This window comes from Paenibacillus sp. FSL H3-0333 (assembly GCF_038002805.1).
In the GTDB taxonomy this organism is placed as follows: domain Bacteria; phylum Bacillota; class Bacilli; order Paenibacillales; family Paenibacillaceae; genus Paenibacillus_AQ; species Paenibacillus_AQ silagei.
In genome coordinates, this window is record NZ_JBBODG010000001.1 from 5,754,221 (window position 1) to 5,869,563 (window position 115,343).

Here is a 115,343-nt window from a genome sequence, read left to right on the forward strand (position 1 = left end):
AGATAATCTCCTGATTCTCTTCCTCGGAAGCTACCTTGGAGGTGGCCAGCGTCTGCACGCCTGCCCCAATCACCATCAGACGCGGTCCAAGCTCAGGATCATCCACCACCAGATGGATCATTCCCTCCGGCAGCTGATCGGTCGAAGTACCGAATTCAATGCCGCCACTCCAGTAGTAGGTAATGCCTAAGGAGATCAGCAGAATGCCAATGCTACCCCAGACCTTGTCATTGTTGACCCCAAGGAACATACTGGACAGCGGCATGCCGCCGACAACCGGTACATCGTTCGGAATCTGCACCTTGGAGCTGATATAGCCTTCAAAATCCGTACGGTTCTTCTCCAGATTCTGTCCGACGAAGATACCCGCCTTCCCGATGATGATATCCCATCCGCCGATATCCATCTCTGCTTCCACGCGCACGAACCATGGGGTTACCCACTGCGCCTCGAGCAGCGCTTTGGTCAGCATCGGAAGCCGGTCATCTTTCTCCGCATCGGCTTTGGCAGCGAAATCCAGCCTGCCTTCCACCTTAAGGCCGGTACGCTTCACTGTCAGGTCCACATCGCCGAAGAAATACGCCGGAGCAATCCCGAACCGCATGCCTACGCCTGCTTGAATGGTTAACGGGAACGGGTCCTCTGCCGTGCCGCCGGCAATAGTGTCCGCCAGTTCACGTACTGCTCCCCGTATAGCTGTCAGGTACGTTGCACCCGTCACCAGGATACCCGGCTGCGGAAGCTCTGCCCCGAAGGCAATCACATCCGGAAGAATCCGGCCGTCTTTTACCTTTTTGAGCGAGAATTCAATCTCCACGCCCATCATATTCTTCAGCTGTGCGGCGAAACCCAGGCCGTATTCATTGCCTACGCCCCCGCCTTGCACAGCGTGCTTGATTGTAACTTTGCCGCTTGGAGCATCCGGACCTTTTTTCTTATCCGCATCCTTCTTCTTATCCGGTCCGAACAAGCCCATCTCCTGATTGAGATCGAAGCCCAGGGAGGCATCGACGCCATAGAAGCCTGCACTGTTGAAGATGACATTCTTAATTTCGGAGTTAATGATCTTCAGGGACAATGAGCCGCCGAAGGAAATCCCATTCTCTCTAAGAATGAAGTCATTGAAGGAGAAGCCAAAGCCGTCAATGGAGAAGCTTGGTGCCCCGAACAACGATTGCTTGTTGAAGTACACATCCTCAATCATAATCTGGCGCAGCGGATTCAATCTGTCACCTACACCGCCGATGGCCCATTTCAGGCTGCCGTTCTGACTGTCGTCTTCCGGATTGCCGTCATTACCTTTCTCATCTTTCTTATCGTCATCATCGTCTTTATCTTCTTCTTTTTCCTTCGTGGGATCGAAGTCTTCTTCTCCAAGCGACTTGTTGAAGCCGTTGAAGAAGTCGAGTGTCCATTCGCCCTTATGGAAGACGAACCCGCTGCTCGCTACACTCAGCGTTCCTTCACCCTTGACGAACAGGGTATCCAGGAAAGGCAGATCGCCGGGAAGGGTGTTTCCGAAGATATCCAGCTTACCGCGTACAAAAGACAGGTCCTTACCTTTATAAGCTACAGCATCATTAATAATTGCCGGTTCTGTCTTGGTATCCACGATGACCTGCTCTTCGTCACCTGTGCCAACCTGCTTGATCATGCCGCGGACGGTTACCAGAATCTCACGGTCGAATTCCGGGTCCTTGGCTTCCGCTTCTTCCTTGAATTCCTCAAAGTCCTCTTCCGTTGCAAACAGCTTGTAAGCATACATTGGAGTCTCTTTCAGCGCTTCCTCATCCATGAATTCGCTGATATCGAACTTCGGATCAACCGCTTTGCTCGCTGCGCCGAATAAGGCTTTGGTTTTCTTATATTCGGTAACAGCCTTGTACAGGAACGAACCGTCCTTGAAAGGCTTGCCCGGGAACAGAGAGTTCAGCTGATCCACCAGCTCATCCTTTACAGAAGCACCGTTCGCAAGGCCGCTGATATCTACAGCTTCCTTATAGACCGCCATCACTCCAGCCTCACGGATTCGTGTGTCGTTATTATCGGTGACCAGGAAGGATTGCGGAGTCGTCATATCATATAGAGCCGCTACTTCCTCGTCCCCTCCGGCGTCGCCTTTGTAATCAATCTCCACCTGATATTCACCAAGCGGCAATTCCGGTCCAAGCCCGGCTTCCAGCACATTGCCGCCTGAATCCACCTGGTCACCGCCGCGGTACGTAATCCGCATGGCGCCGGAGAATCCGTCATCCGTCGGCTGCATCACCACTGCATCCTGGACATTGACTTTATACCGGTTACCGTCTGCTTTATTCTTGAGGTACAGGTCAAAGTTCGGAGCAGTCGTTGCATTGCCTGTATTGTATGCTTCAATATTCGACAGATTGACCGTCAGATATTTCACATCTGTGCTATACAGCTCTGCCGGAGCAAGTGCATAGGAATACGTAGCTGTCGCTTCTCCTACCGGGGGCAGGAGAATGAAGTTGGTACGGGTCGATTCATACTGGGCTTTGATGCCTTCATCCTTGACGCCTTCGATTTTGCCTTGTGTTTCCGGGCTTCTCGCGGAAATCATATACTCCCGGGTAACCGGCCAAGGTCTGCCTTTGGCCTGAACGCGGAAGGTCGCGGTAATTGCGTCACCCGGCTTGTACTTCGGCTCAATGCCCATGGCTGCTTCGTCGGGTGTGGCTGACTTTTTGAACTCCAGCATTTTGCTGCGGGAATTCTCCAGGACCGGATTGCCATTGGCATCCTTAACATCCTGGCCCAACTCATCCTGCCTGACGAAGCTGAGACCACTCTCCAGCGTCATCTCCACTTCAATCTTGGAGTGCTCCATATTGTAGGCCTGCAAGTTTTCTACTTCGGCTGTAATCGTGAAGACACCATTATCCACATACTTCGACGGAACGGTCTCCCCCGTTCCCAGCGAAGCTGTCGCCAGCTGCTGAACCTGATCTACATAACGGATCGAGAACACTTTATCCGGGGCTGTCAGTTCACCCAGGCCGTATACGGTCTCGAAGCTCTGGAAGCCTCCCGGTGCCAGCTTCTCCGGGTTCCAGTAGAAGGCAACGGCGGAATCCGCCGTGCCGAAATCATTGGTGTCTCTGGTGAAGTCGAGGTTAGGATGTACTTTATAATCCCATTTCGTATTCGCCAGGCCGTTCCAGTGCCCGACGATCATTTCATCCACAATATTAATATTCTGTTCGGCAAAGTTATTGAAGCCGTAGGCCACCACATTGGTTGCCTGAGGATTCGTCAGATCCAGCTTGTCGCGCATCACCCAATAAGCAGGAATCTTGAAGTAAGCTCTATCTTCAAAGGGAATCCCCTTATCGTCCTCCGGATTATGCACCAGCTTCCGCTCTACCTGCAGCGGTGACTTGTAGGCTGTGCCAATCTGGAACTGCGGCCCGTCGTTGCCGCCGACCATCGTATCCAGCAGAATCCGGCTGCCGATCTGCACCTGCGCCCCGCTCTTGTTATTCACTTCATAGCGGATGTTGACGTTACCGGAATTCACAGCATCCTTGCTGTCGGTGTAGAGCATCAGAATCTGCTTGATCTCTACGCCTTTAATCTTCCAGATCATCTCCAGCTGCTTGGTGCCATTTGAATTCTCCACCACTTTAGGTGCACTAGTCTCTGAATAGTGGCTGGCGTCGAACTTGTATTTATTACCGTAGATATAATCCGTTCCATCGATCCGGAACGTCGTGAACGACGTCTCCGGGTCATCTCCCTGGAACAGCAGGTTAACATTATTGTCGTTCTTGCGGATCGGTTGACCCTCTACAGTGCGAATGCCGTAGCGGCCCGTTTCGTTATCCACGGTGACCTTAATAAAGTCATTCTGAATCATGGTTGTCTTGGTACTGCTGGCCGCCTCGACGAGAGCATGGAAGCTCTCGGAGGTGGACAGAAATACCATGATTAAGGTGAGCATTACCGCTACTGTGCGTTTCAACAACTTCACCAAGTATTCCCCCTGTTCTTGTTTCAACTATTTCAGATTGCCGACAAAGAAGGTAGCAAATTCACGGTCCCGCTCCTGGGTTCTCACCACAATGGTGTACCAGCCTGTTTTCGGGAAGGTGACCTTGAAATTACTGCTCACCAGTTCAGCATAGGTCAGCTTCTGCTTCACCAGCTTCAGCTGTCCTTCACGGTACAGACCAGGGTAATACAGAATATCGAACGTTCCTGCCTGATTGACCTTGTCTACTCCGCCTACCTTCATCAGGTTGAAGCCGGATACCTTGAAGGTAATGGTGTTGGTATTGAACAATGCGGATTCGCCGGATGAAGCCGAGATCAAGGTATCGTTACCGAAGACCAGCAATCCGCCGTCCTTCACGACTACCACATCCTGATAGACCACCGTCTTATTACCTACCTGGTCAACTGCTGTATACGCTACGCGCTGGCGTCCAAGCTTGCTCAGATCCAGCCCGCTTACCGATACTTTCACGTTAGCCTCAGCCGATACATTATCAGATACGGTGAACCCGCCCAGATCCGTACGGAAGCTAAAGTCTTTCTTGTTCTGAACAATCCCTACGGTTTCCTTATTCAGTGTCAGCTCAGGTGCTGTGTTATCAAGTCCGGCAATGGTCACCGGAACCTTGTTCACATTGCCCAGCAGATCCGAGATGGCAATAACCGCTGAACCGCTGCTCTCAAAAGCACGCGAGTAGCTGTACGTTCCATCCGCTTTACTGATCTGGTTCGTATAGGCGGCTCCATCTGAAATAGGTCTTACGCCTGAGAACATGTGGTTAGGGGCAGCAACGGTGCCGCTAAGCGTAACCTTCACTTTGCCTTTGGCATATTTCTGTCCGCCGATGGTCACAATCTGATCGGCCGGAACCGCTTTGCCTTCGGCATCTACAAAGGTATAGGCCACTTTGTCCAGTACCGGCGGCGCAGAGAGAATATTGGTTACTTTCTCTTTGATAACTGTTGTATTGCCGTACACATCCGTCACAGTGAATGAAGCCGTTCCATTCTCCATGAGTGTAATGCTCTTATCGGCACTGATGACATTGAATGCCTTAGCCGATGCATCTGCCTTCTCTACGTTAAGTGTTACACCTGTGGAGAACAGCACATTGCCGCTGTTATCCTTCAGGGTGCCGAAGGTCTGGCTTCCATTCTCGCCATATTGGTAGGAACGGACTACTTTCACCCTAGGGACTTCCTTGTTAATGTTCGCAACCGTTGCTTCAACCGTATTGACATTTCCGGCCGCATCCTTAATTTCGAATTCGAACTTGCCGTTCTCCGTGAAGGTGTAGGCTGTCTTGCCGCCATTGTTCACCACCGTAACCGGCTCAGAGGTGCTCTGGAGAAGGGCAACCACATTACCGTTCGTACTCTCCATGTATGAATATTCAATGGTTCCTTCAGGCTTAGTGCCGTCAATATTCTTCACGACCAGATACAGAGTATCTGTCCGGTCCGGATCACTAAGATCGGTCAGATCGAAGCTGTAGTAGCCGTTCTCGTAGATCTTGAATGAATTGCCGGTCCGCACAGGCACCGAAGGATTAATCTTCGATGGCATGACGCGGATACCCGGCGGAAGCGTAATCTCAATATCTGCACCCACCTTGGCATTAACCGGGCTGTTCACGCTGAGCGAAGCAAGCGCATAGACCGGCTGTACGGTAGTAAGAGGAAGCTTGATTTCAAGCTGGGCCGGCTTGCTGATCAGACCGCCAGGCGTTCTGTACTTGACCCACACCTGAAGCTCCTCAGCCTTACTCGTCGGAACCTTCACGGCTACGAAGTTCGTATAAGGCTTCCAGTTCAGCCAGCTCACTCCGTTATCCGGTGAGACTGAATATTCGTAACCGGTCTTGTCTTCCGTTTCGAGACTCAGCTTCATAATGGCTGTGTAGCCGTCCGCTGTATCACCGGACAGATAGATCAGAGAAGACTTGGCATCCGACACCGGCGCATCCGGCTTGGTCGTTGCCGAGACCTTGAAGGTTCCTGCGCTTGCTGTAATTGCGCTGTTGCCTGCTCCGTCAACCGCTAGTACATATAAGCGGAACTCAGAGATTTCTCCCGATTTTAGCGAGTTGTCGTCGATGGATACTGAGCCGCCTGCCGGAACATCTTTCCATTCTGTGGAAGACTCTGTAGGTACTTTTGCACCTGCATCTTGTCTGACCCATTGATACTTGCTGACCAGTCCTGTTTTGCTGTAAAATTCCGACACGCTAATCTTCGTCTTCTGCAACGGGAGCGGGTAAGCAACACTATCAGGGCTGAAATATACTACCGGTGCTTCATTATCAAAATAATAAGCCTTCGAGTAGTAGTACGTTTTGTCGCTATGCTTCACCATAAGATGAATGTATTGCGTGCCGTTCAATTTTAATTTTTCAGCAGGAATGACATAGCTGTAAGTGGCCTCAGTTACAGAACCGCCAAGACCCTTGGTTGCCAGCTTGGCATCGGCGCTGGCTTCCGGTGTCGCCGACGGTTCAGATGCTTCTGGCGAAACCGCAGGTGTTGCGGCCGGTTCAGTTGCTTCTGCCGAAGCAGCAGGAGTAGATACCGGCTCGGCGCTGTTATCCGGTGCCGGAGTCTCTTCCGATTCAAGCGGCGTCAACGAAGGCGCTGCCGGCCCGGAGGACAAGAATTTCATAATGACTACCGGCCCGATGCTTGCTGTAACCTCTGGCTCAGCCGGGGCACTAGGCTCTGTAGGAGCACCAGTCGCTGCCGGTTCCGAGCCGTCTTCAATCAGGCTTTTCTCAGACAGTGGAGATATGCCAGATGACTCGGAAACCTCCAGTCCGGTGAAATCACTATCCTTTGGACGAAGAGAGCTGTCGCTGATGGCATAGCCCACATAATCGGGATGCACACCGCTGATCTGGAATGTAACATCATGACTCTTCACATAGTTAGGATTCGCTTCCGGTGTGAACTGTGTCGGAATAGCCGCCTCTGAACTCACAACCACCGCTCTTTCCTGCGGAGTCTTGATCGTCTCATTGCCCGCATGATCCAGCGCCTTCAGATAGAGCCAGTATGATCCGTCCTCATCAATATCCTCATAGGTAGACCGGGTTACGGTTGAACCGGTGTAGGTCGTATCCGCCCACTTGTCGCTCGCCGGAGAATCCCCGTCCTTCACCCATTGGTACTCTACACTTTTGACACCGCTGTGCGGGTCCTTCACAAGAGCTTGTACAGTGGCGATATCCTCTGCCGCCAAGGTAATGGCAGGCCCCTGGTTGTCCAGCTTCAGCACGCCAACTTCGTGCTTCCAGTTAGAGTCGTCATTCTTGAAATCCTCAAGCGGCCAGACACTCTTATCGCCGTATTGTCCAACAGCCGCCAGAGCCTGATTGTCGGCATAGAAGATTTTATCTGTCTCTGATCCCGGTGCCTCTGCTTTCCAAGCTTTATACTGTTCCTCATGGGTTTTCTTGTAGACGTCTTTCTTCTCATGCTGCATCAATTCTCTGGCAGAATCCCAAGACATATCGGCAGTCCATGTATGCAGATACCACTCGCCGCTGTTCCCTTCCTCGAAGGCTTCCGCCGGAGGAGCGAGCAGGTTCGTCTTGTTATTCACTACCGACAGCTCTACATTCTCGAATTCTCCCGGATACAGCTCTTCCGACGGCTGCTTGGCGGAGAGTGCGTAACGCTTAAGCGCTGCATAATGATCTCCGGCTACACCAGCGAATGGATCAGCCTTATCCTGGCTCCACCAGTAGTACACCAGACCTACCGAAGGTGAGGCTTCCGCACTCAGATTGGAAGGGCGGTAGATCCCGCGGCTCGGCCGCTCTGTTCCACGGTCAGCTACAGTAGGATCAAGATGCGGTACTTTAATGGAAGGATCGTTGGCGTCGATGGTCACCTTACCTTTTTTGGCATAGGTTGTATCCGTCGCACCGCCTGTCTCGAACCGGTAACCGATCACCGGCTCCGTGTTGTCGATGAACAGGTTCGCCCAGTCAATCTTGGAGTTGGCGAGTGAGAAGTCGCCGCCTTCAATATTAGGAAACTTCTCTTCATGGATTCCATCGAAGTTCGCAGGCTGAATCAGCAAGTTACCTGCGTAATCCTGGATAACATCGGTATCCATCTGGATCGGCTCACTGCCGCCCTTCGCATCATTGGATATGGCTACGGCCTTGAGCAGCGGAGTTTCCACAGTCAGCCCGTCAGGCACGGTCATGCGGAACGTCCAATTCGGTGTATTTCTGCCTATAACATAATAGGCTTTCATTCCGTTATTGAAGAGGATGAAGGTCTTCTTCTCCTCCCAGCCGGTTTTGGCAATCGCTTCTTCCGTCATCTGCAGGGTGAAGTCGATGACATCTCCCTTATTCAGCGTAACTCCGGTCAGAATCTCCGGCTGAATGCCGTTCGCGGTCTTGGAATACTTCGGACGCACAGCATCGACAATGATGCGGTATCCGCCCCGGTCGAAGTCAAACGGGTTCCCGGCTTTGCGCTCCACCCAGGAATTGCTGCCGCTGCTCGGCACAGCGTTGAGATTGAAAACCGCTTTATTGCCCGCTGCATCACTGAGCACGGCTTCTTTCAATTTATTCTCCAGCGACAGATCCATCTGCGCACCGCCAGTGGTTCCCCCGGTGATTAAGGGTCTCAGCGGAAGGTTGCTGCTGTTATGGAAAGGAACTCCCGTATATCTGTAGGCTATTTTTTTCTGGTATGAATTCAGATTGTTCTCATTAAAGGATATATTCTGCAGATACTGCTGCTGTCCGGCCGCCGGAAGTCCGGTGTCCGGATCATTAATGAACAGCTTGTGCCGCAGGAAATAATCAGAATTTGCCTTCACCACCGTGCTCGGTCTGACCGGCTCGCTGAAGTTGTAGCTGAGGGTGATGTTCTCATCTCTTTTGACATACAGCTCTTTCTGGTTAATATTCTCGTTGAGCCGTTCTGCACCATTGCCGGTGAAGGTATAGTTATCTATGACCGGACGTTTGAGATCCTGGAACTTGAGGTAAAATCCGCGTACACCGGCTGCTTCACCGTCGTCATCGCCTTCACCCCAGACCTTAATGGTAATAACAGAATTCGGTTTGATGAGGGCCTTGGCCGACTTGTTATACCGCTGGCTGCTGCCGGTTCGTTCATTAATAATATTTTTTCCGTCAATGTTTACTGTAATGGACGAATGACGGGTCCATAAGAACCCGGAGTGACGCCGCAGCACGGCGAATCCTGTAAGCATCTCCGCATGTCCGCTCTCCGCCATATTCTTTAGAATGGTATTGTCGGCTACTTTCACCTGAAATTCAACCGTTGCTTCATTATCATCGACACCGGCAAAGATATCTCCCTTAGCCCAGTCATACTTGGCATCTTTATCTTTCTCTGTCTGCTTGAAGCCTTCCACCTCGGTATAAAAGTTGAGGAATGTATTGTCCGCAGGGTAGCTTAGGTTCCCAACATGTTGTCCGTTTGGAAACGTGACCTCATAATCATCACCCGCAGCCTGTGCCAGTCCGCTAAAGGAACTGGGTATTAACGATAGCAACATACTAAGAATTAAGCTTAGCGAGGTATATCTCTTCAATCTCCTGCTCATTAACAATTGGTGCTCCCCCTTATTCGTTCATCATTTCCTGTCCGGCATGCAGCAAGCTTCGCTGTAGTCTAAGATTCACTCCCTATGCTTCCGCATTCTCCTTTCGCCCTGCCCTCCCGTGGACAAAAAATACTAGTTATAAACTACCTATTTTTTCATATCTGCGTTTATTCTATCAGGCAGCTCTAAACAAACTCTTAACAAATCTCGACAAAAGCTGCGTCAAACGCCCCAAAACAGGGTTAATATACTCGGAAAACGAAAAAAGTCCTGAATTTTTAAGAGAAAATATCTGAAAACACAAAAAAAACGCACTGAGAACGGCTCAGTTGCGGTTTATTGGTGTGGATTAGTTATTTTGCTATCTATTATTCTTCAGCAAGTCAACCATGTTGCGATAATGAATTTCACTCAGATGGTCGATAAAGTCATCCATCTTATAATTCTCTCGTTCAACAATCCATAGACAAATCACACCTACCAATCCCGATATCATGTACTCGAGACCAATTTTCAGCTTTTCATTGTGGTGATAATCACCGATTCCGGCGAAGATAAACGTTTTAAAAGCGTCTTTTAAGTAGATGGGGAAGTTTGGGTGAATGTTTTGAGTGAGCATGGTTTTAAAGAATATCATGTTTGCATCGATATTGTCGAAAATCGTTTTTAACATCGTACCGAACATATCCTTGTTCATCTCATGGATCGAGCTCACCTCCAGGCTCAAGCAAGCATTCAAATTCTGTACGCTCTCCTGAAATAACTTGTCCATGAATTCAGGTTTATCTACATAGTGTAAATAAAATGTGTTTCGATTTATCATCGCTTCGTCGGCAATGTCTTGTACAGTAATTCGTTCGTAGCCTTTGGTTTGCACTAGTCTCAAGAAGGCTTCCTTAATCGCTTTTCGCGTTTTAAGAATACGCAGATCCACCTTATCCTTACTCAATAATAAGCCACTCCTTCATAAATAATAGTCAAATTTATATAAAATGATGTTTAAATGTCATGTCGCATTATATCGACCATTGAGCATTATAATTGTATATTTTACTATTATAGTTGTCAATTACACTCACGTATTCATAAAAGGAGAATCAGATATGAAAACACTAGCGATCATTGGTGCAGGTAAGGGATTAGGAATGTCTATTGCGAAGAGCTTTGGAAAAAATGACTTCCAAGTGGCATTAGTCGCAAGAAACGCCGCAAAGCTGCAAGAAATGGTGAATGACTTGAAAGCGGAGGGTATTAAGGCCTCTTATTTCATAGCGGATATTTTCAGTAAAGAACAAATTGAACAGGCGATCAGTAACATTAAAGCACAATATGGCCATATTGATGTGCTGGAATTCAGTCCTACAGCAGGCAACTATCCTCCCACCTCTGTATTGGAGTTAACCGTAGAGAATGTAAGGGACGCATTTGAGGCCTATGTGGTCAGTGCCGTCCAAGTTGTCAATGCTGTTCTCCCCGATATGCTCGCTAAGAAAGAGGGTTCCATACTTTTTACCACAGGATTATCTGCCATGTACCCCGTCCCAATGATGGGGAATATCGGTATTGCTCTTTCAGGACTGCGCAATTATGTAGCTAATCTCCATACTTCATTGGCTGCTCAAGGCATTTTTGTTGGTCACCGTTCTTTAGGCTTGTTGATTAAGGAGTCGGGTACTGGCGCAATCAATGATCCGGATGTGATTGGCGACATGTGGTATCAAGCCTATATGGACAAAACCGTATGGGAGGAAGAATATCCCCAGGGTGTAACCCCCGAAACCATTGTATTTTAACATTCTGTGATGGATTTGGCCTCATTGCAGGAAGGTGGATCAAAAAAGCAGCTCCAGGATAAACCCCTGGTGCTGCTTTTTCACTCTAACTATTTATTTCCCCACTGCAGTCCGGTTAATTACCGCGCTGACCCGGGTCAAAATCTCCGACATGGAAGCCGGGTCCTTCACATCATACTCATCAATATTCAGCCGCAGCACCGGGCAGGCGCTGAATTCGTTGATCCACTGGGAATAGCGGCCGTGCATATGCTCCCAGTAGGAGACGTCGGTCTGAATCTCCATCTCGCGTCCGCGCTCATTGATGCGGGTCAGGATCGAAGGCAGGCTGCCTTCAATATAGATTAGCACATCGGGATGCGGGAAGTATGGCGTCATCACCATGGCCTCATAGAGGCTGGTGTAAGTGGCATAATCGGTCGGGGACATGGTGCCTTGGTCGGCGTGCATTTTGGCGAAAATCCCGGTGTCTTCATAAATCGAACGGTCCTGCACGAAACCGCCGCCCAGCTCGAACATCTTCTTCTGCTCCTTGAAGCGCTCCGCCAGGAAATAGATCTGCAGGTGGAAGCTCCACCGCTCGAAGTCGTGATAGAACTTCTCCAGGTACGGGTTATGATCTACCTGCTCCAGTGAGGTCTGGAAGCCCAGGCGCCCCGCCAGTGCTGCGGTCAGTGTCGATTTGCCGACGCCGACCGTACCGGCTACCGTAATAATGGCGTGATCCGGGATGTTATATGTGTTCATTTCATAAGCTCCTTTACTTGTTCCGCGATGGCGGTGAAATCTTCCGGGTTCTCCACGAAATCCACCTGATTTCCGTCGATCGTGACGATTACGGTGGACGGTTCGCGGAGGGCCAGTGATGCCATCGCATCGTCGTAATCCTCAATTAACTGCTGGAGGTAGGCAGGGGCAATGATCTCTTCGAAGGTACGCGCACGCTTGGCAATCCGGGCCAGCAGCGTATCCAGATCCGCTCGGATATACAGAATAATGTTCGGCTTGGGGAAATCATCGGTCAGAATATGATAGATCTCACGGTATTTGTCCCGTTTCGATCCCTTCAGCGTCCGTTCCCCGAAGATCAGATTCTTATAGATATGATAATCCGAAATGACCGGCTTCCCTTGATCTATGTACTGCACAGTCGTGTCTTCCAGCTGCTTGAACCGGTTGCAGAGAAAGAACATCTCAAGCTGGAAGCTCCAGTCGTCCATATTCTGATAGAACTTGTCCAGAAACGGATTCTCGTCGACAATTTCTTTAATGACCGGAAGCTGCAATTCGGTGGAGAGCATCGTGGCGAGGGTGGTTTTACCGGCTCCAATCGGGCCTTCCACGGCTATAAAAGGTGCATGTTTCATTAACGCTAATTTCCTCCTCAAGTACGGACAATTCCAAAAACAGACTAAATTATTGTACCACAGGAGCGCCGCCAGCAACGGTTAATTTTCAAAGAAACTTTTCGCACCTATGCAGCGTCTATATTCAAGGTAATATATTCATTTATTTACCTAATTCAGTAATTTCCTAAAGAGAGTAGAGGATATCTTGATGAAAAAAAGAAATTTGCTTGTGAGCATGGTGATGGGTTTGACGGCGTGTCTGACTGTTGGGACTCCCGAGGCTGCAACAGCAGCAGCTAGTGGTGGTGGCTCCGGCATCGCTTCCTACGGACCCGATTATCTGATCAAGGATGACGGTTCCCTGTGGGTCTGGGGTGAGACAAAGTCCGTACCTACGCAGGTACACGGACTAAGTGATGTACAGTCTTCTTTCCCGCTATATTACAGCGCAATGGTAACCACCAAGGATGGCTCGGTCTGGAAGTGGGAGAGCAACGCCCGGACGATGGCCATCGAAGTTACGCCAGTGCCGGAATTGAAGAATATAACCAGTTTCCAAAGAGTATACCCGCGTCATTTAGCAGTCACCGGAGAGGGTACGGTATATACTTCAGTTACGTCAACTGACGATAATACGACCCCACCGTTTGCGCCTGTTCCGGGCCTGGATCACGTTGCAGCTATCTCTCAATATTATGAGAGCAACAAGCTTAACGATAAGGTTAGCAGCTGGGATCGTTATCTGTTCCTGAAGACAGACGGGACGGTCTGGACCAGCATTGACGAACTTGCCACTTTTACACCCGTACCCAATCTGAAGGATATTGTGCAGCTCGAACAGAATTATGCGCTCAGCAAGGATGGCAGCGTCTGGACCTGGCCGGACCAGGATAGTTATTTACCTGAAACCTATAGTGACCCGGCGCAGATAACTGCAACCCCTTTTTCCGGCTTAAAAGATATTCAGGCGCTGTACAACAATGGCCGCAGCCGGCTCGCGATTGACAAGCAATCCCGTCTATGGTTCTGGGGCTCCACGGTCACCGGATATTCGGATGGAACCACATATCAGGATGAACCCGTTCCGGTAGTCTTCTCAGGAATCAGCAAGGTGACCGATGCCTACATTGTTGAACAATCTATTGTCGCCCTGACCTCAGACGGCAAAGTCTATGCAGCTTCGATTGCTGCAGAGCTTATGTCGCCGAATGCAAAGTTCACCTTACTTGCTTCCGATATTCAGTCGATAAAAGGCGGCGGAAGACATGTCATTATGCAGAAAAACGATGGCACGCTCTGGGGCTGGGGCGTGAACAAGAATGCTCAACTAGGGTACGGTACTTATGAATTCAGCTATAAGCAGCCTGTCCCGATGCAGAAGCCGATCTCCGTTACCCTGAATAGCGAATCCATCGCCTTCACGAACGGAGTAATTACCCGTAACGGACAGAATTTCATTCCGCTACGTTCGCTGTTCAGCAAGATGGGCGCTACTGTCGGTTATTCCATGGACAAAGTAGTAACGATCACCGGTACCGCTGCCGATAAAACTCCGCTATCCATCATCATCAATACCGTGAACGGAGCCACCACCGTCAATGGCAAAAGTGTCACTCTGGCCACGCCGCCGTTTGTAGTTAATGGCACCGTCTACCTGCCGCTGCGCTTCATCAGCGAACAGCTTGGGGCGAAGGTTGACTGGCTGCCGCAGGAGAGCAGAATTGCGATTAGTATGAAGTAAGGGGATTCTCTCCTGTCACAAGAATATTAGCGGACTATTCTCAAATGGAGAATGGTCTTTTTTTAATCTAAAATTCGCCTTTTGAGATATTTTGAAACCTTCAATCGTGTTGTTTATAGGAGGCGAAATAATGAAATCCAGCTCTTTGTTAGACACAGATAAAGAATTCGCTGAACTCTATCAACGACATGCAGATATGGTCTACCGGCTTTGCTATATATATTTAAAAAATCCTGTTGATGTTGAAGACGCTGTTCAATCTGTATTTCTCAAACTAATTAACACTCCAATGGTCTTTAACGACCACGAGCATGAAAAAGCGTGGTTGACAGTAACCACTAGGAATTACTGCAAAGATATCCTTAAACATTGGTGGAGAACCCGCCGTGTGGCATTGGAACCTTTGCCGGAGATTGTCATTTGGAATGGTATTGAGCCTTCGGGTAAAGTTGTTTCAAAACTTCTTTCACTCCCCGAAAAATACAAAACCGTTTTGTATCTATATTATTTAGAGGAATACACAGTAAAGGAAATCGCTGAAATGTTAGGTCGCAAAGAAAGCACGGTCCAAACACAATTATTTAGAGGCCGCAAACGACTTAAGATGGATTTGGGAGGGAATTATATTGAAGATTAAAAATATCCGTAAGGTTTTTGAAGCTTTGACTCCAACAAATGATCAAAAAGAAAAAATCTTTCAAAATCTTTTAACAAGTAGCCAGATCGAATATAGAAGTCAAAGAAAAACTTCTCCTATAAAACTTAGAAGATATACTATAATTGCTGCTGTACTGATGGTTGGTTTAACCACTACAGCTTTTGCAGCAGTATATACAGGACTTGATGAAGCACTGATTCAATTTCTTAAACCATCCAATAAGAATCAGGTTGTACATATGTCCAATGGCGTTTATACAATAAATAAAACAATTAAAAATAAGCAGGGGTCTGTTGCCATTAAGCAGGTGATCGGTGACAGCAATCTAACTTACATTTTAATGGACTTTACCGCTCCTAAAGGCACTATTTTGAATGCAGCCCGCTATCGTTTTCATGCCCTTATCAACTCTAATCAAAGCTCGTACAGTACAGGATACGAGGTACTCGATGATGGGAATCCTTATGACAACAAAATTAGCTTGGTTATGAATATAATGACCGATAATTCCTTAGCTGGTCAAACTGTTGATATTACTTTTAGAGATTTAGAAGCTGCTGATCCGTTTCCCGGTATTTTTGATACCGTAGTATCTGGTTCCTGGGAAACCTCACTTAAGCTTGATTTCAAAGAGTATTCTACCCTTCATCAGATTAATCAGGCCATTTCACTGTATGGTTATAAGGCAATCTTAAAGACGATCTCTGTCTCGCCAATTTCCATCACCTTGAAAATTGAGAGCGATTCATTAAAAGAGATTAATAAATTCGCCTTCAAATTAGAAGAAATTGGTCCAAATATATATTTGGATGACTTACCTATCACAATTAACTTTAAGGACGGCACTTCAGAGACAACCCGCATTTTTACCGGAATGTCTGCAAGTCATTATGTGAGCAACCAGCTGATTACACTAAAAACGTTTGATAATGTTATAAATGATAAAGAAATCGAGTCTTTCGTATTCTTTGGTAAAAAGATTCCGATAAACACGGTTCCGCGCTGATTGTTAGTCCGGTTTAAATTGTGCACAAAAACGCCCCCTCGGCCAATGCTGAAGGGGCGCTTTTATTTTGCATCTATATATTCATTCGCAGCTATTCGTTAAGACAACCGGCCGCTGAAGTCACTGTATTCGAACTCGCGGATCACCTTGAGTCCTTCTGCTTCATTATAAGAAGCGATGGCCGGGAGGTTGACGCCGTTGAACATGTGGTTCTTCACCATGGAGTAATGCGCCATGTCGGTGAAGATCAGCTTGTCGCCGTATTTCAGCGGCTCCGGGAAGGAATAATCGCCGATAACATCCCCCGCCAGGCAGGTCATGCCGCCGAGCCGGTAGGTGTGGGCGAATTCGCCCGGTTCTCCGGCACCGATAATGCCCGGACGGTAAGGCATCGCCAGCACATCCGGCATATGGCATTCCGCCGAAGTATCGAGAATCGCGATATCCATGCCGTTATGCATCGTATCCAGTACCGTGGCTACCAGATAACCGGTATTGAGCGCAACCGCTTCTCCCGGCTCCAGGTAGATCTCCACATTGTACGTCTGCTTCATGTGCAGAATGCACTTGATCAAGGTGTGGAGATCATAGTCAGGACGGGTAATATGATGCCCGCCGCCGAAGTTCAGCCATTTCATACCGTGCAGGTACTGGCCGAACTTCTCCTCTACGACCTTAAGCGTACGCTCCAGCGTATCCGAGTTCTGTTCGCACATGGTATGGAAATGCAGGCCGTCAATACCGTCCAGCTCGTCCGGCCGGAAGTTCGGCAGGGTTACGCCCATGCGGGAGTAATTGTAGCAAGGATCATACAGCGGCACTTCAATCTCGGAATACTCTGGATTGACGCGGATGCCGCAGCTAATCTGCTTCGGTGCGTTCTGCACGCGCTGCTTGAACCGGTTCCACTGGTCGAACGAGTTGAACACCATATGATCGCTGTAGCGAAGCAGCTCATCGAACTCGCGGTCCACATAAGCCGGAGCATAGACATGGACCTCTTTACCCATCTCCTCGAAGCCCAGCCTGGCTTCGAACAGGGAGCTGGAGGTTACGCCATGCAGATATTTGCCTACCAGCGGGTACATGGCGTGCATGGAGAAGCCTTTTTGCGCAAGCAGAATCTTGGCTCCGCTCTTCTCCTGCACATAATTCAGGGTCTCCAGGTTCTTCGTCAGCAGCCGTTCATCCACCAGATACGCAGGGGACGGAAGATTGCTGATATCAATATCGATGTCCTTGTTCTTCATAGTCATGCGCCTTAATCCAGCAGCGTCGGCGAGAAATCTTCTTGCCAAGGCAGGCCGTGTTTGTTCAGAGCATCCATGAATGGATCCGGGTCGAACTCTTCGATATTGTGTACACCCGGCTTGTTCCAGATGCCTTTGATAATCATCATCGCCCCAATCATGGCAGGAACGCCAGTAGTGTAGGAAATGGCCTGGGAGCCAACCTCTCTATAGCACTCTTCATGATCGCAGACATTGTAGACATAATAGGTTTTGGGCTGGCCGTCTTTGGTGCCCTGAATGATACAGCCGATATTGGTTTTACCTTTGGTTCTTGGTCCCAGGGAAGCCGGGTCAGGCAGAATGGCCTTCAGGAACTGCAAAGGAATAATCTCTTTACCTTCATAATTAATGGGCTCAATAGAAGTCATGCCGACATTCTCAAGCACCTTCAGGTGGGTCAGATAGTTCTGCGAGAAGGTCATCCAGAAGCGGATCTTCTTCACACCAGGAATGTTAACTGCCAAGGATTCTAACTCTTCATGGTACAAAAGGTAAATATCCTTCGGGCCGATCTCCGGGAGATCGTATACTTTCTTCTCAGACAGCGGAGCTGTCTCAATCCACTCGCCATTCTCGAAGTAACGTCCGTTCGCAGTAATCTCGCGGATATTAATCTCAGGATTGAAGTTGGTGGCGAACGGATAACCATGGTCGCCCGCGTTCGCATCTACAATATCAATCGTATGAATCTCGTCAAAATAATGCTTCTGCGCATAAGCCGTGAACACACCGGTTACGCCAGGGTCAAAGCCGCTGCCGAGCAGCGCTGTAATTCCGGCCTTCTCGAATCTTTCCTTGTAAGCCCATTGCCAGGAATATTCGAACTTCGCCGTATCCTGCGGTTCATAGTTCGCTGTATCCACATAGTGCACTCCGGTAGCCAGGCAGGCATCCATGATCGTCAGATCCTGGTAAGGAAGAGCCACATTAATCACGACATCCGGCTGGAAGCTCTTGATCAGTTCAATAACCTCTTCCGTGTTGTCAGCATCCAGCTTGGCCGTAGAAATCTTAGTCAGGCCCCCGTCCAGCTTCTCTTTGAGCGCATCGCACTTCGACACCGTACGGCTGGCAATGCAGATCTCTTCGAATACATCCGGGTTCTGGCAGCATTTATGAACAACAACGCTCGCTACACCGCCAGCGCCAATAATTAACGCTTTTCCCAAATTAATAACCCCCTAATTATGCTTAAGTTATTAGTTATTAGCCTTGCACTCTGGAACAGGCTACATCCTATGAAAAATCAACAACGCTGATTATACAGAAACTTTCTCAATAAATCAATAAAATCCGACAAAAACTGTGATCTTCCGTGTAAAATCTGCAGTTTTCTACATTAATACTCTGTAATTCACTTCATTGCACTGAAATCCTTCATTTTCCTTCGCTTTTAAGCTTAATAAATTGAAAATCAGCTTAGGGTCCCGTCCACATGTCAGTCCATCAGGCCAACCGGATAATTATATCACAACGGCGGTGTTGTTCAACTTTTTTATTTCAAATTTAAGCAAGGCCAGCCGGACAAAAGTGCAGATGAGTCACATTATAATAACTTACCCGTTTTTCGCTGCCGTTAACTGATAACTGTAAAGGTCGCCCAATGTTAACTAATCTGATCCGGTCCGGTCCATCCGTTTATTATGCGTAACCCTCACTATCTCATACCTCTGTCGTGCCTAGCCATTGCGGGATTAGCGGGACCTCATCGCAGACGGTGGCTGTCCGCTGAGCTGCTTGAAGGCTTTGCTGAAATGAAACTCATCGCTGTATCCGCAGGCGGCAGCAATCTCCTTCAGGGTTAGCCTGGTATACAGCAGTTGCTTCTTCGCATGTTCATAGCGGATTTCACTTAAATACCCTTTGGGACTCTTGTGCAGATATTGCTGAAAAAGACTGCGCACATACGAGGAGGATATGCCGTAGCGCACCGCCAGCTCATGGATCTGCAAGGGTTCACTGTAGCGCCGCTCCAGCTCCTCCTTAATCCGTAAGAACAGTTCATAGCCCTGCCCCCGGTCAGGATTACCGCTATCCTTAGCCTGAAATAATTCGTACAAAAGCTCATAGAGCAGCGCCTGAGTCTTAAGCTGGCTTCCGGGATTACCTGGAACAAAATCGCCGGCAATCTGGCGGAACAGCTGACTCAGCTGTCTGCCTGGCTCCCTCCCCGGCTTCAGGTGGAACGGCAAGGGCAGTGCATGAAGCGGCTCCACCCTCCCCTGATTATCCGCTGAAGGAGACAACGTATAAAGCGACAGCAGGATCATGGTGATCCTCAGGGGCTTCCCGCCTCCGCTGCTCATCTCCATGGACAGGCCCGGCCGCAGATAGAACAGCATGTCCTGCGACACCGGATGATCTTCTGTGTCTGTCCGGAACACTCCCTCTCCCTCCTGAATCCAGTACAGGCTGTGTACCTGTATATTCTGACGGATATCCTTCCAGTGCGGGAAGGTGGTCTTGTCATGAATCCAGTGGATATCCATCACCAAATTCTGTGGAATCTCCTCCATGTATAGCTCCTCCGTTTCTCGGCTTGCCATTTACCTGAGATGGGATCAATCAGGAATGGGATCAACCAGAGATTAATACTGAAGCGTTTTTGACATTCCGATTCTGTTCATTATACCATGCCACTCCCTTGCATTCATTGCTACACTTAGGACATTAACGGCTGGAATGATGAAGGAGAGATACCAGATGACTGAAACCTTGTCCACTCAAGCACAAGCCCTGGATTACATGCCTTGGATTGGCCTGTCCGAGCAAGAACGGCTTCAGCAGGACCGCCACCAGCAGCAGCTTGCTGCGGATTATCCCTGCACCTTCGGAGAAGCCTGCTTCGTCTCGCCGCAAGCCATCGTGCTGCCGGATCAGCTGGCGCTCGGCGACCGGAGCTACATTGCCGGAGGTGCGATTGTCCGCAGTACACGCCTGGTCATAGGCAGCGACTGCTCCATTAACAGCTATAGCATATTGTCAGGCGATATTACCATGGGAAATGGCGTGCGGATCGCTTCCCATGCAAGTCTATATGGCTTCAATCACGGCTATGCTCTGACGGATGTTCCTGTCTTCCGTCAGCCTTTGACAGTCAAGGGCATTGTCATTGGAGATGATGTGTGGATCGGGGCTAATGCTGTGATTCTTGACGGAGTGCGGATCGGGTCGCACAGCATTGTTGCGGCGGGGGCGGTAGTAACCCGCGATGTACCTGCGTACAGCATTGTAGGCGGCAATCCGGCCAAGCTGATCCGCAGCCGGCTGGCCGGGGAGGCAGCTGCAACGGCTGAGGCCACCAAGGACAAGGAGGAATCAGTGATGAAGATGAAGGATGGAATGGGAATTGAGGAGGCTAATTTGGGGGGAGAATCTGGGCAGAGGGAGGAAAGAAGTAAGGGGCTGGGGAAAAACGGTGAGCGGTTGGAGACAGGCGTTGAACTGTTCGGCGAGGGCGTTGAGCCAGCGGGAGATAACGCAGGGCCGGGTGATGGAGTTGCCCCCTCTTTTAGGACACTTTATGGACTGTTGGCAGACTTCAGCAAGCAGGTGCAGGAGCAGCTAACTCCCCTGCTGGAGTTCTACTCCGAAACGTTAGAGGGAGAGAAGCTATTCCGGGACCGGCCGGGATATAAGCGGACAGTCCGGGCTTACTGCGATGCGGTGGAGATTGCGGCGATGTTCGGCAGCCTGCCGCCTGGCTGGACGAAGGAGGAGCTGATCGCCACATTACAGCAGTTCCAGGATAGCCGGACCGGATTATTGCCCGACCCGTGGTCGCCGCCGGGACCGGAGGATCAGCCGGAGCGATTAGCTGATCATCTCTCGCGTTATCATCTTCTTGCTGTAGGCTACGCACTGGAGGTGTTAGGTTCTGCTCTGCCCTACCCCGTTGCCGTGGCCGAGAATCTGGATACCGTGACACTGTACCAGCAGCTTAATAGTCTGCCATGGGCGGACAATTCCTGGGGCGCTGGCGACTGGATCGATTGCTATGCTACCAGCCTGTATCACAATCTGAAGTCCTTCGGCTCCGGCAAGCGCCCGGATGATCTGTTCGGCTGGCTGGCGACGCATTGCCGCCGGGACTCCGGGCTGTGGGGTCTGCCTACTGCGAAGGAGGGGTGGCTGCAGCCGGTGAACGGCTTTTACCGGCTTACCCGCGCTACCTACGCCCAGTTCGGTCTGCCCCTGCCGTACCCGGAGCGCAGCATTGATACCGTGCTGGCTCACAGCCGGGACCGCCGCTTCTTCCGCCTGGACGCGCTCAATGCCTGCAACGTGCTGGATGTCGTCCACCCGCTCTGGCTCTGCCAGAAGCAGAGTGATTACCGGCAGGCGGAGATCCGCGCTTGGGCGGAGAAGCTGCTCGGCGAAGTGCTGCCCTTCTGGGTTCCCGGGTGCGGCTTCGCCTTCCAGCTGTCCCGGCAGCAGGAGACCGGCCTGCAGGGCACGGAGATGTGGCTAAGCATTATCTATCTGCTGGCGGACTTGTGCGGGTTAAGCTCAGCCCTGGTCTACTCCCCGAAGGGAGTGCACCGCCTGGAGCCTGCCTTCTCGTTATCCGTGGAGTAATGCTGCTAAATAAACCTATTTTACAAACAGAAACGGTACCGTCGCTTTAAAGGACAGTACCGTTTTTTAGATCTATAAGCGCATCATTCCCGCTCCCCAATCACTTTCGGCGATTTCAGGGGCACTTTTGCTCCTCATTCGCGCCCCCCAGTCACTTTCGGCGATTTCAGGGGCACTTTTGCTCCTCATTCGCGCTTTTTACTATTGCCCGAAGCCGACGCGCGGACGCTCGCGTTCCTTGGTCTGCACTTCTACCGCCCGGATCGAGGTAATGGGAATGTAGAGGGTCTGATACTCCGTACTGTATTTCACGAACCGATCATCCAGTTCCTCCAGTACGCCTCCCCTAACACTTGTACCATCCAAAAAATGAATATGAACTTCCTGTCCCTTCAGCGCTTCCAGCATGCTCTTCCTCTCCTTCGTCTCACAAATGGGTGATGATGGTGTCAATAATTCCGTATTCCAGTGCCTCCTCAGCCGACATGAAATAATCCCGGTCCATATCCTTCTCCACCTTCTCCGGCGGCTGGCCGGTCCGCTGCGCGGTGATGCCGACAATTTTCTTACGGATCTGAAGAATACGTCTGGCGCTGATGGCAATATCGCTCGCCTGCCCCTGCGCTCCGCCATGCGGCTGATGGATCATAATCTCGCTGTTCGGCAGGGCCGACCGTTTGCCGGTAGCGCCTGACAACAGCAGTAGAGAAGCGAACGAAGCAGCAAAACCGGTGCAGATTGTGTTGACTTGAGGTTTAATTACCTGCATCGTATCATAAATACCGAAGCCTGCGGTAGTCGAACCTCCGGGGCTGTTAATGAACATCTGAATATCCTTCTCCGGCTCATCCGCCGCGAGGAACAGCAACTGCGCGATAATGCTATTGGCCAGCCCGTCATCGATTGCCGCACCTACGAATACAATCCGGTCCTTCAGCAGCCGGGAATAGATGTCGTAGGACCGCTCTCCTCTAGCCGTCTGTTCAATCACATAGGGTATTACACTCATTCTGGTGTGCCTCCTCTGATCTGTCTTAGTGTGGATACCCTGTAAACGGTCAGCCTGCCCGAAAAGATACGGAAGACGCAGCATGTGCGGAAATAGCGGGAGTGCGTATCTTTTACATTGTGCCGTTCGTTTATATAATAGAAGCAACACAATCCATCGAAGGAGAGGGCTACTATGACGACGCTTGAACATCACCGGACACCGGATACGATAGCTATGGAGACAAGACATCTGGAGGAGCTGGGAAAAACGCTGCAGCGCTACTGCCTGTCGCTCACCCGCTCCCGCTTCGACGCCGACGATCTGGCGCAGGAGACCTGGGCCAAAGCGCTCGGCTACCGCAAGTTCACCATCAGCCCCAATCCCGAAGCCCTGCTGCTGCGGATTGCCAAGAATACCTGGATTGACGCCTCCCGCCGCCAGGGGTCGCTCATCCGTGCCATGGAAAGGTCTGGAGTGTCATCCGATCCAGCTTCTGCGGCGGCAGCCCTAGAGGAGCTGACCGAGACGGATCTGACCTTTCAGGCGCTGCTCGCCCATCTCTCGCCGCCGCAGCGGACCGCCTGGGTCCTCCGCGATGTGCTGGGGTATTCAGCCGCCGAGTCCGCCGGACTCTTGGCAACCACGGAAGGCGCGGTAAAAGCGGCGCTTCACCGTGCACGCCAGGCCTTGAGCAAGGTCCGGGAGGAGCTGATCCAACATGAAGGCCCCGCGCTTCCGCAGGATGCCGATTACCGGGGGTATTTGCGGGCTCTAGCTGAGGCTTATGAGCAAGGGCGGATTCCAGTATTGCTGGAGCTGCTCCGCCAGGAGAACGCCGGGGTGGTGACCGCTGCTGTAAGCACGTTTACGGTTCAGTCCGTGTATACCATGTATACAGACAACGCGAGATACGCCTATACCTATGGAGCGCCTGCATACGGTGAGCTTCGGATGGCTGCATAATACGGATGAATGGAGCAGTAGCTCTGACTATAACTTAGGAGAGGTGATCCCATGAAGAAGGTGCTTGTGCTTGGAGGGACGAGATTTTTCGGCAAAAGGCTGGTGGAGCTGCTGCTCCAGGACCCGAACAGCGAGGTCACCATTCTGACCCGGGGCCTAACAGAGGATTCCTTCGGTGAGCGTGTCACCCGGCTGGCCGCGGACCGGACGGATGAAGCGGCGCTTGAGCAGGCTGTCGGGGACACTGTATGGGATATCGTCTACGATAACATTTGCTACACGCTGGATGAGGCAGCAGCAGCTGTGCGGATCTGGGCGGGGCGGGCCAAGCGGTATATCCTGACTTCCAGCTTATCCGTGTACGATCCGCAGCCGGAGGCGCTGGCTGAAACGGACTTCGATCCTTGGCATTATCCGCTGAAGTCTGGCGGGAAGACGGATATCAGTTACCAGGAAGGCAAAAGACAAGCCGAAGCCGTTCTGCTCCAGACAGCCGATTTCCCGGTGGCTGCGGTACGTTTTCCGATTGTGCTGGGCACGGATGATTATACGCGCCGGTTGCATTTTCACATCGAGCATGTTCTGGCGGGAAGGCCGGTTGGCATCCCTAGTCCGCAGGCGGAGATCTCGTTCATCCGTTCGGATGAAGCGGCTGATTTCCTGCATTGGCTGGGCCGGGAAGGCTCAGCCGTCACGGGACCGGTGAACGCCTGCTCGGATGGTACATTAACCATCGGCGGAGTGATCTCCATCATCGAGCAGATCACCAGAAGGACGGCTATCGTCCAGAGTGAGGCGGCGGAAGCGGACCAATCGCCTTTTGGCATCGGTGCATCCTGGTTCATGGATACGGCAAAAGCCCGCAGCGCGGGCTTCAGATTCCTGTCCTTATCAGAGTGGTTCCCGGAGCTGGTCTCTTCGCTGACCCATTCACTTCGCCAAGACCAGTAGCTCCTCCTCCAGCTCTTTGGAGATCTCTTTATCAGGTTCGTTAACAAGCGTACTCAGGCCGGGCGCAGGCTTATCTTGCACCGGTATTCCCGCAGGCAGGGGCTGGTGAATTCCGGCTTCTGCCCTTTTTGCTGTCTGTTCCGTCTGCTTCGTATGCATCTCCCGCTGTAGCTTGGGCTGGATTCCCCCGGCAGTCTCCGCTTCCTGCTGCTCTTCCGATTCCTGCACCATCCCGCGAACCGTTGTATCTGCATGTGCTGAACTTGCATTTGAATCTGAATCGGAATCTGGGTCTGGCTCTAGCTCAGACGCTGCTCCCAGCTCGGATCCGGCCTCAGCAGCCTCCGATATTTTGAACACATTGATTTCCCGGAACAGCCGCTGCGAGATTTCATTAATCTCCCCGGCCTGCCTTGCAATGTCGCTGATGGCCTGATCCTGCTGGGTGCTGGAAGCGTTCACCTCCTGAACTCCGGCCGCCGTCTGCTCAGCTACAGCCGCAACAGAATGTACAGATTCGGCAAGCCGCGAATTGAGGACACGGGTCTGTTCCACCTTGTGGTGAATTTGCCCGATCTGTGTGCTGATGCCTGTAATCGATTCGTCGATAGCGGCGAAGGAAGCCAGGGTCTGTTCCACCTGATGGTCCTGCTGCTCCAGACGGTCCCGGGTCTCCATCATATGTCCTTGGAAATCCGCCATACCGGCCCCAAGCTCCTGAATAATCCTGCTGATATGCACCGAGGAGTCATTCGTCTGTACGGACAACTGCCGCACTTCATCGGCAATCACGGCGAAGCCTTTGCCTGCTGCCCCCGCCCTGGCAGCTTCAATCGCTGCGTTCAGTGAGAGAATATTCGTCTGCTTCGAGATTTCGGTGATCGAATGAATAATGCGTGAGATATCCTTGGACTGGTTCACCAGCTTGTCCAGCGCCCCGTAGACCTTGCTGATGGACTCCCGGGAATGCTGGGAGCTCTGGCGCAGCGCCGTAACGGTATCCGAGCCCTGCTGCCTGTTCCGGTTAGCGGCTTCACTCGTAGTCAGCATGACATCGGTATAGTCAGTAATCTCCTGAACCCCGGAGACCAGCTCCTCAAGGAGCTGGGTGCTCTGCTCCGACTGGCTGGCCTGCTGGTCTGCTCCAAGTGAAATCTCCTGTATGGTTCTGACAATATTCTGGTTAGTATGCGCTGTAACCGCCGAAGACCCCTGAAAAGATTGCGCGTAATCGGCAAGCGAACCCGCAGCAGACAACGTCTGCCGCAGCATCCCCTGTACCCTGCCCACCATATGGTCGAAATGATGGCTCAGCTGTCCCAGCTCATCATTGTACGGGGAGTTAATCTGCTGCCGCAGATCGCCCTCCGCGATCTGTCTGAGCGCCGCCTGCAGCTTGCGCACCGGTGACAGGAACGAGCGGATCAGCAGCCAGGCGAGCACCAGCAGGAACAGGGACACTGCGATTGCAGCGTACGTCACGATGGATACCGTATCATCCAGCAGGGCGAAGGAGACTCCCTGGGCCTGATCAGCATTGGCAGCAGCAGCGGTGTACAGCTCACCGTTAGTCTTCAGCATGTCCTGATTCAGCGCAAGCGCCTTCGTATGTATACCATCGATTTTCTCCAAAACACTTAGCGGGTCAAGGGTCTCGTCCGACATTGTTGTTACCAGTTCCTTCGTCAGAGCGCTGTATTCTGCGGCCTGGGCAGACAGCAGCTTATAGCTCGCAGAAGCAGGCGTACCCAGCTCAAAACTTACCTTGGCCAGCTCCGTGGACAGCTGCTGCTGCTTCTCCTTCAAGGGCTCTGCCTGCTCCAGGTCACTGGAATCCGCCAAGGAAGTCTCCGCACGGTTCAGCTCCTGCAGCTGCTGGGTGATGGTTGAGACCGTAATTCTATTCTCCATTTCGCTCTTCTGCCGTTCCATGGATCGCTCGACCTGCTTGATTTTATGTCCCTGGTACACAGCCACGCCCAGAAAAATAAGTGTAATCGCCGAGAAACTCAAGATCAGCTTCCATTTCATCGAAAAGTGCAGCCGGTTCCCCTTCAAAAGTATCATCCCTTCATATCAAGCTTCTCTTGGCAATAGGTATATTATGCTAATAACCTCATTGTAAAAGCCGGATATTAATTACTCTCTCAAGTTGTGTATGCGCAGCGTAAAGAATGTGTTGCGAAAGTGTTAACAACCGTGAAAATAGTCCCGCACCAGTGGAAATAGCTGAAGAATATATGACAGGCTGTTGTCACTTTTTATTGTATATAATGTGTAAGGAGATACAGTTATCGGAGAGAAAATAGGTTAAGTGTACGGAGGGATTGAATTAGAGAGCGGGTGAGCTTAGGGGATAAGTTAGAGGATAGGTTAGACGGTGAGTGAAATGGTAAGTGAAACGATAGGTTAAACAAGGAATACGTAAAGGACAGATCATTAAAGGGGGGGCTTACCAATGGGTAACGAAAATTGGGTGGCAGCCAAAACAAGAGAAGAACTGAGGCAGTGGCTGCTGGCGAACAGCACGGTAGAACCCTTTTGCCAAGTAGAGGTTAGCTTGAAGCCTCTCCCGGATACTCTGCTGTATCTGGATGCAGTTGAAGAAGCCTTGTGCTTCGGGTGGATTGATGGGGTGAAGAAGGTGAACCCTGGAGGGAAGCTGTTACAGCGGCTGTCTCCCCGGAGACGGCGGAGCTCATGGACCGAGCTTAATAAAGAGCGGGTCCGCCGCCTTGAGAAGCTGGGATTAATGCGCGGGGAGGGATGCAGAGTCCTGCCGGATATGGATATCCGTTCTTTTAAGATAGATCCGGGTATCCTACAAAAGCTCCAGGAGGATGCGCAGGTGTATGAGAATTTCCTGGCGTTTCCGGCGCTATATCAGCGGGTGCGGATCGACACCATTCAGAGCTATATCCGCCAGCCGGAGCTGTTCCAACGTAGATTGAACAAATTCATAGAGAACACCAGAGTTAACAAAATGTACGGCCAGTGGCATGACAACGGGCGTCTGCTGGAGGATTAGTTCGCTTGGAGTGTAGTTCTGGTGGATTATTAGTTCTGTTGGTGAGTTTGATTTCGGGCAAATTGTCCTGACAGGTGGGGGCATGTAGTTCCCGAATGGTTTGCGCAAACGGCAAGTGTGGGGATATGAGCTAGGTACATTGAAAGTAACTGGGGTTGCCGGAGGGCCAAACATTCACTGGAGTCATGGTCATCCCTTAACAGAAAAGCAAAAGTTAAATCTATATAGTTGGAAAAACGTATCTTATTCTAGGTCCTTTGGAGTGCTCGCGGAAATTAATTGGATTTATGACATTTATTTTCGTGCAAACTCCATCTATGGCTCTGATGCCAGCATATTAAGTGCTATTTTTCCAACTACGACTCGCTGTGGCCCCTTCCGCCCCTGAACAAGTGCCTAAAATCCAACTATCTCCTGAGAATGGGGCAGATGCAGACGGTGAGGCTGGTGCTGAGGCTAATGCAGATACATTTGTAGATGCTGATGCAGCTGCTGGTCCAGGCGCTGGCGCAGACGTTGACTCTAGTGCGGACATAGTGCGAGTGTAGGCGGAAAACCGAATACAATGTGCTGCGCAAAGGTAATCAGGGCGGATGTATGTTGAAAACCGAATACATTTCGCTGCGTGAAGGCGATCGGGGTGCATGTATACGGAAAACCGAATACATTTACTATTAATGTTACTGGCGTGGAGCAGACGTTGGCGCAATAGCCATACCCATGCCCATGCCCAGCCCATGCCGCACCCTCCGCCTGTAATCGCTCAACTTGAGCGATTCACTTCCAAATCATAACAGGCCCCCGTAACCGGGGGCCTGTGCTCACCGTACCGCCGCTCACTCACTCCCGCCGGTACACCCAGCCGCCGGCCTGGCACAGCGCCGTCAGCGCAAGCCCGCCGCCGCCCGGCCCGGTGCGGCGGATCAGCGCCAGATCCGCCGGCGCTCCGGCCGCCAGGCCCGCGGCCGCAGGCAGGGCCATGAAGCCTGCCGGATGCACGGACGCCATGTCCCAGGCGTCCGGCAGGCTGGCCAGGCCCGCGGCGCTAAGGCGCGCGATGTGGCACAGCAGCATCTGCGCCGAACCCGCCAGCAGCCCGGGCTCGCCGGCGAGATGCAGCCGGCCCGCCGGGGTCAGCACGACACGGCCGCCGACCGGCGTGTCGTAGCTGCCGGGCGGCAGCCCGGCGAGGGCAACGGCATCGCTGACCAGCAGCGCCCGCTGGCCCTTGACCTTCATCACCACCTTCAGCACCTCATCAGGGAGGTGGAAGCCGTCGGCGATCAATGTGCACCACAGCTCATCTGCGGCGAGCTGGGCCCACAGATAGTTCGGATGGCGCGGCAGCATAGCATGGGCGCCATTGCCCAGATGCGTGGACAGCCGCGCTCCGGCGGCAACCGCCCCGGCAATCTGCGCAGCATCCGCTGACGTATGCCCGATAGAGACCGTCACTCCCTGCCGTACGCAGTGGCGGATGAATTCCGCGCTCCCCTCCCACTCGGGGGCCAGCGTCACAATAGAGATTCGTCCGCCCGAAGCCTCCTGCCACTGGTCGAACAAGGCCGTATCCGGCGGACGGATATGCTCCAGCGCGTGTGCCCCGCGCGGCCCGTCCTCCGGCGAGAGGAACGGGCCTTCCAGATGGATGCCCTTAATCGTAGCAGCGCTGGCCTCATCCTCCTCACAGGCCCGGGCAATCGCCCGCATCGCTCCGAGAATCGTATACGGAGCGCCGGTAATTACAGTCGGGTAGAAGCCGGTCACCCCCTCCCGCCATATAGCGCGGACCGCCTTCTTGACATCCTCTGCACCCAGTGCCGGATGATTGAAATCATATCCGCCATAGCCGTTGATCTGCAGATCCACCAGGCCCGGCGCAACCATTGGAAGCCCCTCCCGTTCCTCCAGCGGCAGCTCCCGTATGCCCAAGGCTTCAATGGCAGCAATCGCCCCATCCTCCACGTGAACCCGAACGGGTTCGCCTGTCCGGTAATGCAGTGCGTCAATGTTCATGAGAGGACCGCCCCAAAGGAGTCGGTGTCCACGAACATCCGGCAATCCCCGTGTTCGCGCAAGATCGTGGACGGACATGCCGTAGAGACAGATTCATGCAGCGTGCGGGTAACTGCACCGCGCTTGGAAGCGCCCGGCACCATGCAGAACAGCCATTGCGCAGACAGCAGGACCGGAATCGTCAACGTTAAGGCCTGCTGCGGTACTTCCGCCAGGCTGGGGAAGCACCCGTCATTCACCTGCTGGTTCCGGCAGACCTCATCCAGTACCACCAGCTTCACAGGAAGCGGGTCATTGAAATCTGCCACGGGCGGATCATTGAAGGCCAGGTGACCATTCTCCCCGATGCCAAGGCAGACGATATCGATCGGCGCTTCCGCCAGCAGCCGTCCGTAACGCTTGCATTCGGCTTCCGGGCTGGCGGCAGGGTTCAGATAATGGACCGTTCCCGGCCGTACCTTGCCGAACAGCGCCTCCCGGAGGAAGCTGCCGAAGCTCTGCGGAGAGCCTGCCGGCAGGCCGATATATTCATCCATATGGAACGCGGTAATCCGGCTCCAGTCCAGATCCGGCGCAGCGGCAAGCTCTGCAAGAAATTCATTCTGGGAGGGTGCAGCGGCGAACACGATCCGCACCTGTGCCTTGGAGGCCAGCAGCGCCCGGATGGCCGCCGCTGCCTCACGCCCGGCAGCAGCTCCGAGCTGCGAGCGGTTCTTGTATACGCGGACAAGCATAGCGCCCGACAGTTCCGTATGAATCGGTTTGATGCTCAGCATGGGTAGTGCCTCCTTGTGCCTAATGTCTGTGCAGACCGGCTGCCTTCCTCCCCCCGGAACTCTCCGGGCGTAGTGCCTGTATGCAGCTTGAAGAGCTTCGTAAAATAGCTTTTATTCTCATATCCAAGCTGCTCCGCTACCTGCTCCACACTTTGCGGAGACTGATCCAGCCATTCTTTAGCTTGCTCCATTTTGGTATGGGTGACATAGTGGATGAAGCTCATTCCGGTTTCTTTTTTGAACAGGCGGCTGAAATAGCTCGAATTCAAATGCGTGTATTCCGCCACCTCCTCCAGGGTGATTTTGCGGTTCAGATGGCGGTCTACATACTGCTTCACCTTCTTGATCTCATCCCGGCGGGTCTCCTGGTACATCTCCCGGATCACTGGCAGGCGTTCGCTGAAGAACTGCTGAGACCATTCCTCCAGATGATCAATATGATCAATGGCCGTCAGGGTATCATGCAGCAGCTCCAGGGAAAAGGTGGACTGGTATTGCTGGCGGGCCATCAGACGCATCTGGTTATCGTAGAGCAGCTTGAGCATCCACTCCTTCACCTGGCGCGGCGCATACCGTCTGGCACGGATGGTATCCATCCATTTCGACAGCAAGGCCGCAAGCCTGTCGGCAGCTTCCTCCAGGAAGGCCTCACGGATCTCCTGCGCGGCTTCGGCATAATGGAGAAACAGATCCTCCTCCGTGAACGGCGGGAGCATCTTCAGGCCGTTCAGCTCTCCCGGCTTCAGATAGAAGGCATATTCGCGGCCTTGACTAAGCAGATCAATGATCCCCTCCCGGAAATGCCCGCTGCCCGCCGGTATACATAAATATTGAAAGGAAGCCGTAACCCCCGGCAGCGCTTGAATGGCGGAACGCAGGCTGCCCAGCATGGAGATATGGCCTGAGTCCGCTCCATTGCCCATACCGCCGCTGAAGACCAGCACACAATCGCGGCCGCTGTAGGGCAGGCACACGGCAGCGGTATCCTCCTGCCGCACGGCTTCGGCGGCGGATTCCACCCATGACATTAGCGCAAGCTCCTCCGGTTCGCTCTCCCCGGCGTTGCCGCTAATCCGGCAGAGCACGGCTACATGGGCCGTGAGATCCGGCATAATTCCCAGCTCGGCGGCGTCTGCCCGCCATTCGCTGTCCGGCAGCTCGCGGGCAGCGATGCGCCTCAGCACACTTTGCTTCAGCAGCACCTTCTGATGCTCGGCCATGCTTTTCCACTTCAGCGTCTGGGCTTTGTCCGCATCCCTGCGGCGCAGGTCCTCACACAGCTCCCGCAGCAGACCGGTAATCAGCTCGCGGCTGATCATCTCCTTCAGGATATAGTCGCTCACCATCAGCTTCACCGCCTGCTGGGCGTACGTGAAGTCATCCATGCAGGACAGCACCACCACACGCAGCTCTTCGCTGCGCAGCTTCAGCTCGCGGATCAGCTCCAGACCATCCATATAGGGCATGCCAATATCCGTAATGACAATATCGGGCATATCAGCCTGTGCCTTCTCCAGGGCAACCAGACCATTCTTGCAGGCCGAATGCAGCGTTAATCCAAGCTCGTCCCAGGGAATCATTGCCGAGAGAAAGTCCAGTACCGGCTGATCATCATCCACCAGCATTACGCTATACATCGCTTCCACGCTCCCTTTCATAGCCTTGATCCGGAATCTCTTCAGGCAACACGAACCGGAAGGTCGTCCCTTGTCCGGGCAGGCTGTTAATCGTGATCTGGAAGGCAACACCGTAAGTCAGATACAGCCGCTCATAGACATTGGACATGCCGATATGGGCCAGTCTGCTGGACGGCATCGCTTCCTTCTCTTGCCATTCAGAGCTTAACTCGGCACGCAGGCGGTTTAAGGTTACCTCATCCATCCCCTGCCCGTTGTCTTCGATCTCGATGAGCAGCCGGTGATCCTGCGTCCGGGTCCGGATCAGAATACGTCCGCTCTCCTGATGCAGACCATGAATGTAGGCATTCTCGATGACCGGCTGCAGCAGGAAGCGGGGGATCTTCACGCCAAGGCTCTCCGAAGTACAATCGGTATCCAGCGACACCTCCTCGGACTGGCGGAAATTCAGCAGCTCCACATAACTCCTGACAATATGCAGCTCATCATGCAGGGTAGTGTACTCATCTCGCTGTTGAATGGTCATCCGCAGCAGCCGGGAGAGCGAGAACAGCAGCTCCGCATTCTCCTCATCGCCCCGCATCATGATGCGCAGGCGGATCGAATTCAGAATATTGAACAGGAAATGGGGGTTGATCTGCGATTGCAGCATCGCCAGCTCGGCCTTGCGCTTCTGCGCCTGCTCCACCTTGATCTGGATAATCATCCGCTCCACCCGGTCCAGCATATGGTCGAAGGACTTGCCCAGCCGTCCGATCTCATCATAGCCGCGAACGCCTGAGCGGATGCCCAGCTCTCCTCTGTCCACCCTCGCCGCCACCTGATCCAGCCGGATCACCGGCTTCGTGAACTGCCGGACCAGCAGAACCAGAATCAGCAGGAAAAAAGCGCCCGATACGATCTGCACGGCACTGCTCCAGCGGTGGGTGGCACTGATCTGGCTCACGGCCTCACGGTATGGCGACAGGCTGACAATCCGGTAATTCCCGTAAGGAATCTCCAGGCTGCTCAGCAGATATTGCTCGCCCCGGTAATCCATAAACCCGGAACCTTTTGAATGCTTCACAGCATCCATAAGCGCGAACGGCCGGCCCAGCCGGGTCTTGTCCCTGGCGGCAAGAACGGTTCCGTCAGGCGCAATCAGCAGCGTCTCCTGGCCCTGCCGGTTGTCATTGAAAATCTGGCTGATCCGGCTCTCGGCGATGCTGATGATCAAGGTAGCGTAGGTTGAATTGGAGGACAGCTTGAGATTCCTGGCAATGGTCAGCACCTGCGGGCTGCTTGGGGCAGCGGTCGGAATATAGTTGGCAAGCACACCCGCCCAATACAGCTCGAAGGCAGGCTGCTGGCGGGCTTGCTCCATCCAGGGCTGCTTCAGCAGTGCGCCGATATCCAGCTTGGCGTAAGCATAGTTTGAATAATATTGTCCATCTGAGGTGAGGACGGTGACGAACGTTTTTTCCATCATGGAAGTGACGCTGTTCAGCTTGTCCGTAACCTCTTTGAAATCGAGAATATGCTTGGCGGTATCAGGCTCGTGCAGCTTATTGCGCTGCCAGTTTTCTTTGAGAATAAGAGTGATGCCGGGGTCGAACTGGATATAATTCGCCACCAGCACCATATTGCTGAGAAGGTTAGAGATATATAGGCTCTCCTGCTCCAGCGAACGGCGTTCATTCTGAATCACCTGGGAGCGGAGGATATGCTCGGTGTAGGAATTGGAGATATATAAGGTAATAGAGGCGGGAAGCAGCAGACAGAGCAGAGAAGCGACGAGCAGCTTATTGCGAAAACCGAGTCTCCATCCTCTAGGCAGCAATGGCAATCCTCCTTCACAATCAGACTATCGTTTTCTATGCCTCTATCATATCAGCTTTCCGCCTCCAGCAGCTCATTTCAATCTATTATTCCGGGTAAAAAAGGGCTATTCAGCGCTTCCAATTTTTACTTGTTGGCGTCTACAATCTTCTGCAGCTCAGCCTGCGCCTTCTTGATGGTAGTCTCCAGATCCTGCTGTTTCAGGATGTACAGCTCGGTTTCTTTGGTAAAGGCTGTTTCCAGCTCGCCTTGATAGGTCGGCGGCACGCTGAGCGGTGCGGGCTTGGCATTCTTAATTACATAGGCCAGTGAGGCTTCGTCAATCTTGTCGGGGCTCATGGCACCCGATTTGACGCCGGCAATGAACTTGTCCACATCCTGCTTCTTCCACGCGGAATATACATTCTGCATCTGCTCGCCCTCTGTGGAGTACCAGCGGATGAAATCATAGGCTTCCTGCTGATGTGCCGACTTCTCCAGAATTCCTACATAGTTGCCGTTGGCAATGCTGACTCCCGCAGGTTGTCCGGCACTATTGGACGGCATCGGAGCGAACGCGGTAGTGAAGGTTGCAGGGAATTCTTCCGACCCGCCTGCTTCGCCGATCATCCAGTTGCCGGTCACGATCATCGCGGCATGTCCGGTGAAGAATTCCGAGCGGTACGCGAGCTTCTGGGAGATGGTGTCGGCATACGGCACCGCTACTCCCGATGCCTCTGCCTTGCTGCGCAGCTCCAGGGACTGGCGGATACCCGCACTATCAATATTAAGGACACCATTGTTGACCAGATTATTGTCCTTCTCCTGGTTGATGACGGCCAGCTCCCAGTACATGGCCCAGGTATGGAAATACGTACCGAAGGTCTTGGACGGCCCGGTGCCGCTGGTCAGCTTGGCTGCGTAATCAAGGTAATCGTCCCAGCTCCATTCAGTGGGAACGGCTAAGCCTGCCGCATCCAGCTTGTCCTTGTTCAGCAGGACGAAATAATTCTCCAGCGTATCCGGAAGTGCATATACCTTGCCGTCAACGGATGGATCAACCGTATACTCGTCTGTCAGCGTAATGCCTTCCTTGCTGATCAGGTCATTCAGCGGAGCCAGCAGTCCGAGTCCGGCACGCTGTGAATAGTCGGTTGCCCCCGGCATGAATACCACATCCAGGTTCTCGCCGGATGCGACGAGCAGATCCAGCTTCTTCATCCCGGCAACCGAATCGCCGTTGTCAGCCAGCTCCACGTATTCCAGTGTAATTCCCGGATGGGAATCCTCGTACGCCTGCAGAATCGGTTCCATATCCGCCGCAGGCGACCAGTTGGCGACTTTGATCGTTACCGGTTCTGCGGAAGGTGCAGCACTCTCCCCCGCCTCCGGTGCAGCCGTGCTGCCGGAAGTGGGAGTTGCACCATTGGTGTTGTTTGAATTGCCACAGCCTGCCAGGGCTACCAGAAGCACGATGATCCATACCAGAGCGAACACATTCTTTTTCATTACTAACACCCCTTCTAATGTAGTCTACAGTTCCATGCACTCCCTGACCATCCTATCCGCCCGCCTGTCTTCCGGTTATGCAGCTTCCGGGAACTTGCCAGCCCTCACCCCTTCACCCCCCCCAAGGAAATACCTTCGATCACCTGCTTCTGCCCGAGGATGAACACGACCAGCAGCGGGACAATCGCCGAGACCGAAGCCGCCATGATGAGCGAATAGAAGGCGCCGTTGCGGTCAGCGAAAGCATTCATGCCCAATTGAAGCGTATAAAGTGTCTTGCTGTTCAGGAAGACCAGCGGCGTCTGAAAATCATTCCAGGTCCAGATGAACCGCAGAATGGCATAAGTGGCAATGGCGGGACGGACCAGCGGGAACAGAATCGAGAGGAAGATACGGATATGTCCCGCGCCGTCGATCTGCGCCGATTCGATATACTCATTCGAGAGTGAGGCAAAAAACTGGCGGAGCAGAAAGGTGCCCAGCACGCTGAACCCGCCAAGCAGGATCAGGCCCAGATGTGTATCGTACAGGCCGGTGGAGCGGAAGATAATGAACAGCGGCACCAGCGTAGCTTCCGCAGGAATCATATAAGTGGCCAGCACTAGTACGAAAAGTGCATTTCTGCCGGGAAAACGGATCTTGGTGAAACCATAGGCCGCCATGCTGGACACCGCTACAGAGAGAAGTGTCGTGAGCGCTGTGACTTTAATCGAGTTCCAGTAATACAGGGTGAAGTTGGCTTTGCCGAACCAGACGGAATGATAGTTGAACGCCGCCCTCCATGTCTGCGGAATCCATTCGATCGGATATTTGAACACATCGGCCTCAGGCTTGAGCGAAGCGGACAGCATCCATATAAAAGGGAGCAGAAACACAATGCCCAGCAGTGCCATGATCAGGGTGATGATGGCTTTTCCCCAGTCCAGATTGCCTATTCTCACAGGTATGTGCCTCCCTTATCTAGTAATTGACCCAATAACGCTGTCCCAGCCACTGCAGGCCGGTAATGGCAAGCACGATGACGAACAGAATCATGACCATGGATGAAGCATAACCGGTCTGAAGATCGACAAATGCGGTCTGGTACATGTCGTACACTACGACAGAAGTGGAGTTAGCCGGTCCGCCGTCCGTCAGCACCTTGACCAGGGCGAAGGATTTGAAATTGCCGATAATCCCGGTCACCAGCAGGAAAAAGGTCGTCGGCGTCAGCAGCGGAAAGGTAATGGAGCGGAACTGGGCGAGCTTGGAGGCGCCGTCAATCGTCGCCGCTTCATACAAGTCGGCAGGGATATTCTTGATCCCGGCAATGTAGATAATCAGCGAGACCCCAAGGTCAATCCAGATCATCAGCAGCATGACCGATGGAAGCGCATACGTGGGATCGGCCAGCCATTTGGGCGGATTGTCCACCCCGATCGCCGACAGGAAACCGTTGACCGGACCGTACGAAGGATGGAAGAGTACCTGCCACACTACCGCCACAGCAACTACACTGGATATCTGGGGCATGAAGTAGATGACCTTGAAGGCACCCGGCGCATATACATGACTCGTGATAATTACCCCGAGGATCAGCGCGATCGCCATCCCGACGGGTACGGCCAGCAGCATAATGAAGTTATTGCCCAGCGACTTCAGGAACACCTCATCCTGGAACAGCTGGCGGAAATTATCGAGGCCGCTCCAGCGGATCTTGTCAAACCCGGTAACGAACGACCATTTGGTGAAGCTGAGCATGAAGGAGAATATCATCGGAATAAGCGTAAATACCAGCACCCCCAGCAGCATGGGACCGACGAAAAAGTAGCCCATCCCCGCTTCTATCCGTTTTCTTTTTCTGCTGCCGGCGGTTGGTGTCTGATGGGACTGCGGTAAGGTAACTGACGTCTTCAAAGGCTCTGTCCCCCCTCTTGCGTGATCTTATCTCTCATTATAGAAAAGCAAAGAATTTTACATAAGTCACGATCCTGACCCGTTCAGAAAAATTTTTACCTGCTGCTGCGGATGATCAGCGTTCCCCGGTCATCTGGTACACTGCTGGTGCAAATCGGTCAAAAACGGTGCGGATTTGCGCAAAATAGTTGATTTACTTGGTTTGCCCGCTTTGTTATCTTCTAGGCAAGCACACACGGGCTTGTACTTATAAACTTTTAGGAGGAATCCAGATGAACGCCAAGCCAGATATTATGTCCGCTTATATGGATACTATTGTTGAGCTGCTGAATGAGATCCGGAACGAACCGCAGGACAAGCTGCAGCAGGTGGCAGAGCTGCTTGCGGATCATATCGCACAGGACAAGCTGGTCTACCTCTACGGCCCGGGCGGCCATTCCAATATGAATGCGACTGAGGTCTTCTTCCGCGCCGGCGGCCTGATGCATATCAGCGCCATATTAGATGAAGGCACAATGATCTCGAACGGCGCCCTGCGCTCGATGGCCGTTGAACGCACTCCCGGCTACGGAACACTTGTTATTGAAGACAACCGGCTGGGCGAGGGCGATATTCTGATTCTTGCCAATGCTTACGGCATTAACACCGCCTGTGTCGATGCGGCTGTAGAAGCCCGGCGCCGGGGAGTCACAACGATTGCCGTTACTTCGGTCGGCCATGCTGAAGCTACGCCTAAGGATCATATTGCCCGCCACCCTTCAGGGCAGAATCTGTATGAGCTGTGCGACTATGTCCTGGACAGCAAGGTGAAGCCCGGTGACGCTGCGCTGCATATTGACGGGATTGAACCGAAGATGGGTTCGACCTCCACCTTCGCCAACGCTTTTCTGCTCAATTCCCTGATGATGACTACAGCGGCCTGTCTCGGAGCGAAAGGGATCGAGGTGCCGGTCTGGCGCAGCGGCAACGCTCCCGGCGGGGATGAGTGGAATAACCGCTTCATTGAACGCTTCAAAGGCCGGGTCCGCTGGCTATGAACCTTCAGCTGATTCCAGAGCCTCAGGTGGTGCAGAGCCGGGGACCGGAGCCGGTCAGCGGTATTCGCGGCTGGAAGGTGCAGCTTCAGCTCCCCGTGAAGGATGTCCGGCTGCTCACGGCAGCGCAAAGGATATTCACAGAGGTGACGGTGCGTACTACGCATGACGGCAGCGGTGTATTCTCCCTGGTCACGGACGGTACCCCGCTCAACCCGCTGATGGCCCGGCGGGTTGAGGGCAAGCATGACGGCTACGTGCTGATTACAGACACGGACCGGATTGAGCTGTATGCGCTCAGTGCGTCCGGCCTGTTCTACGGCATTAAGACGCTGGAGCAGCTGATAACCTCCGGCAAAGGCACTGTGCCTGCACTTACGGTTGCCGACTGGGCGGAGCTGAAGCTGCGCAGCGATTATCTCGATCTGCGCACGGTCTACCCGACCTATGAGCATATCCTGGAGTATATCGCAGAGATGGCCGATTATAAGATCAATACGCTGGTCATCGAATATGAAGACAAGCTGCCCTTCGGTAAGCTGGATTTCCTGCGGCATCCTGAGCTTGCCTTCACTGAAGAAGAACACCAGCGGCTGCTCAAGACCGCATATGACCACTTCGTCACCGTGATTCCGAAGCAGCAGTCCTTCGGCCATCTGGAATATATCCTGAAGCATCCGGCTTATATCGGTCTGCGCGAGGTCCCGGAGACGGTCTCGGAGCTGTGCCCGCACCGTGCAGGCTCCTTCGAGATGATGGCCGGCATTCTGGAGGAAGTGGCTGCCCTTCATCCGCACAGCGAATATCTTCATCTGGGCTGTGATGAAGTCTGGACGCTCGGCACCTGTGAAGACTGCAGGAGGTCCGGGCTTACTCCGGAGGCCTCCTTCATCCGCTTCGTCAATCAGCTGGCCGAGAAGACGGTCAGCCTCGGCAAGATACCGATGATCTGGCATGATATGATCATGCACGCTACTGCGGAAGAGATAGCCGTGCTGGACAAACGGGTTGTAGTTGTCGTCTGGATCTACGGCGGACACCGGATGAAGGCGGATGCCCGGCTGATTCTCCACAAGCTCAGGGACGCGGGCATCGAGACCCTCGGCGCCTCCTCTGTACGCTGCTGGGATGATAACGGCGACCAGAATTATCCGGTGATTCATAACCGGGTCAGGAATGTGCAGGACTGGATTGAGCTGGCCCGCTCGGAGCAGCTGGATGGTATTATCCATACGAATTGGGGTTGCCCGTTCTCGCTGGGCAGTCCATACGGACTGTTCGAGACCTCGCGTTATCCGGCCTTCCTGGCCGCAGAGCAGAGCTGGAAGGCCGGAGCGGATATCTCTTCCTTCCTGGTCCGGTTCCTGCACCAGTTCCACGGGCTGCCCGCAGAGCGGCTGACCGGTGAAGAATGGGCGGATTATGCGGTAACCGATTATTATTCCCTAATTCCGCAGCTGCTTGCGGATGTGAACAAGAACCGCTTGACAGCTGAGCTGATCGACGCCATGATTCAGTATGAGATCCCGGCGCAGCGCCGCTCCCCGCTGCACACCTTCCTCTTCCGCGGAGCGATGTCGCCGGACAGCGAGGAAGTGGTGACCTTCCTCCGGGACAAATACCGGAGCGGATACGGGGATCTGCGGAGGGCCAAGCTAAGAATGCAGACCGTGCTTGCCGAGCTGCTTCCGCCGCAAATGGCGGAGCTGTTCATCCGCTCCCGGTTCTACCGGCCGGAATTATTCGAAGCGGATCTGCGCGGGATGATTACCGATCTTGAGATTATTGAACAGAAAGCGGGGGAACCTTATGCCTGATATGCTTGTGAAGCTATACGATCTGCCGGACAACGGGGCGCTGCTGGAGCGTCTGCGGGGTGAAGGCATTACTGTCAAACGGGCGATGACCGGAGATAAGCAGGCCATTGTTGATTTTGTCGGCCATCATTTCACGGACAGCTGGCGGAATGAATGCGAGACCGCCTTCTCGCCGCTGCCCGTCCACTGCTATATCGCCGTGAAGGAGGGCACAGTCATCGGCTTCGCCTGCCACGATGTCGTGATGAAGAACTTCTTCGGCCCGACCGGCGTGCTGGACGATTACCGGGGCCTGGGCATCGGGAAGGCCCTGCTGCTGGAATGCCTGTCCGCGATGCGCCAGAACGGCTACGGCTACGCCATCATCGGCTGGGTCGAGGACGCATTGCCGTTCTATGAGAAGTGCGTCGGGGCGATAGCGATCCCTGATTCTTTTCCCGGCGTATTCCGTGACATGATCAAACTAGGCTGAATCCGGCCTCGATACAACAAAACAGCGGCACCCCGGGGCTTAAACGTCCCGGGGTGCCGCTGTTTTTGTTGAGCATGTACACCTCCATCAATATATAGTCGGCACCATCCCTCCATCCATGCGGATGGGAGAACCTTTAAAGGCCGCTGCATAAGGACTGCATACAAAGGCAGCCAGCCTGCCGATTTCCACCGGCTTGATGAAACGCTGTAATTCGGATTGCGGCAGATTGGCCGCCATGAATTTCTGCTCTTTTTCTGCAAAAGTTAAATTTTCGTTAGGATACATACCGTCAATGATGTGGTGCACCTTTTCTGAGAGTGTAGGTCCAGGCATGATGGTATTCACAGTAACCTCTGTCCCTGCTGTCACTTTAGATATACTTTTGGCCAAGGACAGCAGCATGGATTTGGTCATCGCATATTGAGGCATTTGTCCTGAGGGCATGACAGCCTCTTCGCTGGCAATGAAGATCACGCGGCCATAATTCCTGCCCAACATTCCAGGTAAATATAATTTCGTTAATCCGTTTGCAGCCAGCACATTCGTGCGGAAATACTTCTCCCAGATGTCATCGGCCACTTCCTCATACTGCATCAATTCATAAATGCCCATACTGTTGATCAGAATATCAACGCTGGGGAATTGGGCGAATAAGGCTTGTCTTTGTTCAGGATCGGTAATATCGGCTGCGGCATTCTGAGGAGCGGTGGCCGGGTAATTCAGCTTCAATTCACGGACAGTCTGCTCCACCTCTTCCCTATTCCGCCCATTGACCAGCACGTTGACGCCTTCTTTGGCAAGCTCTATGGCGATGGCTTTTCCTATACCCTTCGTTGATCCTGTAACTAGTGCTGTTGTATTGTGTAATCCCATCTCCATAATGCACTTCTCCTTATTCATATCTTCTTGTGTTGCGGATAGTGATTATATTATCTCGTTGGGATCATTCAGTAACTAGCACCTTGCGCCAAGCTTCTTGCCGGACACGCCAAAAGTTACAGCTCAGCACATTCGTGCATTCAGGTGTTCATATATTTAGGTGTCCATTCAGGCGCTCCGCACGCCACTGTGAAGGCGTAACCCCTTCCCAATGACGGAAGGCACGGAAGAAAGAGTTCTGATCCTCATACCCGGTCAGAAACGCCACCTCTTTAAGATCAAGCGAAGGATTTGCCAAGTACTCCCGTGCCTGCTCATGTCTGACTTGTGTCAATAGCTGCTTGAAGGTCGTCTTCTCGTCAGTCAGCCGGCGCTGCAAGGTCCGCACGCTCATCGTAAGCTCCTTCGCAACTGTCTGGAGGTCGGGACATCCACCTGCGAGACAGTGTGCAATGATCACCTTGACCCTCCCGGATACAGAGAAGCTGCCAAGCTGTTCGTCGAGTGAGCGGTCCAGTGCGGGAGCAAGAATCTCCAGCAGTTCTTTGTTATAAGAAACAAAGGGAAGGTCCAGATGGCTTTGAAGCAGGGTCAAGCGGTTATACTTCCCGCCTGTTTGAATCGCGCAGCCGAAATAAGCTTCAAGCACTTGTTCATCGCCCATGGAGTGGACAAATTCGGCGGCCTGCGCCTTCAAGGGCTGACCCGTCCCCTTTCTTCCAAGCTCCAAGAGAAAAGCCAGCGTGATCCCCGCCAGCACCGGCGGACCGGGCAGCCCTGTAGGCCCCCACTCCAGTTCTATGGTGCACTGCCCGTTCTCCTCAGTCATCCGTAGGCTTTCGGGCGGACACATCTGTTTGTACCTGACCATGCGGTGCAAGGCATCGCGGTAGTCACGGGCGTGATACGTCGCTAATACGGCGGGAGGATACTGCGCGGTGTCAAAGGCGGCCGCAAGCCTGGTAATGCCTGACGCAAGATCCCCGGCAAGCTCGGAATACGCCTGCCAGATTGCGAAATATTGGGCAGTGGTAACCGTGGCTTCTGTTGTTATCGTTACAGGGAGCTGTGCCTGGCGGGCTACGTCGCGGGCAGCAATCCCCAGGCGGCTTATTCCTGTCCAGAATCCCGGAGGCATTTTAACGCGTTGAGAGGAACGGGACTTCATAGGTATGGGCCTCCTTTTGCCAGTTGCATATTACAGTGTTATGGTTGTCTTAAGGCCATATAAGAATACTCTTGTGCCCGTGATCATGTCTACCCATGTCTACCTTAATGTACGGGAATGTACAGCTCTGCCTAATTTCACACATATTTCTTATTTTGTTTTAACATATAGGCATTACAATGGATTCAGATTATCACTGCACGGTATCCATCATAACTAGTAGGAGGATCAATCATGCCCAATATCTGGATGCATATTGAATTCGGCCAGCAGCTGGCCGGAGAATTCAGCAGCCGTTTCCCGTGTCTCCATCTGCTGGAACAACAGCAACGGCTCTATAATCTCGGCTGTCAGGGTCCGGATTTCCTGCTGTATCACAGCTTTCTTCCTTGGAGACGAGATACCGGGGCGCTTCATCTCGGAGACCAGATGCATACGCAGAGCTGCGGGCCGGTACTTGTTGATTTGTGGGAAGCTGCCCGGAGACTTGAAGGAACGGAAGCGGCTCAGGCCCAGCTCTATTTCCTCGGTTTCCTGACCCATCATCTGCTGGACCGCAACCTCCATCCCTATATTAACTGGAAGGCGGGCTATAAGTACCGTGCCCATCAGCGGTTTGAGATTGACCTGGACACTTTGTTCATGAAGCGGCTGCACGGGATGAACACCTGGCAGCACGCTGCCTGGGCTACAATTGACACAGGTGCCCGGCTGCCTGAGCCGGTTTATCGCATTCTTCATGCCACCGCCCTTAAGCATTACCCGGAGACTATGGATCGACTGCCCGCAGAGATCTGGCAGAGCGCGTACCGCGATATGGTGCTGGCTCAGAAATGCCTCTATGATCCGAAGGGCTGGAAGAAGGCTATAACCTGGGGCCGGACCCGCCGGTTGTTCTCACGGAAGCTCACTGCCCGCGAGGAACGGCTGGATTATCTGAATGAGCGGCACTCCCGGTGGCGGCATCCCGCACTATATTCCGAGGTGCAGACCGAATCTGTGTGGGAGCTGTGGGAGGCGGCCCTTGCGGAAGGACGGACGGTGCTCGGAGCGCTTGCCGATTGGCTGGGATGTACGGAGGACTCCGCTTCGGCAAGCCGCAAGCTTGGGCAGTTCACACTGGCACTGGGCAACCGCTCCTACGATACCGGCAAGGATTGCAGCATGAATCTGCAGAATCAATACGCCGAGCCGATCTGGACAAGTCTCCCTGGGAGTTGAGGTTGAGCCTACCAAACGTCAGCCAACGTCTCTATTACCGCCGCACCCTTTTCCAGCTGAGGAGACGGCTGCCTGCCGCAAACAATTAGAAAAACGTATCTTAATTTCGCCGGTTTCTCAAGAATATCGGGTAAGAAGTGCATTTTGTACATTTATTCCAGTTACTTTTCGCTACTTTGGAGGATATGTGCGAATTAAGTGTTGTTATTCCAACTATTGTTGCAGCAGAGGGCTTTTGGTCATCAGCAAGTGTACAAAATCCACCTATTTCCCTTTACAGTGACTTCTTGCTTGTCCGAACGCCCCTCCGGTAGCGAACACAATGTATGCTGTTTTTCACATACATTCTCCTTCTTTCCAAGAACTCATATCCACAAATTCACACTCACCTTTTCCACAGCAGCCGGAAACTATAGTTTCCTATATAATCATAAAAACGCCCGGTTCCCCGGGCGCTCAGCACAATTTATACATTATCCTTCTGTCAGACAGCATTCCAGCTTACAGCGGATCATTCGGAAGAATCTCGGGCGGGGCCGGCGGCACCATATCCGGCTGCTCCGGCGGTACGATTTCGGGATGCTTCTCCGGCACAACCTCCGGCGGGATCACAACCGGCTCCGGGAGGATATCCGGCTTCACATCGGGGACAACCTTCGGCGGAACCTCTGGCGGCAGATCTTTGCTCATCTCCTTATACCTCCTTCATTCCTGATACCTCATGTATACCCGTTCCGCTCATCCTTTAACCTTATTACCCTAGTCCTCCCTAGTCCTCCTGGTCTTCCCTTGTCCTCCCTTGTCCTCCCGGGTTCTCCTGACCCTCCCTGCAAAATCCCCTCTTCATGCAAGTTGTTTAACCTGCGGTTGATCTCCAAGTAATAGTTGGTTGTTAAGATCAAGGCAACAAGATTACTGGGAGGGATACCGATGCGTCTGGCTCTATTCACGGACACTTTTCTTCCGCAGACCAATGGCGTTGCCCGTACACTCGGCCGGCTGACCAGCCACCTGCACCGCCGGGGAATTGAACATCTGCTGTTCACTCCAAAATCCGCTCCGGAGAGCAGCTACCCCGATCCTGTCAGACCCGTGGCCAGCATCCCCTTTTTCCTCTATCCCGAGTGCAGGCTGGCCCTGCCCGGCATGTCCTCCATGCAGAGTGAACTGGCTGCGTTCGCCCCTGACCTGCTCCATCTCGCCACCCCGTTCAATATCGGCTTAACCGGTCTCCGGTATGCCCGCAAGCAGCAGCTCCCCCATGTCGCCTCCTATCACACCCACTTCGACCGTTACCTCGAATATTACAAAATGAGAAGAATCCTCCCGCTCTACTGGAAATACATGAAGTGGTATCACCAGTCCTGCGATGCCGTCCTGGCCCCTTCCCGCGAGACCCTAACCAGCTTGCGCATAGAGGGCTTCACCCGGCTGCGCTTATGGTCCAGAGGCGTGGACTGTACCCTCTACTCGCCGGAGAGACGAAGCGAAGAGACCAGGGAGCGTTACGGCAAGGGAGCAGCGCTGATGATGCTCTATGTCGGACGGATTGCCCCGGAAAAAGATCTCACCACCCTCCTTCAGGCTATGCAGCTCCTGCCGGAGTCCGTGCGTTCAAAGGTTCAGCTGGTGATTGTCGGCGATGGCCCGCTGCTGCCTGAGCTTAAATCGCAGGCACAGGAGAATGTCACCTTCACCGGTGCCAGACACGGCGAAGAGCTGGCAGAGCTGTACGCCTCCGCCGATCTGTTCGTCTTCCCCTCCTGCACGGAGACCTTCGGCAACGTCGTGCTTGAAGCCATGGCGTCGGGGCTTCCCGTGATCGCCGCAGATGCAGGCGGAACGCGGGAGCTGATCGCACCCGGTGTCACCGGCATGCTGTTCGAGCCGCGCAGCCCGGCAGCCATGGCAGAGCAGATCTGCACCGCCGCCGCCAGGCCCCTGCTGCGGAGCGCAATGGGCCGCGAAGGGCGGCGTCAAGCTCTCCAGCGCTCCTGGGAGCAGATTTTTGACAGACTGATTAAGGATTATGAAGAAGTCATCGAGCACCGCAGGATCAAGAATGAAGCAGGGATTTACACCGCCTGATCCGCTGTCTGCCCCCCTATGAAGACTAAGCGTTCCTGGGACTGTGGGAATGCTTTTTTCCATTGTTCACGGTTTCTCCCCATCACTCTATTGACCATTGGAATAATGACTTATATTATACACATATACAATAATCCAAAATATGGAATTCAGTCAGGCGGTGATCCCTTGAAGCCTCTCACAACGATTCGCAGTCATCTTGAGGCTTATCTCTATTCCCAGCAGTTGTCCATCAACCAGTTCTCCATTCTGTCCGGTGTTAATTCCGGCACCTTAAGCCGTATCCTTAGCGGCCAGCAGCCGATTGCCATGAATCACCTGAAATTGATCACCCGGGGCATGTCATTGCCGGAGGATCATTTCTATAGCATGTATGTCGATGAGTGCTTTTTATATTCGGCACCCACCTGGCGGCGGCTGCGCCCCTTCATTCTGAATTCGGCGCAGCTGGGGCGGCTGGACTGTATAGAGCTAGTAGTCAAAAATCTGCTGGACAACCTAACCTATGCTCCGATGCTTTTTGAAGTGGCCGAGGACTTGTTCCAGCAGCATCACTGGCAGGCGGCAGCCGTGCTGTACAAGAATATCAGCGCGAGCGAGAAGTATCAGCATTCCGAGCGGCTGGCCCTCTGCCAGTACCGTTTGTTCCGCATTGCCCTAGGAGACAGCCAGACACTCAACCTCCAGGCTGCTCTTTTGTTCGAATGTTATATTGAACGGCTTGAGGTGTCTGATCAGCTCGATGGACTGAAAGCTCTGATGCATGTCTATTACTCGCTGCACAAATGGGACAAGGTGGACGCGCTGGCCCAGGAGATGCACCGTCTTGCCATGCTCAGCTACCACCATCTGCACCGGTCGCAGCGCAGAGACAGCCAGGATAAAAGCCCGGAGAAGCCGGTATTCTTCTATGCGCTGTATTCGCATCTGATGCGGGCAAGTGTGTGCGAAGAATTCCGGGACTATGAATCGGCGCTGAAATATGTAGCTCTATATATGGATAGGAGCTGGATACGCGAAAAAGGGGAAGACACCCGGCGCATCCTGAACCAATTCCAGGAGTGGGGCACGGCCAATACCCTCCTCTACCGGATGATGTCCGGCGACTATGGAGTGCTGCCTGAATATGTGGCCTATATTGCTCCGCATGCCAGTGAGATCTTTGTAGCCCTGTACCATATTGTGATCTCAGCCAACCGCTTCTCCTGGAATGTGGATGAGGTGCTTGAACAGTTCCCTTCCTATATCCCTTACCGGACCAATCTGAAGGACTTCGGCGGGCTTCACAACCAGCAGATCCTGGCCGACCAGTACTCTACCTTTCTGGCGGAATTAGCCAACTATTATTTACGCAATCACCGCCTGGAAGGAATGGGCTTCCTGCTCCAAAGTCTTGAATCCTCTGCTAAAATAAAGAGTGATAGCATAATCATTAAATGTGTGAATCTGTTTGAACAATTCCGGCATCAAGCCACTGAGGAACAGACAGAACAATACAGACTTCTGATTGGAGAGGTGCAAGAATCCAATGATAAGAAAATTGATTATGCTTCTAGTGTCATGTAGCTTGGCCGTTATAGCTATTCACCCCCTGGAGGGTTATGAATCTGTAACAAAGGCTACTGTACAATCCGTGGTTCAGCCTATGGGTCACGGTACGGGGGACGGCTGATTTAGCAGCTGCCGCGCCCCCAGAAAGGATGATGAACATGAAGATCACCCGGAGGTTATTACTCCTCCCCGCACTTGCACTGGCTCTGACCGGAGGAGCTGAAGCCGTTCCGGCTTCGGCCAAGCCCGCCCCGAAGGTACAACTTCAATTAACCTACAGCAACGGAAGCGGGATATCAGGCATGGCCGGAGGCACCGCACAGATCAAGAACGGAGTCTCTTATATGCCCGCTAACCTGGTCACAATCATGGGTCTTGAGGGCAAGTGGAGTAATGCAGACAAAACCGCTACCTTCAACGGGTGGAACAAAAGCTTCAGCATGAAGCTTGGTCAATCCACCGGCGTACTGGACGGGAAGAAGGTCTCCCTTGGAGGTACACCTTATATGGCGGATAAGCAGTTGTATGTACCCGTCAAGTTTGTGGTGGCGGCTCTTGAAGGCGGGCCCGTAAGATGGGATGCCGCCACCAATACAATACGGGCCAACGGTCTGCATATGTACCGCGGTTATTCAGAAGTGTTCGACGGCGGAGTGTACTCCTTGTCGCTGGACAGCGGGGAGCTGTATCTGACTACGAAGCAGAACACTAAGCATAAGCTTGCTGTTCTCGGCAGAGGACTGGATGTAGTGGATTTCACTTTCGAGCGCACACCCGCCGGTCTGACACTGCTTCAAGTCGTCAATTCGTATGGCGAGCCCCATGTGCATGCGGAGTATTATACCTATCTAGTGAAGAACAACAGTGTGATCCGCCAAGGGCATACGAATATCCATACCTCCTTCGGCACAGCCCCGGTCTGGGCTGACGGCAAGCTGGTATTCAATGATGGCCGCACACTAAGGCTCATTGAGGATGGAACTGGAGCTGTCAGCGAGACCGTAGATATACCTAAACTGCTGGGTGCAACCGTTGCCCAGGATGTCTACTACAATGTCGAAGCCGTCTACCCGGATGTTCTGCTGGTCCGTCCTACAGACACCGCCTTCCTGACCCTTGTTGACCGTGCTACCGGTAAGCAGACTGTGTTATATAAGCAGCTGCTCAGTGCAGAGCGCCAGCGCGAAGTAGAGCAGCCCGATTTTATGTTCCCGGGAGACTATATCTACTTCACCGGACGTACTGACAATGTCTTCACCTTCAAGCTTCACAGAATGGACGGCAGCCAGGATATCATCAAGACCTACACATGGCCCGGCAGCCAGAACTGAGCAGCTACACTTTCACATTCGATTGAGCTCGGTTTTTCTGTGAAAATACGTCTCTTGCGATAAACGCACGACCTACGCGGCGCCTCCAGTCCAATTGTGTTCGGTTTTTCGATTACATTTGGTCTGCACACCTCCGTGATGCGCATTTTTATGCTGGAGTTGTGCCTTGAAAGACATGTTTGTTTTCGCATACATTTTCCGCCACGACAAAAAAAGCGCATAAACGTCATCATTACAATAAATGACGTTTATGCGCCCAACATCCAACACCCACCAAATGAAAGACAGGGCGTCTACAAACGCCCCTGCCTTCTCATTCTCCGCTCTATTCTTCTCTGTCTTCTTCGTTCTCTCCTCCGCTTGCGGTCCTTACGGCCCAATACGAGCTCCAGCACAACTTCGAAAAGCACCCCGAATAGCTCAGCCATACAACCCCTCTTTTCAGCGGTTATAGAAGTGCTGCTTCACCCCTTACGGCTCCGCAGTCCACCCAAGCTTGCTCCTTCACTAAAAACCCGCTCAATCCTCAGCTGCACCTCGGGGTCAGGAATTAACGGCGGCGCTTGATGCGGCTTCACCCGGGCATCGATGATCACATTATCACAAGCCCAGTGCTTATGCTCTACTGTGCTGTTCACCCCATGGATGTCATGGGACGGATTGCTGCGGGTGAAGGTCGCCCACAGGAAGTTGTTCAGCGACTCCGACATGAAGCTGCTGTCATCGCATAGAATAATCATCGGACAGGATTCAAGCGCCCCCAGCGCTGCAATGGCAGCGCTCAGGCCGGAGATTTCCTCTGCCGCCGAGGCGTAATCCCGGAACGGCTTCCCCTGCATGGCGACAATCCCCGGCATAATCATGGCCGCCGGACCCCAGCCCTGCTCCACCCGCTGAAGAACCTCAGGCACCTTCGTGCACAAGCTCCGCTTCTGCTCCCCTACGGCTGCGAAGACTACCTTGCTTCCGCTGTTGATCCCCGTACCGGAATAATCCAGCGTATCGATCGTCGTGTTCGTCTGGAAGTGAATATCGCGGCGCAGATTGATCCGCTCCAGAATGTAGGTCAGGAATCCGGCGATATCATGCGTGCTGACCGGCTTGTCCTCTTCTGCCGTGATGAACAGATATTTCGCCAGACTGAGCTGTCCGGTTCCGAGAATCCGGTTGCTGATCGTCAGCAGCTCTGCAGGCTGCTTAAGCTGCTGATACGGGGTATACCGCTCACTGCCGATCGCGAACAGCAGCGGGTGCACTCCCGCAGCATCTATCGCATGTACCTCCTTCACGCCGGGAATCTCCGAGCGGATCGCCCCACCGGTCAGCTCATGGATGAGCTCTCCGAAGGCAGTGTCCTCCTGCGGCGGACGACCGACCACCGTGAAGGGGAAGATAGCCCCTTTTTTGGCGTAAACCTTGTGTACTCTCATCACCGGAAACGGGTGAGTCAGGCTATAGTAGCCCAGATGATCGCCGAACGGCCCCTCCGGCTTCGTCTCCCCGGGATGAATCTCTCCGGTAATCACGAAGTCAGCATCGCTGCTGACGCAGAAGCCGTCTACATAGCTATAGCGGAAATGACGCCCCGAGAGCAGCCCGGCAAAGGTCATTTCACTTAAGCCCTCCGGCAGCGGCATCACCGCCGAGAGCGTATGCGCAGGCGGGCCGCCGATGAAGCAGCTAACCTTCAGCGGCTCGCCGCGTCTGTTCGCGTGGGCCTGATGAATGCCGATGCCGCGGTGAATCTGGTAATGGACGCCCACTTCCTTATTCAGCTCATATTCGTTGCCGCTAAGCTGAATACGGTACATCCCCAGATTGGAGTTCATGATGCCCGGCTTATCGGGATCTTCGGAGTACACCTGCGGAAGCGTGACGAACGCCCCGCCGTCGCCCTGCCAGTGCTTAATCTGCGGAAGATCGGAGATTTGAATCTCCTCGAACCCGGCCGGCACGCCGCTGCCCTTCTTAATTGGCAGCGCTTTGCGGGCGGCAAGGCCTGTCCCGATATATCTAAAGGGCTGCTTGAGCGCCTTCATGGGATTGCTGCGCAGGGCGATGACCGCCTGCGATGAATCCCACGTGTCGCGGAAGATGAACTTACTGCGCTCGATTGTTCCGAACAGATTCGAGACCGCCCGGTACTTCGAGCCCCGGACCTTCTCGAACAGCAGAGCGGGACCGCCTGCTTCATAGACCTTCATATGTATCGCCGCCATCTCCAGATGCGGGTCCACCTCTTCATGTATGCGAATTAAATGCCCATGCTTCTCCAGGTCAATAATACATTCTTCCATATTGCGATATGACATGCTTCTACTCCCATTCTCTCAAGAATATGAACCTCTTTATTATCAATGAGTGTGTCCGTCAGGTCAATTGCCGCCAGGGCAACCTTTCCAGTTGTCACAGATATTCTTGCCTTCTTCTGTGGAGAGCCATTATTATACTTGTAAACCGGACGGCTCCGGGCAAACATTCGGCAAGCAAAGGGGACTAACGCAATGATCATCAAAAAGGTAACCTGGCTGGAGCTCTTCTACGATCTGCTGTTTGTCGCTGCGGTCTCCAAAGCCAGCCATGTGCTGCTGCATGTAGAACACGAGACCCTGTCCCTTGAGACACTGGGCAAATTCGTACTGATCTTCATTCCGATCTGGTGGGCCTGGGTCGGCCAGACGCTCTTCGTTAACCGCTATGGTCAGGATACGGTGATGCACCGGATTTTTCTGATTATCCAGTTGTTCTTCGTATTGATTATGACAGCCAGCCTGTCCGTAGATTTCGATGCCAACTATCTGCCGTTTCTGATTGGCTACCTCGGACTCCGGGTCATGACCGCTGTCCAGTATCATTACAGCCATTCCAGAGAAAGCGGGCATCTGCGGAGCACCGCCCTCTATCTGGGATCACGCTTCTGGATTGGACTTGCGATTTCGGCCTGCTCCCTGTTCTTCGAGTCTTGGGTGCGGTATGCGGTACTGTACGCAGGAATTATGCTGGACATCATTCTCCCGCTGACGGGACGGAGGATTCTGGTGAAGACGCCCCCCAATACCCATCACCTGCTGGAGCGCTTCTCCCTGTTCGCCTTGATCCTGCTCGGCGAATCTGTGGTTAGCATCCTCGCCGTGTTGCAATCCAGCCGCTGGACCGGACAATCTGTCGGCTTCGCTGCGCTCACCTTTGTGCTGATCATCGCCATATGGTGGCAGTACTATGACAACCTGGAGAAGAAGGTCGATATGCATATCCAGACTGCCGGACAGACCATTATCTACGGGCATCTGTTCATTTATCTGTCGCTATGTATGCTTGCTGCGTCAATCCAGCTATTGTTCCTGGATCAGCTTCATTATGGGCAGATGCTGAACCTGTTGTTCGGCTCGGTGCTGCTCTACTTCGCTTCCACGACACTGGTCTTCCAGGTCTACAGGCATAAGCAGCATCGGCTGGGAATGAAGCCGCTGGCAGGGCTGACCGTCATTCTGGCCTGCTTCTATGTGCTGGATCTTATAGTCCATGTACCGAATGTCCTGATCATGGGCGAGCTGGCTCTGTTCTTCGCGCTGTACGCCAGAATTACTGCCTGACCCGGCTGCCCGTCAGCTCTCAGGCACTGGCCCCATCTATTCGCTCTGCACGCCAAGAGACTGCACCAGAGGTCATTGCCCGCCTCAGGTACAGCCTCTTCCGGCCGTCTTACTGGCCTGTAAATTCAATCTCATCGTACTCATAATAAGCCTGTAGGATCTGCTGCCGGTCATCCAGGAACAGCTGGTCAGCCACGCCGCTGACCAGTCTAGGAATCGCATTCCGCAGGCCCGAGATGGCCGATGCCGATAACCCGCAGCTGGCCAGTGCGGAATAGTTGAATACGAATAAGCCATGCAGCAGCTTGCGGCCTGCTTCGTCCCGGCTTTGAAGTGCAAAGCCTGGGCTAAGGTAAGGGTGCGCATCCAGCAGCGGATTCGCTGATCCCGCAGGCGCGGTGTACCGGTCGCTCCAGCGGGCAATATGAGGCTCCACCTGCCGCAGCTCCGGCCGCAGGGCAGGATCGCTAATCAGGCCCGTGCTGACAATCAGATAGTCGAAGCTGAACTCTCCCGCGGGCGTAGTCACTACCGCCTGCTCTCCCGAGGCCTCCACCTTCAGCCACGGCGAGCCGAGATGCAGCCGGAAGCCAGGCCATGCCGCTGCACGGCGGAAGGTATCGCTTGTCGGCGGCTGATTATACTGGAAGAAATGCGAGATCACCGCATATTTGTCCGCATCCGTCAGGGTATGGAACCGCTCAATCATTCCCGAGCCCTCCATCTGGCGGATCGGGTTCACCCCCGGAAGCTGCGCCCGGCGGACGAAGACCTGGGCCTCAGCCGCGCCCTCCTGAAGCGCGTAATTGGCATTGTCGAAGGCGGACGCCCCGCCGCCGAGAATCCCCACCCGCTTGCCGCGAAGGGCAGCGAAGTCAATCTGCCGGGAGGTGTGGGCGTACAGGCGCTCCGGCAGATGATCTGCAATCATTGGCGGAACATGCCACTGCCCTCCGCCTTGAATGCCGGTAGCCAGCACCACCTTACGGGCCAGCAGTGTTCCGGCCTGCGCACCCGCTCCTGTAACCTGCAGACGGTAGATTCCGTCGTCACCAGGTTCAACCAGCATTAGCTGCACCTCGTTACGTACCGGCAGCTTCAGAACCTGCCGGTACCAGCGCAGATACTCCATCCACTGCCCGCGCGGAATTTTATCCACCTCACTCCAGGCCCCCGCCCCATGCTGAGCCTCCCACCAGGAGCGGAAGGTCAGCGACGGAATTCCGAGATCAATCGAGGTCAGATGCTTGGGTGTGCGCAGCGTCACCATCCGGGCATAGGTCTCCCACGGCCCCTCCAGCCCGTCACGATTCTCGTCGATTATCAGCAGATTCGAGATCCGTTCGCGCAGCAGGCCAAAAGCCGCACCGAGCCCGCTCTGGCCCCCGCCCACAATGACGACATCATAGACATGGCCTTCATCATGCTCCACAGGGCGGACCCAGTCCGCGCCGCCATAGGCGAGGTAAGAGAGATCCGTATTCACACGTTCATTCAAGGCTTCCAGGCTCATCATTCCTCAGACCTTTCCAGGGCATCTTCAGCTCATAGCTGCTGCCCGCTTGGCATCCTGCTCCACAATCCCTGATATACATCTATGGCGATATTATATAGGGTATGCCCCCGCTTTTGAATATTGATGGAAGGTTTATTGTCATAAGAGCTGAATTCTGCGGACGGGATTGTACATTGAGCCAATATTTTAACGCCAACTCCCCTTAATGCTTGACAAACGGAATATAATCTCACACTATTCGCAAAATAACCCCACAAATTGAGGCTTTAGCTTCGATGATGACTCAGATACTTTGCGGGGACCCAAAACATATAAAATCTTTCAAAAAAGAGCTGCCCCATCAGCCCTCCGGCCCCGGAAACAGCTCTTTCGTTCAGTCATTCACAGCTACACTATGCAATCTAGCTCTCTATCTTGCTCTGTTCATAGAATATAAATAGGTCCGCCGCCTTAGAAGCGTGCTACAAAAAACTCGCGGTTCGACGGGACGAACTTCTGTGTGCGCTGCACATTATCCGCATCGATAATTCGGAGCGTGTAGCTGACTGTTGTCAGCGTACTGATCGTATTAAACTGGGCGACGCCGAATTCATCGAACTGAGCCGTGATCACAGTGCCGGAGCTCCGGGTCAGTGTAGCCGTCCAGCCCTGTGTATCGTAAGGGACATTGTTATTGTTCACTGCAAGCACGATGAAATTATTAAGCACCTGTCTGATTCGCCGTCTCTTGGGTCTTACTACCGCCGCTGCTCTTGCTTTTTTAGCCATCAGTTGACGTTTTGCCAGCAATGCCTTCTTCTCTGATTCTTTCATTTGCTTCACCACTTTCTATTGGAATACAGTAGTAAATGCAAGAGAAGAATCAACCGAAACGCACTATTGCCTGTTATTTACATAAATGTATCGCTGTACTCATTCATGGTTTCGTACCCACGAGGCAGCTTGCCGCATACACTGCTTCATAGAGGTGATTACATTATGAAGAGTGTACCATCATGGGTCAGGCGTCACGCCGCCAAGCTCAACCGGCCCCTGAAGCATAAGATCCGCAGAGCTTATTCCACTAGTGCTGCAAATGCTGCTATACCGGTGATCATACAGTTCAGACAACCGATTACTCCGGCGGGACTCCGCGAGCTAAGGACGCATCTGGGACGGCATGTCCTCCCGGTCAAGCATCATCTGCGGCTGCACCAGGCCGTGGCTTCACAGGTATCCCTGAAATGTCTGGAGCATGTATGCCGCTGGAACGGAGTCCATAAAGTCTATCTGGACGGCATTAAGAAGGCTACGCTCAACATTGCAACTCCATCCATAGGCGCTACAGCGGTTAGACGCTCAAGAGGGCTTACCGGCAAAGGCATCAACATCGCTGTACTTGATACCGGAGTCTATCCGCATCCCGATCTGACCCGGCCGGTGAACCGCATTCTGGCGTTCAAGGATTATATCAATCACCGGAAATGCCCGTATGATGACAACGGACACGGCACGCATATCACCGGGGATGCCGCCGGTAACGGCTGGTCCAGCCGGGGCAAGTACCGGGGACCCGCGCCGGAAGCGGGGATTGTCGGAATCAAGGTGCTGGATAAGTATGGGGACGGCTATGACTCCACCATCATCAAGGCGATTGAATACTGCATCACCCGCCGCAAAAAGCTGAAGCTGCGCATCCTCTCCATGTCCTTCGGCGGACCGGTGGCTCCGCATGTCAAGGATGACCTTCTCGTCCAAGCGGTGGAAAAAGCCGTCAAAGCCGGCCTCACCGTAGTCATCGCCGCCGGTAATGCCGGCCCCAGGCGCCGGACTATTGAGTCCCCCGGGATCAGCCCCTCCGCGATCACCGTCGGAGCCGTCAATGACCGCCGGACGCTGACGCAGAAGGATGACCGGATCGCCGTCTATTCCAGCCGCGGGCCCGCTCCCGGCGGCAAGGTGAAGCCGGATCTGGTCGCCCCCGGCGATTCAGTGATCTCGCTGCGTGCCCCCGGCTCCCAGCTGGTCCGTGAATTGCCGCGTAATAAGGTCGGCAAGCGGTATTTCAAGCTGTCCGGCACCAGCATCTCCACGCCCATCGTGTCCGGTGCCGCCGCGCAGCTGCTCCAGCTCCGCCCATGCCTCACGCCGCGCCAGGTGAAGCTCTTGCTGAAGCGTAACGCCTTCCCTCTCCGTCTGAAGCCAAATACCGGCGGCAGCGGGGAGATCGACGTACGGTTCCTGAAGCGCCGCTGCTCCCCCAAGAAACCCCACAAAGTGAGACTTTAGCTTCGAAGGATATTCAGGTACTTTGCGGGGACCCCCAAACAAAATAACCGGCACCGTAACCAACCGGTAACCGCTCCTTATTTCACGGGGAGCGGTTACTCCTCAGCCAGACACGGCCATAGCTGCCGTGCCCAAGCTAACAACTCCTCGTCTTCTCCATATCTTCCTATACACTGGAAGCCGAGCGGCATGCCTTCAAGCGTTGCCGCAGGCAGACTGACCGTGGGCACTCCCGCGAAGCCCCAGACCGCAGGCATCCCTGCCCAGCCCGTATTCCGCTCCTCGATCTTCGGCGCAGTCCCCCCTTGGGCTGGAGAGACCCACAGGTCGATTCCCTCTTGCTCCATAAGCTCCATCAGACCCTGCCGTAGCTCCCGTTGCCGGGTACGGTACTGCTCCAGCTCCTCCTCCGGAATCTGTTGTCCTCTAAGGATCGCTTCCTGCACGGGGAGGCCGTATTCCATTCTATGCTCCGCGAATCTGTGCTCATGCTCCCGTGCCAGCTCCCCCTCAATGAAGCGCAGCATGGCATTTCCGTAGATGAGTTCATCCTCCCACGGCATTTGGACGTAACAGACTTCATATCCAAGCTGCTTAAGTCCTGTGATCTGAGCCTCGAACACCCCTTTGACTTCCGCGCTCATCAGCTCCATATAGACTCCCTTGGGGATACCCAGAACCGGCTTACGGTGGATTGGGGCAGCAGGAGCCTCCCAGTCCGGGACAAGCAAGGCTGCCGCTGCCTCCATATCTGGCAAGTCTTGCGTGAAGAACCCTACCGTGTCAAAAGACGGCGAGAACAGTAGCACCCCGTCCAGCGGAACCCTCCCGTAGCTGGGCTTGAAGCCGACCACTCCGCAAAAGGACGCCGGGGCGATCACCGAACGCAGCGTCTGTGTGCCCACAGCCAGCGGACAGAGCCCCGCAGCCACCGCTGCGGCGGAGCCTGCACTGGACCCTCCGGGAGTATGCGCGGTATTATGCGGATTAAGCGTAGCAATCGGCCCGTTATAGGCGAATTCCTCGGTCACCGTCTTGCCTGCAATCACAGCCCCGAGGGCACGCAGCTTAGTGACCAGAGACCCCTGAGCACCGGCTAACAGCTCAGCGGATAGCTGCGATCCCGCCCGGGTCGGCAGACCGTCTACATGCAGCAGATCCTTAATGCCCACAGGAATGCCGAATAGGGCCGGTTTACGCTCATCTCCGCTGTAGGTTCGTTGCAGCAGAGCTTTTTCCGAATCCAGACGCCCTTCTGCTTCATCCTCAGGGACAAATGCATGGATATGCGGCTCAAGCTGTCTGTAACGCTCCAAGTACGGGTCAAGCACAGTTTCGGATGAATATCCGGGTTCGTGAATCCGGCTCATCATTTCTGTCAGGGATACCTTGTGAAGCAGCATAAGATCATCTCCATGGAAGATTATGTATTGCATTTGGCTTATTACGGTTCAGTCTGCAAAAGGTAACAGAAATTCCCAACCTTACTTAGCACCAAAAAAGCCACCCGGGCCGCTTCCCCTCCAAGATGGCTTTCATAACCCCTATCACCAGAGATTCCTAAAGCTCTTCTTCTTTTTGCTCCCCGTCCTGCTTATACTCATACAGCTTCTGATTAAGCTGCTTGGCTTCCCGCTTCCCGTCGATGTGCATCATCGCGTACACCATACTTTTGACCACCAGAATGACAATGACGAACGGTACCAGCACTCCCTTATCCATCAGCGGACCGTCAGCGAACAGCCATAGCCAGAGAATCACCAATACATCACCAAGGATGAAGCAGAGGTAGAAGCTGATCGTCTGCACTTTGGGATCAACCTCATACATATTCACCAGCGCATAGCGGAAGCAGGTAAATGCCGAAGCCCCCAGGAACAGCTGCACCAGCAGCGAGCCCCGGATCATCTCCGTTGAGTTCAGAGCCAGCACAACCGCCGCGAGCACCATCAGACCCCCGCAAGCCACCAGCAGATCCTTCACGAATAAAGACACATACTTTCTGGTTGTAATCATGAGTTTTCCTCCTAGTCAAGTTTGGACAGCACAGCTATAACCCTAACTTCCGTTTGAGCACCGGGACGTATTGTCTGGAGATGTAGACCTTCTCACCGTTGTGCAGCAGCGCCTCGTATCTTCCGTAGAGCACCGGGCGGAGCGACTCGATCTTGGCCACATTCAGAATAGTGGATTTGGATGCCCTGAAAAAATCACCAGACTCATACTCCGTCTCCAGCTCATACAGCTTCAGCCTTGACTCGTACACCTTCTCCTGGCAGTAGATAAACACCTTATGATCCACCGCCTCGAAATAATAGACCTCATGCGGATGGATGATGTGCATCTGCAGCCCGTTCATACCAATCAGCTTCCTTGCGCCTGCGCTCACCGAGTAGATCAGCCCCAGCAAGGCTTCATCTGGGTCATTGCACCTGAGAATAATTTCAGGCTCACCGCCCTCTGGAACCTGTTCAATTGTGATTTTCACCGCCACCGCCTCCTGCATTCTCTCCCTACAGCTACAGTATATTTTTGTAAAATGACTTATACAATGGCCTTTGCGCAAGCTGCACTTTAGCGGGTTCAAGCTGCAGGTTTGGCAGGTCAATGAAATATAGTATAATAACCGGTATAGGTCGTGAAGAACACGCCGCCCCGATACAACATTCGTTTGGAGCTGACTCCGGACACGTTGTATCGGGGCGGCTTTTCTTATGTTCAGGTTCACTGCGAATTCATGGCCAATCTACTGTAAAGGGGAAGCTCTATTGTCAAGATTCGAGCAGCATGTTGAGGAATGGCTACAGGAACAGATTCATGCGAAGACAGGTTCTTTACGGTTGGAGTTTCTTAATAAGGGGTTGGGGCACGGGACCATTGAATTTCTGCGCTCCGTCTGGTTTCCCGCAGTCGGCAATTTCAAGTCTCTATATGCGGAGTGGGAGGTCCGTGACTTCAACAACGGTTACCGTTATTTAGATCTGGCGTATATGCCAGGCGGTGCCAAGGGCGGCATTGAGATTCAAGGCTTTGGTCCGCATGCACGGGACCTTGATGTCAGGCGGTTCAAAGACTTATGCAGACGGCATTGTCTCTTGGCGTTGGACGGCTGGATCTTTTTGCCCATTGCCTATCCATCTATTACTGAAGAACCTCAGCTCTGCCAGCAGCTTGTGCTTGCGTTCATTGGCAGATTCACTGCTACTGATGTAGCTGCATCATTATCTTGGCTGGAGGCAGAAACCGTCCGTCTGGCCCGGCGTGTTCTGCGTCCGCTGACTCCGCTGGAGCTCGCCGCGCACCTGAGGGTGTGTGACCGTCAAGCCAGACGCATTCTTCACCATCTCGTTGATCTCCAGATCCTGGAGGTTGCCAGTGGTTCAGCGCGGGTTCGCACGTATAAGCTCCGGGTCTAGTGTACGCTGAGCCTTGCGGGCGGGGTGCATAAGCCTGTGGGGACGAGCTTGGTAGCTGAGGTGCGTGGGCTTGGTGTCGCGGAGGCGCCTAAGCCGGATGGCACGGATATGTGTGAGCCGGATGGAGCGGAGAGGCGTGAGGCTGATACTACGGAGGTGCACGAGCCTTATGCCGCGGACTGAGAATCCGCTATTTAGCCGAAATTGCTACTTATTCGCTTGTTCGCGGACTGAGATTCCACTATCCGCCTTCGAAATCGCCCAAACGGCCTGTTTGTGCAGCAATAACGGATTGTCTGCTCTTCTGTCAATAAAGTGGACGCCAATTAAACGACTGTCTGGTAGTAAAGTTGCTCAAAACGCACTGGCGACATGTATCCCAGAGTACTGTTGGAACGCTTGCGGTTGTAAAACAACTCCAAATACCAGTATAGCTTTTGGTAGGCCTCTTCCTTGGTTTTAAACTTCGGATGACTGTAGATCAACTCGCGCTTCAGAATGCTGTGGAACGCTTCTATACAAGCATTATCGTAGCAGTTGCCCCTGCGGCTCATACTCGCTTTCATGCGATAGGTTTGGAGCTGTTTCCGGTAGTCCTTGGAGGCATACTGAGATCCTCGGTCGGAGTGGTGTATCAGGTCCTTCCCAGGCTTTTTCGCCTTGTAGGCCTGCTGGAGGGCGCCTAGAACCAGATCCGTGGTCATCCGGTCACTGAGCTTCCACCCGACAATCTGTTTCGTATACAGGTCCAGAATACTCGCCAAATAGAGTTTGCCTTGACGACACGGAATGTACGTAATATCGGCCACCCATTTTTCATTTGGCCTTGTGGCCGAAAAGTCTTGCTGGAGTTCATTGGGCGCAATCGGCAGATCGTGATTCGAGTCCGTGGTCGTGACCCGGTATTTACGGGCCATACACGAACGTATCCCTTGCTCGCGCATGAAGAGGCCGACGGTACGCTCGGAGACCTTCCAGCCCTCCCTTTGGAGTTCCCGATGAATCCTTGGGCTGCCGTAGGTGCCCCCTGAATCCTGGTGATACCACCGAATACGCTGAATCAGCTTCTCTTTTCGCTCGAGTCGTACCGGCTGCTCTGCCGTACGCCATTTGTAGTACCCGCTTCGGGATACCTTGAGGACCTTGCACATCTTCTCCAATCGAAAATCCGAGCGGTGATCTTCGATAAACTGGAACCTTAGTTCTTTTCTTTGCTGAAGATGTGCAGCGCCTTTTTTAGAATGGCCAGCTCTTCTTTCAGGTCCTCGATTTCACGTTCTTTGCGGTGATTCTCCGCTTCGGCATCCTTAAGCGTCTGTTCGATCTGACGCATTTTCTCCGGGTGGTGAATGGCCTCCTGGTCGAATTGGCGGTACTGAGAGATCCATTGGTGAATCGTACTCTTGGGGATATTCAGCTCCTCACAGATATCCCCAATACTCTTGGTCTGCTCCTGCACATATTTCACCGTCTGCTTCTTGAATTCTTCATTGTATCGTTGCCGTCGTTCCCCCACATTGGACACCTTCCTTCGTTAAGCCTATTATCCAGTGTCTCTTAACGTGGCGTCCACTTTTTATTCTAATTGCAGTCAGTCCGCCAAAGGTCCATATAGCCCTGTAAATCCACAATAGCGGAATCTCAGTCCGCAGCCGCTTAGAACACTTGGCCATAGCAGTTTAGCCGATGCACACTTGACCATACACGGCATCCGCTTGGCACTTTTCCCGGACAGCCACGCCCTCCCCAACCGCAAAAAACCCGCAGATCAGCTCTGCGGGTTCTTGGAATATACAATTTTACGGATGCTGTCGATAGATAACCCGTATTGCTCGCACAATTGGTACAACTCTGCACCTTCTTGGAAGCGGCTACGGATCTCAGCATTGCGGACTTTATAGTAATTGGCTGCTCCTGAGCTTTCACCCCATTTTCGGCGTTTGCTCTTGCAGGTTGGGATATACAGGGCTTCCCCTTGAATATATTGCTGAATCTCCTTCAGCAGGTGTTCTGGCAATAGCTTTGCTGCATTTATACATTGCATCTCTGGCTCGCTCCTTAAAATATATTAATCTTTTAAGGGCAAAGCCTGTGTATAAATAACTGTATTTCTTAAAACATACTTCAGGCGAATAAATCCGCTCCATGCCAAGCTTTCGCCTTAGTTATTTCACAGGCTTTGCATGGAGCGTGCCGTGCACGTACTGACTCATTCGAAACATGGGCCATCACCTCCCGGAATTTAATAATTGGTGCAGATTAACTCTATTCTAGAATAATTTCCATATTGGTTCAACCACTAGACGCTGCTGCACCCACAATTAGCTATAATCAAACTTTACGGCCTGAACATTAGTTTTTTGCGGGCGCCAATTATATAATAGAATCTATCTGGTAAAGAAAGGATGCGATGCAGCAAATGAAATTCACAGAATATGTATACGAACGCCCGGATGTGGAGCAATTCAAGCAGGAGTTCACCACTCTGCTGAAAGACCTGGAGACAGGCAATCTGGAGGAGCAAAAGGCTGCCGTGGCAGCAATCAATAAGCTGCGCAGCCGCTTCGATACGATGGAGACCCTCGTGAGTGTCCGCCACTCCATCAATACGGAGGATGCATTCTACAAGGCAGAGCAGGATTATATGGACGAGACCGGACCGGTGATCCAGGAGTACATCACGGATTACAACAGAGCCCTCGTCAACTCCAAGCACAGAGCCGAGTTCGAGCAGGAATGGGGAACACAGCTCCTAAGCCTGGCCGAGATTTCACTGCGTACCTTCAGCCCTAAAGTGATTGAGGATTTGCAACTGGAGAATAAGCTGTCCTCCGAATACTCCCAATTGATTGCGTCCGCCAAAATCATGTTCCAGGGCGAAGAACGCACGCTGGCACAGCTGATTCCATTCGATTCTTCCACAGACCGTGAAGTCCGCAAAGGCGTATTCGAAGCCCGTAATGCCTTCATGGCAGAGCATGAACCCGAATTCGACCGGATCTATGACGAACTGGTGAAGGTCCGGGCGGGAATCGCTGCCAAGCTGGGATACAAGAGCTTCGTGGAGCTCGGGTATGACCGGATGGGACGTACCGATTACAATGCGGACATGGTTGCGAACTTCCGCAAGCAGGTGCATGAGCATATCGTGCCGGTTGCGGGGAAGCTGAAGCAGCGCCAGCGCGAACGCCTTCAGCTGGACGGGCTGAAATTTTACGATGAGGGTATTAAGTTCAATTCCGGCAACGCTACCCCTAAGGGAGACCCGGACTGGATCGTGGCGAATGGTGCGAAGATGTACCAGGAGATGTCCCCGGAGACCGGTGAATTCTTCACCTTCATGCAGGAGAACGGGCTGATGGATCTGGTCAGTAAAAAAGGCAAGGAATTCGGCGGCTACTGCACCTACTTCAGCGACTACCGCGCGCCGTTCATTTTCTCCAACTTCAATGGAACCTCCGGGGATATCGATGTGCTAACCCATGAGGTCGGACACGCCTTCCAGGTATACTCCAGCCGGAATATGGAGGTCCCTGAATATGCATTCCCGACCTCCGAAGCCGCTGAGATTCATTCGATGAGTATGGAGTTCTTCGCCTGGCCATGGATGGACCTGTTCTTCAAGGAGGAGGCGGACAAGTACCGCTTCAACCACCTGGCGGACAGTCTGGAGTTCATTCCTTATGGCGTATCTGTCGATGAATTCCAGCATTTTGTCTACGAGCATCCGGAAGCTACGCCGCAGGAACGCAAACAGGCTTGGCGGGAGATTGAGCGGAAATATCTGCCCCACCGTGATTACGACGGCAACGCATACCTGGAGCAGGGAGGGTTCTGGCACAAGCAGACCCATATCTTCCGCCTTCCGTTCTACTATATTGACTATACCCTGGCCCAGCTCTGCGCCTTCCAGTTCTGGAAACGCTCGAACGAGGACTTCACCTCGGCTTGGTCAGATTATCTGAAGCTCTGCCAGGCCGGAGGCAGCCGCTCCTTCACGGAGCTGGTGAAGCTTGCCGGATTAACCTCCCCGTTCGAGGATGGCTGCATCGGCTCCGTCATCGGAGAGATTGAGGGCTGGCTGAACAGCATAGACGATAAGGCACTGTAGGGACTGGGATTCATACACCAGATACAATTAATTTTCCATGCACCAGCAAGCACAGCGTCAACTATAAAGGGGCTGTCCCAAGTAGCCAGTTCACGGCTTCGGGACAGCCCCTTATTTTAAATTGGATCGACATGAGCCCGTCCTCTTACTTCTTCTTCCGCTTCTCTGCGGCCTGCTGCTGATTCTCTTCCACTCTGTATTTGACGATTCTGGTAATGAGCTCATAAGGGAGCGGCTCCTTGATGGGAAACTGCACCGAACCCTTGGCTCCTTTGTACCGCGCCAGTTCCTCCTTGAAAACTTCGATTCCACTGGGTGCCGGGTAGAACCCAATATGCGTCTTGTAGGCGGCAAAATGCACCAGATTCTTATGCAGGAACCAGGTCGGCATCTGATAGCTGATCTTCTCCACGGCCTCCGGCGCAGCTTCCGAAATGACCTTACGCAAGCTCTGCAGAAGCTCCTGGACCTCCGGTGCAAAGTCCGCAATATATTGGTCAACCGTTTCATAGGTAACTTTGTTCTTTTCCACTTCGGCTTCATCTCCCTTGGGTTGGTTCAAAGATCTTCAAACCATTGCAGGCATACCGGAATGAATCCGGCATAATCATTCAATGCTTGCAGGGTAGGCAGCACCTGACTCGTTCCAAGCTCCCGCTCGGTCGCATCCGGTCCTTCCAGGCCCAGAGACCGCCGGAGGCTATACTCCAGCCAGCCTATTTTGCCGTGGAAGCCGCTGCTTAGCACCTCGGGCCAGGGATCAGTAATTTCTCCCCCTTGATTACGGTAAGCATGGATTACTGCACAGAAATCTGCCTTGCGGATGTGACCACTCTCAAAGTCTGACCAATAGAGCGCCACTTCCATCAGCTCCTGCGCCGGGTTAACCCAGCCTGCGGCCTCCCAGTCAATGATCACGGGCTGGCCTTCAGAGCTCCACATTACATTCTTCGGGTCCAGATCCCGGTGGCTGATGACTATGTTCCCGCTAAGGACCGCCATAGCGGCATTGACCTGCTTTTCATAGCAGCTTAGCTTATCCAGATTAGCCTTAAGGGGTGCAGCCCATGGTAGGCCCATAGCTTCGCCCTGCAAGGCATACCCTTGCCAATCTGTCCGTAATTCCTCCGCTGTGCTGTCCCTTTGAAGCTCGTTGTGAAGAGGAGCGAAGTCCGCTGCATGGATGTCAGCCAGAGCTTGTCCGATCAGAATGCATTGCTCCAGCCCCGCTTCAGCCGCAGAGATGGAACGGCCTTCTATCCAAGGGAACAGCAAATAATATTGCCCATCCGCTTCATGTATACAGCTTCCCTCATTCAGCAGTGCAGGAAGTGCGTTCACTCCCTGGCTGCGGGCCAGCATGGCTACCTTTTCGGCTGCTATCATATTATTCATCACAGCTTCCTTCCGCATCAGCTGCGGGTTAAGCGCCTTCACTGCATACTCTGCCTGATTCGTGGTCACACGATACATCCGGTGGAGGAAACCGCCGGAGATTTGCTCCGGCACACCACTCAGTAAGCCCAACTTATATGTAGCACACAGCTTTTCAAAATTCAATGTGTAATTCGTAAGCGTCATGATCCCTTCGTCCTCCCGGCATAGAACTTCAAATATTCGTCCATGTGACTCTTCCAATAGTCCCCGTCATGCTGGCCTGCTCTGAGGTGATATTCTACCGGCACGCCCTTCTCCTTAAGCAGAGTATACAGTTGCTCCGTGCCTTCATAGAACCGGTAGCTATCCTCCGCCCCGCAGTCCAGGTAGATACTCAACTTCGATAAGTCCCTGTTCTGCGCCAAAAGAAGCGGGTCACGCTCCTGCCTCAGCGCTTCCGTCGGATAGAGAAACTGGACCAGGCCGTTCTCGCCTCCGGCAAGAGACCAGTCATCCAGGAACAGCGCCGGGCTATGCCCGCCAACCCTGCTATAGACATCGCTATGCAAAAACGCCGAATGCAGGCTGATAAAACCGCCCATCGATATGCCGCCAATATAGCGGGAACCGCGCTCAGCCAGAGTACTGAAATGTGAATCTGTATACTCCACAACGTCCTTGACCAGATAATCCTCATACCGTTCACCGCCCAGCGCTGCGGGATCACCTGGATTAACTACAGCATTCAGCCCATAGCTGTTGTCCATCTGGGGAGTGACGATAATGAGCGGCTCGATTTGACCGGTCTCAATCAGTCGTTCTGCATTCTGCTGAAGGTTCAGTCCGTCGAAAATATCCGTCTCCCGGCTGCCATAGCCATGGATGAAATAGAGGACCGGATAACGCTGAGAGGCATTGTACCCTGTAGGAAGATAGACACTGAGCCGCATATCCCGGTCCAGGGCTTCACTGTTAAAAACCAGATTCTGTAAGCCCGGGCTTTGCAGCGGTGCCGTCTCAACCTTGCCTGCTGCCCCTTGAGGGTCTTCGCCTGAGTTCCGCGAACAACCTCCCAGCGCTATACACAGTATGATCAGAAGCAGATACAGCCTGGAGCTTCGAGAACCTTTCATATCGACCGCCTCCCGTTCTCCGCCACAATCGTAGCGCTTACAATTAACAGTACCACAAATCTGGGTATTTATAGTAGTACAATTATACCGCTTGGCTGCGGCCTGTTTGTCACTGGTTGGCCTAACTGATATGTGTTTTAATAAAAATCAATCGTTTTTCCGGTTAGCTCCGTCTTACTTATGAAAACATATTTAAAGGACGACTTCTTCCATAGACCAACACAATAAGGAAGAGGGGATGGTGAATGGGGGGAAGACAATGAAAAAAGCCAATACAGCAGATCTGGCGCTGATGGATGAAGAGGTGTTCTTCGAGCGGCTTGCAAGTGAGCACCGTAAACTGTATGCGCTCGCGTACAGCTATCTGCGCTCAGAAGCAGATGCCCTGGAAGCGGTGCAGGAAGCCTCGTGCCGGGCCTGGATGAAGCGTAAACAGCTTAAGAACGAGCAGGCCTTCACACCGTGGCTACTCCGGATTACCATCAACTGCTGCATGGATGAGTTAAGGCGTAAAAAACGCGTCGTGCTGGCGGAGAAGCTGGATGAGAAGGAGACCCAGGAGATGAGGAGCAGCGACCGTCTCGATCTGGAGCGGGCGATGAGCCGGATCAAGCCGAAATACCGGCATGCCGTGATGCTCAAGTATTACCAGGATATGACGACCACTGAAATTGCCAAGGTACTGAATAAGCCCGAAGGCACGATCAAAACCTGGCTGCGTGAAGGACTTAGGCTGTTGCGGAAATATCTGTGAGCAAATCGGAGGTGACAGAAATGTTGGAAAAAGAAGAGCGTGTCCTGAAACAGGATGCCCATGAGGTCCATCTTCATGCAGAGGAGATTCAGGAATTGAAAATTTATAATGCTATGCGCAGTGGAATGACGCAAGGGAAAAAACGCAGCAAACGGCGTTTCTATTCCTATGGGGCCGGCGCCGTATTAGCCGCGGCCGCAGCCATTTTTGTGCTTGTCTCATCTATCGGCTTGCCAACTGGAGGTATAGACGATTCCGGCCTCAGCGGTTCAGTGCAGGCGGCCAGCACCAAAAGCTGGAATAATTTTGCGGACTATCGCAAGCATCGCTTAAATAACGCGCTGGTTGGCGACATCCTGGAACGAAATCTGGTCATACCGGTCCGTCAAAGCGCAACAAACAATGGGTACCGTATGGATGTGGATGGCGCCGTCACGGATGGCCGTAAAGTGTATATCCTGTTCAGCGTGCACAACGATACGGATCAAGAAGTTAATCCTGGGCATACGAAATTTCAATTCGGTGATTTCGAGGTTCCAGATCCACATCGGGGCGCAGTCCTGGAAATGGCGTACGATAGCGACTCCCGGATTCAGCCAGGCGGGAGCAAAGATTTTATTTATTCCACTAATTATCCGGCTTCCATCACTGATTCCAAGGAGGTGAAGTTCACTTTAATTCTCACCGGAACGTCCAACCAAGCACTCGCTTCCAGCAGCAACAAGTATCGGACCAGCCTTGAGGTATCGTTCGGGCTTGATCCGTACAGATTCAAAGACCAGGAGCACACATTGCCTGTGAATCGCACGCTTACCGTGGATGGTCAAAAGATCAAAGTGCGCCAAGTACAGTATACTCCGTTCAATACTTATGTCGATCTGGAGTATGACAAGGCAAACACCAAACAGATTTTCAGCCTGCTGAATCCTGTTCTGACCGCAACAACCGGGAGTCAAACCGAGAAATTAGTTTATCCGGGCAGAATCACGGCCGATAATTCCGAGGTGTACAAAGACACCTCGCAGGCCACGCTGGTGTTCAGGTATACCGAGCTTAACCAGCCGGACTCCACCACGCTGAAGATTGCCGGTATCTCGGCGCTGGAGCCGGACCGTATGAAATTTGTGGTCGATCTGAACAAGCAGCAGGTGATTGAAGCACCGGCAAACGATTGGGAAATGGTCACATCCAGGGAAGAACATCATGCAACAGCGGCAGAGATTCTGCTCCGGCGTAAGGTGACCCATCTGTCTTATTTCACCGATTCGCAAGGGGCGGTACAGGCGGAGAACATCGGCGCACAACTGGCTGACAAATTCACCGATGCGAACGGCCAGGTGCATAATAGAACGAATCGGGAAACGCCACTAATCGACTTCGGCGGCACCATGATCTCTAGAGATGGTACGGGAACCAGTGAGATCAGTTTATCTTTTGACAGTCAAGCTGCAGATTATCCGCAGCCGCTTACTCTATCGGTAGAGCGTATCTGGAATCCAATTGTGGAGACACAAAGTATCGAGCTGTTTGCGAAGAAATAGAAGCTTGCCGCAAACAGCAAGAAGCCCCGCCCAGCCGACAGGCTTGCGGGGCTTCTCCCTTTCTTAAGCCCTTTTACAGCAGTACAAGCATTCCGCTGCTTCGTCCGCTCCTAATTAATTTTAATAAGCTGCCATTTCTGGGCATCGGTTCCGTTATCTGTCCATTGCTGCACGACCGCTCCGTCTGCGGTAGAGGAGTTAGAGACATCCATGGCCAGCCCGCTGGCTTTGGAGATCAGCTTGTAATATCCGCCGCCCACATCGATGATGCTCCACCGCTGGGCGTTGCTGCCGTTGTCATTCGCCTGCTGGAGCTGGACTCCGCTTGCCGTGGAGGCATTCGGCACATCCAGCAGCTTTCCGCTATGCATCGCTGTAAGCTTGTAGAAGCCGTCTCCCGTGCTCTCCACTCTGAATTGCTGATTGGCCGCGGTATAATTGGTCCACTGATGCATTTTGGCCCCGTCTGCCGTAGAGACATCCGCCACATCCAGTACTTTGCCGCTTGCCTTGTTCATTAAGGTGTAGACCCCGCCGCTGACAATGCCGGTCGAAGGCGCACCCGCCTGATATACCCTCACATAATCCACAAGCATCTGCGCCGGGAAGGGGGTGGAGCTGTTCGGAGCGCCCGGCCAGTTACCGCCTACCGCGAGGTTCAGCAGCAGGAAGAACGGTTTCTGGAATTCCTCCGTATTGCCGGTTCCGTTCTCAATATAGAATTCATTGAACTGGTTGCCGTCGACGAACCATCTGATGTACTTCGAATCCCATTCCACACTGTATACATGGTATTGGGAGAAGTCCAGATTACCGGATACCCTTCCGAATTCGGCATGGCCGCCTGCATCCCAGTGCACCGTACCGTTGACGGCAGCGTTATTATTTACCCGCTCCATAATATCGATCTCACCGCAGGCAGGCCAGCCGGGCGGGGTGTTGATATTGGAGCCGAGCATCCAGAACGCAGGCCATAATCCTTGGCCGGAAGGCAGCTTGATTCTGGCTTCGATTTTGCCATAGGTGAAATTCTTGAGTCCCTGTGTCTTAATCCGCGCCGAGGTATAATTCATGCCTTCATAGGATTCTTTCTGCGCCGTGATGACCAGGTTGCCGCCGGTAACCTTCAGGTTCTGTGAACGGTTCGTATAGTATTGCAATTCATTGTTGCCCCAGCCGCTGGTACCTGTGCCAATCTCAGCCGTCCAGTTAGCCGTGTTCAGGGAGGAGCCGTCGAACTCATCGCTCCAGGCCAGATTCCAGGTTGCTGCGCTTGCGCTCCCCGCAGGGACCAGTGCGATGAATAACGTGAACAGCATGAACAGACTTAAGAATTTACCTCTTTTAAGCATTATTGCCCTCCTCTATTGATTTCAAAATGGCCAGCCTTATTTCAATGCACGCGTACGTTCGTGCAGTTGAAACCTTACCCAACCGGTTTCGGACATGGACATTGGCAGCGCCTTCTTCTGCTACATCCCATATATATCGTTTTTGCTTCCCGGAAGAACCAGAAATTTGACAATTCAGCGAACCTGGAGGAAAGGGAGGGGGCGTCCTTTCGTAAGACACTGCCTCATCAAGACCAACCACAGCAAAAAACCGCTCTCCAACGGAGGCGGTTCATGCTTTTGCAAAGATGATACCTTGATTGTCGTACTACTCGAGTCCGTGCTCTTCGCGGATCTTGTACATCCCTTGCACGAGCAGCTCCGAAGGATCACGGTTAAGCTGCAGATGCGTCAGTAACAGATGGAGCGGGATAGCGCATACGTTATTTCCGTCCGTAATTGCAGGGAAGCCTGCTTCAAAGACCGGTCCATGCTCCTCGTTCCAGGCCAGTCCGGCATGAACCTGCTCCGGTGCGAACTCCTCCGTTACAGCGGCGATACACATCGGAACCAGCACATTATCGACAGCGGCCTTGGCTTCCTCTTCACTGGCGAGCGGCTTAGGCATGGAGTTGCCTCCCTTGGTCTTCATCAGCTCGTGGAAGAAAGAGGCCATCCAGATCTCCGGACTGTTGCCGGACTGGAACCGGGCAGCCAGCTCACGAAGGAAGAAGCCGCAGTAATAATCAGCGTTATCTTTATCCTTCACACGGAATACAAATACCGGGCCGTAGTTGTCCAGGTTCAGCACCTGTCCTTCCACATCGCTGAAGCTCATTTTGAGCGCTACAATGCCGTTATGAAAAACAGCCTTGAGCAGCTCATTCCAATTCTCTTCGGTCATGGCCTGCTCGGCAGCTTCCGCTTCACCGTTCACCGGCTCATTCGTGGTCTCATTGGTTGTTTCGTTTGTCATAATTAAATTCACCCCACTTTCTATCATACCATCCTATTGAACAAGGTAACATACCATATCTCTCAACTCAAATGGAAAGCTCTGCCGGACCCGCATGTATGTCCTTATGCGCAAGTGCTATACTAGACAGGGTGCAGTAACCATCTCATTTTGCAGAAGGGAATGAACCTAACCATGAATACTGAACAATTGGACCGGATTCACACGGGCCAAGGCTTTATAGCTGCTCTGGATCAGAGCGGAGGAAGCACCCCCAAAGCGCTGCTGCAATACGGTATTAAGGAAGACCGTTATTCAGGGGACGAAGAGATGTACACCATGGTTCACAGTATGAGAACACGCATTATTCAGAGTCCCGCCTTTAACCGGGAGCATATTCTAGGTGCAATTCTGTTCGAGAACACGATGGACCGCCTCATAGACGGGCAATATACCGCCGATTACCTGTGGGAGCAGAAGGGCGTCGTGCCTTTTCTCAAAATAGACCAGGGACTGGCCGCTCCTCAGCACGGAGTCCAGCTCATGAAGCCTATCCCCGCCCTCGATGATCTGCTGAAGCGGGCAGTCAGCAAGCATATCTTCGGCACCAAAATGCGCTCCGTAATCCATGAGGCGAACCCGGAGGGTATCCGGCAGGTCGTGGAGCAGCAGTTCGAGCTGGCCCGGCAGATCGCCGCCTTCGGACTCGTTCCGATTATTGAACCGGAAGTAGACATCCTCAGCAAGGACAAGCAGGAGTCAGAGCAATTGCTGAAGCATGAACTGGCCGCACGCTTGTCTGAGCTGCCAGATGGCGTGAAGGTCATGCTCAAGCTGTCGATCCCGACAGAGGATAATTTATACAGCGAGCTCGCCGCAGATCCCCATGTGGTTCGGATCGTAGCACTCTCAGGAGGGTATACCCAGGCTGAAGCCAACGAGAAGCTCGCCCGGCAGCATGGAGTGATTGCCAGCTTCTCCCGCGCTTTGTCCCAGGGGCTCAGCGATCAGCAGACGGAGGACGAATTTGGCCGCACCCTCGCTGCGTCGATCCAGGCCATCTATGAGGCTTCGATTACTTAAGCCCTCTGGCTCGCTGCCTGTTCTCTGGTTTCATAGATTGGCAGACTTAAGCCCCCGAGCCATAAGGCACGGGGGCTGTTAACTGTTGCCTAAGCTCGTAACGTCATTCGACTTGCTTCAACCGCTTAATTCCCTCCCGCACTCTAGGCGCTACCTCTGTCCCAAAGAGACGGATGGCCTGCATTACCTGAGCATGCGGCATGGAGCCGTGCGGGACATGCAGCAGGAAGCGGGTGATCCCTACATGCTCGTAGAGGTGGATGATTTTGCGGGCAACTGTGTCCGGGTCGCCCACATATAGAGCACCGTCAAAGCTGCGGGCAGCATCGTAATCCGCACGTTGATACGAAGGCAGCCCTTTCTCCACCGCCCGGATATTCGTCCGCGCATGTGTAGACGGGAAGAAGCCCTCTACCGCAAGCTCGTCCGTCTCCGCAACATAACCATGAGAGTGTGAGGCAATCGGAAGCTTGGACACATCATGACCGGCCTTGGCCGCTGCCTCCTTGTAGAGCCGTACATGCATGGCATAATCGGAAGGGTTAACATTGCCGATAATCGCCAGTGCAAAGGGCAGACCCAGGGTACCCGCACGGACCGCAGACTCCGGAGTTCCCGCACTCGCAATCCATACCGGCAGCGGATTCTGCTCCGGACGCGGATAGATCTCCAGATTCGTTATGGCCGGACGGTGCTTGCCGCTCCAGTTCACCTTGCCGGGCTCCCGCAGCTTGAGCAGCAGGTCCAGCTTCTCGTCAAATAGCTCTTCGTAGTCCTTCAGATCATAGCCGAATAGAGGAAACGACTCGGTGAACGAGCCCCGGCCCACCATAATTTCGGCACGGCCGCCCGATATGCCGTCCAGTGTTGCGAAATCCTGAAATACCCGCACCGGATCGGCTGAGGACAGAATCATGACTGCACTGGTCAGGCGGATTCGGGTCGTCAGCGGTACAGCCGCCGCCATTAGCACAGCAGGCGATGAAGCTGCAAAATCAGGCCGGTGATGCTCACCCACGCCGTATACATCCAGTCCCACCTGATCCGCAAGCACGATCTCCTCCACCACTTCGCGCAGCCGCTCCGCATGGCTTAGAGTCACTCCGGTATTCACATCAGGCGTTGTCTCGACAAAGGTGCTTATTCCAAGTTCCACGCATTGTTCCTCCTAGAAGTCAGTAATCTTTATATTCTAAAACTAAATAGTCAAATATTCAAAGAAAACTTTAACCCGCAGCAAACAGGGCGCCCCGGCTGTGTCAACAGCTCTTGAGGCACCCTATTGTATGTTAGCTGGCTAATCGTAGCCGCTTCCGCTTATTTCACCAGCTCCTCCAGGCTGCCAAAGGCGCTGGAGGCTGATTTCAGCTTGGATTCGCCTCCGACGACACAGAAGTAATTCTGCTGCATTACCGCCTCAAGCAGACTGGCATAGCTCCTGATATCCCCGGCTGTGGCCGACAGGATTTCATTACGCTCCTGCTGAAGGTCTTCCGCCGTAATCTGCTCGAAATAATGCCGGTCCGCCTGACGGCCTGAAGCACCGGGACTCAGCGGCTGGTCCAGCATGGCCAGGGTCCCGATAATCGCCCTCTCCATCTCCGCTTCATCTGCTGCATAATCTCCGGCAAACAAGGAAGCCCGGTCATAGACCTCCAGCGTCTCCAGCAGGTTCGGATCGCGGTAGGAAGTGAACAGGAGTACCCCGTCGCGGCGCAAAAGCAGATTGCCGCCATACGCACCGCCCTTGACCCGGACCGTATTCCACAGGTAGGTCAGGCTGAGGATCTTCTTGAGCACCTGCAGCTTGCCAGAATAGGCGAAGCCCAGCTTCTTATAGTCATAACCTTTGACTACATACTGTACCTGGCTCGCGGACATGAAGCCTTCGTTGACCGCCTGCCCCTGTGCTGATAAGAGCGGCTGGGACTCTACTACCCGTCTGCTCAGGTTCAGCTCCTGCACATGTGCGGCGAATTCCGCATACGAATCCGCCGTACCGGTGATGGAGAGCGTCAGATTCTGCGTATTGAACAACAGCCCGCAGATTTCCTTCAAGGTATCCGCAAGCCCCTCAGCCTGCTGGTCAATGGTGCGGGCCAGCTCCTTGATGAAGCGGTAATACGCCACGCCGCTAAGCTGCTCTTCGTACATCCCCCGATCCGAGAAGTAGGACAGCACCCGGCTGGCTGCAATCTCATTGCCTTTCTGGGTCAGCATCGCTTCCATCCCGGAGGCTTCCCGGCGGACAATCTCCTGCAGCTTGGACAGGTTATCCAGATTGCTGCCGTAGAGCAGCTCATGCAGCAGCTTCAGGGAACCGCCGATGTTGCCCTGCATGACCTTGATCCGCGCGCTGAATTTGGCCTGATAGCTTCCTTCCGCAGACTTCCCGGCTCCGAACACCTCATTCTGAAAACGGATGCCGCCCGTAGTAATCCCGATCTCACTGGTCAGCTCCTCAATACTGTAGGCTTCCGTCTCCAGCTGTCCGAGCACTCTCGCCAGCAGCTCCAGATAAGGGATCTGCTGCGCGGCAAGCACGCTGGTGTCCCAGTACAGCTTGATATAGGCGATGGCACCGGCAGCCACTTCATGATGCAGCACCTTAATCCCGCCCAGCGCAACCTCCACTGTGGGTACCCCGGCCGGGGCAATAGGGTTAACGTCCTGGAGGGTCAGCTTCGGCAGCTTCTCCAGCTCCTCTGCGGGGTCTGGAGTGTTCTGCCGGGCCAGCAGCTTCTGCGTGCTAAGCACCAGCTCATCCAGCTGTACCGGGGCCAAAGACGCTTTGTATGACGCCAGACGGCTGCGGACCGCCGCATCCTTTTCCCCCGCCAGAGTCTGAGAGGGCTGGAGGACAACGACACTACAGTGGTTACTGTTCAGCAGGTAGGTCTCAATCAGGCGCTCGAAATACCGCTCGCCACTTTGCTCACGGATCGCCGTAATCGCTGCTTCATACTCCAGATACGTGGACGGCAAGCCGTCATACAGCCAGGCCTTCATCACTTCCATGTTGTAGGTGAGACCCTTCGGATATTGGCTGAAATCGGCTTCCCGCAGTTCAAATTCCTTGCTGTTCACCGCAGCCAGCACCAGCTTCTCGTCCAGTCCGTCCGCTGCAAGGCGGCTTAAGGTAGCTCTGACGAGATTCACGAATTCTTCCTTGGCACCGGGGTTGGAATGCGTCAGTGCAATACCCAGCATAGGCTGAGCCATGCTATCCGAATAAAAAGCAACCACATCCTTGCCAAGGCCGCTCTCCAGCAGCGCTTGCTTCAGCGGGGCGGCGTTGCTGTCCATCAGCATGCTTTTCAGAATGGCAAAGGCCAGATTGAGCTCCCGGTCCAAAGAGGTGCCCATTACATAATTCAAGCTCAAGTATGTCTTGTCGGCAGCCGTTTCCGTCTCCAGAATGGGATACTCCGCCGTAAGCTGGGTCATGCCGGTCGGTGCCTGTAGTGCAATCGAAGTATCCATAGCCTTGCGGGTATAGCGGCTGAGGTATTCCTCATGGATAAACTGCAGCCGTGCTTCGATATTCAGGTCGCCATAGAGATAGAAATAACTGTTCGAGGGGTGATAATAATTCCGGTGCGCCTCCAGAAACTGTTCATAGGTCAAGGCAGGGATATGCTGCGGATCACCGCCGGAGGAGTGACGGTAGATCGTACCCGGGTAGAGCGATTTTTTGATCCGGTCAATCAGCACCGTCACCGGCGAGGAATACGAGCCCTTCATCTCATTGTAGACAACGCCCTTGTAGATCAGCTCATCCCCGGAATGCGGCAGCTCATAGTGCCAGCCCTCCTGCTCGAAGATCTCCGGCTGACTGTAAATATTCGGCTGAAAGACGCTGTCCAGATAGACCTCCATCAGATTGGCGAAATCCTGGTCATTCTGGCTGGCTACCGGATACATCGTTTTGTCGCCAAAGGTAAAAGCGTTCAGGAACGTCTTCATCGAGCCCTTCAGCAGCTCCACGAACGGTTCCTTTACCGGGAATTTGTCGGAGCCGCAGAGGACCGAATGCTCCAGAATGTGAAACACTCCCGTGCTGTCCGCAGGCGGAGTCCGGAACGTGACACTGAACACCTTATTGTCATCCTGATTCTGTACATAGAGCAGCCGTGCGCCGCTCTGCTGATGCTCCAGCGTGTATACGGAGGATTCGATTTCCCGTATGTACTCCTTGCGTATGACTTCAAACCCGGAATAGACCTCACCTGATATTAAGCTGCTCATAACTTTTCCCTCCTTGGTTCAGGGCTGCCCTGATTCCATGAGCTTATCATATCCGGGGTTTCCGGTTCCACTACCGGTTGTATAGAGGCCGGACTAACGAATTGCAGTCTCCTGCTCTGACGCTACGAAATTCTAGACCCGACTCAACCGCTCAACCGCATGCTGCTCATCCGCTACGAAAAATATATCCTTCCCCTGGTTGCATTCATAGATGAAATCACGCAGACTGCCGCTGGTATAGCTGCTGAAATCACCCGCTACCGCTACCTTCACCTGATAGTTAATGAACTTCTGCAGAATCTCACCGGCCAGCCGAGTCTTGAGGTCGAAGAACTCCTCGCTCAGCAGCGCCTTATGGATCACGATCCGGTCACAGTCGGTCTCATAGCGTACCGTTGCCATAAGATCCAGTGCACTCTGGACATCAGCCACCACGGCTTCGTTGCCGCTCACTACAGCGATGATCGTGCCGCCAGCTTCTATAGTTGTTATGTTCATTGTTATAACCTCCTGATCGAATATGTTAAAATATGCGGATAGCTTATCTTAGCAGCAACTGAAATATACAGCAAAGGATGGATCATGATGGAGCTCACGATGAATTGGATTACACTCAGGGTACGCAATCTGGAGGCTTCCCTTGATTTCTATCACAGAATTCTAGGGCTTCCTGTGGAGCGCAGATTCGAGAGCAGAGGGAAGCAGATCGTCATGCTGGGGATAGAGGGGCAGCCCAAGCTTGAGCTCATAGAGGGAAGTGATCCGCCGGTGAAGCCGGAGTGCGGAGTGTCTGTAGGGTTCGAGGTCGGGTCGCTGGACGAGGCTATGGCGGAGCTTAGCAAGGAAGGAATCCCGGTAGCCCGCGGCCCCATCGCGCCGAATCCCAGCCTGCGCTTCTTCTATATCCTGGACCCGGACGGCTTCGAGGTGCAGCTTGCGGAGCATATGTAACGGCGTTCGGATGGGCTTGCTATCCACGGACTAGCACTAGTGTACCTGATTTGCTGATTTAACCTGCGATTGGGCCGAATGAGATGCATTAGTGCTCCTCATTTGGCCCACGCGCCTGCATGCCAGCACAATGTATGCTGTTTTCCACATACATTCGGGCCATGCGCCTGCATGCCAGCACAATGTATGCTGTTTTCCGCATACATTTGAGCCATGCGCCTGCATGTGAACAGAATGTATGCTGTTTTCCACATACATTTGGCCTATATACCGCTGTACCAGCCGTTTGTACTCGGTTTTTAGCATACATTCAGCCTTTTACCGATGAAATTAGATACACTCCTGCTCTCTCGGCGACCCTTCAGCCCCATTCAGCAACCAAGTCACTCTACGAATCATTCAAAGAGCTCTTTTCTACAAATGTAGACTCACCTTGTCCACAACAGGAGGAATTATAATTTCCTGTACAGCAAAAAAACGGCATTTCTGCCGTTTCTTAAGGGATGGACTCTCAGGGGCTCGAACCCTGGACAAATAGATTAAGAGTCTACTGCTCTACCAACTGAGCTAAGAGTCCGTATGGTGTCTATGTATGATTCTTCTAGACGATTATCTCTAAGCTGACTGCGTCCGCTCAAAAGTACTTTCATAGTATACTTTTTTTGAACGGGCGCTGTCAACTGTTTTATTAAAAGTTTCTCACACCCGGCTATGAACAGCTGTCTACACGCGATTCTTCCGCATCATCACCACATACACGGGGAGTCCGGCAAGCGTGATGCCAATCCCTATAAGTGAGCGCAGCGGATCACTGATGATCGTGCTGCCCAGGATATAGAGTCCTCCTGCTACGCCGAGAATCGGGGTGAACGGATAGAGCGGCACGCGGTAGCGGCCTTGTACGGGCGGCAGCTTCCTGCGCAGAAGGAATACGCCGAACACGCCCATCGTGAAGAAGATCCAGAGCACGAACACTAGCAGATCGGTCAGCGTATTGAAGGTCCCGGAGAAGGTATAGATCACGGCCAGTATACTCTGAAAAACAAGCGCATTCGCCGGTGTCTGGAACTTCGGATGAATGCTGCTCAGCACCCGGGAGAACGGAAGCTGTCCCCGCTCCCCCATCGCCTGCGGCACCCGTGCTGCGGTCATGAGATAACCGTTCAGTGCACCCAGCACAGAGACAATAATGCCTGCCGTAATAAAGGCTCCGCCGCCGCTACCGAACAGCGCCTCTGCTGCATCGGCACCCGGAGTCAGGGACGACACAATCTGGTCATAGGGCAGCGCCTGGAACACCGCAATATTGAACAATACATACACGGCGATGACAAAAATAACACCGATCGAAATGACCTTCGGCAGCGTCCTGGCCGGGTCTTTGATCTCTCCCGCCATATTGGTTACGCTGATCCAGCCGTCATAAGCCCAGAGTGTGCCGAGCACCGCAGCCCCGAAGCCTGCACCCGAAGCCGCTGTGCCGATGCCGCCGAAGCCGGGAGCCAGATCCGAGAACAGTCCGACGCCCACAATGCCCGCCACCGGAATCAGCTTCCCAACCGTAGCCACCGTCTGAATGATCCCGCCGAACTTCGTCGCTATAACATTCATCAACAGAATGAAGCCCAGAATGCCCACGGCAAGCAGCTTCTGCTGCCATGCATTCAGCGGCAGGAAGTAACCGGAATAGGTCGCGAAGGCAATGGCCAGCGCCGCCACAGAAGCCGGATAAGAGATCACCGCCTGCACCCAGCCGAGCAGATAGCCGAATATCCCTCCGTACAATTCACTTAAATAAGTATATAGGCCTCCCGACTTCGGAATGGCCGCAGCGATCTCCGCCACACTAAGCGCCGAAGCCAGGGTAATGATCCCTCCAACACCCCAGGCCAGAATACTCATCCACGGGCTACCCGCATTATTCAATACAATTCCGGGCTTCAAAAAAATCCCCGATCCGATAATCATCCCGACCACCAGGGCCAGGGCTTGCATGAACGTAATACTTTTGGTTAACAGCTTTGTTGTCATGATGTGATTCATTGTCCTTCCGTTCTGTGAAATATTTATCATGCTTTTATTTCTCTATTTGTCCTGTTCACCCCTCTTTTTGAGCCGGAGAAATTGGTTATAAACCAAACTCCCCATTGTAACTAACACTATATGGAAGATATACTGAAGCCTGGGCGTATTTCCCTGGGCATAGCTGGTTCGCTCAGCGCCACAACCTTCGAGGAGGCATATACCTTTATGCTGTACACTCCAGGCATTACCGACTGCTCACCGGCAGAGGTGAATTATGACGCTACAAGAATCGGGGTATTGCATACCCACTTCCAGCAACTGATCGATGACAAAAAGATTCAAGCCGCCTCATATTGTATATCCAGATACGGCAAGACGTTCATGCACGGCGCCATCGGCCCCCTCTCCTACCGCGAAGAGCGGACGGAGCCGTTGTTGCCGACTACCGTTCATAGAATTGCTTCAATCACCAAAGCCATTACCTCCGTGGCCATAGCCAAGCTTGTGGAGGATGGCGTGCTCCGGCTGGACCTTCCCGTCGGCACTTTTCTGAAACCGTTTAACGTGGAGCCTTTTGCCAAAATCGATATCTACAGCCTGCTTACCCATACTTCCGGCCTGTTTCCCGACTGCGCGGGCAGCATGATTCCCTATCACAAAAGCTATTGGCAGCTCATCGGCGAATACTTCGACAGCTACAGGCCGGAGGACGGGGAGCCGGACTGGATCACCGCCGCGCTGAGCTGCGGCGTGAATAAGAAGGTAGGCGAGGAATGGCAATACTGCTCCTTCGGCTTCTGTATTCTTGGCGAGATTATCAAGAAGGTGACTGGCGTTACCGCCGAGCAGTACATAGAGGAGAACATCCTGAAGCCGCTCGGCATGAGGGATACGATGTGGGAGCCGACGCCGGAGCTGGCGGGGCGCTTCATTATCCGCAACGAAATGCGGGAGAAGCAGTTGAATGAGCTGGCCCAAGGCATCCAGCCCGAGGTCTCTGCGGCAGAAAAGCTGTGGGAGACGGTATCCAGCACCGGCGGAGGGCTGTCCTCCACACCGGCTGACCTGATCCGCTTCGCCAACATGCTGCTGGGCATGGGCCGACTGGGCGAGACCCGCATTCTCGGCCGCAAAGCCGTCGAGAAGCTCACCACCCGTACACTCTACGGGGTTCCCGACTACTGTTGGGGCAATGATGTCAAAGACCGGAGCTACGGCATTGGACTGGATATGCGGAAGGGTCCCGCCTTCTTTTACTCCGAGGGCAGTTATTTCCATGAAGGAGCCGGAGCCTGCTGTATGGTGATGGACCCTGCCGAGCAGCTTGCTGCGGTATGGTTCGTGCCGTTCAAGGACGATAACTGGTACGCGGAGGCGCTGTTCAATGTCACCAATATTATCTGGTCAGGCGTGATCTGATGAACCGTCTCAAGCATAACTGGAGGATCTGCCGCTCCGTGGCGGCGGTAACCTATAAGGAGTGGAGTGCCTACCGCACCCACTCCCTGGTGTCCGTAATTGTCGGTCCTGTCTATTTTATGGTGCAATATTTCATCTGGACCGCAGTCTATGGAGGGCAGGCTACACTGGGCGGGCTTGATCTCCAGCAAATGATCCGCTACTTCGGGGCAACGGCGCTGATTGGCTACCTGATCATGGATTTCGCCGACTGGAATCTGTCGATGCTTGTCCGCACCGGCAAGTTTCTGACCTTCCATCTGCGTCCGGTCGATCACCGTTCCTTCGCGCTGTTCCAGAAGCTCGGACACCGCTTCCTCGGCTTCGTGTTTGAATTTCTGCCGTGCCTGCTGATTTTTATCTTTATCTTCGGCATCGATATGCGGCCGGCAAGCCTGCCGTGGACCATAGTGTCCGTGCTGCTCGCTTTTCTGATGAATTTCTATGTCAACTATACGATTGGCCTCACCTCCTTCTGGCTGGTGCAGTCAGGGGGCATACGTAGCGCGTTCATGCTGGTGTCGGGGATTTTCTCAGGTGCGCTCATTCCGCTGGATTTCTTCCCGCACTGGCTGCAGGTGACCCAGTTGTTCCTGCCATTTCAATACATTGCTTATATGCCTGCCATGGTGTTCACCGGCCATTATTCACTCGGCGGCCTGGAGTTATCCATTCCGGAGGCTGTCGGCATGCAGGGAGCGGCTGTGCTGGTAATGTTCGGGTGCAATGAGCTGGTCCGCCGCCGGGCCATGAAGCAGTTTACCGCGGTCGGCGCGTGAATGAATGCCCCGAAGAAAGGAACATTCTTGACATGAAAAGGTATGTAGATGTATACAAGCAGTGCATGTACTCCGCCGTGCAGACGGCTTCGGCTTATAGGATGAACTTCATCGTCAGCAGTCTGATTACCCTCATCGGTAATATACTGTTTCCGCTGGTGACCCTGCTGATCTACCGGGCAGGCACCAGCTTCCCCGGCTGGAGCTTATACGAGGTCTTGTTGATCCAGTCCGTATTCACGATGTCCAGCGGCCTCTCCAGCCTTGTCTTCGGAGGGGTCATGTGGACCACCATGTCGCATGTCCGGGAGGGCAGCTTCGAGGTAGTGCTGCTTAAGCCGCTGAATCCGCTGTTCTACCTTGTGGCTACGACCTTCTCCACCGAAAGTGCCGGGCTGTTCCTGGGCGGAGCGGCGTTATTCGTATTCTCCGCCTGGCATGTAGGCGCGATTCCGGCCTTAGCCTGGCTGCAATTCGCAGGCATGTTCTTCGCCGGAACGGCAGTCCTGGCCGGATTATCACTGATGATGGCGGCGATGTCTTTCAAATGGGTCGGTAATTCGCGGATTTCCGAGCTGGCAGACAGTGTACTGAGTGTCGGCAAGTATCCGCTGCCGATCTTCCCGAAGGCGGTGCAGGCGGCAGCGACGATGATTATTCCTGTGGGCATGGTCGGCTTCCTCCCGGCCTCGGCGCTGCTTGGCCGGGTAGGAGCCAGTGATTTTGTAGCGATACTGCCCTGCTTTGTCTTTCTCTGGGCAGGCATTTGGGTCTACCGGCACATGATCAGATTATATGAGGGGGTTGGCGGCTGATGCCGGTTATAGATGTGAAGCATTTAACGAAGACATACACCACTTATAAGCGGGGCGCAGGCATGGGGCAGACCTTCAGGAGCTTCTTCAAGCGTGAAGAAGTCTCGGTCCAGGCTGTGAACGATATCAGCTTTGCCATTGAGCAGGGCGAAATCTGCGGCATGCTGGGGCCTAACGGGGCCGGCAAATCGACGACCATCAAAATGCTCTGCGGCGCACTCTACCCGACAAGCGGGGAGATTTCGGTCCTCGGCTATTCCCCGGCCCGTGACCGGAAGCGGTATGTCGGTAAAATCGGAGCTGTCTTCGGCCAGAAATCCCAGCTTATCTGGGATATTCCGCCCATCGACAGCTTCAATATGAACAAGGCCATCTACGGAATCTCCACCCCGGATTTCAATCATCGGCTGGAGGAGCTCGCGGCGCTGCTGGAAATCTCCCAGGTCATTGAGAAGCCTACCCGGGTGCTGTCGCTGGGCGAACGCATGAAATGCGAATTCGTCATGGCCATGCTGCACCAGCCGGACATCCTGTTCCTGGATGAGCCGACGATCGGGCTGGATGTGATCGCCAAGGTCAAGATCCGCGAATTCATCCGCCAGATGAACAAGAAGCTGAATATGACCTGTATCCTTACTACCCATGATTTGGAGGATGTGGAGGAGCTGGCGCACCGGGTCATCGTCATTAACCATGGCGAGAAGGTGTTCGATGATTCGCTGCAGCGGCTTAAAGTCTTTCTGGGAGAGAAGAAGCAGGTCAGCTTTACCTTCGTAGAGTCTGTGCAGAACACCCCCTTCGACAACGATTACACCAAGGTGGTTGAGCGGCCCTCAGACTTCCAGGTTACGCTGGAGGTGGACACCGCCCGCATCTCGATCAGCGATTTTCTGGAGAATATCTCCCGCAAGCACGGCTTCTCGGATATTTCGGTCAAGGAGCTGCCGATTCAGCAGGTGGTCATGAATATTTATGAGAGTGCACAAGCATAAACCAACAAACAGCCTGAACCGTCACTTTACCGTGACCGCTCAGGCTGCTTGTTTTTCAGGTGTTTATTAGCTCTTATGGACAAAGTAACGCTTATCATTAACCATTAGGCAGCTTCGTCTTACTTCCCGGCAGCCAGCTCAGACGCAAGCTTCTCCGCCCCGTCAAAGATGGAATAGCTATATCCCCAGAACTGGTTGAAGTCAATCTTATAGATCGCTTTGTTCTGGATTGCCTTCAGACTCTGCAGTGACGGATCGGCATAGAACGCTTTTATCGACTGGTCAGCATCAATACCGCCTGTGTACACCGAGATCAGCAGGACATCCGGGTTGGTAGCAATCAATTGCTCCTTGCTGATCTCACCGGTCACATCCGCGTAGCTGTTGGTCAGTCCAAGCAGTCCCAGCACATCTCCCGCAAAAGTATCCACATTCCCGCTATAGACAGCGATCGCGCCGTTGCCTCCATCAGATACATAAGCGAAGGTCTTGGCGCCTGTGGCTGCCGCCCCCTCCTTCAGCTTCGCCGCACGCTCCTTCAGCTCTGCGATGTAGGCAGTGGCCTTCTCCTGCACATCAAAGATCTGGCCGAGCTGTTCAATATCCTTGTACAGGCTGTCAAGCGTTGCCCCTTGCAGACTGGTGCTCTGCACGAAGGTCTTGATGCCCAGCTCATTGAGTCCGCCTACCGTCCCTACTCCCCAATCCGCATCCGCGAACAGGCCGCCACGCCCCATCACCAGATCCGGGCCTCTGCCCACAACCAGCTCTTTGCTGGCATAGTCCTGGGAAATCACAGGAATCTTCTTAAACTCTTCCTGAACCGCCGGATCACCTGCACCGTAGAGAGCCGCTACTCCGACCATTTTGTCGGTAAGCCCCAGCTTAATCAGCAGCTCCGCCGCACCTTGGGTATTCGCTACTACCTTCTCAGGAGCCTTATCGAAGGTCTGTGATTTCGCGGTCCATTCGGTGCCTTCCCCGTTATTCGTATGGTTCTCAAGAGTAAGCGGATATACCGTCTTGGCCGCCGCAGGTGCAGTCTCCGCCGGTGCGGGACTGGCCGATGCAGGTGCAGCCGTTGCCGCCGCTTCCTTCGTATTGCTTGTGCTTGATGAACAAGCCGCCAGCATAACTGCCATCACCAGAACCGCCAGCAGCGGTACATATCGTTTGAATATTTTCTTCATTCTCTTAAGTCCCCTTTTCTGTATGTATGTTATTGATCCTGCGGGTATGGCATTAAGCCCATAGCCTTGCAGGGGATACCTCCGTAGAATATAGAAAGTTGGACAGCATGTCAATGAGAATTATTATCATTGACAATCATTCTCAATGTGCCTTATATTAAAAAAGACCATACCGCTGCGTACTAGCGCTGGCCTTGTATCTGGCCTATTGTGCTATGTGTTTCTTACTATTCTTTCAATGAAGGAGCTTTATTACTGACATGCATACCGATATAGCTGTACCTTCACAGCCTAAGCAATCTCTCATTCATTCCCGTTACGGCTTCATGGCTGTTATAGGCGTCCTGTTCATTATCACCCTGCTGTCTGCCGGGGCTGCGGTCTCCTTCGGCCAGGTGGACATTCCTGTCTCCCAATCCTACCGGATTCTGCTTCATCACATCACAGGCATCCAGATTGGTGATATGCAGGAGCTGACGAACGGTTCTTTCGTTGATATTATCTGGAAAATCCGCTTTCCGCGTGTCCTGATGGCGATGTTCATCGGCGCCGGACTTACGCTGTGCGGGACGATCATGCAGGCGGCGGTACAGAATCCCCTGGCTGATCCATACATACTCGGTATTTCCTCCGGCGCTTCGCTGGGCGCAACCTTCGCCATCCTGATCGGCTTCGGCTCGCTGGGGCTGCTCGGCCAATCGGGAGTCGCCTTTTGGGCTTTTGCAGGGGCGGTTGGCGCTTCTCTGCTAGTCCTCACACTTGCCAGTGCGGGCGGCAAAATGACCTCCGTCAAGCTGGTGCTGGCCGGAATGGTCATTAACGCTCTATGTACCGCTTTTGCCAACTTTATCGTCTATTTCGCGAACAATGCCGAAGGCATCAAGACGGTTACCTTCTGGACAATGGGCAGCCTGGCCGCCTCCAGCTGGGACAAGCTGCCGCTGATCTCGGTCACCGTCCTGCTCGCCGTTATCCTGTTCCTCTCGCAGTTCCGTGTGCTGAATGCCATGCTGCTCGGAGATGAGGCGGCGGTTACGCTGGGCATTCATCTGGGTGCCTACCGCAGAGTCTACATGATTCTCACAGCGCTGATTACCGGCGTTATGGTAGCCAGCTGCGGGATGATCGGCTTCGTGGGACTGATTATCCCCCATCTGGTGCGGGGACTGGTGGGTTCGGACCACCGCAGGCTGCTGCCGGCGTCGATTCTGTTCGGGGCGATCTTCCTGATCTGGACGGACGTCATTGCCCGGACGATCGTCCCGAATGTGGAGCTGCCGATCGGGATCATTACCGCCCTGATTGGAGCGCCGATGTTCATGTACATGCTGATTAGAAAAGGCTACGCCTTCGGAGGGAAAAGCTGATGAATCTGAATGTTGAACGGCTAAGTGTCTCTTTCGGTGAGGCGAAGATTGTGCAGGAGGTCTCGCTAAGGGTTCAAAACAAGCAATTCGTCGGTCTGATCGGCCCGAACGGCTGCGGCAAGTCGACGCTGCTCAAAAGCATCTACAAGGTCATCAAGCCCCGTCAGGGAGAGGTCTTCCTCTCGGAGCTTAATGTGATCAAGTCCAGCCCGAAGCTTGTCGCCCGGAAGCTGGGCGTAGTCGGCCAGTTCAACGAGCTGAGCTTCGACTTTACTGTACGGGAGATGGTCGCGATGGGCCGGACGCCCCACAAGGGCATGCTGGAAACCGACAGCCAGCAGGACGCTGACATTGTCTCGGCCGCACTCCGCAAGGTCAATCTTGAGGGGCACATAGGCCGCAGCTATAACTCCTTATCCGGCGGCGAGAAGCAGCGTGTCATTCTGGCGCGTGTGCTGGCCCAGCAGCCGGAATTCATGATTCTGGACGAACCGACCAACCATCTGGATATCAAATACCAGCTGCAGATTCTGAATATCGTCCGAAAGCTGGATATCGGCATTCTCGCCGCCCTCCATGATCTGACCCTGGCCGCCGAATACTGCGACTATCTGTATGTCATGAAGGAAGGCCGGGTCGCGGCCAGCGGAATCCCTGAGGATATTCTAACGAAGGAATTAATCCGCGAGGTCTTCGATGTGGAGTGTGAGACCTACCGCAATCCGGTCACTGGAGCGCTGGGCATCGCCTATCTGGAGACAAAGTAATCCTTCGGGACAAATGGAAACGGCTTTGCCGTCCTTTTAAAGAACGGTACCGTTTCAGCGAGAATCTTTTACAGCCTGCGGCTCTGTGCCCGCAGGTTTATTCTTTTTGCAGGATGTTGAAACTATTTTCACCCCTTGACGGTCTAATGGTCAATCAAATGCTTCAAGAAGCCAATAAAGGAGTGAAAGAACTGAAAGCCCAGCCGCAAGTATACCAACCATTCGCTGAACAGCTTCAAGACTGCCGGAACAACCTGTTCCGCAAGGCCTACTGTTATGTTAAAAACGAGCATGAAGCGCTAGAAATTGTCTCGGAGGCTACCTATAAGGGGTATCTTGCGTTCGGACGGATGAAGACACCGCAGTATTTCGAGACCTGGATGACCCGGATTGTCATCAACACCGCTATTGACCATCTTAACCGAAACAAACGGGTGACTTACATGGAGGATCACCCGCAGAGCTATACCGGGGATGAGCATGCAGTTCCACTGGAAGAGAAGCTGGATCTGTACCAGGCTCTTGACAGACTACTGCCGGAAGAGAAGGCGTATATTATCCTGAAATTTTTTGAGGATTTGCGCTTTAAGGATATGGCGGACATTCTGGAGCTGCCGGAGAACACCGTCAAGACCAGGTTCTACAAGATAATCGGCAAACTGAAGGCTCACTTAAAGGATGGGGAGGTCGAGGGAATATGACAGGAAAAGACCGCTATGCACAGATTGAAATTCCCGCACAGCTTGGAAACATTCTGGAGGCAGCGCAGAGAAAGGCAGTGGCCCGGAGAAGAACAGTCCGGCTGAAACGATACAGCTCGCTGGCCGCAGCCATCATTGCCTGCCTGCTTGTCGTTAATATTCCCGATGTAGCAAACGCCCTGTCTAAGGTTCCCGTAGTCGGAAGCATCGTGAAGGTGCTGCAATTCGGGACTGGAGGCGAGCGGACCGACGGAGCCGCCGTGAGCACCGTTACTGCAGAGGATACCGTCCGCATTGTATTCGATCAGGAAGGCGATACAGCCGCAAGTGTACCTTCCTATACAGTCGACCAGAGGGAGGCTCCGGACCGTCTGATCTTCACCTTTAACGGTGTCCGCAGCTTCGATTATGATGCGCTGGAGCAGGATATCCTGGCCTCTCCGCTGGTCAGTGATGTGTATAGAAATATCATCCTGGATGATTCCGCCATGCGGTTCGTGGTTGAACTGAAGGAAGGTACCCGCCATACCCTTACCGAGTACAGCAATCCGGGTACGCTTGAGCTGAAGCTGACAGCAGAGGGCAAGGCCCCTGCATCTAAGGAAGTCTACTATGTACGCAGTGAAGGAATGCCTCCGGGAGAATCACTGGCTATCCTGGAAGAGATCTATCTGGATGACGATGTTACCTTCTTGAAGACAGCCTCTGGTGATTTCGCTGCTGTCATCGGCGGCTTCACCACTCGTGAAGAAGCTGAGCAGAAGCTTGCTGAAATCTCTGCGCGCGAGGATTATACTGGGGATCTGCGTGTGGACAGCTGGATGAGCAATGGGCATCCGGAGGATTAACCGCATTCCCACAGGCAGGTTGTGAAGCAGCGGCCGCTTTTCATGCTTTACCCCATCCACTTTTTAAGGAGGGGCCAGGCATGAAGGCGGCCTTTTTGTGCGGCAATTGCAGCTCCAGATGAAATCCCCTCTATACACCTGATGGGCGATCGCTCATCGTTACGGACTTATATGTAATGTATGTGTCATTTATATGTTTTGTATATTCACATAAAATTAATTTTTATTAAATTTTTATGCATATTTATGAATTTATTTTACATAAAAGTAAAATTATCATTTTGACATTTATGATAAATGTCATATATACTTACACAGAAATCAAATTAAAAGGAGGTCACTTATGAATCTTATGCACAAAAGAAGTCTAAGTCTCTTTACCGCTCTGTTGGTTCTCTTCACCATGTTATCCTTCCCTTCTATCACGAAGGCCGCCGAAGTCACCACACCCGGGAGAATCATTCCCAATGTCGTAGTGGTCGGTGTCGGAGGAACCATTACCTCCACTTCCCCTTCCAGAGAGCTGTTCCAGACGTATGGCACGCCAAAGGTATCCATTAATGATATTATCCAAAGACTACAGCCCGAGCTATCCAAAATAGCCAATGTCACCAGTACAGAGCTAAGCAATATCAGCTCTGCGCAAACCACCTCCAAGGACTTATACAACCTTACCATCGCTATCGACAAGGAACTGGCCAACCCGGCTGTTCATGCTGTAGTTGTTACTACCGGTACCAACATCATGGAGGAGTTGGCTTACTGGACCGATCTCACCGTCCGCAGCCCGAAGCCCGTTATCTTCACCGGGTCCATGCGACAATCCAATACGATCTCCTTCGACGGAGAAGCTAATCTGCTGAATGCCATCCGGCTGGCTGCAAGTCAGAAAACCACTTACTATGGTACAGTTTTGATGATGAATGATGAATTCTTTGCAGCCAGGGAAGTTACCAAGACGGATGCGCTGCGCCTGGATACCTTTGACGGGGGCCGGTACGGCGCTCTGGGAACGGTAGACGAGAACCGGATTCGTGCGGTTCGTGCGCCAGCCCGCGTCAGGGATGCCGGAACAGAGAAGTGGAAAACTCCTTTTGATCTCAGTACGATCCAGCCAGAGGATTTGGCTAAGGTTGATGTTGTATACAGCTATACAGAAGCCTCCGCTGCGCCCATTACATCCTTGGCTAATGAAGGAGTAAGAGGGATTGTAACGGCGGGCCATGGTGCCGGCGGGATCTCTACCGCGCAGCAAGCAGCCCGTACGGCGGCTATCGAGAAGGGTGTTCTATTCGTAAGCGCTACGCGAGCAGGCTCAGGGGCAGTATACGACACCGGAGCCAAAGGTATCATCGGTGCAGGCGATTTACTCCCGCAAAAGGCAAGAATCCTGCTTCAGCTGGGCCTTACCTTCTCCAAGGACCAGGAGCAGATCCGTCAGTGGTTCTCTACCATTGGAATGCCGGATTACGATATGAGCAAATAGGACAAGTGGAAAAGGCTTTGCCGTCCTTTTAAAGGACGGTATCGTTTCGGCGAGAAATAGAAGGATAATATATAGCGTGAAACATATACATTATATTTCAAAAAAAGATAAGCGGAGGCCCCCGGCCTCCGCTTACTGCTGCTTAATGCTTTTACACCTGCCCGCCACGCATCAGCCTATATCCTTATATCTCAATCTGCGGATCGACCAGACCGATAGAACTACGAGGTACACTCCATTCATCAGGAAGAATAGCAGATTCTCCATAGCCGTCAGTCCGCGCTGGGTAAGCACGCCCATGCCAATGGTCAGCAGCGAATATGGGAACAGCAGCCCCAGCTTCAGCACATACAGGCCCAGCCCGACAAAAACCGCACATAGACTGATTCCGATCGGTGTGGCAAAGCTGCGGATACGGATGGACAAGCCGAGCTGCAGGGCAGCAATACTCAGCGAAGCCACCCAGCCGCGCAGGGTCCACAGGATGATGTCCATTGGAAAATCCCCCGTCATAGACAGCATCTGTCCTGCTGCCCAGTACATTAGAAGGAATATCGCCTGCGCTCCCGCAATCAGCACGCCAACAATAACAAGCTTGGCTATAAAGAGACTGGTTATGGATACTGGAGCAGCCAGGATCATGTTCCAGTTCCGGTTCACATGCTCCAGCCTGCAGACAAAGGCGCAGCAGATGGCAATCAGAATCGGCAGGAAGAACTCTCCATAAAATAAGCTTACCTGAGTCCATAAGCTATACCACTCTCCCTGCAAGGCCTCCCGGTTCATTACAAAATTAGCACAGCCGATCATCAGGCTGACCACAGGCAGACTGACCAGCACCAGTCCCATCCGCGAGCGGCGCAGCTTGGGCCATTCGGCAGCAACACTTCTAAGCATAAATTCTCCTCCTTAGACCGATTGTTTGGAGACATGGGTATTCCCGGCAACATACAGAACCAGTGTCAGTATCAGAGCTGCACTTAACTGAATCAGAGGCATGCTTCCGGTAACATAAGTTCCTGATGAAGCCTTATACACATAAGTCACCGGACTGAGATCCAGATAATAGGACCAGACGACCAACTGCCGGACAGCGGCAGGGAACAAGCTTGCGGTCGTCCCCAGGAACCCGCCCAGCATGCCAAGACACAGGGCAAATGCCTGATTCTTCACCGCCAGCGATATCCATTGCTGCATCGCAATAATCAGCAGACTGGCAATCAGAGTACCCGCAGTGAACTGCAGCAGCAGGCCTGCCGGAAGCGGTTCTGCGAGTCTATGGAACATGCCGAAGCCGGTAATAAAAACAACCTGGGCCAGAATGCCGTAGAGGATCAGACTTCCGGCACAGACGAATTTGGCGGCATACACCGCCTGGCGTCCGACAGAAGTGGTCATCAGCATTTTCCAGGTATCCCCTTTATGCTCCATGTCGCAAATCCTTGACACCACAATCGCCGACAGAATCGGCAGGAACAGCCCGTTCATGGACGAGAGGCTGAAAATCAGCGCTTCCCAGGTAGCATTGTCCGCACTCCGCGAGATCGAGATGCTCATGGACATGGCCGCCCAGCCCAGCTCGGCGGCCAGAAAGAGGGTCAGCATCGCCCATACCTTTCTCCTCCGGATTTTGTAGTATTCCAGGAACAAGGCTTTCATCACAGGCTCCGCTCCTTTCCGGTGAGATCCAGGAAGATATCCTCCAGACTCTTCCTCGACTCCACGATCCGGCTCACAGCAATCTGGCCGGACACCAGAATCTCATTGACCCGGGCCACCTCAGAGTCCGGCATGGCGCTGAACACCAGCTGCTGCTCCTGCATTATGGGCCTGTACCCGTGCTCCGACAGTATCCGGACTGCCCGGGCGGGATCATTGATCCGAAAGTGAACCGCCGCCCGGTTCTGCGCCTGAAGCGCAGCCATCGCCCCCTGGAACAGCAGCTTGCCGTCACTGATGATGCCAACCGAGGTAGCAGTCTGCTCAATCTCCGACAACAGGTGGCTGGATACCACAATCGTCATGTCATACTGGGCAGGCAAGGATTTAATCAGCTCCCGGATCTCTCCGATCCCCGCAGGATCTAGCCCATTCGTAGGCTCGTCCAGAATCAGCAGACTCGGGAAAGCCAGCAAGGCCATAGCCAGACCCAGGCGCTGCTTCATTCCGAGTGAATACTGCCCGGCAGGCTTGTGCCGGTGATTGTCCAGCCGGACAATCTGCAATACCTTATCAATATTTTTGGCAGGCAGGCTGCGCAGCCGCTGCATGACTCTCAGATTCTCAAGGCCCGTCAGATGTCCGTAATAGGAAGGCGACTCAATCAGCGAACCCGTCCGGTTCAGAATCTCCAGCCGGTGGTTCCGCAGCTCTTGGCCGAACAGTTTAACGGTTCCTTGGGTGGGTTGCACCAGTCCCAGCAGCATCTTGAGCGTAGTCGTCTTCCCTGCTCCATTCGGACCGAGGAAGCCGAAGATCTCTCCCTGCTGCACCTTCAGATTTACTTGATCCACCCGGGGCGTTCCCCCATAGGTTTTGGTTAATTGTCTTGTCTCGATAATTGGATGAGTGTTCATAGGTTTTCAGTTCAGCTCCATTTCTGTCAAGTTGGCTCTTGCTTCCTAGCATAGAGGCCTTCTCTTGCTCCAGGCTGAAGATAACCTTACGCCTACCTTAAATACACCGGTACCTCCCATTCTTCACCGCCTGATCGTGTATACTAATTCATGGGTGATGACGATTGAATAACATGAAGAACCGCAAAATAATGATCGTTGAGGACGAGCCAAAAATACGTGAGATGATCGAGCTCTTTTTACGAAAAGAAGGGTATTACCGCATCTATGCGGCTGGAGATTATAGCAGTGCCCTCGCCATGTGCCGCCAGGAAAAGCCGGATATCGCCATTCTGGATGTGATGCTGCCGGACGGGGACGGGTTCTCGCTTCTCTCCGCCATACGGACCTTCTCCGATATGCCGGTACTCTTCCTGTCGGCACGGGGCGAAGATGAGGACCGCTTGCTCGGGCTGGGCCTGGGAGCCGACGATTATATCGTCAAGCCTTTTCTGCCGAGGGAGTTAATGCTGCGTCTGAGCGCTGTGCTGAAGCGGGTATACGCCTCGCCGATTCCAGAACGGCTGCCTGTCTTCAGGTCAGGTGAGCAAGTGGTGGATCTGAACAGCGCTGTGGTACGAAGAGACGGCCAGGAGCTGCCTCTGACGGCTAAAGAGCACGCCATTCTGATCAAGCTCTATGAGAACCGCGGCCGGATTGTGACCAGCGATGCTCTCTGCCTGGCGGTATGGGGAGATGACAGCTACGGGTATGAGAATACCTTAATGGTGCATATGCGGCGTATCCGCGAGAAGATCGAAGCCGATCCCTCGAAGCCGGTACAATTGCTGACGGTCAGAGGGCTTGGGTATAAGCTCTTGGTGCAGGAGGCGCTCTAATGGACAGCGCGGTCCGTATTTTACGCAAATTCGTAGGTTCTACCCTGCTGGTCTCTACGCTTCTGCTCCTGTTTAATCTGATTCTGCTGGGTTCCCTGATCTTCAAGGAAACGCATCAGGAGGCTTCACCGGAAAAGGTTGTGCGGGAGATATCATCAGCTCTGCAAGGGTCTGACGGCAAGTATTCCCTTAATCCCAAGGGGGGTGCCCTGCTTCAGCAGAACCGGGCCTGGGCTATGCTGCTGAACGCGGAAGGCAAGGTGACATGGAGTGAGCAGCTGCCTCCGGAGATTCCGCACGCTTACAACATCGTAGAGGTGGCGAAGTTCTCACGCTACTACTTGCTGGAATATCCTGTGTATATCTGGGAGCATCCAGAAGGACTTATTGTCGTAGGCTATCCTAAATATTCATATGAAAAATATCAGCTCGGATACCTGACGGACTGGCTGCGCTCCCTTCCCTTAAGAGTGCTGCTGCTCCTGATCTGCAATGTGGTACTGGCCGTGGCCCTCTCCTTGTTCATCGGCACCCGGCTGATCCGCAATATCCGGCCCCTGATCAACAGCATTCATGCCCTAGCCAAAGACAAGCCGGTTAACCTGGAGACTTCCGGACTCTTCAGTGATTTGTCCGAGAGCATTAATTCGGCTTCCGCTACCCTGCAGACCCGGAGCTCGCAGCTGAAATCACGGGATGAAGCCCGCTCCAACTGGATCGCCGGGATCTCCCATGACATCCGCACCCCGCTCTCGATGATCCTGGGCTACGCGAGTAATCTGGAGGAACAAGACAACCTGACCGGAGAGCAACGCCAGCAGGCTGCCATCATCCGCCGTCAAGGCGAGCAGCTAAGGTCGCTGGTGAGCGACTTGAACCTCGTCTCTATGCTGGAGTATGACATGCAACCGTTGCAGCTTAAGCCGGTACGCTTATCCGCTCTGGCCCGGACCGTGGTATCCGACTTCATGAATAACGGCCTGGAGGAGCGTTATTCACTGGACCTGTGCATTTTGGACGAGCGCCTGCAAGTGATGGGCGATGAGAAGCTACTCTACCGTGCAGTAAGCAATCTGGTCCAGAACAGCATCCGGCATAACCCGGATGGGTGCGGGATTGTGGTTAGCATCCTCCGCAGCGGGGAAGACTCCTGTTTCGCCTTGTCCGTATCGGACAATGGTCAGGGTGTTCCGGCGGAGCACTTGCCGGAGCTGATCCTGCTGCCTTACTCCGGGAAGCGGACCCGCCCCGTCCGGCAGGGCCACGGGCTTGGCCTTCCGATGGTCGCCCGCATTGCCGAAGCCCATAAGGGCAAGCTTGTTCTGGAGAGCAGCGCCGGCCACGGACTGCGGGCCACCCTGCAGTTTCCCCCTTTGGCGTGAAGACGGATTGACAGCGAATGGAAGAACCTCTTGCGGCGCAAGAGGTTCTTCCATTTAGGCTAAAATCCTCTCTCCAAGATTCCCCATTTTCTGCTATGCTAATAGAAATCCAAAGTAGAAGCAGGAGGCGCGCAATAGAATGGATGCATTTCAATACGAGCTTACATCTGAGACAGCTATCAACTTGAGATATGAGTATGGGGGTGAATATTTTACATTCAACCTGTTCCGGGATGACAGCGGGTGGGTGCTACATCCGTTTGACGGGATGCTGCTGAGGAATCAGGCAATGTGTACGCTGGTTGCGCAGGAGCTGTTCAAGCACAAACCTTTTCAGGTCATGCTGGCCAAGGAAGGGATTCTGTTCACCGACATACGCTCCACGGTCAATCTGGATAATGTCAGCGCGCCGGTTGCCGCACGCAATGAACGCGAGTCACGTGCTAATCCTGCAGACGACCTGATGGAATTCGTTCAGCAGCACTCGATTGAAGAGGTCATTGACTACGAATGCAAGCTGATGGGGAGCCGTATCTCCTTTTACCAAGAAATTCTACAGCGCATGTTCATGGACAACCTGGGCCCCTCGGACCCCGAGTTCCAGAAGATACAGGATATTGTACGGATCTACGAGCAATCCCTGGAGCGCCTGACGGATCTGAATGGTCCCAATCTGGATGCCGGAAGCCGGGGCAGATTCTGAGTCTGCCACCCGCACTTATACATGCTTGAACTACTCATAGGAAAGGCTGGTTCTCATGACACTTGAGCTTATCAAGGGGCAAAAATGCAGCTTAACCAAAGACAATCCTCTCATGAGCCGCATCATCGTAGGCATGGGCTGGAATGAAGCAAGGGCTGGGGTCGAGATTGATTTCTCCGTTTTTTTACTTACCGCGTCGCAGAAGGTTGCAACAGAGAAGGATCTTATTTTCTATGGCAATCCTGCGGCCCCGGACCAGTCTGTAGTGATATTGCCGCCCGCGCAACGAGTCCATAGCGGACCCGCTGACGATACACAAATTGCTGTAGAGCTTAGTCTAATTCCTGCGGAGGTTGAGCGGATTGCCTTCGCCCTGACGATCTATGAGGCGGAATCAAGACAGCAGAGCTTCTCGCTGCTCTCCGATCCCTATCTGCGCATTATGAACGCTGCGGATGGAACGGAGCTCCTCCAGTACCGCCTGGGCGGCGGTTATTCCGTGGAGACTGCCATTGTGGCAGGGGAGATCTACAGATATCAGAACGAATGGAAATTCAGCGCGGTCGGCTCCGGTTATGCGGGAGGCTTAGCCGCGCTCTGCCACAGCTACGGAATACAGGTCAAGGACATCCTGCCCGTTGTTCAAGCTTCCAGAACAGCCGAACCTGCCCGCAACTCCCCCTTTGTTCTTCCGGAGCTGCGCTCACGGCCTAAGCCGGTCGATTCCTTGCCTCCCGCAGCACCACCCGCTCCTTCCGCTTCGCCCTTGAACCCGGACACCATCGTTCTCAAGCGGCACGGGGAGACCCTCCGTCTCCAGCAGGGAGCAGGAGCCGCAGGAGAGATTCTTATCAATCTTAACTGGCTTCAGACTCCATCCTCCGGGTGGTTCGGAAGCAGAGGCATTGACCTGGACCTCGGCTGTCTGTTCGAGCTGAAGAACGGCCTTAAGGGTACGGTCCAGGCACTCGGCGAATCGTTCGGCAGCCTGAACCGCCCGCCCTACATCTCGCTGGACGGGGATGACCGCACCGGCTCTATCGCTACAGGCGAGAATCTGCGGATTAACGGCCATCACCTGTCCGAGATCAGCCGGATCGTCATCTTTGCTTTTATCTATGAAGGTGTTACGAACTGGTCGCAAGCCGGCGCCGTTATAACCATCAGCCAGCAGGGCGGGCCGGAGATTAAGGTGCAGCTGGACGAGCATAACAACGATAAGGGGATGTGCGCCATCGCCATGCTTCGCAGCCAGCAGGACGGCAGCTTCAGCGTGGAACGGCTTGTAGAGTATTTCAGCGGGCACGAGGAGCTGGACCAGCGTTACCACTGGAATCTGCGGTGGGAGGCCGGCAGCAAGTAGGGAGTAAGTAGCCGCCAGCATGATCAGGAACAACGTCCCCTGGCGGGCGGGTGATACCGCCTATAGCGCTGAGCCACCTTCTGCTAGACCAATGTGGTCGGTTTTTCGATTACATTGGGCCCACTCGCTCCACGCCGGACCAATGTGGTCGGTTTTTCGATTACATTGGGGCCCACTCGCTCCACGCCAGACCAATGTGGTCGGTTTTTCGATTACATTCCGCCCACTCGCTCCACGCCAGACCAATGTGGTCGGTTTTTCGATTACATTGGGCCCACTCGCTTCAAGCCGGCCTAATGTGGTCGGTTTTTCGATTACATTGGACCCACATGCTCTCGTGGCAGCCTATAGCTTCAGCCGCACACAAAACAGCCCTTCCCCGTCAAAGACGGATGGAAGGGCTGTTTTGCTGTAATTATTTTATTCTGCAGAATGATCTACAGAAGCTGCCTGGATGCTGCCGAATGCCCAATAGCTCGCCGGGACATCCGTCCACTTCTGAGCCGCGCTGGTCAGCGGAGCGATGCCAAGGGCACGGTTAACGATAGTTACGGCTTCAGCACGCGTTAACGTCTGGTCTGGACGGAATGTGCCGTCTTCGTAGCCGGTGATGATGCCAGCCTGGGACATCCGCTCCACGGCGGCCTGCGCCCAGTGCCCGGCAATATCACTGAAGCCAGCCGCATGGTCTTGGGCGCTAGTGATCAAGCGGGACAAGATTGTCGCCATTTCAGCTCTGGTAATCGTCTGGTTAGGCTGGAAGCTACCTCCGCCGTAGCCTTTCATAATGCCGCTTCGCGTCACTTGACCGATGGCGTCTGCCGCCCAGTGTCCGGCAGGAACATCGGAATACGCTACTCCAGCAGTAACAGCGGACTGGCTGAAGGTGCGGGCAATGATGCTGGCCGCTTCAGCCCGGGTGATGCTGCTCCCTGGCTTGAAGGTGCCATCGGCATAACCCGTCATATACGCCTTCACCTGCACCGCAGGATCTTGTGCAAGTACAACGGTAAAGGTACTAAATTTGCTGATGCTAAATTGAATGCCTGACTTTCCGGTCTGGCCGAAAGGTACGATCTCTCCCTTGACCAATTCTTTGGTGCCGTCGCTGTGCTGGATGAAGACCGCAAGTGTCTTCAACTGTTCTGCCGTTAACGAAGAGTTGCCAAGCGGCAATACCAGTGTAACCGGACGGCTCTGCAGATTGGTCTCAATCGTTACAGGACGGCTTACTAATGTAACTGTCGCACCGCGGGATACACTCTGCACCTGTGCTTTGGCAAGGGCTTCAACCTCTGCGCTCTGCTGTGATGTCTTCAATGGAACGAGGTTGAAATAAATATCTGTACCGAATCCAGCCATTGAGCTGCCCGGCACCTTCACCTCAGCATTCACTGTGAATAGATCCAGCATGATCTGATTATCAGCAAATTGCTTACTGGAAGCTGCCGGAATGGTCAGTCTGGTTCCGGCAACCTCATCATTCTTATCAGGCACGATGATTCTGGCAATATTGGACCCGGCCGCCTTAAGCTCATTGACTGCCCGGATCGCCTGCTCCAATGTGAACGTAAGAGTATCACTCTTCACGCCGTTCGCATCCTTGGTGCGGGTAATGACAACGGAGGATACCATGGAGCCTTGAGCAGCCCCGTTTTCAACGTTTGCGTTAATACTTTCTGTCTGAGGACTTGGTGTTGGAACAGGAGCCGGGGCTCCCCCACCTGATCCTGAACCACTGCCGCCCGGTGCCGGTGTAGGAGATTCAGATGGCGTGACTGGAACAGGAACTGTTGTGAAACTCCAGAGCTTACTATCCGCAAGTCCTGCATAACTGTTACCTGCTTCATCTGTAAAAGCACCCGGTTGTATAAGCACGTAATAGCTGCCGCCCTGCTTCAGCAGGCCGTTCGTGTTGATGCTGACGGTTGAGTTCGCAATCGAAACTAGCGTCTTGTCGTCCGCTTTAATCGACTTAACGACTTCACCATTCTCTGCATTTACAATCTCAATATTGCCTTTTCCCGCAAGTATATTCTCGTTAAAAGTCAATGTGAGTGCAGCCGATACAGGCACATGCGTTGCATTACCTGCCGGACTGTAAGCTGTCACTACCGGGGCTGCTGTATCCGGCGCACTGGTAGTCACAAACCGCCAGGCGTTGATACCTGTAATGCCGGCATAGCTGTTGCCCGCGTTATCTCTAAATGCTCCCTCTGTAACCCGTACAAAGTAACTCGTCCCATGCTCCAGGTTAGCCACCGGATTGATGGTTACGACATTGTTCAGGATCGTTACCATGTCCGAAAGTGCTGGAATCGTCAAGACCGGATGAATATCATCAGTGCTGCGGAAAATCTCAATGGTACCAGCAGCCGCCCGTACATTTTCGCTGAAAGTAAGGGTCAGATTCGCGTTAACTGCTATTTCTGTGGCCCATGGCTCCGGCGAATAGGTAATCACCGTTGGCGAGATCCGATCGGGTGCATCTGTAGTTGTGAACTGCCAGACTGTGCTCTCTGCATTGCCGGCATAGCTGTTGCCTGAGAGATCAGTAAATGCCCCGGCTCCAATCTGTACATAGTAGCTCGCACCATACTTCAGATCATCCGTAGGATTAATCGTCACTACATTGCTATGGATAGTTACATTCCCTGAAGTCGCAGGAATCGTCGCTGCCGGTGTATGATTCGCACTATTGTAAATGACGATATTGCCTGCTCCAGCCTTTACATTCTCGCTGAAGGTAAGGGTCAGATTAGCATCTGTTGCTACATCCGCTGCCCCATTTACAGGCGTAAAATGCTCTAATGCAGGAGCTGTCGTATCCGGCGCAGCCGTTGTGGTGAACTGCCACGTGGTGTCGTCTGCGATACCGGCATAGTAATTGCCGGATGCATCGGCAAAAGCATCTGCGCTAATCCGCACATGGTAGCTTGTACCATATTCCAAATTGTCAGCCTGATTAATCGTGACTACGTTGTTCAGAATGCTTACGTCCTTCGCAGCAATGATAGCCGCTATTTGGTCAGACGAGTTGTTGTAAATCACAATACTGCCTTCCCCTGCTTGTACATTCTCGCTAAAAGCAAGCTCCAGATTAGCACCAACCGCTACCTCTGTTGCCCCATTCATAGGCGAGTATGTGCTTACGATTGGCGCGGTCGTATCCGGTTCGCTGGTGGTACTAAAGCGCCAGGTTGTATTGTTAGTGATACCGGCATAGCTGTTGCCCGACATATCCGTAAATGTACCATTATCAATCTGGACATAATAGCTTGCACCATAATCCAGATCAGCCTCGGGGTTAATCGTTACAACTTTGCCGTCAATGATTACTTCATCAGAATCAACAGGGAGCGTCACAGGAGGAACTTCGCTGTTCGTGCTGTTGATTAACTTAATTTGGCCTTCACCCTTCTGTACATCCTCATTAAAGGTAAGGGTCAGATTAGTGCCAATCTCTACCCCAGTTGCATTATCGGCAGGAATATAACTGCTAACCACAGGCGGTGTAGTATCAGGCGCTTCTTCTGTTGTGAACTGCCAGGTTTCCTTGTCCGAAATACCTGCATAAGAGTTAGCGTTTTCTGCTAGATCTTTGAAAGCTCCTTCATCGATGTTTACAAAGTACGTAGTACTGTACTTAAAATCATCATACGGAACAATGGTTACCACGTTATCCTTAACCGTGACATCCGCTGAGTTAACCGGAATTACCATTAGGTTACCTTCGTCCGTACTGTCATAAATCAGAATGTTGCCGCTGTCTGTCGTTACATCCTCACTGAATGTGAGCGTCAGATTTGTGTCAATGGTTACTCCTACCGCCCCTGGCACAGGAGAATAATCACTTACAGTCGGAGCTTCCGTATCACCCGGCCCAGCAACTGTCGTGAAACTCCACTCTTCCGCTGTGATTGCTGCATTGCCGCTTGCACCGTTAGTGAAAGCATTCTCGTCAACTGTAACGGCATATTTCGTCCCTGGATCAAAATTTTTGCCCGGATTAATCGTTACCGTATTGGTAGCTGGATTTACTGTTACTCTGCTGGCGTCATCCGCCGGGATGGTTTCAACCGGGGTAGATGTATCCGCAGCCTTGAAAATATAAATATTTTCAGTTCCCGCCTCTACTGGTTGATTAAACATGATCTCCAGATTTCTATCTACATCTACATCCGTCTCATCATTCCCTGGAGTCAAACTGAGCACCCGCGGGATGTTGGGAACGACATAAGACATAATGATCTCTCCGGAATCACCCGCTGCGATAAATTGATTAAGACCTTGGAAAAATACGATACCATTAAGATTAGCCATTGCGTTTGTAGTCTCAGGCTTCCACGTTTGCCCCAGATCGGTAGTGGAGAACACTTTCCCGCCATCTCCTGCGGCCATAAATACGCTGTTGCCGAAAGTTATTCCATTCAGGTTCACTTTCGATTCAAGGACCTTTGCTGCGCCTTTCGAACTTTCCGGAGAGGTAATAATAGTTCCAGACGCACCAACCGCTACGAACATTCCGCCGCCAAAGGTGATTCCGTTCAATTTGTTGGTTGTTTTACTTGTCATCTTGGTCCAATCAGATCCATCTTTGGACATTACCACTGTACCGTTATCACCCACCGCTACAAACGTACCGTTGTTGTAAGCCACAGCGTTCAGATTCTCATTAGTTGCTGAATATACTATCTCCCAGTCAGTGCCAGTGTCACTTTTCTCCATGATAAATCCTGAATCTCCAACTAGAACTAATTTTTCATCTCCGTAACTGACTCCATTCCAGTTCATACCGAAGGATCCATCGGAGGGTGTCCAGGATACGCCATCTGTTGACGTTAGGAGGATCCCATTGTCACCGACTGCAACGAATTCGCCGCCTGTGCCCTTATGAATAATGCTATTCAAATCCTCGTTTACACCAGAATCACGAACAGCCCATGTCGAAGGGCTGCTTGCGGTAACAATTTTCCCTGCTTTCCCCACTGCAACTAAAGTATCTGAGCCTATAGCAACTCCGTTTACGTTGATGTCGTCTGGCAGCGGACCAACATTGTCCCAGCTTGCCGCACCATTGTCCGTTGAACCCGCATATACCGGAAAGGCTCCGGTCCAAACCAAGCTGATCACGAGTAACAACGAGAAATATTTTTTCAATCCCTTACCCTTAAACAAATGTATCGTTCCCCCTTGTTCATTCATCCTGTGCGCTATATTGCAAGTTCTGCTGGAGTCTAGCATCTGCCCCCTTAGAAAATTTCATTTCTGCGCCCATTCTATCAGACAGCTCTAAACAAACTCTTAACAATTCTCGACAAAAACCGATTCATCAGGACCTAATTGGGGTATAGCTCTAAAAAAAATGAAAAAACAGCGATTTTCTAACCTCTTATCAAAAAAATTGTCTAAACCAAAAAAAGCGCACGGAGCTTTCGCTCACATGCGCAATTGTGGTTATATTTCCTCGAAAATCCCCTTGGCAACCTGTATCGCCGATGCGGCACGCGGCCAACCTCCATAAAAGGCGAGGTGAGTCATTGCCTCGATCAATTCTTCTTCGGATAGACCGTTCTCCAGGGCCAGACGGATATGAAAGGGTAACTGCTCGGTAAGCCCTCCGGCAACCAGGGCCGATATCGTCAGGAGACTGCGTTCCCGAAGCGATAATTGTTCCCTTCTCCATACCTCCCCGAAGAGCACCTCCTCCGAATAGCGGGCGAACGAAGGAGCAATATCTCCAAATGCTTCAAGAACATTCGATGCAATTCTCCGATGCTTCATTCCAATACCTCTCTTCCTTATATGAACATTCATTCAATCATCTGTGCGATGCCATTGCCAAACGTCCAGTCCTCGAATTCTGTATCGACCAGTACGACGAAGACGTCTTCTTTCCTGATGTCCAGTGTACTCGACAACGTCTCGGCCAGCTTGCTGTAAAAGCCCCTTTTCTGCTCCTTGCTTCTCCCGGATTTGAGCGTAATCTGAATATAGAGCAGCCCATCCGTTCGCTCTATGTTTAAATAATTCGGACTGTAATAAAATTCGCTTGCTTTATGGGCATGGTAGACTTGAAAGAAATCATCTTGCGGCACGTTAAAATATTCCCTTAGAGCACTCATAATTTCGCGGCTAATGATAGGCAGCTGTTGGTCATCGTATTTGTTCTCCAAGTAACTGACTCTGACAAAAGGCATGTCATTTCACTCCTTTACTGGTGTAACTTCATTGTACTCCCCGCCTCTTATTCTGTATAATTGAATTAAATAATACGTAAATTCAAATTATAAGATGGAGATATCTGCTAATGGACCTAAAAGAACTAACTACATTTCAAACCATCCTGCAAGAAGGAAACTTCTCTAAAGCAGCCGCCAAACTAAACTACGCACAATCCACAATCACCAATCAGGTTCAACGTCTGGAGAAGGAACTGGGCATCAAGCTGTTCAAACGGGGCTGGGATTCTGAGCTTACAGCTTCGGGGCGAATATTTGCCGCTGAGATCGACAGTCTGATCCGACATTGGAACTATGTTGCGGACCAGGCAAAAGCTCTGCAAAAAGAAGAGATCGGTACGATTAGTATCGGTGGGCTGGAATCGTTGACGGAGCATGTACTGCCAAAGTCGCTTCTTCGCTTCATGGAGCATAAGCCTAATGTATCCTGCCATTTTGTGATCGGTAACACCGCTTCGCTCTCGCATGCACTGCTTCAGAATCAATTGGATTTTGCCATCTGTGGAGAGCCTGTTGACCTATCTTCGTATCACTTCGAACCCTTGTATCAGGAGCGGATATCTTTTATCGCAGGGAACAACCACCCTTTGGCCGCAAAAGATGAGATCACTTTCGAGGAATTGCTTGGTTATCCAATCATTGCCGGGGGAGCTACCTGTCTATATCATTCCCAATTAGCGAAGCATTTCTCCCGGTACACCGAAACTCCCTTTCTGCATACCGTAAGTCAAATCTCCGCCATTGCGGGCTTCGTCCGGCAAATCCCTTCTATCGGAGCCGTCCTCGAATCTACGCCATTACCTCCGAATGTCGTAAGACTTCATATTGAGCTGAAGAACGCCTCCATTCCCGTTGGCCTGCTGCAATCACGCAATGTTGAGTATCATTCCTCATCCAAGAAGCTTTTAATGCAATTTGTAAAAGAGGAGCTGGAGTCCTGTCCACGATTAAGGCAGGTAGAGTAACGGGGATGCGAGCAGCACTGCAGTGATAAAAACGAGCTGAATCCCTATGCGGACCGGTAATTTCGGCACAGGCTTGCCCCCGATTGTCATATTACTGCGTGCTGCATAGATATTGGCGGGGAGCATGGCAATAAGAAGCAAGATCAGGCATACAGAAACAGTTGCTGAGAAAGCGGGCAGCAGGATACCTATAGCTCCGGCCATTTCCAGAATCCCGGTAACCGTCACGATCCATTCTTTCTGCGGAAAAGCAGGCGGCACCATTCTTACCAAATCGGAGCGCCGTCGTCCCCAGTGGGCAGAAGCACCCAATAGCAGCATAATGGATACGGCCCATTGAAGAGATGTCTGCCAGTCATCCCAATAAGTCAAACCCAGCAGACCAACCATCCGGAACAGTAAAAAGGATACGATAAGCGCTATAAAAGGAACCATTGCATCTTCCTCCCTCAACTTTAATTTTTCAGGATACCCGCCATAAAGCCGGCTACCTCTTTCGCTGACAGGGACTCGGAAGAGGCGCGCATGGAGGTGCGTACCCGCAGACCCAGCGACAGCAGGACGAACAGTTCCGCCGTCTCATCAGGATTAACGCTGTCTTTGATCACCCCGTACTTTTGCCCCGTGATAATCCACTGTCTGGAGACTGACACCGACCGCTCATGAAAATGCTCAAGCACCTCTGCTACCGCCGGTTCATTCTCCTTGCCCAGCAGATATAGGAGCACCTTGTTGGTCGCTTCATGGCTGTCTTCCAATCCGGCAAGACTTCTGGCGATGGCATGCATCGGCCCGTCGAAGCTTTTATCAATGCTGCCTCTTACTTCCTCCTCAAAACGATCATTCACAGCGTCAAGCCGCTCCTCCAGGACCCAGGCAAAAATCTCATCCTTGCTCTTCACATAATGAAATATCGCCCCCTTAGATAATTGCGACTGCTCCATAATATCCTTCAAGGTAATGGCATGACAGCTCTTGTCCCGCAGCAGCTCCTTGGTCCCCTCCAGCAGCTGCCGGATCGTCTGCTCCCGCCGGTCTGCGTTCTTCATCGCTATTCTCCTCTTCTGCCTTGCATAGTTTAGATTAGATTAAATTAGAATATGATTACTATTGATTATACATACCGACCATCGGTTTGTAAATTAGTGTGTAAATAAAAAAAGGCTCGGAATGTTCCGGATAACGTGGAGTAATTCCTCCATCATTTCTCCGGCTCCCGCCCCCGTAATTTTAATACCTGTCCGATCTGGATCTTATATCCAGTTACACCTCTTCATCCTCTTCGTCTTCATCATCAAAACCGCTATATTGATCCGGTGCCTCTCCCTCGATCTCCTTAATCATAGGCAGCTTCTGTCCCGGCTTCACTTCTGTCTCTCCCAGATATTGAACAATCATTCTCCACTCATCGCCATAATCGAATAAGAGGAGCAGCTAAGTTATCATTCAATTAAGGGAGGCCACTTAAGAATCAGGATTAGGACGTTAGCCTCTTGAATGCCAGCGATGCGTTCTTTTCTGCAGTTCAGTTATATTGCCATTCCCGGCACTCGATAAGAATTTTGTAATATCCAGCTTAAATTCAATTTCAATCTGATCTTTGAATACAGTTATCCTTTCAATGAGCCATCTCAACATAACTTTCTTTCTGTCATGGCTAGCTTCTTTATATTTTGGAATCCACTCCCTAATATTTTCAGACAATTCTTTAATTTCACTTAATTCTAGCTTTTTCGTCTGGAGCTGCTCCTCAAGCAATCTGACTTCCTGATCAAGTTTTTGCAGTTCCTTTTCTTTTTCCTCAATCATTTCATTTAATAGTTCAGGCTTGAAGGCACTCTTTCCCAAAATACTTTTTGTCACTTCTTTTTTTAGTGTGTTCAATTCATCATATTCGCTTGCCAACTCTTGGTTTTTTTTATCAAGGGTTTCTTTAATATCCTCATACTCCACTAGGTCGTAATCTCTGGCAAATTCTATGTAGTCTATCTTTTTCACAGATGCGAGATAATTATTGATAACAACAGCTACACTATCTTCAATTTTATTTTGTGCATAAATAGTCTGCCCCTTGCAATCAACCTTCCTTAACGCTTTACCAGAACATCGATAAACCGCTCGTTTCCACATTTGAATCGTACCATCAGCAAGGGTGTATTTTTTGGCATTATATGTTGTAGTCAAAGGGGAGCCACAATAACCACATTTTATAAATCCGACTAGGAGAAGGGGGCCTACCGAGGTGTTAATTCGTTCCCGACTATGGTCTTTAACTTGCTCTTTCGACCTAGAACTTCTTAATAATTGGATATTATCAAAGTCATCTTCATCGATAATTACCAATTGAAGTTGTTGTTTTTCGGGCATCGTCCATTCCGCTCTGCCTTTAGTCTCAAAAATTCCTTCAACCGATTTACGTTTTCCATAGGCCGGATAGCCTTTGTACACAGGATTTCTTAGAATAAAGTTCACAGCAGCAGTGTTCCATTTACCTCCGGTAGCAGTGGGGATTGTATTTTCATTAAGAAACTTAGCGATTCGATTACTTCCAAAACCCTCTTTTATCACCATATTGAACATCTGTCTGACAACAGCTGCCTGTTCTTCATTGATCTGCAGCTTCATCAGCTCTTTTCCTTTCTTATTTTTAATTCCTGAAGGTGTTAATCTGTACCCGAATGGAGCAGTGCCACCTCTAAAAGCACCATCTTCAGCCATTTGTGTATGTTTTTCATCAACGCGTATCGAAGTTTTTTGGGATTCGTTATTTGATTGCCAAAATCTTAGGAAGTTTGTAACGTCGTGTCCTTCCTCTGTGAATTCTTGTTGACCTTCTTTTACTGACCAAACTTCAATTCCTTTTGAGTTGAACCATTCTAATAATAGCGGAGTTTCATATGTCCTTCTTCCTAATCTGTCGAACATAAAACAAAGCAATACATCAAAGTGGCTATTTTCTGCATCATATTTAGCACGTTGAATTTCATCTCTGTCCTCAATCGCTGTCTTATATCCAGAAACGCCTTTCTCTGTATACTCCTTTACCAACACCCAACCCTTACTATTAATGAATTCCTGACAAGCCCTACGTTGCAAAGGAATATCATTACCTTCAAGTTGACCCTTAGTTGATACTCTATAAAATGCTGCGACCCGCTTTTTAATCCCCATATCGAAAGACCTCCAATCAGTCGTATATACTACCATATATTAAACCTAATTATTCTTTTTGTAAATAATGTTGACTGAGAATTATATTTATGATATATTATTTCTTGTGAGAAAAACGAATGGGGAATTAGTTCAGTGGGAGAACGCTTCGCTGGCAGCGAAGAGGTCAGGGGTTCGAATCCCCTATTCTCCACCATTCCATGGACTCTTAGCTCAGTTGGTAGAGCAGTAGACTCTTAATCTATTTGTCCAGGGTTCGAGCCCCTGAGAGTCCATCACATTATGAAAGACCCTGATGAGGGTCTTTTTTTTGTTCAAATTATAGCCCCCATCCGTCCTATTCATTCAATAAAGCTACTCAAAAAGGCGCCCATCGGCTCATTCACCAATAAGCACCTTGTATATTTGTGTAGCTGTCCCGTAGACCGCAGAGCTAGCCTCGCTCCCCTATAAGAACTATTACTCCCTCCACCTACAGCCCGTCCAGCTCCTCCGTGTTCTTGGACAGCAGTCCCTTCAGTTCCTTCATGAACATGTTAATGTCCTTGAACTGGCGGTACACGGACGCGAAGCGGACGTAGGCTACCTCGTCGACAGGGTAGAGCTGCTCCATGACCAGCTCGCCGATCTGGCGGCTCTCGATCTCGGCGAGGGCGATGCCGCGCAGGCTTTTCTCCACCTCAGATACGATGACCTCCAGACGCTCTACAGGGACCGGACGCTTCTCGCAGGCACGGATCAGGCCACGGAGGATTTTGTCACGGCTGAACTCTTCACGGCTGCCGCCTTTTTTGATCACAATCAGGGGGGTCTCTTCAATCATCTCGAAGGTGGTGAAACGGCGGCTGCACAGCTCGCATTCCCGCCTGCGGCGGATGGACTTATTCTCATTGGCCGGGCGCGAGTCCAAGACTTTGGTGTTGGTGTGGTCGCAGTAAGGACATTTCATAAGCTTCTTCACTTCCTCATCATTAGAATGGTCAGGCCCCGCCCCTTGATACACAAGGGCTATGCGGGCATCATTTAATTTCCAGAAAACACCGTTTATTTGTTGTTATGAATCTGACATGTCCGGCACATAATACAGTTACCAACCGATAGGAGGTGAACAGCAATGAGCCAAAATAACAACTCCAATAACCTGGTAGCTCCAAACTCACGCGGTGCCTTGGAACAACTGAAATATGAAGTTGCCCAGGAACTAGGTATCACCCTCTCCCCAGACGGATACCAAGGCAATAAAACTTCTTACGAAAACGGTTCGATCGGTGGTTACATCACTAAACGTCTTGTAACCCTGGCTGAACAGCAATTGGCAGGTCAGTACAAATAATAACCTGCTAAGCGCAACATAAGCTTGCCTAAGAAGTATCGAACGGCCTCCGGCCGTTTGATGCTTCTTTTTACATAACAGCAGCAGAAGTAACAAGCACCCTAGAACTCACTGTAGAGCTCGGTGTATTGATCATAATAATAAATTACACGCTGCACGTAGTGACGCGTCTCACCGAACGGAATGTCCTTCACAGAGGCTTCTGTTCCGTCCCATTGCCCTTCATCCAACCAGCTCTGCACCTTACCAGGCCCGGCATTATAGGCGGCTATGACCGCTATACGGTTGCCGTCGAACTGCTTGGACAGCGTAGACAAATACCAGGTGCCCAGTTCAATATTGGAGGAGGGCTCTTGCTTCAGCCGCTCCAGCGACACGTCGGGGAGCTTGGCCTTTTCGAGCGCCCACTTGGCGGTATCCGGCATGAGCTGCATGAGCCCCAGTGCGCCTTTTTTGGATTCGCGGCCGGTCTTATAATTGGTCTCCACACGGATGATGGACGCCACCAGGAACGGGTCCATCTCATACGTCTGGCTGTGCTGGCGGATCTCTGCTTTATAATAAATGGGATAAAACCATGACATCCAGTTGGAGCCGAGAAACAGAATCGCGGTGAAGCCGATGAACAGCAGCAGCAGGACTCTTTTTTTGCGCAGCCACTTCATCATATCAGGCCCAGCCTGTCCCACAGACGGGCAACCTGAAGCTCGGCAGACTCAGGATCACCACTGTTGTCAATCACATAATTCGCTTTCCTGCGCTTGAGTTCAATATCCATCTGGGACCTCAACCGGTCCTCAGCCTGTTCCAGCTTCATTCCGCTGCGCTCCATGAGGCGGGCTAACTGCACCCTCCTCGGAACATAGACCACAATAATCTGATCAAACAAGGAATCCAGCTCTGATTCGTAGAGCAGCGGAATGTCCACAATGACCAGCCGTTGCGGATTCTCCTGTTCAAGCGCATACATTCTGTCCTTGATCTCCCTGCGTATTGCCGGATGGGTCAGGTTATTCAAAGTCTGGAGCGCCTCCGGGTCCCGGAAGACAATCTCGCCAAGACCTGCCCGGTCCAGCGAACCGTCAGGCAGCAGAATGCGGTCTCCAAAAGCCTCCACCGCCGCCGCCAGCACCGGGTGCCCGGGGAGCATCACCTCTCTGGCGATGACATCGGCATCCACCAGCGCAGCTCCCTTGCGGACAAACAGTGCAGACACGGTGCTTTTTCCCGAAGCGATGCCTCCGGTTAAGCCTATAATCATGTACTCACCTCATAATAACTTCATTATACCCATTACAATTAATAATATCGCGGGCAGCGCAGCGGCATGCTTCATCCAGTAGCTGCCTGATAATCTCAGTCCTGTCTTCATCCCCATCAGCAGAAAGGTCCCGCTGAATACAGCGATCATCAGCGAGGTGGACCACGGGCTGAATCCGAGTAGTGCCGCACCGAGGCCGGCACCGAAGGCATCCAGCGACAACGCGATCCCCAGAATCATGGCTTCCATGGAGGAGATGCTCCCCGAGGCATCCATATCCGCAGAAGATGGTGTGCGGAGAATCTGTATAACCACGCCCAGATGGCGAAGCTCCAGCGAGAATACGGCCGGCTTCAGCTCTGTCTCAGCAAGTTGTGCGGCAGCAGCCGTCTCCTGCCTGGTCTCCTGCCCGGAATTGCCCTTATCGGCTGCCGACGCAGGCTCTTCCTGCTCCTTCTCCTTCTGTGTCAGCATCTGGAACAGGGACCAGCAGCCCATTAAGACGAGAATAACCGCTCCGACACTGGAAGCGGCATTCGGGGAGACTACCTTTGCCAGCAGCACGCCGACCTGCATAGAACCATAAATGACGACCCCTGAACAGAGCGAGATAATGATAATGGAGAGCAGGGGAATTTTCATTTTACGCAGTCCATATGTAATGCCTACACCAAATCCATCCAGACTAAGCGCAAACGCAAGCAACAGCAGTGACAACAATGGGCTAAGCACCCGCAATCCCTCCCGTGAAGAACCGGAGCCGGAGCTCCGTTTCGCCATAATCAGCAATCTTCACACATTATATGGGCGGGACGGGCAGGAAGTGCCTGCCTTTATACATAACGGTTGTAACTCAGGTGTAACTAGCCCGGAAACGGGCTGTAAATGCAGCGCTGACTCTAAATAAAAATCACAGAATCAATACAGGTACCGGCTGGCAATTGGGACAATAATGCGTCCCCCGTCCGCCGACTACGCTCTTCTCAATCAGCGTGCCGCAGGTGGCACACGGCTGATCCTTGCGTCCGTAGATCTTGTGCTGATCCTGGTAACTCCCGCTCTCCCCCTGGCCGTTGACATACGACTTCACCGAGGAGCCTCCGGCATTCACCGCTTCCGTCAGTGTTGCGACGATAGCATGATGCAGTCTGGCCAACTGTTCCTCCGTGAGGGACTTCGCGGTCTCCTCCGGGTGGATCCCTGCACGGTGTAGGGACTCATCTACATAAATATTGCCGATACCTACTATATATTCCTGATTGAGCAGCAGCGGCTTGATCTTGGTGCTCCGCTTGGCGACAATCTCCTTGAACCGCTCCAGCGTGAAATCGGCATCCAGCGGCTCCTGCCCCAGCTTGTTCAGCGGCTTCAGCTGCAGATCCTCTCCCGGCTGGAACAGATGCATCGTCCCGAATTGGCGCACATCCGTATAACGCAGCTCCGTCCCATCTGTGAAATGGAAAATAACATGCGTATGCTTGTCCAGCAGCTCGCCCTCACGGTACACTCCGTAACGGCCCTCCATCCGCAGATGGGAGACCATCACCAGCCCGTCAAAGACGAAACGCAGAAACTTGCCTCTGCGTTCAACTGTAACCACACTATGGCCGGCCAGCATATGGGCAAAGGCCTGAATATCATCCGGGCGCTGAATAATCCGCGGCAGCCGGACGGTGACATGCTCTATCTGCTTGCCTGTAATTAACTCATTAAGTGTTCTTCTGACTGTTTCGACTTCCGGTAATTCCGGCATCATGGCTCACCTCCACTCCATTATACCGGATATCTGCCATGTGCGGGGAGCCTATTTCGCTTCGTACCAGTTGCTGCCATAACTTACCTCTGCCTTCAGCGGAACAGACAGCTGCAACGCTCCGGCCATCACCTCGGGCAGAAGCTGCTTCATTTGCTCCAGCTCCTCCTCCGGCACCTCAAACACTAACTCATCGTGTACCTGGAGCAGCATCCGGCTCTTCAGGCCGCGCTCATGCAACGCCTTGTCCATATGAACCATGGCCAGCTTGATAATATCCGCAGCGGTTCCCTGAATCGGCGTATTCATCGCCGTACGTTCTGCGAAGGAACGCAGATTGAAGTTCTTCGCATTGATCTCAGGCAGATAACGGCGGCGCTCCAGCAGCGTAGTGACATATCCCTGCTTCCGGGCCTCGACCACGATATCATCCATGTAACGGCGCACACCCTGGAATACCTCGAAATACTGCTCAATGAACCGGGCTGCTTCCTTACGGGGAATATTCAGGTTCTGCGACAGGCCGTAATCGCTGATGCCATACACAATGCCGAAGTTAACCGCCTTGGCGGAGCGGCGCATATTGCTGTCCACACTCTCCGCAGAGACGCCGAATACATCCATGGCGGTCTTAGTATGAATATCCATATCCTCGACAAAAGCTTCCTTCATCCGCTCATCGCCCGAGATATGCGCCAGCACACGCAGCTCGATCTGCGAGTAATCCGCCGCCAGAATCGACCAGCCCGGCTCGGAAGGCACGAATACCTTACGGATCTTGCGGCCCTCTTCGAGCCGGATCGGAATATTCTGCAGGTTCGGGAACTGGCTGCTTAGCCGGCCCGTGGCCGCAATCGTCTGCCGGTAAAAGGTGTGTACCTTGCCGGTCTCCGGCGAGATTTCCTTCATCAGACCTTCAACATACGTGGATTGCAGCTTGGCAATGGTACGGTATTGCAGAATCAGGCGCACAGCGTCATGATAAGGCGCAAGCTTTTCCAGTACCTCGGCATCCGTCGAATACCCGGTCTTCGTCTTCTTCACGACCGGCAGACCGAGCTTCACGAACAGAACCTCGCCCAGCTGCTTCGGAGAATTAAGATTGAATTCGGTTCCGCAAGCGGCATAGATCTCAGTGACCAGCCGGGAGATCTGGGCTTCAAATTCCTTGCCGAGCTGGACGAGATCATCCTTGTTAACAGCAATGCCCTGCTTCTCCATATCGGCGAGAATCCTCGACAGCGGCATCTCCAGGTCCTGGAAAAGGCCGGTCATGTCCGTCTTGTCCAGCTCCTCCTGCTGCTTCTGTACAATGCCAAGCACGGTCGCACTCTTACGGGCGACATGCTCACCGAGAATCTTAAGCTCAGGAATTCTATATTTGGCCCCTTTGCCGAAGACATCCTCATCCGGCGACAAGCGGGGCAGGCCGTATTTCGTGGTCAGGTCATTCAGATTCTGGCTGGCTTCGGTCGGGTCCAGCAGGTAGGCGGCAAGCTGAACATCGTTAGCGGCTCCGGCAAAAGCAATCCCCTGCCAATGCAGCGCCAGATCGGCACGGTGCAGATCATACCCGCTCTTCGATGCCTGTTCGTCACCAAGCCAGTCCAGCAGAGGTGCCGCAGCCTTACTCTTCAGCAGGGCAAAGGGCACAAAGTAATGCTGCTCCGGCGAAGACAGCCCGAGACCGATCACTTCGGCACGGTGCGGGTTCTCCCCGTTAGATTCCACATGCAGGGCGGAGATGCCCGGCAGTGCCTGAACCAGCTCGCCTATTCCGGATTCGTCAACAATTGTAATATTAAGCTCTGCGGCTTCCACCACGGGGGAACCCGTCAGGCTGCCGTCCGCCGCATGTGAATAGGCGCTCAGCGACAGGCGTTCCAGCAGCGAGCGGAATTCCAGCTTGGCGAGCGCAGGCCCAGCCGTGTCCGTGTTAATCCCGCTGAAGACCATATCCTCCCACGTATGCTCAAGCGGAACCTCGCGGTAGATCGTCGCCAACTTTTTGCTCATGACGGCGCTGTCCGCGTGCTCTTCCAGCTTCTCTTTCATCTTGCCCTTCAGCTCACCGGTTCCGGCCAGCACGCCCTCCACCGATCCGAACTGCTGGAGCAGCTTAAGCGCTGTCTTCTCCCCGACTCCCGGCACCCCGGGAATATTATCGCTGGCATCGCCCATCAGCCCCTTCAGATCAATGATCTGCTCTGGGGTGAGATCATATTTGTCACGGATCTGCTTAGGTCCGTAGAGTTCCACTTCCGTAACTCCCTTGCGCACCAGCGCTATGGTGGTATGTTCGGAAGCCAGCTGCAGCATATCCTTATCCCCGGACACAATCATCACCTGACGGCCGGCGGCATCCGCTTCCCTGGAGATGGTGCCGATAATATCGTCGGCCTCGTAGCCTGCAATCTCGAACTGCGGAACCCCCAGGCCCTTCAGCAGCTGCTTGAGCAGCGGGAACTGCTCGGACAGCTCCGGCGGGGTCTTCTGGCGCCCGCCCTTATAATCCTCATAGCCTTCATGCCGGAAGGTAATCTTCCCCGCGTCGAAGGCTACAATCATATGTGTCGGTTTATGCTCCTCCAGCAGACGCAGCAGCATCGTCGTGAAACCGTATACTGCATTCGTCTGCTGTCCCGCTGTATTCGTCAGCGGCGGCATGGCGAAGAACGCCCGGTAAATGATATTATTTCCATCAATGAGTATCAGCTTGTCCACACTAGCACCTCGCCTTTTTCTTGCTTTCTCCTTACATAGTAACATATGCTCCGCACCAAGACGAAATGGCTCTGCCACGAATCGCCGCTTTATGCCAAAATAAAAAACAAGCCCCGGAATGAAGGCTTGCCTCTGGCAGTCTATATTGTTATTGGTTCAAATCCGGACGTTTACCTGTAACCAGATACACTACACTCTCGCCAATATTCGTGGCATGATCGGCAATCCGCTCAATGTAACGGCCAACCAGTGTGAGCAGCATCGCCTGATTCACTGTTTCAGGCTTCTGAACCATATAAGTGTACAGTTCGTTAATCATCGCGCTGTACAGGCCATCGACCTGATCGTCATCCTGCGCCATTTTGTAGGCCAGATCCGTATTCTCGTCCAGATAAGACTGAATAGCCTCCGTGGTCATGATCGTGACAAGCTCAGCCATGCGCGGAATATCCACAAGCGGCTTAATCAGCTGCTGTCCCTGGATGCGCATCGTTACCTTGGCTACATCCAGTGCCAGATCGCCCATACGCTCCAGATCGCTGGAGATTTTGAAGGCTACAATAATGCGGCGCAGGTCCTTCGCCACCGGCTGCTGGGTGATGATCAGCCGTGAGCCGATCTCCATAATCCGGTCTTCCATAGCGTTCAGCCGCAGGTCCGCTTTGACAATCTCCTGCGCCCGTACCGTATCAAGGGTCTGCAGGGCCAGTATCGCACCGTCGAGTGCATCCGTTACATGCTCGCCCATCTGCTGCAGCAGGGAGCGCAGTTCTTCCAGATCTTTATCGAATTCTTTTCTGCGAATCATATCGAAAGTGATCCTCCTCACAAACATTTGGTCATATCGGGTGAACAAGAGTGAACCTAAGGCTTACGAATCAGTCATTCTTAGCCAAAGCGGCCGGAAATATAGTCTTCTGTGCGGGAATCCTTAGGGTTCGAGAACAGCAGCTCCGTGTCCGCAGCCTCCACAATAACACCGTTCAGGAAAAATACAGTGCGTCCCGATACCCGGGCGGCCTGATGCATATTATGCGTGACCATTACAATCGTATACTTATCCCGCAGCTCCTGGACCAGCTCCTCAATCTTGAGTGTGGACACCGGGTCTAGCGCTGAAGTCGCCTCATCC

97 protein-coding genes and 3 tRNA genes (2 of these 100 running past the window's edge) are annotated in these 115,343 nt (G+C 52.8%); 41 read left to right on the top strand and 59 right to left on the bottom strand.

Translation table 11 applies throughout. The features are described from left to right. The 3 genes from MHH78_RS25485 to MHH78_RS25495 form a co-directional block, all read right to left on the bottom strand. Positions 1-3,991: the 5' portion of an S-layer homology domain-containing protein gene (locus tag MHH78_RS25485; protein WP_341169238.1), read on the bottom strand. The gene continues 3,788 nt to the left of window position 1, outside the view; the window shows 3,991 of its 7,779 coding nt (coding positions 1-3,991); its start codon is at positions 3,989-3,991; the stop codon falls past the left edge of the window. A gap of 27 nt (positions 3,992-4,018) precedes the next feature. Further along, on the bottom strand, positions 4,019-9,610 hold the full coding sequence (locus tag MHH78_RS25490; RefSeq protein ID WP_341169239.1) for a hypothetical protein: 5,592 nt from the start codon (positions 9,608-9,610) through the stop codon (positions 4,019-4,021). A 361-nt stretch (positions 9,611-9,971) separates the two neighbouring features. Next, positions 9,972-10,559 carry a TetR/AcrR family transcriptional regulator gene (locus MHH78_RS25495; protein WP_341169240.1) on the bottom strand — a complete coding sequence of 196 codons (588 nt, stop codon included), beginning with the start codon at positions 10,557-10,559 and terminating at the stop codon, positions 9,972-9,974. Between the two features lie 154 nt (positions 10,560-10,713). Between MHH78_RS25495 and MHH78_RS25500 the strand changes: the two genes are divergently transcribed. Next, positions 10,714-11,403: an SDR family NAD(P)-dependent oxidoreductase gene (locus tag MHH78_RS25500; protein ID WP_341169241.1), complete on the top strand. Its 690-nt coding sequence runs from the start codon at positions 10,714-10,716 to the stop codon at positions 11,401-11,403. A gap of 93 nt (positions 11,404-11,496) precedes the next feature. Here the strand turns inward: MHH78_RS25500 and MHH78_RS25505 are convergent, their stop codons facing one another. Both MHH78_RS25505 and MHH78_RS25510 read right to left on the bottom strand, forming a co-directional pair. Beyond that, a complete protein-coding gene (locus MHH78_RS25505) occupies positions 11,497-12,150 on the bottom strand; it encodes a deoxynucleoside kinase (RefSeq protein WP_341169242.1) in 654 nt (217 codons plus the stop codon). After that, positions 12,147-12,770 carry a deoxynucleoside kinase gene (locus MHH78_RS25510; RefSeq protein ID WP_076078256.1) on the bottom strand — a complete coding sequence of 208 codons (624 nt, stop codon included), beginning with the start codon at positions 12,768-12,770 and terminating at the stop codon, positions 12,147-12,149. The genes MHH78_RS25505 and MHH78_RS25510 overlap by 4 nt, the downstream gene beginning before the upstream one ends. A 190-nt stretch (positions 12,771-12,960) precedes the next feature. Between MHH78_RS25510 and MHH78_RS25515 the strand changes: the two genes are divergently transcribed. From MHH78_RS25515 to MHH78_RS25525, 3 genes are all read left to right on the top strand, one after another. Then, positions 12,961-14,493 carry a stalk domain-containing protein gene (locus MHH78_RS25515; RefSeq protein WP_341169243.1) on the top strand — a complete coding sequence of 511 codons (1,533 nt, stop codon included), beginning with the start codon at positions 12,961-12,963 and terminating at the stop codon, positions 14,491-14,493. Between the two features lie 130 nt (positions 14,494-14,623). Further along, entirely contained in the window at positions 14,624-15,130 is a 507-nt protein-coding gene (locus MHH78_RS25520) for an RNA polymerase sigma factor (RefSeq protein ID WP_339255203.1), read from the top strand. Next, entirely contained in the window at positions 15,120-16,157 is a 1,038-nt protein-coding gene (locus MHH78_RS25525) for a hypothetical protein (protein ID WP_341169244.1), read from the top strand. The genes MHH78_RS25520 and MHH78_RS25525 overlap by 11 nt, the downstream gene beginning before the upstream one ends. A 98-nt stretch (positions 16,158-16,255) precedes the next feature. Here MHH78_RS25525 and nspC read toward each other — a convergent pair whose 3' ends face one another. The 3 genes from nspC to MHH78_RS25540 form a co-directional block, all read right to left on the bottom strand. Then, complete coding sequence (gene nspC, locus MHH78_RS25530; RefSeq protein WP_341170379.1) at positions 16,256-17,392, bottom strand: carboxynorspermidine decarboxylase; 1,137 nt, start codon at positions 17,390-17,392, stop codon at positions 16,256-16,258. A 26-nt stretch (positions 17,393-17,418) separates the two neighbouring features. After that, positions 17,419-18,618 (bottom strand): saccharopine dehydrogenase family protein, encoded by a 1,200-nt coding sequence (locus MHH78_RS25535; RefSeq protein WP_036702452.1) that lies wholly within the window; start codon positions 18,616-18,618, stop codon positions 17,419-17,421. Positions 18,619-19,143: 525 nt separating this feature from the next. Further along, positions 19,144-19,965: an AraC family transcriptional regulator gene (locus tag MHH78_RS25540; protein WP_341169245.1), complete on the bottom strand. Its 822-nt coding sequence runs from the start codon at positions 19,963-19,965 to the stop codon at positions 19,144-19,146. A 187-nt stretch (positions 19,966-20,152) separates the two neighbouring features. Here MHH78_RS25540 and MHH78_RS25545 point away from each other — a divergent pair, with 187 nt between their 5' ends. Further along, complete coding sequence (locus MHH78_RS25545; protein WP_341169246.1) at positions 20,153-22,027, top strand: acyltransferase; 1,875 nt, start codon at positions 20,153-20,155, stop codon at positions 22,025-22,027. A 201-nt stretch (positions 22,028-22,228) separates the two neighbouring features. Here the strand turns inward: MHH78_RS25545 and MHH78_RS25550 are convergent, their stop codons facing one another. Together MHH78_RS25550 and MHH78_RS25555 are read right to left on the bottom strand one after the other, a co-directional pair. After that, positions 22,229-22,435, bottom strand: coding sequence for a hypothetical protein (locus tag MHH78_RS25550; protein ID WP_076078250.1), 207 nt, complete (start codon positions 22,433-22,435; stop codon positions 22,229-22,231). Positions 22,436-22,454: 19 nt separating this feature from the next. Beyond that, positions 22,455-23,267, bottom strand: coding sequence for an ATP-dependent Clp protease proteolytic subunit (locus MHH78_RS25555; protein ID WP_341169247.1), 813 nt, complete (start codon positions 23,265-23,267; stop codon positions 22,455-22,457). Between MHH78_RS25555 and MHH78_RS25560 the strand changes: the two genes are divergently transcribed. Both MHH78_RS25560 and MHH78_RS25565 read left to right on the top strand, forming a co-directional pair. Next, positions 23,211-23,981 carry an RNA polymerase sigma factor gene (locus MHH78_RS25560; RefSeq protein ID WP_341169248.1) on the top strand — a complete coding sequence of 257 codons (771 nt, stop codon included), beginning with the start codon at positions 23,211-23,213 and terminating at the stop codon, positions 23,979-23,981. The genes MHH78_RS25555 and MHH78_RS25560 overlap by 57 nt on opposite strands. A 51-nt stretch (positions 23,982-24,032) precedes the next feature. Further along, positions 24,033-24,932 (top strand): NAD-dependent epimerase/dehydratase family protein, encoded by a 900-nt coding sequence (locus tag MHH78_RS25565; protein ID WP_341169249.1) that lies wholly within the window; start codon positions 24,033-24,035, stop codon positions 24,930-24,932. On the opposite strand, the gene MHH78_RS25570 is transcribed toward MHH78_RS25565, so the two are convergent. Then, the gene (locus tag MHH78_RS25570; protein WP_341169250.1) at positions 24,912-26,990 is read right to left on the bottom strand and encodes a methyl-accepting chemotaxis protein; all 2,079 of its coding nucleotides are present in this window, start codon (positions 26,988-26,990) and stop codon (positions 24,912-24,914) included. The two genes, MHH78_RS25565 and MHH78_RS25570, sit on opposite strands and share 21 nt — an antisense overlap. Before the next feature lie 400 nt (positions 26,991-27,390). On the opposite strand from MHH78_RS25570, the gene MHH78_RS25575 reads away from it, so the two are divergent. After that, positions 27,391-27,960, top strand: a complete 570-nt coding sequence (locus MHH78_RS25575) for a YdeI/OmpD-associated family protein (protein ID WP_076078230.1) — start codon at positions 27,391-27,393, stop codon at positions 27,958-27,960. An 840-nt stretch (positions 27,961-28,800) separates the two neighbouring features. On the opposite strand, the gene MHH78_RS25580 is transcribed toward MHH78_RS25575, so the two are convergent. The 7 genes from MHH78_RS25580 to MHH78_RS25610 form a co-directional block, all read right to left on the bottom strand. Further along, positions 28,801-29,976, bottom strand: a complete 1,176-nt coding sequence (locus tag MHH78_RS25580; protein WP_341169251.1) for an N-acetylglucosamine-6-phosphate deacetylase — start codon at positions 29,974-29,976, stop codon at positions 28,801-28,803. After that, positions 29,973-30,752: a glucosamine-6-phosphate deaminase gene (locus MHH78_RS25585; protein ID WP_051478021.1), complete on the bottom strand. Its 780-nt coding sequence runs from the start codon at positions 30,750-30,752 to the stop codon at positions 29,973-29,975. Before MHH78_RS25585 ends, MHH78_RS25580 begins: the two co-directional genes overlap by 4 nt. Next, positions 30,746-32,389, bottom strand: coding sequence for a response regulator transcription factor (locus tag MHH78_RS25590; RefSeq protein ID WP_341169252.1), 1,644 nt, complete (start codon positions 32,387-32,389; stop codon positions 30,746-30,748). Before MHH78_RS25590 ends, MHH78_RS25585 begins: the two co-directional genes overlap by 7 nt. Next, a complete protein-coding gene (locus MHH78_RS25595) occupies positions 32,382-34,208 on the bottom strand; it encodes a cache domain-containing sensor histidine kinase (protein WP_341169253.1) in 1,827 nt (608 codons plus the stop codon). The genes MHH78_RS25590 and MHH78_RS25595 overlap by 8 nt, the downstream gene beginning before the upstream one ends. A gap of 125 nt (positions 34,209-34,333) precedes the next feature. Next, positions 34,334-35,695 carry an ABC transporter substrate-binding protein gene (locus MHH78_RS25600; protein WP_341169254.1) on the bottom strand — a complete coding sequence of 454 codons (1,362 nt, stop codon included), beginning with the start codon at positions 35,693-35,695 and terminating at the stop codon, positions 34,334-34,336. A gap of 104 nt (positions 35,696-35,799) precedes the next feature. Then, a complete protein-coding gene (locus MHH78_RS25605) occupies positions 35,800-36,588 on the bottom strand; it encodes a carbohydrate ABC transporter permease (RefSeq protein WP_051478036.1) in 789 nt (262 codons plus the stop codon). 67 nt (positions 36,589-36,655) lie between these two features. Next, positions 36,656-37,510, bottom strand: coding sequence for a carbohydrate ABC transporter permease (locus MHH78_RS25610; protein WP_036725519.1), 855 nt, complete (start codon positions 37,508-37,510; stop codon positions 36,656-36,658). A 353-nt stretch (positions 37,511-37,863) separates the two neighbouring features. Here MHH78_RS25610 and MHH78_RS25615 point away from each other — a divergent pair, with 353 nt between their 5' ends. Genes MHH78_RS25615 through MHH78_RS25625 form a run of 3 tightly spaced genes read left to right on the top strand, consistent with a single transcriptional unit; the run spans position 37,864 to position 40,914 of the window. Beyond that, positions 37,864-38,628, top strand: coding sequence for a sugar isomerase domain-containing protein (locus MHH78_RS25615; RefSeq protein WP_081751153.1), 765 nt, complete (start codon positions 37,864-37,866; stop codon positions 38,626-38,628). Further along, positions 38,625-40,442, top strand: coding sequence for a family 20 glycosylhydrolase (locus MHH78_RS25620; RefSeq protein ID WP_341169255.1), 1,818 nt, complete (start codon positions 38,625-38,627; stop codon positions 40,440-40,442). Before MHH78_RS25615 ends, MHH78_RS25620 begins: the two co-directional genes overlap by 4 nt. Then, entirely contained in the window at positions 40,435-40,914 is a 480-nt protein-coding gene (locus tag MHH78_RS25625) for a GNAT family N-acetyltransferase (RefSeq protein WP_341169256.1), read from the top strand. Before MHH78_RS25620 ends, MHH78_RS25625 begins: the two co-directional genes overlap by 8 nt. Positions 40,915-41,001: 87 nt before the next feature. Here MHH78_RS25625 and MHH78_RS25630 read toward each other — a convergent pair whose 3' ends face one another. Both MHH78_RS25630 and MHH78_RS25635 read right to left on the bottom strand, forming a co-directional pair. After that, a complete protein-coding gene (locus MHH78_RS25630; RefSeq protein WP_341169257.1) occupies positions 41,002-41,796 on the bottom strand; it encodes an SDR family NAD(P)-dependent oxidoreductase in 795 nt (264 codons plus the stop codon). Between the two features lie 148 nt (positions 41,797-41,944). Next, positions 41,945-42,964, bottom strand: a complete 1,020-nt coding sequence (locus tag MHH78_RS25635) for an AraC family transcriptional regulator (RefSeq protein ID WP_341169258.1) — start codon at positions 42,962-42,964, stop codon at positions 41,945-41,947. Positions 42,965-43,198: 234 nt separating this feature from the next. Between MHH78_RS25635 and MHH78_RS25640 the strand changes: the two genes are divergently transcribed. Beyond that, on the top strand, positions 43,199-44,185 hold the full coding sequence (locus MHH78_RS25640; protein ID WP_341169259.1) for a zinc dependent phospholipase C family protein: 987 nt from the start codon (positions 43,199-43,201) through the stop codon (positions 44,183-44,185). Between the two features lie 501 nt (positions 44,186-44,686). Here the strand turns inward: MHH78_RS25640 and MHH78_RS25645 are convergent. Next, complete coding sequence (locus tag MHH78_RS25645) at positions 44,687-44,875, bottom strand: hypothetical protein (protein ID WP_036725406.1); 189 nt, start codon at positions 44,873-44,875, stop codon at positions 44,687-44,689. A gap of 240 nt (positions 44,876-45,115) precedes the next feature. Here MHH78_RS25645 and MHH78_RS25650 point away from each other — a divergent pair, with 240 nt between their 5' ends. The 3 genes from MHH78_RS25650 to MHH78_RS25660 all read left to right on the top strand — a co-directional run bounded on the left by MHH78_RS25650 (position 45,116) and on the right by MHH78_RS25660 (position 49,155). After that, a complete protein-coding gene (locus MHH78_RS25650) occupies positions 45,116-46,273 on the top strand; it encodes a glycosyltransferase family 4 protein (RefSeq protein WP_341169260.1) in 1,158 nt (385 codons plus the stop codon). A 168-nt stretch (positions 46,274-46,441) separates the two neighbouring features. Next, complete coding sequence (locus MHH78_RS25655) at positions 46,442-47,839, top strand: transcriptional regulator (protein WP_341169261.1); 1,398 nt, start codon at positions 46,442-46,444, stop codon at positions 47,837-47,839. A 143-nt stretch (positions 47,840-47,982) separates the two neighbouring features. Continuing rightward, positions 47,983-49,155, top strand: a complete 1,173-nt coding sequence (locus MHH78_RS25660; RefSeq protein WP_341169262.1) for a copper amine oxidase N-terminal domain-containing protein — start codon at positions 47,983-47,985, stop codon at positions 49,153-49,155. A gap of 464 nt (positions 49,156-49,619) precedes the next feature. Here the strand turns inward: MHH78_RS25660 and MHH78_RS25665 are convergent, their stop codons facing one another. Then, a complete protein-coding gene (locus MHH78_RS25665; protein WP_341169263.1) occupies positions 49,620-51,467 on the bottom strand; it encodes a UbiD family decarboxylase in 1,848 nt (615 codons plus the stop codon). 192 nt (positions 51,468-51,659) lie between these two features. Here MHH78_RS25665 and MHH78_RS25670 point away from each other — a divergent pair, with 192 nt between their 5' ends. Then, positions 51,660-52,748, top strand: a complete 1,089-nt coding sequence (locus MHH78_RS25670) for a low temperature requirement protein A (protein ID WP_341169264.1) — start codon at positions 51,660-51,662, stop codon at positions 52,746-52,748. 109 nt (positions 52,749-52,857) lie between these two features. Here the strand turns inward: MHH78_RS25670 and MHH78_RS25675 are convergent, their stop codons facing one another. Together MHH78_RS25675 and MHH78_RS25680 are read right to left on the bottom strand one after the other, a co-directional pair. Then, positions 52,858-54,261, bottom strand: coding sequence for an NAD(P)/FAD-dependent oxidoreductase (locus MHH78_RS25675; protein WP_341170380.1), 1,404 nt, complete (start codon positions 54,259-54,261; stop codon positions 52,858-52,860). Positions 54,262-54,714: 453 nt separating this feature from the next. After that, on the bottom strand, positions 54,715-55,077 hold the full coding sequence (locus MHH78_RS25680; RefSeq protein WP_076086360.1) for a hypothetical protein: 363 nt from the start codon (positions 55,075-55,077) through the stop codon (positions 54,715-54,717). Between the two features lie 165 nt (positions 55,078-55,242). Between MHH78_RS25680 and MHH78_RS25685 the strand changes: the two genes are divergently transcribed. Continuing rightward, entirely contained in the window at positions 55,243-56,532 is a 1,290-nt protein-coding gene (locus MHH78_RS25685; protein ID WP_076086357.1) for a S8 family peptidase, read from the top strand. 95 nt (positions 56,533-56,627) lie between these two features. On the opposite strand, the gene MHH78_RS25690 is transcribed toward MHH78_RS25685, so the two are convergent. From MHH78_RS25690 to MHH78_RS25700, 3 genes are all read right to left on the bottom strand, one after another. Further along, positions 56,628-57,935, bottom strand: coding sequence for an amidase (locus MHH78_RS25690; RefSeq protein ID WP_341169265.1), 1,308 nt, complete (start codon positions 57,933-57,935; stop codon positions 56,628-56,630). Between the two features lie 157 nt (positions 57,936-58,092). After that, on the bottom strand, positions 58,093-58,548 hold the full coding sequence (locus MHH78_RS25695) for a hypothetical protein (protein WP_341169266.1): 456 nt from the start codon (positions 58,546-58,548) through the stop codon (positions 58,093-58,095). 34 nt (positions 58,549-58,582) lie between these two features. Beyond that, positions 58,583-59,020 carry a LytTR family DNA-binding domain-containing protein gene (locus MHH78_RS25700; RefSeq protein ID WP_341169267.1) on the bottom strand — a complete coding sequence of 146 codons (438 nt, stop codon included), beginning with the start codon at positions 59,018-59,020 and terminating at the stop codon, positions 58,583-58,585. A gap of 280 nt (positions 59,021-59,300) precedes the next feature. Between MHH78_RS25700 and MHH78_RS25705 the strand changes: the two genes are divergently transcribed. Continuing rightward, positions 59,301-59,948, top strand: coding sequence for a transcriptional regulator (locus MHH78_RS25705; RefSeq protein ID WP_341169268.1), 648 nt, complete (start codon positions 59,301-59,303; stop codon positions 59,946-59,948). 36 nt (positions 59,949-59,984) lie between these two features. Beyond that, the gene (locus tag MHH78_RS25710) at positions 59,985-60,131 is read left to right on the top strand and encodes a hypothetical protein (RefSeq protein ID WP_340826720.1); all 147 of its coding nucleotides are present in this window, start codon (positions 59,985-59,987) and stop codon (positions 60,129-60,131) included. A 143-nt stretch (positions 60,132-60,274) separates the two neighbouring features. On the opposite strand, the gene MHH78_RS25715 is transcribed toward MHH78_RS25710, so the two are convergent. The 3 genes from MHH78_RS25715 to MHH78_RS25725 all read right to left on the bottom strand — a co-directional run bounded on the left by MHH78_RS25715 (position 60,275) and on the right by MHH78_RS25725 (position 61,992). Beyond that, positions 60,275-61,135, bottom strand: coding sequence for an IS3 family transposase (locus tag MHH78_RS25715; protein ID WP_340827831.1), 861 nt, complete (start codon positions 61,133-61,135; stop codon positions 60,275-60,277). Positions 61,136-61,146: 11 nt separating this feature from the next. Then, positions 61,147-61,464: a transposase gene (locus MHH78_RS25720; RefSeq protein WP_076086950.1), complete on the bottom strand. Its 318-nt coding sequence runs from the start codon at positions 61,462-61,464 to the stop codon at positions 61,147-61,149. A gap of 252 nt (positions 61,465-61,716) precedes the next feature. Then, positions 61,717-61,992, bottom strand: coding sequence for a CD3324 family protein (locus MHH78_RS25725; protein WP_341169269.1), 276 nt, complete (start codon positions 61,990-61,992; stop codon positions 61,717-61,719). Positions 61,993-62,367: 375 nt separating this feature from the next. Here MHH78_RS25725 and MHH78_RS25730 point away from each other — a divergent pair, with 375 nt between their 5' ends. Then, entirely contained in the window at positions 62,368-64,059 is a 1,692-nt protein-coding gene (locus tag MHH78_RS25730; protein ID WP_341169270.1) for a M3 family oligoendopeptidase, read from the top strand. A gap of 145 nt (positions 64,060-64,204) precedes the next feature. On the opposite strand, the gene MHH78_RS25735 is transcribed toward MHH78_RS25730, so the two are convergent. The 3 genes from MHH78_RS25735 to MHH78_RS25745 are packed head-to-tail and all read right to left on the bottom strand — an operon-like array spanning position 64,205 to position 66,569. Continuing rightward, a complete protein-coding gene (locus tag MHH78_RS25735; RefSeq protein WP_341169271.1) occupies positions 64,205-64,591 on the bottom strand; it encodes an iron chaperone in 387 nt (128 codons plus the stop codon). 26 nt (positions 64,592-64,617) lie between these two features. After that, positions 64,618-65,640: an aminoglycoside phosphotransferase family protein gene (locus tag MHH78_RS25740; protein WP_341169272.1), complete on the bottom strand. Its 1,023-nt coding sequence runs from the start codon at positions 65,638-65,640 to the stop codon at positions 64,618-64,620. Then, on the bottom strand, positions 65,637-66,569 hold the full coding sequence (locus MHH78_RS25745) for an alpha/beta hydrolase (protein ID WP_341169273.1): 933 nt from the start codon (positions 66,567-66,569) through the stop codon (positions 65,637-65,639). Before MHH78_RS25745 ends, MHH78_RS25740 begins: the two co-directional genes overlap by 4 nt. 259 nt (positions 66,570-66,828) lie before the next feature. On the opposite strand from MHH78_RS25745, the gene MHH78_RS25750 reads away from it, so the two are divergent. Both MHH78_RS25750 and MHH78_RS25755 read left to right on the top strand, forming a co-directional pair. Then, on the top strand, positions 66,829-67,323 hold the full coding sequence (locus tag MHH78_RS25750) for a sigma-70 family RNA polymerase sigma factor (protein WP_076086375.1): 495 nt from the start codon (positions 66,829-66,831) through the stop codon (positions 67,321-67,323). A 20-nt stretch (positions 67,324-67,343) separates the two neighbouring features. Continuing rightward, positions 67,344-68,864: a DUF4179 domain-containing protein gene (locus tag MHH78_RS25755; protein ID WP_341169274.1), complete on the top strand. Its 1,521-nt coding sequence runs from the start codon at positions 67,344-67,346 to the stop codon at positions 68,862-68,864. Between the two features lie 110 nt (positions 68,865-68,974). On the opposite strand, the gene MHH78_RS25760 is transcribed toward MHH78_RS25755, so the two are convergent. Together MHH78_RS25760 and MHH78_RS25765 are read right to left on the bottom strand one after the other, a co-directional pair. Then, entirely contained in the window at positions 68,975-70,216 is a 1,242-nt protein-coding gene (locus MHH78_RS25760) for an RICIN domain-containing protein (RefSeq protein WP_341169275.1), read from the bottom strand. A gap of 307 nt (positions 70,217-70,523) precedes the next feature. Beyond that, a complete protein-coding gene (locus tag MHH78_RS25765; RefSeq protein WP_076086787.1) occupies positions 70,524-71,171 on the bottom strand; it encodes a hypothetical protein in 648 nt (215 codons plus the stop codon). A gap of 174 nt (positions 71,172-71,345) precedes the next feature. Between MHH78_RS25765 and MHH78_RS25770 the strand changes: the two genes are divergently transcribed. Then, the gene (locus MHH78_RS25770; RefSeq protein ID WP_076086790.1) at positions 71,346-72,233 is read left to right on the top strand and encodes a fructose bisphosphate aldolase; all 888 of its coding nucleotides are present in this window, start codon (positions 71,346-71,348) and stop codon (positions 72,231-72,233) included. Positions 72,234-72,336: 103 nt separating this feature from the next. Here MHH78_RS25770 and MHH78_RS25775 read toward each other — a convergent pair whose 3' ends face one another. From MHH78_RS25775 to MHH78_RS25785, 3 genes are all read right to left on the bottom strand, one after another. After that, positions 72,337-73,389: an LLM class flavin-dependent oxidoreductase gene (locus tag MHH78_RS25775; RefSeq protein ID WP_076086793.1), complete on the bottom strand. Its 1,053-nt coding sequence runs from the start codon at positions 73,387-73,389 to the stop codon at positions 72,337-72,339. A gap of 161 nt (positions 73,390-73,550) precedes the next feature. Continuing rightward, positions 73,551-76,481: an insulinase family protein gene (locus MHH78_RS25780; protein ID WP_341169276.1), complete on the bottom strand. Its 2,931-nt coding sequence runs from the start codon at positions 76,479-76,481 to the stop codon at positions 73,551-73,553. A gap of 132 nt (positions 76,482-76,613) precedes the next feature. Continuing rightward, positions 76,614-76,979 carry a DUF4180 domain-containing protein gene (locus MHH78_RS25785; protein WP_341169277.1) on the bottom strand — a complete coding sequence of 122 codons (366 nt, stop codon included), beginning with the start codon at positions 76,977-76,979 and terminating at the stop codon, positions 76,614-76,616. 99 nt (positions 76,980-77,078) lie between these two features. Here MHH78_RS25785 and MHH78_RS25790 point away from each other — a divergent pair, with 99 nt between their 5' ends. Continuing rightward, positions 77,079-77,432: a VOC family protein gene (locus MHH78_RS25790; RefSeq protein ID WP_341169278.1), complete on the top strand. Its 354-nt coding sequence runs from the start codon at positions 77,079-77,081 to the stop codon at positions 77,430-77,432. A 504-nt stretch (positions 77,433-77,936) separates the two neighbouring features. On the opposite strand, the gene MHH78_RS25795 is transcribed toward MHH78_RS25790, so the two are convergent. Together MHH78_RS25795 and MHH78_RS25800 are read right to left on the bottom strand one after the other, a co-directional pair. Continuing rightward, a tRNA-Lys gene (locus MHH78_RS25795) sits at positions 77,937-78,009 on the bottom strand. A 146-nt stretch (positions 78,010-78,155) separates the two neighbouring features. Beyond that, positions 78,156-79,463, bottom strand: a complete 1,308-nt coding sequence (locus MHH78_RS25800) for an APC family permease (RefSeq protein ID WP_341169279.1) — start codon at positions 79,461-79,463, stop codon at positions 78,156-78,158. 219 nt (positions 79,464-79,682) lie between these two features. On the opposite strand from MHH78_RS25800, the gene MHH78_RS25805 reads away from it, so the two are divergent. Genes MHH78_RS25805 through MHH78_RS25820 form a run of 4 tightly spaced genes read left to right on the top strand, consistent with a single transcriptional unit; the run spans position 79,683 to position 83,501 of the window. Beyond that, positions 79,683-80,876, top strand: a complete 1,194-nt coding sequence (locus MHH78_RS25805) for a serine hydrolase domain-containing protein (protein WP_340954431.1) — start codon at positions 79,683-79,685, stop codon at positions 80,874-80,876. Further along, entirely contained in the window at positions 80,876-81,694 is an 819-nt protein-coding gene (locus MHH78_RS25810; RefSeq protein WP_076085067.1) for an ABC transporter permease, read from the top strand. Before MHH78_RS25805 ends, MHH78_RS25810 begins: the two co-directional genes overlap by 1 nt. 32 nt (positions 81,695-81,726) lie before the next feature. Beyond that, a complete protein-coding gene (locus MHH78_RS25815; RefSeq protein ID WP_341169280.1) occupies positions 81,727-82,509 on the top strand; it encodes an ABC transporter permease in 783 nt (260 codons plus the stop codon). Next, positions 82,509-83,501, top strand: a complete 993-nt coding sequence (locus tag MHH78_RS25820; RefSeq protein WP_341169281.1) for an ABC transporter ATP-binding protein — start codon at positions 82,509-82,511, stop codon at positions 83,499-83,501. The genes MHH78_RS25815 and MHH78_RS25820 overlap by 1 nt, the downstream gene beginning before the upstream one ends. Before the next feature lie 119 nt (positions 83,502-83,620). Here the strand turns inward: MHH78_RS25820 and MHH78_RS25825 are convergent, their stop codons facing one another. Then, entirely contained in the window at positions 83,621-84,691 is a 1,071-nt protein-coding gene (locus tag MHH78_RS25825; RefSeq protein WP_341169282.1) for an ABC transporter substrate-binding protein, read from the bottom strand. Between the two features lie 260 nt (positions 84,692-84,951). Here MHH78_RS25825 and MHH78_RS25830 point away from each other — a divergent pair, with 260 nt between their 5' ends. The 5 genes from MHH78_RS25830 to MHH78_RS25850 all read left to right on the top strand — a co-directional run bounded on the left by MHH78_RS25830 (position 84,952) and on the right by MHH78_RS25850 (position 89,860). Beyond that, entirely contained in the window at positions 84,952-86,058 is a 1,107-nt protein-coding gene (locus MHH78_RS25830) for a FecCD family ABC transporter permease (protein ID WP_341169283.1), read from the top strand. After that, on the top strand, positions 86,058-86,825 hold the full coding sequence (locus tag MHH78_RS25835) for an ABC transporter ATP-binding protein (protein ID WP_341169284.1): 768 nt from the start codon (positions 86,058-86,060) through the stop codon (positions 86,823-86,825). Before MHH78_RS25830 ends, MHH78_RS25835 begins: the two co-directional genes overlap by 1 nt. Before the next feature lie 182 nt (positions 86,826-87,007). After that, positions 87,008-87,526 carry a sigma-70 family RNA polymerase sigma factor gene (locus tag MHH78_RS25840; RefSeq protein WP_036725537.1) on the top strand — a complete coding sequence of 173 codons (519 nt, stop codon included), beginning with the start codon at positions 87,008-87,010 and terminating at the stop codon, positions 87,524-87,526. Then, positions 87,523-88,374 (top strand): hypothetical protein, encoded by an 852-nt coding sequence (locus tag MHH78_RS25845; protein ID WP_341169285.1) that lies wholly within the window; start codon positions 87,523-87,525, stop codon positions 88,372-88,374. The genes MHH78_RS25840 and MHH78_RS25845 overlap by 4 nt, the downstream gene beginning before the upstream one ends. Before the next feature lie 343 nt (positions 88,375-88,717). Continuing rightward, positions 88,718-89,860: an asparaginase gene (locus MHH78_RS25850; protein WP_341169286.1), complete on the top strand. Its 1,143-nt coding sequence runs from the start codon at positions 88,718-88,720 to the stop codon at positions 89,858-89,860. Between the two features lie 171 nt (positions 89,861-90,031). Here MHH78_RS25850 and MHH78_RS25855 read toward each other — a convergent pair whose 3' ends face one another. From MHH78_RS25855 to MHH78_RS25865, 3 genes are read right to left on the bottom strand one after another with little or no spacing between them, the layout of a single operon-like run. Then, entirely contained in the window at positions 90,032-90,757 is a 726-nt protein-coding gene (locus tag MHH78_RS25855) for an ABC transporter permease (RefSeq protein WP_341169287.1), read from the bottom strand. A gap of 12 nt (positions 90,758-90,769) precedes the next feature. After that, positions 90,770-91,522 (bottom strand): ABC transporter permease, encoded by a 753-nt coding sequence (locus MHH78_RS25860; protein WP_341169288.1) that lies wholly within the window; start codon positions 91,520-91,522, stop codon positions 90,770-90,772. Then, positions 91,519-92,436, bottom strand: coding sequence for an ABC transporter ATP-binding protein (locus MHH78_RS25865; RefSeq protein WP_076085096.1), 918 nt, complete (start codon positions 92,434-92,436; stop codon positions 91,519-91,521). The genes MHH78_RS25860 and MHH78_RS25865 overlap by 4 nt, the downstream gene beginning before the upstream one ends. A 164-nt stretch (positions 92,437-92,600) precedes the next feature. Here MHH78_RS25865 and MHH78_RS25870 point away from each other — a divergent pair, with 164 nt between their 5' ends. From MHH78_RS25870 to MHH78_RS25885, 4 genes are all read left to right on the top strand, one after another. Then, positions 92,601-93,314: a response regulator transcription factor gene (locus MHH78_RS25870; protein WP_076085099.1), complete on the top strand. Its 714-nt coding sequence runs from the start codon at positions 92,601-92,603 to the stop codon at positions 93,312-93,314. Continuing rightward, a complete protein-coding gene (locus tag MHH78_RS25875; protein WP_341169289.1) occupies positions 93,314-94,696 on the top strand; it encodes a sensor histidine kinase in 1,383 nt (460 codons plus the stop codon). Before MHH78_RS25870 ends, MHH78_RS25875 begins: the two co-directional genes overlap by 1 nt. A gap of 139 nt (positions 94,697-94,835) precedes the next feature. Then, positions 94,836-95,399, top strand: a complete 564-nt coding sequence (locus MHH78_RS25880) for a hypothetical protein (protein ID WP_341169290.1) — start codon at positions 94,836-94,838, stop codon at positions 95,397-95,399. 55 nt (positions 95,400-95,454) lie between these two features. Then, positions 95,455-96,762 carry a TerD family protein gene (locus MHH78_RS25885; RefSeq protein ID WP_341169291.1) on the top strand — a complete coding sequence of 436 codons (1,308 nt, stop codon included), beginning with the start codon at positions 95,455-95,457 and terminating at the stop codon, positions 96,760-96,762. Between the two features lie 420 nt (positions 96,763-97,182). Here the strand turns inward: MHH78_RS25885 and MHH78_RS25890 are convergent, their stop codons facing one another. The 3 genes from MHH78_RS25890 to MHH78_RS25900 all read right to left on the bottom strand — a co-directional run bounded on the left by MHH78_RS25890 (position 97,183) and on the right by MHH78_RS25900 (position 102,962). Then, the gene (locus MHH78_RS25890) at positions 97,183-102,006 is read right to left on the bottom strand and encodes an Ig-like domain-containing protein (RefSeq protein ID WP_341169292.1); all 4,824 of its coding nucleotides are present in this window, start codon (positions 102,004-102,006) and stop codon (positions 97,183-97,185) included. A gap of 213 nt (positions 102,007-102,219) precedes the next feature. Next, positions 102,220-102,546 carry a carboxymuconolactone decarboxylase family protein gene (locus MHH78_RS25895; RefSeq protein WP_341169293.1) on the bottom strand — a complete coding sequence of 109 codons (327 nt, stop codon included), beginning with the start codon at positions 102,544-102,546 and terminating at the stop codon, positions 102,220-102,222. 29 nt (positions 102,547-102,575) lie between these two features. Continuing rightward, on the bottom strand, positions 102,576-102,962 hold the full coding sequence (locus MHH78_RS25900) for a tautomerase family protein (RefSeq protein ID WP_076085118.1): 387 nt from the start codon (positions 102,960-102,962) through the stop codon (positions 102,576-102,578). Between the two features lie 110 nt (positions 102,963-103,072). On the opposite strand from MHH78_RS25900, the gene MHH78_RS25905 reads away from it, so the two are divergent. Continuing rightward, positions 103,073-103,969, top strand: coding sequence for a LysR family transcriptional regulator (locus MHH78_RS25905; protein WP_341169294.1), 897 nt, complete (start codon positions 103,073-103,075; stop codon positions 103,967-103,969). Here the strand turns inward: MHH78_RS25905 and MHH78_RS25910 are convergent. The 4 genes from MHH78_RS25910 to MHH78_RS25925 form a co-directional block, all read right to left on the bottom strand. Continuing rightward, positions 103,952-104,404 (bottom strand): hypothetical protein, encoded by a 453-nt coding sequence (locus tag MHH78_RS25910; protein WP_341169295.1) that lies wholly within the window; start codon positions 104,402-104,404, stop codon positions 103,952-103,954. The genes MHH78_RS25905 and MHH78_RS25910 overlap by 18 nt on opposite strands. 20 nt (positions 104,405-104,424) lie before the next feature. Beyond that, positions 104,425-105,018 (bottom strand): TetR/AcrR family transcriptional regulator, encoded by a 594-nt coding sequence (locus MHH78_RS25915; protein WP_341169296.1) that lies wholly within the window; start codon positions 105,016-105,018, stop codon positions 104,425-104,427. A 214-nt stretch (positions 105,019-105,232) separates the two neighbouring features. Next, entirely contained in the window at positions 105,233-105,367 is a 135-nt protein-coding gene (locus tag MHH78_RS25920; protein ID WP_341169297.1) for a hypothetical protein, read from the bottom strand. A gap of 87 nt (positions 105,368-105,454) precedes the next feature. Beyond that, positions 105,455-107,140 (bottom strand): recombinase family protein, encoded by a 1,686-nt coding sequence (locus tag MHH78_RS25925; protein ID WP_341169298.1) that lies wholly within the window; start codon positions 107,138-107,140, stop codon positions 105,455-105,457. Positions 107,141-107,261: 121 nt separating this feature from the next. On the opposite strand from MHH78_RS25925, the gene MHH78_RS25930 reads away from it, so the two are divergent. After that, positions 107,262-107,336 (top strand) — tRNA-Ala (locus MHH78_RS25930). Positions 107,337-107,342: 6 nt separating this feature from the next. Then, positions 107,343-107,415: transfer RNA gene (locus MHH78_RS25935), tRNA-Lys, on the top strand. Positions 107,416-107,612: 197 nt separating this feature from the next. Here MHH78_RS25935 and nrdR read toward each other — a convergent pair. Next, positions 107,613-108,089 carry a transcriptional regulator NrdR gene (gene nrdR, locus MHH78_RS25940; protein ID WP_036695870.1) on the bottom strand — a complete coding sequence of 159 codons (477 nt, stop codon included), beginning with the start codon at positions 108,087-108,089 and terminating at the stop codon, positions 107,613-107,615. Between the two features lie 165 nt (positions 108,090-108,254). On the opposite strand from nrdR, the gene MHH78_RS25945 reads away from it, so the two are divergent. Further along, a complete protein-coding gene (locus MHH78_RS25945; RefSeq protein ID WP_036695868.1) occupies positions 108,255-108,473 on the top strand; it encodes an alpha/beta-type small acid-soluble spore protein in 219 nt (72 codons plus the stop codon). Between the two features lie 101 nt (positions 108,474-108,574). Here MHH78_RS25945 and MHH78_RS25950 read toward each other — a convergent pair whose 3' ends face one another. The 7 genes from MHH78_RS25950 to pstB all read right to left on the bottom strand — a co-directional run. Continuing rightward, entirely contained in the window at positions 108,575-109,138 is a 564-nt protein-coding gene (locus MHH78_RS25950; protein ID WP_339314825.1) for a lytic transglycosylase domain-containing protein, read from the bottom strand. Beyond that, complete coding sequence (gene coaE / locus MHH78_RS25955) at positions 109,138-109,734, bottom strand: dephospho-CoA kinase (protein WP_341169299.1); 597 nt, start codon at positions 109,732-109,734, stop codon at positions 109,138-109,140. Before coaE ends, MHH78_RS25950 begins: the two co-directional genes overlap by 1 nt. Positions 109,735-109,743: 9 nt before the next feature. Next, positions 109,744-110,466 carry a manganese efflux pump gene (locus MHH78_RS25960; protein WP_341169300.1) on the bottom strand — a complete coding sequence of 241 codons (723 nt, stop codon included), beginning with the start codon at positions 110,464-110,466 and terminating at the stop codon, positions 109,744-109,746. Positions 110,467-110,644: 178 nt separating this feature from the next. Continuing rightward, entirely contained in the window at positions 110,645-111,487 is an 843-nt protein-coding gene (gene mutM / locus MHH78_RS25965) for a DNA-formamidopyrimidine glycosylase (RefSeq protein ID WP_341170381.1), read from the bottom strand. Between the two features lie 51 nt (positions 111,488-111,538). Continuing rightward, on the bottom strand, positions 111,539-114,211 hold the full coding sequence (polA, locus tag MHH78_RS25970) for a DNA polymerase I (protein ID WP_341169301.1): 2,673 nt from the start codon (positions 114,209-114,211) through the stop codon (positions 111,539-111,541). A gap of 148 nt (positions 114,212-114,359) precedes the next feature. After that, a complete protein-coding gene (phoU, locus tag MHH78_RS25975; RefSeq protein ID WP_076082856.1) occupies positions 114,360-115,019 on the bottom strand; it encodes a phosphate signaling complex protein PhoU in 660 nt (219 codons plus the stop codon). A gap of 80 nt (positions 115,020-115,099) precedes the next feature. Next, positions 115,100-115,343 carry the end of a phosphate ABC transporter ATP-binding protein PstB gene (gene pstB / locus MHH78_RS25980; RefSeq protein WP_036725565.1) on the bottom strand. The gene runs 512 nt beyond the window's last position, so only the last 244 of its 756 coding nucleotides appear in the window; the start codon falls outside the window, past its right edge; the stop codon is at positions 115,100-115,102.

Bases quoted from the DNA above. Each gene is read 5' to 3' on its own strand.
- MHH78_RS25490 (WP_341169239.1), bottom strand. From the start codon at position 9,610: ATGAGCAGGAGATTGAAGAGATATACCTCGCTAAGCTTAATTCTTAGT.
- MHH78_RS25500 (WP_341169241.1), top strand. From the start codon at position 10,714: ATGAAAACACTAGCGATCATTGGTGCAGGTAAGGGATTAGGAATGTCT.
- MHH78_RS25505 (WP_341169242.1), bottom strand. From the start codon at position 12,150: ATGAACACATATAACATCCCGGATCACGCCATTATTACGGTAGCCGGT.
- MHH78_RS25510 (WP_076078256.1), bottom strand. From the start codon at position 12,770: ATGAAACATGCACCTTTTATAGCCGTGGAAGGCCCGATTGGAGCCGGT.
- MHH78_RS25515 (WP_341169243.1), top strand. From the start codon at position 12,961: ATGAAAAAAAGAAATTTGCTTGTGAGCATGGTGATGGGTTTGACGGCG.
- MHH78_RS25520 (WP_339255203.1), top strand. From the start codon at position 14,624: ATGAAATCCAGCTCTTTGTTAGACACAGATAAAGAATTCGCTGAACTC.
- MHH78_RS25540 (WP_341169245.1), bottom strand. From the start codon at position 19,965: ATGGAGGAGATTCCACAGAATTTGGTGATGGATATCCACTGGATTCAT.
- MHH78_RS25545 (WP_341169246.1), top strand. From the start codon at position 20,153: ATGACTGAAACCTTGTCCACTCAAGCACAAGCCCTGGATTACATGCCT.
- MHH78_RS25550 (WP_076078250.1), bottom strand. From the start codon at position 22,435: ATGCTGGAAGCGCTGAAGGGACAGGAAGTTCATATTCATTTTTTGGAT.
- MHH78_RS25560 (WP_341169248.1), top strand. From the start codon at position 23,211: ATGACGACGCTTGAACATCACCGGACACCGGATACGATAGCTATGGAG.
- MHH78_RS25555 (WP_341169247.1), bottom strand. From the start codon at position 23,267: ATGTCTTGTCTCCATAGCTATCGTATCCGGTGTCCGGTGATGTTCAAG.
- MHH78_RS25565 (WP_341169249.1), top strand. From the start codon at position 24,033: ATGAAGAAGGTGCTTGTGCTTGGAGGGACGAGATTTTTCGGCAAAAGG.
- MHH78_RS25575 (WP_076078230.1), top strand. From the start codon at position 27,391: ATGGGTAACGAAAATTGGGTGGCAGCCAAAACAAGAGAAGAACTGAGG.
- MHH78_RS25580 (WP_341169251.1), bottom strand. From the start codon at position 29,976: ATGAACATTGACGCACTGCATTACCGGACAGGCGAACCCGTTCGGGTT.
- MHH78_RS25585 (WP_051478021.1), bottom strand. From the start codon at position 30,752: ATGCTGAGCATCAAACCGATTCATACGGAACTGTCGGGCGCTATGCTT.
- MHH78_RS25590 (WP_341169252.1), bottom strand. From the start codon at position 32,389: ATGTATAGCGTAATGCTGGTGGATGATGATCAGCCGGTACTGGACTTT.
- MHH78_RS25600 (WP_341169254.1), bottom strand. From the start codon at position 35,695: ATGAAAAAGAATGTGTTCGCTCTGGTATGGATCATCGTGCTTCTGGTA.
- MHH78_RS25605 (WP_051478036.1), bottom strand. From the start codon at position 36,588: ATGGCACTGCTGGGCATTGTGTTTCTGCTCCCTTTTATATGGATGCTG.
- MHH78_RS25610 (WP_036725519.1), bottom strand. From the start codon at position 37,510: ATGGGCTACTTTTTCGTCGGTCCCATGCTGCTGGGGGTGCTGGTATTT.
- MHH78_RS25615 (WP_081751153.1), top strand. From the start codon at position 37,864: ATGAACGCCAAGCCAGATATTATGTCCGCTTATATGGATACTATTGTT.
- MHH78_RS25620 (WP_341169255.1), top strand. From the start codon at position 38,625: ATGAACCTTCAGCTGATTCCAGAGCCTCAGGTGGTGCAGAGCCGGGGA.
- MHH78_RS25625 (WP_341169256.1), top strand. From the start codon at position 40,435: ATGCCTGATATGCTTGTGAAGCTATACGATCTGCCGGACAACGGGGCG.
- MHH78_RS25630 (WP_341169257.1), bottom strand. From the start codon at position 41,796: ATGGAGATGGGATTACACAATACAACAGCACTAGTTACAGGATCAACG.
- MHH78_RS25635 (WP_341169258.1), bottom strand. From the start codon at position 42,964: ATGAAGTCCCGTTCCTCTCAACGCGTTAAAATGCCTCCGGGATTCTGG.
- MHH78_RS25640 (WP_341169259.1), top strand. From the start codon at position 43,199: ATGCCCAATATCTGGATGCATATTGAATTCGGCCAGCAGCTGGCCGGA.
- MHH78_RS25645 (WP_036725406.1), bottom strand. From the start codon at position 44,875: ATGAGCAAAGATCTGCCGCCAGAGGTTCCGCCGAAGGTTGTCCCCGAT.
- MHH78_RS25650 (WP_341169260.1), top strand. From the start codon at position 45,116: ATGCGTCTGGCTCTATTCACGGACACTTTTCTTCCGCAGACCAATGGC.
- MHH78_RS25660 (WP_341169262.1), top strand. From the start codon at position 47,983: ATGAAGATCACCCGGAGGTTATTACTCCTCCCCGCACTTGCACTGGCT.
- MHH78_RS25665 (WP_341169263.1), bottom strand. From the start codon at position 51,467: ATGTCATATCGCAATATGGAAGAATGTATTATTGACCTGGAGAAGCAT.
- MHH78_RS25670 (WP_341169264.1), top strand. From the start codon at position 51,660: ATGATCATCAAAAAGGTAACCTGGCTGGAGCTCTTCTACGATCTGCTG.
- MHH78_RS25675 (WP_341170380.1), bottom strand. From the start codon at position 54,261: ATGAGCCTGGAAGCCTTGAATGAACGTGTGAATACGGATCTCTCTTAC.
- MHH78_RS25680 (WP_076086360.1), bottom strand. From the start codon at position 55,077: ATGAAAGAATCAGAGAAGAAGGCATTGCTGGCAAAACGTCAACTGATG.
- MHH78_RS25685 (WP_076086357.1), top strand. From the start codon at position 55,243: ATGAAGAGTGTACCATCATGGGTCAGGCGTCACGCCGCCAAGCTCAAC.
- MHH78_RS25690 (WP_341169265.1), bottom strand. From the start codon at position 57,935: ATGCTGCTTCACAAGGTATCCCTGACAGAAATGATGAGCCGGATTCAC.
- MHH78_RS25695 (WP_341169266.1), bottom strand. From the start codon at position 58,548: ATGATTACAACCAGAAAGTATGTGTCTTTATTCGTGAAGGATCTGCTG.
- MHH78_RS25725 (WP_341169269.1), bottom strand. From the start codon at position 61,992: ATGCAATGTATAAATGCAGCAAAGCTATTGCCAGAACACCTGCTGAAG.
- MHH78_RS25730 (WP_341169270.1), top strand. From the start codon at position 62,368: ATGAAATTCACAGAATATGTATACGAACGCCCGGATGTGGAGCAATTC.
- MHH78_RS25740 (WP_341169272.1), bottom strand. From the start codon at position 65,640: ATGACGCTTACGAATTACACATTGAATTTTGAAAAGCTGTGTGCTACA.
- MHH78_RS25745 (WP_341169273.1), bottom strand. From the start codon at position 66,569: ATGAAAGGTTCTCGAAGCTCCAGGCTGTATCTGCTTCTGATCATACTG.
- MHH78_RS25750 (WP_076086375.1), top strand. From the start codon at position 66,829: ATGAAAAAAGCCAATACAGCAGATCTGGCGCTGATGGATGAAGAGGTG.
- MHH78_RS25755 (WP_341169274.1), top strand. From the start codon at position 67,344: ATGTTGGAAAAAGAAGAGCGTGTCCTGAAACAGGATGCCCATGAGGTC.
- MHH78_RS25760 (WP_341169275.1), bottom strand. From the start codon at position 70,216: ATGCTTAAAAGAGGTAAATTCTTAAGTCTGTTCATGCTGTTCACGTTA.
- MHH78_RS25765 (WP_076086787.1), bottom strand. From the start codon at position 71,171: ATGACAAACGAAACAACCAATGAGACCACGAATGAGCCGGTGAACGGT.
- MHH78_RS25770 (WP_076086790.1), top strand. From the start codon at position 71,346: ATGAATACTGAACAATTGGACCGGATTCACACGGGCCAAGGCTTTATA.
- MHH78_RS25780 (WP_341169276.1), bottom strand. From the start codon at position 76,481: ATGAGCAGCTTAATATCAGGTGAGGTCTATTCCGGGTTTGAAGTCATA.
- MHH78_RS25785 (WP_341169277.1), bottom strand. From the start codon at position 76,979: ATGAACATAACAACTATAGAAGCTGGCGGCACGATCATCGCTGTAGTG.
- MHH78_RS25790 (WP_341169278.1), top strand. From the start codon at position 77,079: ATGAATTGGATTACACTCAGGGTACGCAATCTGGAGGCTTCCCTTGAT.
- MHH78_RS25800 (WP_341169279.1), bottom strand. From the start codon at position 79,463: ATGACAACAAAGCTGTTAACCAAAAGTATTACGTTCATGCAAGCCCTG.
- MHH78_RS25805 (WP_340954431.1), top strand. From the start codon at position 79,683: ATGCTGTACACTCCAGGCATTACCGACTGCTCACCGGCAGAGGTGAAT.
- MHH78_RS25810 (WP_076085067.1), top strand. From the start codon at position 80,876: ATGAACCGTCTCAAGCATAACTGGAGGATCTGCCGCTCCGTGGCGGCG.
- MHH78_RS25815 (WP_341169280.1), top strand. From the start codon at position 81,727: ATGAAAAGGTATGTAGATGTATACAAGCAGTGCATGTACTCCGCCGTG.
- MHH78_RS25820 (WP_341169281.1), top strand. From the start codon at position 82,509: ATGCCGGTTATAGATGTGAAGCATTTAACGAAGACATACACCACTTAT.
- MHH78_RS25825 (WP_341169282.1), bottom strand. From the start codon at position 84,691: ATGAAGAAAATATTCAAACGATATGTACCGCTGCTGGCGGTTCTGGTG.
- MHH78_RS25830 (WP_341169283.1), top strand. From the start codon at position 84,952: ATGCATACCGATATAGCTGTACCTTCACAGCCTAAGCAATCTCTCATT.
- MHH78_RS25835 (WP_341169284.1), top strand. From the start codon at position 86,058: ATGAATCTGAATGTTGAACGGCTAAGTGTCTCTTTCGGTGAGGCGAAG.
- MHH78_RS25845 (WP_341169285.1), top strand. From the start codon at position 87,523: ATGACAGGAAAAGACCGCTATGCACAGATTGAAATTCCCGCACAGCTT.
- MHH78_RS25850 (WP_341169286.1), top strand. From the start codon at position 88,718: ATGAATCTTATGCACAAAAGAAGTCTAAGTCTCTTTACCGCTCTGTTG.
- MHH78_RS25855 (WP_341169287.1), bottom strand. From the start codon at position 90,757: ATGCTTAGAAGTGTTGCTGCCGAATGGCCCAAGCTGCGCCGCTCGCGG.
- MHH78_RS25865 (WP_076085096.1), bottom strand. From the start codon at position 92,436: ATGAACACTCATCCAATTATCGAGACAAGACAATTAACCAAAACCTAT.
- MHH78_RS25875 (WP_341169289.1), top strand. From the start codon at position 93,314: ATGGACAGCGCGGTCCGTATTTTACGCAAATTCGTAGGTTCTACCCTG.
- MHH78_RS25880 (WP_341169290.1), top strand. From the start codon at position 94,836: ATGGATGCATTTCAATACGAGCTTACATCTGAGACAGCTATCAACTTG.
- MHH78_RS25885 (WP_341169291.1), top strand. From the start codon at position 95,455: ATGACACTTGAGCTTATCAAGGGGCAAAAATGCAGCTTAACCAAAGAC.
- MHH78_RS25890 (WP_341169292.1), bottom strand. From the start codon at position 102,006: ATGCTAGACTCCAGCAGAACTTGCAATATAGCGCACAGGATGAATGAA.
- MHH78_RS25895 (WP_341169293.1), bottom strand. From the start codon at position 102,546: ATGAAGCATCGGAGAATTGCATCGAATGTTCTTGAAGCATTTGGAGAT.
- MHH78_RS25900 (WP_076085118.1), bottom strand. From the start codon at position 102,962: ATGCCTTTTGTCAGAGTCAGTTACTTGGAGAACAAATACGATGACCAA.
- MHH78_RS25905 (WP_341169294.1), top strand. From the start codon at position 103,073: ATGGACCTAAAAGAACTAACTACATTTCAAACCATCCTGCAAGAAGGA.
- MHH78_RS25910 (WP_341169295.1), bottom strand. From the start codon at position 104,404: ATGGTTCCTTTTATAGCGCTTATCGTATCCTTTTTACTGTTCCGGATG.
- MHH78_RS25915 (WP_341169296.1), bottom strand. From the start codon at position 105,018: ATGAAGAACGCAGACCGGCGGGAGCAGACGATCCGGCAGCTGCTGGAG.
- MHH78_RS25920 (WP_341169297.1), bottom strand. From the start codon at position 105,367: ATGATTGTTCAATATCTGGGAGAGACAGAAGTGAAGCCGGGACAGAAG.
- MHH78_RS25925 (WP_341169298.1), bottom strand. From the start codon at position 107,140: ATGGGGATTAAAAAGCGGGTCGCAGCATTTTATAGAGTATCAACTAAG.
- nrdR (WP_036695870.1), bottom strand. From the start codon at position 108,089: ATGAAATGTCCTTACTGCGACCACACCAACACCAAAGTCTTGGACTCG.
- MHH78_RS25945 (WP_036695868.1), top strand. From the start codon at position 108,255: ATGAGCCAAAATAACAACTCCAATAACCTGGTAGCTCCAAACTCACGC.
- MHH78_RS25950 (WP_339314825.1), bottom strand. From the start codon at position 109,138: ATGAAGTGGCTGCGCAAAAAAAGAGTCCTGCTGCTGCTGTTCATCGGC.
- coaE (WP_341169299.1), bottom strand. From the start codon at position 109,734: ATGATTATAGGCTTAACCGGAGGCATCGCTTCGGGAAAAAGCACCGTG.
- mutM (WP_341170381.1), bottom strand. From the start codon at position 111,487: ATGCCGGAATTACCGGAAGTCGAAACAGTCAGAAGAACACTTAATGAG.
- phoU (WP_076082856.1), bottom strand. From the start codon at position 115,019: ATGATTCGCAGAAAAGAATTCGATAAAGATCTGGAAGAACTGCGCTCC.